The sequence below is a fragment of the Streptomyces sp. NPDC052020 genome (genome assembly GCF_040680575.1).
Lineage (GTDB): Bacteria > Actinomycetota > Actinomycetes > Streptomycetales > Streptomycetaceae > Streptomyces.
Genome location: NZ_JBFAWY010000008.1, coordinates 1 through 109,769, shown reverse-complemented (window position 1 = coordinate 109,769; position 109,769 = coordinate 1). Strand labels below are relative to the sequence as shown.

The window sequence follows — 109,769 nt, the reverse complement described above, 5'->3', positions numbered from 1 at the left end:
AGGTCGTGGTCAGCTCGTCCAGGCCGTCGTCGCCGCGGAAGACCAGCGAGGAGTTGCCGCGCTCGGCGAAGACGCCCGCGATGATCGGCGCCATCCGGGCGTCGGCCACGCCGATCGCCTGCGCCTTCACCCTGGCCGGGTTGGTCAGGGGCCCCAGGAAGTTGAAGACCGTCCGGATGCCGAGCTGGCCCCGGGCCGCCGCCACATGGCGCAGCGCCGGGTGGAACTTCACGGCGAAGCAGAAGGTGATCCCGGCCTCCTCCGCCACCTGGGCCACCCGCCGCGGCGTCAGCTCCAGGTTCACCCCGAGCTTCTCCAGTACGTCCGAGGCGCCCGAGGCCGAGGACGCGGCCCGGTTGCCGTGCTTGACGACCTTCGCGCCCGTCCCGGCGACCACGATCGCCGACATGGTGGAGATGTTGACCGTCTTCGCGCCGTCACCGCCGGTGCCGACGATGTCGACGGTCTCCCCCGGCACCTCGATCACCCTGGCGTGGTCGTACATCGTGCGGACCAGACCGGTGATCTCCTCGACCGTCTCGCCCTTGGACCGCAGCGCCACCGCGAAACCGGCGATCTGCGCGTCGGTCGCCTCACCGCGCATGATCACGTCCATCGCCCAGGCGGTCTCGTCCGCGGACAGGTCACGGCCCTCCAGCAGGCCGTTCAGCAGGACGGGCCAGGAACGGCCCGCCGCGGTGTCGCCTCCAGCGGGGGTCACAGCGCTCATCAGCCGCTCCTGGGTGGTGTCGCGAGGTTTCGAATACTCGGCTCCACCCTATCCAGCCACGGGGACGGCGAAGGGCCCCGTCCGGAGACCGGACGGGGCCCTTCGTTCGTGGCGTGGCGACGCTCGGGGATCAGTGGTGGCCGTGGCCGCTCGTGATCTCCTTGTACTCCTCGACGGTCGGCTTCGGAACCTGGGACTCCTCGCCGTAGTACGCCTTGCTGAGCTTGGCGCGCAGCTTCTCGGAGCCCTTCACCTTGCGCTCGACACCGTTCTCGTCGACCGTCGGGCCGATCTCGGCCGGCTGGTACTGCTCGTGCGCGGTGAGCGTGTACAGCTGCTCCTGGCTGAGCGGCTCGTGCACCTCGATGAACTCACCGTGCGGCAGGCGCTTGATGATGCCCGACTCGCGGCCGTGCAGCACCTTCTCCTTGTCCCGGCGCTGGAGGCCGAGGCAGATCCGCTTGGTGATCACGAAGGCGATGACCGGACCGACGAAGAAGCCGATGCGGACGAACCAGGTGACCGCGTTGATCGACAGGTGGAAGTGCGTGGCGACGATGTCGTTGCCGCCACCGATCAGCATGATCATGTACGCGGTGATCCACGCGACGCCGAGGGCGGTGCGCGTCGGGGCGTTGCGCGGCCGGTCCAGGATGTGGTGCTCGCGCTTGTCGCCGGTGACCCACGACTCGATGAAGGGGTACACGGCGATCGCCGCGAGGAACAGGCCGAACAGCACCAGCGGGACGAACACGCCGAGGACCAGCGTGTGGCCCCAGAAGTTGATCTCCCAGCCGGGCATGGCGCGGACCAGACCCTCGGCGAAGCCCATGTACCAGTCGGGCTGGGCGCCGGTGGACACCTGGTCCGCACGGTACGGGCCGAGCACCCAGATCGGGTTGATGGACGCGATGCCGCCGAGGATCGCGATGACACCGAAGACCAGGAAGAAGAAGCCTCCGGCCTTGGCCATGTAGACCGGCAGCAGCGGCATGCCGACGACGTTGTTGTTGGTCCGTCCGGGACCCGCGAACTGCGTGTGCTTGTGGTAGAAGACCAGGATCAGGTGGGCGACCACCAGACCGAGCATGATGCCCGGCAGCAGCAGGATGTGGATCGAGTAGAACCGGGCCACCATGTCGTCGCCGGGGAACTCGCCGCCGAACAGGAACATCGAGATGTACGTGCCGACGATCGGCACGGACAGGATCGCGCCCTGCGTGAAGCGGACACCGGTGCCGGAGAGCAGGTCGTCCGGGAGCGAGTAGCCGGTGAAACCGGTGAACATGCCGAGGACGAACAGCAGGAAGCCGAACAGCCAGTTGATCTCACGCGGCTTGCGGAACGCGCCGGTGAAGAAGACGCGCATCATGTGCACGAACATGCCGGCGAGGAAGACGACGGCCGCCCAGTGGTGGATCTGCCGGATGAGCAGACCGCCGCGCACGTCGAAGCTGATGTCCAGCGTCGACTTGTAGGCCTCGCTCATCAGCTGGCCCTGCATCGGGATGTAGCTGCCGTGGTACTCCACCTCGTTCATCGACGGGTGGAAGAACAGCGTCAGGTACACACCCGTGAGGATGATGATGATGAAGCTGTAGAGGCAGACCTCGCCCAGCATGAAGGACCAGTGGTCCGGGAAGATCTTCCGCATGTTGGCCTTGGCCAGGGAGTAGATCCCGAGCCGGCCGTCGGCCCAGTCGGCGACGCGCTCGCCGGCCGGTGCCTTCCCGCGAGAGCGGGACTCTGTGCTGGTGTTGGTGCTCATCCGCGCTCCCAGAAAGCAGGACCGACGGGCTCTTCGAAGTCGCCGAGCGCTTCGAGGTAGCCCTCGTCGTTCACGCCGATGCGCAGCTGCGGAAGGGCGTGACCGGCGGGACCGAAGATCACCCGGGCACCGTCGGAGAGGTCGAAGGTGGACTGGTGGCAGGGGCACAGCACGTGGTGCGTCTGCTGCTCGTACAGCGAGATCGGGCAACCGACGTGGGTGCAGATCTTCGAGAACGCGACGATGCCCTCGTGCGACCACTCGAGCTCGCGCTTGTCCTTGATGTTGTCCGGCTGGATCCGGACGATCATCAGGGCGGCCTTGGCGATCTCGTTCTGGAAGCCGTGGTCGTGCTGTTCCAGGCCCTCGGGCTTGGCGAAGGTGAGCGAGCCGACGGCGACGTCCGAGGGACGCAGCGGCTCGTTCGTGTTCATGTTGACCAGCAGCTTGCCCTTGGACCACAGGGTGTGGCGCAGCTTCTCCTCGGGCAGCGGGCCGAGGTCGCGCAGCAGGACGACACCGGACAGCGGCACCAGGGTGAGCGCGCCGAACATGGTGTTGCGGATCAGCTTGCGACGGCCGATCACGGACTCCTTGGCGCCCTGCTTGAAGTCGGCGTGGACCTTCGCGCGGACCTCTTCGGACGCCTCGATCGGGTGCCGGTCGTCGGCGACCTCCACGTCGGACATCAGGGTGCGGGCCCAGTGGACCGCGCCCGCGCCGATGCAGAACAGCGCCAGGCCCAGGGTCAGGCCCAGGGCGAAGTTCAGCGCGTTGAGGTGGCCGATCGGGAAGATGTAGACCGACTTGTCGTGCGGGATCGCGACGAACGAGGCGATGAAGCCGATGGTGGCCAGCATCGACACCGTGAACATCAGGGCGACCGACCGCTCGGACCGCTTGGCGGCCCGCTCGTCGACATCCTGGATCCGGTGCTCGTGGGGCGGCAGGCCCGGGTCGGCGAACGGGTGCTTCTCGTCCGCGACGCCTACCGCGCCGTGTGCGGTGTCCTGCGCTGCGGGCAGGTTCTCTTCGGGAATGTCTTGGCTACTCATGACTTCTTGGCCTTTGCGGTCCGGGCGGCGACCCACACGGCGACGGCGATGAGGGTGCCGAGGCCGAAGATCCAGCCGAAGAGGCCCTCGGCGACCGGCCCGATGCCACCCAGCTCGAGGCCGCCTCGGCTCTCGCTCTCGTCTCCGTTGACCGCGTTCAGGTACGCGATGATGTCCTTCTTGTTCTGCTCCGACAGGGTGCCGTCGGGGAAGGAGGGCATGTTCTGCGGGCCGGTCTCCATGGCCTCGTAGATGTGCTTCGGGTCGACGCCCTCAAGAGTCGGGGCGTACTTGCCGTGCGTCAGCGCGCCGCCCTTGCCGGTGAAGTTGTGGCACTGCGCGCAGTTGGTGCGGAACAGGTCGCCGCCCTTGGCGATGTCCGCGCCCTCGGGGCCGTACTGCTCCTTGGTGGGAACGGTCGGACCGGCGCCCAGCGAGGCGACGTACGCCGCGAGCTGGTCGATCTCGGCCTGCGAGTAGATGTTCTTCTTGCGCGGGACCTGCGCGCCCGGCTGCTGGGCCGGCATACGGCCGGTGCCCACCTGGAAGTCGACGGCCGCGGCGCCCACGCCCACCAGGCTCGGACCGTCGGTGGTGCCCTGACCATCGGTGCCGTGGCAGCTGGCGCAGCCGACCGAGTAGAGCTTCTTGCCCTCGTCGATGGCGAGGGACTGGGCGGTTTCGTCGGCCTGCGCCTTGTCCGCGGGTGCGAACGCGGCGTACAGCCCCCCGGTGCATGCCAGCGCGAGGAGTAGGACGACGAGCGCCGCCAGCGGGTGGCGTCGTCGTGCGGAGAGCTTTTTCACGGATTACCCCGGTGTCAGGATCTTCTGCGTCGATGCTTCTGGGATTGCGCGGGAGCGGGCCGCGACTACTTGATCATGTAGATCGTGGCGAAGAGGCCGATCCAGACGACATCGACGAAGTGCCAGTAGTAGGACACGACGATGGCGGCGGTCGCCTGCTCGTGGGTGAACCTCCGGGCCGCGTAGGTGCGGCCGAGGACCAGCAGGAAGGCGATGAGACCGCCCGTCACGTGCAGGCCGTGGAAGCCGGTGGTCAGGTAGAAGACCGAGCCGTACGGGTCGGACGAGAGCGACAGGCCCTCGTGCTTGACCAGCTCGGTGTATTCGAACACCTGACCGCCGATGAAGATCGCACCCATGATGAACGTGACGATGAACCACATCCTGAGCTTCTTCACGTCACCGCGCTCGGCGGCGAACACGCCGAGCTGACAGGTGAGGGAGGAGAGCACCAGGATCGTGGTGTTCGTCGCCGAGAACGGGAAGTTCAGGGCGTCGGCCTTTTCGGACCAGAAGTCCGGGCCGGTCACCGATCGCAGGGTGAAGTACATCGCGAAGAGGGCCGCGAAGAACATCAGCTCGGAACTCAGCCAGATGATGGTTCCGACGCTGGTGAGGTTCGGTCGATTGACCGACGGGTGCGCGTGCCCGGTTTCTACTGTCGTTGCTGTCGCCACGACCGACATTATGTCGGTCGCTTATCCCGCCCTCACTCCGGGGGGTGCCGTTCGGAGTGTCCGTCCCGTCTGTACTGCCCGTATGGCCCATCCCGGCACTGTCCGAACCGGTGCTGACGAGGTGTCGGAGGGAGTAGCATCCGCGCAACGGGCCCGTCCGTACGACGTACGCCACTTTTGCGTATCGGAGGAACCATGCAGCCGACCGCCACGGTCCTGGTCTACAGCGACGACTCCACCACCCGCGAACAGGTACGGCTCGCGACCGGCCGGCGGCCGGCCCCGGACGCGCCCGTCGTGGAGTTCGTGGAGTGCGCGACCCCGGACGCCGTCGTCCGGGAGCTGGACAAGGGAGGGATCGACGTCTGCGTGCTGGACGGCGAGGCCGTGCCGATGGGCGGCATGGGCATGTGCCGGCAGATCAAGGACGAGGTCTTCCAGTGCCCGCCCGTGCTGCTCCTGATCGGCCGTCCGCAGGACGCCTGGCTGGCCACGTGGAGCCGCGCGGACGCCGCTGTGACGCTGCCGGTGGATCCGGTGGAGTTCGCCTCCGCGCTGGCGTCCCTGCTGCGGCAGAAGAGGCTCCAGAGCGCCTGAGCGCCTGAAGGGGAGGCGTCACACCCCCGCCGGCCGCAGCCGTGCGGCGTCCTCGGGGCGGGGGCCGTCGGGCGTGCCGCCCGTCAGGGCGCTGCCGGCCCGCCACTTCTTCCAGTCGAGGTTCCAGTCGCCGAAGCCGTTGCCGAACGGCTCCATGGTCTGGCCGTAGGAGTTGACCACCTCGACCAGGTCGCCCTCGCGGACGGCGCCGAAGAACCACTCGGCGTTGTCGGTGCTCATGCCGACACAGCCGTGGCTGACGTTGGCGCTGCCCTGGGAGCCGACCGACCAGGGGGCGGCGTGCACGTACTCGCCGCTCCAGGTGACCCGGGTGGCGAAGTGGACGGGCAGGTCATAGGAGTCCGCCGAGCCCTCGGCGATACCGACGGTGCTGCTGCGCATGCGTACGAAGCGTTCCTTGCCGAGCACCACCTTGACGCCGTTGCGGGTCTCGAAGCCCGGCTTGCCGGTGGTGACGGGGATCTGCCGGATCTCCTCGCCGTTGCGGTAGACCGTCATCGTGTGCGCGGCGGCGTCGGTGACGGCGATGACGCGGTCGCCGGTGGTGAACCTCAGGGGCTTGGCCCGGCCGCCCCAGATCCGGTCGCCGACCTTGATGCCCTCCAGGGTGCTGTGCGCCTCGACGGTGGCGCCGACGGGCCAGTACTCCCGGGGCCGGTAGTGCAGTTCGTCGTCGTCCACCCAGTGCCAGGCGCCCTCCACCGCGGGGGCGGACCGCACCTTCAGGGCGCGCTCGACGACGGCCCGCTGCGCCGGGTCCCGCACCGGCTCGCTGAGCTCGGCCGTCACGGGCTGGCCGACGCCGTAGGTGCCCGCCTTGGGCCCGAAGGAGACGTCCAGGCGCTTCTTGGCGGTGGGCGTCCCGGTCCGGAAGGTGAGGACCTCACGGCCGGGTTCGCCGTCGTCGTTCTCGGTGCTGACGCGCACCGTGTACCGCGTGCCGGCGGCCAGCGGGGAGACGCTGTGCCAGCGGGTGCCGTCGGCGGAGAGTTCGCCCGCCACGTACCGTCCCGAGGCGTCCTGGGCCGTGACGTCCGTGATGCGCCCGTCGGAGTCCTCGGCGACGACCTCCAGGGGCCTGTCCGGGTCGGCCGTCTTCCCGGCGCCGGTGGGACCGTTGAAGGAGATCTGGTCCGCCGCGTCGTACGGCGTGGCGGCCAGCGGGTTGCCCTCGCCGCCGCAGCCGGCGACGCCCGCGCCGAGGGCGACGACCAGCGCCGCGCAGCCGGCGACGAGGCGCCCGCGCGCCTGGAAGGGAACTGAGTGGCTCATGGCCTCACGCTAGGAAGCCGCCCCGGCGGCGGCGCGCTGGGTCGGCCGGACGGATGAGCGCGGGTACGGCAAAAGAAGGAGCCCGGACGCTCCGCTCGGAGTGTCCGGGCCCTTGCGGCACGCGGCCTGTGTTACTGGGTGCGGTTCTCACCGCGGTAGTACTCGAACACCCAGCCCCAGAGGCCGATCAGCATCAGCGGCGCCGAGAAGAACATCAGCCACCAGCCGATGGCGATGCTCAGGAAGGCGAACGCGCCGCCGATGGCCAGGGACAGCGGCTGCCAGCTGTGCGGGCTGAAGAACCCGATCTCACCGGCGTCGTCCGCGACGTCCGCGTTCTTGTTGTCCTGCGCCCCGACGTCCACCCGCTTGGCCGTGAAGCCGAGGTAGAAGCCGATCATGATGGCCAGACCGAACGCCAGGAAGAGGGCGGTGGTACCGGCCGGCTCCTTCGACCACAGGCCATAGACGATCGCCATGACCAGGATGAAGGCGCTCAGCCACATGAACATCTTGCCCTGGATCTTCACTTGCCGGCCTCCTTGCCGCCAGCGAGGGCCTTGTCACCGTGGCCGACGTTCTCGAGCTGGTCCAGAGCGGCGATCTCCGGGTGGTGCAGGTCGAACGCCGGGGATTCGCTGCGGATCCGCGGCAGGGTGAGGAAGTTGTGCCGCGGCGGCGGGCAGGAGGTCGCCCACTCCAGCGAGCGGCCGTAGCCCCACGGGTCGTCGACGCCGACCGGCTTGCCGTACTTGGCCGTCTTCCAGACGTTGTAGAAGAACGGCAGGATCGACATGCCGAGCAGGAAGGAGCTGATCGTCGAGATCGTGTTCAGGGCGGTGAAGCCGTCGGCCGCGAGGTAGTCCGCGTACCGGCGCGGCATGCCCTCGGCACCCAGCCAGTGCTGGACCAGGAAGGTGCCGTGGAAGCCGATGAACAGCGTCCAGAAGGTGATCTTGCCGAGGCGCTCGTCGAGGAGCTTTCCGGTGAACTTCGGCCACCAGAAGTGGAAGCCGGAGAACATCGCGAAGACGACCGTACCGAAGACCACGTAGTGGAAGTGGGCCACCACGAAGTACGAGTCGGAGATGTGGAAGTCCATCGGCGGCGAGGCCAGGATGACGCCGGTCAGACCGCCGAAGGTGAAGGTGATGAGGAAGCCCGTCGCCCACAGCATCGGCGTCTCGAAGGACAGCGAGCCCTTCCACATCGTGCCGATCCAGTTGAAGAACTTCACACCGGTGGGCACCGCGATCAGGAAGGTCATGAAGGAGAAGAACGGCAGCAGCACACCGCCGGTGACGTACATGTGGTGCGCCCACACCGTCACGGACAGACCCGCGATCGCGATGGTCGCGCCGATCAGGCCCATGTAGCCGAACATCGGCTTACGGGAGAAGACCGGGATGACCTCCGAGATGATGCCGAAGAACGGCAGCGCGATGATGTACACCTCGGGGTGGCCGAAGAACCAGAAGAGGTGCTGCCACAGCAGCGAACCGCCGTAGGCCGGGTCGAAGATGTGCGAACCGAACTTGCGGTCCGCCTCCAGCGCGAACAGGGCCGCGGCCAGGACCGGGAAGGCCAGCAGGACCAGCACACCGGTCAGCAGCACGTTCCAGGTGAAGATCGGCATGCGGAACATGGTCATGCCGGGGGCGCGCATGCAGATGATCGTGGTGATGAAGTTGACCGAGCCGAGGATCGTGCCGAAGCCGGAGAAGGCCAGACCCATGATCCACATGTCGCCGCCGACACCCGGCGAGTGCACCGCGTCGGACAGCGGGGCGTAGGCGAACCAGCCGAAGTCGGCCGCGCCCTGCGGGGTGAGGAAGCCGGCCACCGCGATCAGCGAGCCGAAGAGGTACAGCCAGTAGGCGAACATGTTCAGCCGCGGGAACGCCACGTCGGGCGCGCCGATCTGCAGCGGCATGATCCAGTTCGCGAAACCGGCGAACAGCGGCGTCGCGAACATCAGCAGCATGATCGTGCCGTGCATCGTGAACGCCTGGTTGAACTGCTCGTTCGACATGATCTGCAGGCCCGGCCGGGCCAGCTCGGCGCGCATGACCAGAGCCATGACGCCACCGATGCAGAAGAACGCGAACGACGTGATCAGGTAGAGCGTGCCGATCGTCTTGTGGTCGGTGGTCGTCAGCCACTTGACCGCGATACTGCCGCGACTCTGGCGCCGGACCGGCTGCTCGTCCTCATAGTAGGACCCTGCCGCCGCGGCACCCTGGGGTTCGTTGACGATGCTCACAGGATGTTCGACTCCCGGTTCTTCTCGGGACCCGCCTGCTCGATGCCGGCGGGCACGTAACCGGTCTGCCCCTTCTTCACGAGGTCGTTGAGGTGCTGCTCGTACCGCTCGGGGGAGACGACCTTCACGTTGAACAGCATCCGGGAGTGGTCGACGCCGCACAGCTCGGCGCACTTGCCCATGAAGGTGCCCTCCTTGTTGGGGGTCACCTCGAAGGCGTTGGTGTGGCCCGGGATGACGTCCTGCTTCATCAGGAACGGCACCACCCAGAAGGAGTGGATGACGTCGCGCGAGGTGAGGACGAAGCGGACCGTCTTGCCCTTGGGGAGCCAGAGGGTCGGGCCGGGGTTGCCGTTCTGCGGGTTCCGCGTCGACGGGGTGCCGCAGTCGTAGACGCCGCCGGCGCCGGCCGGGAAGTCTTCCTTGTACCGGTCCGGGATCGCGTCCAGTTCCTTGGCGGTCGTGGCGTCGCCCGAGGAGCCGTTGACGGACTCGACGTAGTTGAAGCACCAGCTCCACTGGAAGCCGACCACGTTCACCGTGACGTCGGGCTTCTTCTTGAGGCTGAGCAGCTCGGACTCGTCACGGGCCGTGAAGTAGAAGAGGACCGAGACGATGATGAGCGGGACGACCGTGTACAGGGCCTCGATGGGCATGTTGTACCGGGTCTGCGGAGGGATCTCGACCTTGGTGCGGCTGCGCCGGTGGAAGAAAGCACTCCACAGGATCAAGCCCCACACCAGCACGCCGACGGCGAGCGCGGCGGCCCAGGAGCCCTGCCACAGGGAGAGGATCAAAGGAGCCTCTTCCGTGGTCGGGGTGGGCATGCCGAGGCGGGGGAAGTCCTCGTATGTGCAACCGGTGGCGGTCGCCAGGACCAGGCCCGCGGTCAGTGCCTGCAGCAGCTTCCGCCGCATCGGGCGCCGCGGCGAGCGGTCGGAGCCGTTGGGACTCACGTAGCGCCTTCCCGAGAGTCTCGCCCGCGCTGATTGGCTGCGGCCTTCTCGCTGGTCGGTCGCCGCCCTGCGTCGGGCAGGGGTTTGGATGTTTATGCGGACCAAACCCTAGCCGACGCCATCCAGGGGTTCGCGGGGAGGGTGCCATACGCGCCGCCGGTCACTCCGAAGGGTGGGATGTGGGCGCCTGACGGCCCGGAACCACCGGCCCGGGTGGCGCGTGCGGACGGCCCGTGGTTCCCCGCGCTCCCGCGGCGGGGCGCGTACCGGCGCGGTGCGCCCCCCTTGGTGGGACGCCGTGCTGACGGACGCTTAGCGTGGAGGTGTGTCCTACTTCGATGCCGCCTCCGCCGCCCCCCTCCACCCCGTCGCCCGGCAGGCCCTGCTGGCCTCCCTCGACGAGGGGTGGGCCGACCCCGCCCGCCTGTACCGGGAGGGGCGGCGGGCGCGGATGCTGCTGGACGCGGCGCGCGAGGCCGCGGCCGAGGCGGTGGGATGCCGTCCGGACGAGCTGGTCTTCACCCCCTCGGGCACCCGGGCGGTGCACCAGGGGGTCGCGGGCGCGCTGGCCGGGCGTCGCCGCACCGGACGCCACCTGATCGTGTCAGCGGTCGAACACTCGTCGGTGCTGCACGCGGCGGAGGCGCACGAGGCCGGCGGCGGCACGGTCACCCGGGTCGCCGTGGACCGGACGGGCGCGGTCGACCCCGCCGCGTACGCCGGGGCCCTGCGAGCGGACACGGCGCTGGCCTGTCTGCAGTCGGCCAACCACGAGGTGGGCACCGAGCAGCCGGTGGCCGAGGTGGCACAGGCGTGCCGGGCCGCGGGCGTGCCGCTGCTGGTGGACGCGGCGCAGACGCTGGGCTGGGGCCCGGTGGCGGGCGACTGGTCGCTGCTGACCGCCAGCGCCCACAAGTGGGGCGGACCGTCGGGCGTCGGCCTGCTCGTCGTCCGCAAGGGTGTGCGGTTCGCGCCGCAAGGCCCGGCGGACGAGCGGGAGTCGGGGCGGGCGCCGGGGTTCGAGAACATCCCGGCGATCGTGGCCGCGGCGGCGTCGCTGCGGGCGGTGCGCGCCGAGGCGGCCCGGGAGGCCGCGCGGCTGCGCGAGCTGACGGACCGGATCCGGGCCCGGGTGCCCGCGGTGGTCCCGGACGTGGAGGTGGTCGGCGACCCGGTGCGCCGGCTGCCCGGGATCGTCACCTTCTCCTGTCTCTACGTCGACGGGGAGAGCCTGCTCCACGAACTGGACCGGGCGGGCTTTTCCGTCTCCTCCGGGTCGTCCTGCACCAGCGGCACGCTGACGCCCAGCCATGTCCTGAAGGCGATGGGGGTGCTCAGCGAGGGGAACGTACGGGTGTCACTGCCGCCGGGGACGCGGGACGGGGACGTCGAGCGGTTCCTGGAGGTGCTGCCGGAGGCGGTGGCGGAGGTGCGGGAGAAGCTGGGGGCGCCGGTGCCCGCGGCCGGCTCGCGGCAGGGGGACGCGCTCGTGGTCGACGCCGTCGGCAGGCGCTGCCCGATCCCCGTGATCGAGCTGGCCAAGGCGATCGGCGACGTGCCCGTCGGCGGCACGGTCCGCGTCCTGGCGGACGACGAGGCGGCCCGCCTGGACATCCCGGCGTGGTGCGAGATGCGGGGGCAGGAGTACGTGGGTGAGGAACCGGCGGACCGAGGCACGGCCTATGTGGTCCGCCGGGTGTCCTGACCCGTCGCTCAGCGCAGGTGCTCCCGGACCTCGTCGGCGGCCTCGTCGCCGTACGCCTTGGTGAAGCGCTCCATGAAGTGGGCGCGGTGCAGCTGGTACTCCTGGGTGCCGACCGTCTCGATGACGAGGGTGGCCAGCATGCAGCCGACCTGGGCGGCGCGCTCCAGGCCGACGCCCCAGGCGAGACCGGAGAGGAAGCCGGCGCGGAAGGCGTCGCCGACGCCGGTGGGGTCGGCCTTGCGCTCCTCCTCCGGGCAGCCGACCTCGATCGTCTCCTGGCCGGCCCGCTCGATGCGCACGCCCTGGGGACCGAGGGTGGTGACGCGGTGGCCGACCCGGGACAGGATCTCGGCGTCCGACCAGCCCGTCTTGGACTCGATGAGCCCCTTCTCGTACTCGTTGGAGAACAGGTACGTCGCCCCGTCCAGCAGGATCCGGATCTCGTCGCCGTCCATGCGGGCGATCTGCTGGGAGAAGTCGGCGGCGAACGGGATGGACCGCGTGCGGCACTCCTCGGTGTGGCGGAGCATCGCCTCGGGGTCGTCGGCGCCGATGGTGACCAGGTCCAGACCGCCGACGCGGTCGGCGACGGTCTTCAGCTCGATCAGGCGGGCCTCGCTCATCGCGCCCGTGTAGAAGGAGCCGATCTGGTTGTGGTCGGCGTCCGTGGTGCACACGAACCGGGCGGTGTGCAGGGTCTCGGAGATGCGGACGGAGTCGGTGTCGACGCCGTGCCGCTCCAGCCACGCGCGGTATTCGTCGAAGTCCGCGCCCGCGGCGCCGACCAGGATCGGCCGGGTGCCGAGCTGGCCCATGCCGAAGGCGATGTTCGCGGCGACGCCGCCCCGGCGGACGTCGAGCTTGTCGACCAGGAAGGAGAGCGAGACCGTGTGCAGCTGGTCCGCGACTAGCTGGTCGGCGAAGCGGCCGGGGAAGGTCATGAGGTGGTCGGTGGCGATGGAGCCGGTGACTGCGATGCGCACGACGTGGACTCTCTCCAGGAGGGACGCGGGTTGACGGTTCACGCTACCCGGTCGGCACCGCGCTCCGAAGAGGACGAAACTACCTGATAGTAGATCTTTCTTCACAAGCGCGAACGTGCCTACGGTTCCGCTATGACCAACTTGGAGAACCCCGCCCCCGCCCCGGCCGACGACGAAGGCGGTCTGGCGTCGCTGCGCGGTGACTGCGCCCGGATGGCGCCGCACTGGGCGGTTCCCGAGCGGGCTCCCTCACCCCCGGCGTCCCCGTCGCTCCTCCACGGCGTGTCCGTGCCGCCGGCGTCGGCCCGGCTGCTGGACGCCCTGTCGGACTACGGCGACTGAGGCCGGGCGGGCGACGGGTCCGCCGTTCCGGGGGAACCGGACGCTCCCCCGCCGCGTCCCATCGCCGTCCCCCGTGCGGGGGACGCGGGATACGTCCCGTCAGCGGCACGCGGGTGACCGCGCCGGGGCGGCGGGCGGCCGAAGGAGCGATGCGGTGAACACCGAGCGACCCGACCACGACGACGCCCGGACCGGCGCCGGCACAGGGAGCGGGCGGCCCGCGCGGCGGCGCTCCGCGGCCGTCGCGGCCGTCGCCGCGGTGCTGCTCGCCTGCGGCGGCGGGGTGTATCTCGCCGCGGATCCGTCCGGATCCGGGGGGCGTACGCCGTCCGGGGCGAGCGACGGCACTCCCCCGCCGCTCGCCCTCGACGGCCGCCCCATCGCGCCGGACGGCGGTCCGTCCGGCATCGCGCCCGGTGAGCCGGACCCCCATGGTGTCGCCTACCGGGCCGGTGGCGCCCTCCCGGAGGGCCCCGGCTCGGCGCCGGTCCACCGGGCGGAGGGCGAGGTCACCCGGGAGGAGGTGACCCGGCTGGCGGAGGCGCTCGGGGTCGAGGGGACGCCGGTGACGCGCGGGCGGTCCTGGACGGTGGGCGCGGTCGGAGACGGCGCGGGGCCGCGGCTGCGGGTGGAGCGCGGGGCGCCGGGGAACTGGACGTTCCAGCGGTACGCGCCCGGCCCCGACGACTGCACGGGCGCGGCGGTGTGCGCGAAGGGGCCGGGGGCCCCGGCGGGCGGGACGGTGAGCGAGACGGAGGCGAAGAGGGCCGCCGCGCCGGTGCTGGCGGCGGCGGGCCAGCGGGGCGCCGCCCTCGACGCGCGCCAGGTCCTGGGCGGCCGGCGGGTGGTGAACGCCGAGCCGGAGGTGGGCGGACTGCCCACGTACGGCTGGACCACGGGCGTGACCGTGGGCGCGGGGGGTGAGGTGACCGGCGGCAGCGGCCGGCTGAAGGCGCCGGTGAGGGGGGACGTCTACCCCGTCCTCGCGGCGGAGCGGACGCTGGCGCTGATGAACGCGGCACCGGCGCCGGGGGCGCGCGGGGGCATCGGCGGCTGCGCCGGTCCCGTACCGGCGGAGGGCGGCGGTCCGCGGGCGGCCTGTGAGCCGTCGGCCGTCCCGAGGCAGACCGTCACGGTGGAGCGCGCGGTGTTCGGGCTGGCCGCCCACTCCGTGCGGGGCGACCCGGTGCTGGTCCCGTCGTGGCTGTTCGAGGTGCGGGCGCCGGGCGGGCGGGCTCCCTCCACGGTGACGTACCCGGCGGTCGATCCGGCGTATCTGGCGCCGGCCGGGCCGTCGCCGCGGCCCTCCGGTGAGCCGGCCTCACCGTCCGTGCGGGACGTGCGGGTGGAGGGCTACACGGCCGAGGGCACGGAGCTGACCGTGAGCTTCACGGGCGGGGTGTGCGCCGCGTACACGGCGAAGGCGGTCGAGAGCGGGGACGAGGTGCGGGTGTCGGTGACCGCGGCCTCGCAGCCGGAGCGGGTCTGCATCCTGATCGCCCAGCGCTACCGGCTGACCGTACGGCTGGAGGAATCCCTCGGCGGCCGCGCGGTGGTGGGGTCGGACGGCGAGGAGATCCCGCCGGGAAAGCGGGAAGCGCTGCCGCCGGCGCCGTCCGGCGCCCGGTAGCGGCGCGAGGGCGGCGGCCCCGGGGTGTTCCCCGGGGCCGCCGCCCTCGCGCGGTACCGCCTGTGCGGCTCAGTTGAAGGAGTCGCCGCAGGCGCAGGAGCCCGTCGCGTTCGGGTTGTCGATCGTGAAGCCCTGCTTCTCGATCGTGTCCACGAAGTCGATGGTCGCGCCGCCCAGGTACGGGGCGCTCATGCGGTCGGTGACGACCTTGACGCCGCCGAAGTCCTTCTCCACGTCGCCGTCGAGGGAACGCTCGTCGAAGAAGAGCTGGTAGCGCAGGCCGGAGCAGCCGCCGGGCTGGACGGCCACGCGGAGCGCGAGGTCGTCACGGCCTTCCTGGTCGAGCAGGGCCTTGACCTTGGCCGCGGCGGCGTCGGTCAGGATGATGCCGTCGGTGACGGTGGTGGTCTCGTCCGATACGGACATCTACATCTCTCCCGGTGTGTACGGAGACTGCTTGCCGACGGGTGCAACCGGCGGCGCCGCGGATTCATTCCGGGCGAGCCCCGGGTCTCTTCTTGGCTTCCTCTTCATGCTCGCACACACGCCGGTGGGCCGACAGCGGCCCGGCGAGGACCGGACACGGCGGCACCGGGATTCACGTCACATCGACATGATGGGCATCGTCAAACTGACGTGAACCGGTTATGATAGATAACGTCAATTCGACGAAAAGTCGAAACGGTGTCCCGCTTGTCCCGCCGGGTCCGGTTTCCGGGCCCGGCGAGCCGCAGAACAGAAAGGGTGCGTGTCGTGACCACCGCCCAGACCCAGGAGCTCGACGTAACGCCGACGCCCCTCGCCCTGCTGCTCCTCGGCCGTGAGGCCGACCCGAAGAGCGAGCGCGGCGTGGAGTGCCCCGGCGACCTGCCCTCGCCCTCCGACCCGGATCTGGTCGAGCGCGCCCGCGCGGCCAAGGAGAGGCTCGGGGACAAGGTCTTCGTGCTGGGTCACCACTACCAGCGTGACGAGGTCATCCAGTTCGCCGACGTCACGGGCGACTCCTTCAAGCTGGCCCGGGACGCGGCCGCGCGACCGGAGGCCGAGTACATCGTCTTCTGCGGCGTGCACTTCATGGCCGAGTCGGCGGACATCCTGACCTCCGACGACCAGAAGGTCGTCCTGCCGGACCTGGCCGCCGGCTGCTCGATGGCCGACATGGCCACGGCCGAACAGGTCGCCGAGTGCTGGGACGTGCTGACCGAGGCCGGCGTCGCCGAGCAGGTCGTGCCCGTGTCGTACATGAACTCGTCCGCGGACATCAAGGCGTTCACGGGCAAGCACGGCGGCACCATCTGCACCTCCTCCAACGCCAAGCGCGCCCTGGACTGGGCCTTCGAGCAGGGCGAGAAGGTGCTGTTCCTGCCCGACCAGCACCTCGGCCGCAACACCGCCGTCCGGGACATGGGCATGTCCCTGGAGGACTGCGTCGTCTACAACCCGCACAAGCCCGGCGGCGGGCTGACCGCCGACGAGCTGCGCGCCGCCAAGATGATCCTGTGGCGCGGGCACTGCTCGGTGCACGGCCGCTTCAGCCTCGACTCGGTCGAGGACGTGCGCGCGCGCATCCCCGGCGTCAACGTCCTGGTCCACCCCGAGTGCCGGCACGAGGTCGTGGCCGCCGCCGACTACGTCGGGTCGACGGAGTACATCATCAAGACCCTGGAGGCGGCCCCGGCCGGCTCCAAGTGGGCGATCGGCACCGAGCTGAACCTCGTACGGCGGCTGGCGAATCGTTTCGCCTCCGAGGGCAAGGAGATCGTCTTCCTCGACAAGACCGTCTGCTTCTGCTCGACGATGAACCGCATCGACCTGCCGCACCTGGTGTGGGCTCTGGAGTCCCTGGCCGAGGGCTCGCTGGTCAACCGCATCGAGGTCGACAAGGAGACCGAGGCGTTCGCGAAGCTGGCGCTGGAGCGGATGCTGGCGCTGCCGTAGCGGCGCGCCGCGCCCCCGCGGGTCACCCCGGCACGGGCTCCGGCCGGGGTGGCCGGGGCGCGGCTCGGCGCCCTTGAGCGGGCCCCGGTCGCGGATCGACGCGGCCAGCGACGGCCCGGGCGCGTACGGGGTGGCCATCCAGGGCCGTGGCGCCTCCCGGCCGGCGTCGCCGACGGGGGCGGTGAAGGCGCCGCTCACCCGGCGCGCGGCCGCGATCTCCTGCCGGAGCCGGGTACGGAAGACGGCGTCCTCGGCGTACTGCGCGTGCACCACCTTGACGGCGGCCTCGCGCCCGGACCGGGACCGGCCCCGGTGGACGGCCCCCCATGCCCCGGCCCCGAGCCGGTCCAGCGGCCGGCAGCCGCCGACCGGCCTCGGGCCGTCCTTGCGCAGCGCCACCGCCCGAGCCCCCCTCCCCCGCCGGCAGTCGGGGCCTCGGCATACGTAAGGACCTCTCACCGGGCGGGGTGAGAAGACGGCGACGGCCGGCCCCCGGCATCGCGGGGACCGGCCGTCGCCTGGGGACGGGGCGGACGTCACACGCCCGCGGGCTCCGGCTCGCCGGAGGGCTCCGGGGCCGGCTGCCCCTTCTTGGCCGCCCGCTTCCTCGCGCGCCGCTCCTTGCGCAGCTCCAGCATCGCGTAGAGCGTCGGGACCAGCAGCAGGGTCAGCAGCGTGGAGGTGACCAGACCGCCGATCACGACCACCGCCAGCGGCTGGGCGATGAAGCCGCCCTCTCCGGTGATGCCGAGGGCCATCGGCAGCAGGGCGAAGATCGTGGCCAGGGCCGTCATGAGGATGGGCCGCAGCCGGTGGCGACCGCCCTCGACGACCGCCTCGACGACGCCGTATCCCTGCCGGCGGTACTGGTTGATCAGGTCGATCAGCACGATGGCGTTGGTGACCACGATGCCGATCAGCATCAGCATGCCGATCATCGCGGGCACGCCCATCGGGGTGCCGGTGGCCAGCAGCAGGCCGATCGCGCCGGTCGCCGCGAACGGGATCGACACCAGCAGGATCAGCGGCTGGGCCAGCGAGCGGAAGGTGCCGACCAGCAGCAGGAACACGATCGCGACGGCCGCCAGCATGGCCAGGAAGAGGTTGGTGAACGCGTCCTCCTGGTCCGCGGAGACACCGCCGATCTCGGCCGTGGCCCCGGCCGGCAGGTCCAGCGCGTTGATCTTCGACTGGAGGTCCGCGCTGACCGCGCCGGTGTTGTCACCGGTCGGCTTGGCGGTGATGGTGGCCGCGCGCTGGCCGTCGATGCGGGTCATCGACACCGGGCCGTCCACCAGCTTCACGGTGGCGATGTCGCCCAGCTCGACCGGGCCGAGCGGCAGCGCCTTCAGCTCGGCCAGCGTGTCGGCGGGCTTGGCCGCCTTGATGACGACGTCGCGCTCGGTGTCGCCCAGGACGGCCTGGGCGGCCGGGGTGCCGCGCACCGCCTGGGCGACGGCCGCCCCGAGGGCCTGGTCGGTGAAACCGGCCTCGGCGGCACGGGCGTTGGCCCTGACGGAGATGCGGGGGACGCTCTGCGCCAGGTCGCTGGTGACGTCGGTGACGTCGTCGAGCCCGGCGACCGCCGCGCGGACGTCCTCGGCGGCCTCGCGCAGCACCTTCGGGTCGGACGCCTTGACGACGACGCTCAGGTCCTGGCTGCCGAAGCCGTCACCGGCGGAGACCGTGGTGGTGCCGACGCCCTCCAGCTTCGCCAGGCCCCGCTCGATGTGGTCCTGGACGTCCTCGTAGGAGGCGTCGTCCTCCAGCATCACCTGGTAGCTGGCCTGGTTGGTGTCGGTGCCGCCGCCGAAGGCGGCCATGAAGCCGGACGAGCCGACCGTGACCTGGTAGTCCTTGACGCCATCGGTCCCGGCGATCAGCTTCTCGATCTTCTTCGCCTGGGCGTCGGTCCCGGCCAGGCTGGTGCCCGGCTTCAGCTCCTGCTTGACGTTGAGGACCTTCTGCTCGCCCTGGTCGAAGAAGTTGGTCTTCAGCAGCGGCGCCATGCCGAAGGTGCCGATCAGGACGACGACCGCGATGGCCACGCTGGTGAGGCGGCGCCGGGTCGCGAACCGCAGGACCGGGACGTAGGCACGCTGCAGGCGGCTGCGGGCCTCCTTCTCCTCGGCCAGCCGGCGGGCCTGCTCGGCGTCCTCGGGGGTGCCCTTCGGGGCGCGCAGGAACCAGTACGACAGGACCGGCACCACCGTCAGGGACACCAGCAGCGAGGCGAGCAGCGCGGCGGTGACGGTCAGGCTGAACGAGCCGAACAGCTCGCCGACCATGCCGCCGACCAGGCCGATCGGCAGGAAGACGGCCACCGTGGTCAGGGTCGAGGAGGTCACCGCGCCCGCGACCTCGCGGACCGCCTTGAGGATGGCCTCCTGGCGTTCCTCGCCGTAGCCGAGGTGCCGCTTGATGTTCTCCAGGACCACGATCGAGTCGTCGACGACGCGGCCGATGGCGATGGTGAGGGCGCCCAGCGTGAGCATGTTCAGCGACAGGTCCCGCGTCCACAGGACGATCAGCGCCAGCACCACCGACAGCGGGATGGACACGGCGGTGACGAGGGTGGAGCGGATCGACGCGAGGAAGACCAGGATGACGACGACGGCGAAGACCAGGCCGAGGGCGCCCTCGGTGGTCAGGCCCTCGATGGACTTCGACACCGCCGGGCCCTGGTCGGCGACGACGGTGAGGGTCGCGCCGGAGCCGAGGTCCTCGCGCAGCCCGGGCAGCTTCTCCTCGACCGCGTCGGAGATGGCGACCGCGCTGCCGTCGCGGTCCATGGTGACGGCGACGGCGAGGCTGGGCTTGCCGTTGGTGCGGGTCAGGGAGGTGGCCGCGGCCTCCTCCTCCGTGACGGTGGCGACGTCGCCGAGGCGCACCGGCTTCTTCACGCCCTCGCCGGTGACCCTCAGGTCCTGGATCTGCTTCAGCGAGGTGAAGCCGCCGCCGACCTGGACGGTGCGGTTGGCGCCGCCCTCGTCGAAGGAGCCGGCCGGGACGGTCGCGCCGCCCGCCTGGAGGGCCTGGGCGAGAGCCTGCGTGGTCAGCCCGGCCCTGGCCAGCTTCGCGTCGTCGGGGGTGACGGCGACCTGGAGATCCCGGACGCCGTCGACGGTGACCTGGGCGACGCCGTCGATGTCCTTCAGCGCCGGGACGACCGTCTTGTCGAGCTGGTCGGCCAGGGCCTGCTGGTCCTTGTCGGAGGTGACCGACAGGACCACGGTCGGGATGTCGTCCGTCGAGCCGGCGATGACCTGCGGGTCCACGTCGTCCGGGAGCTGGATCCGGGCCCGGTTGACGGCCTGCTGGACGTCGGCGACGAGCTGCTGGGTGTCGTTGCCGTAGTCGAAGGACGCCATGATCACGGCGGTGCCCTCGCTCGCCGTGGAGGTGACGCCGGAGATGCCGTCGACGGCTTCGAGGTTGTCCTCGATGGGCTCGACGACCTGCTTCTCGACCACGTCCGGCGGGGCGCCCTGGTAGGGGGCCAGCACGGACACCATGGGCAGTTCGATGGTGGGCAGCAGCTGCTGCTTGAGCTGGGGTATCGCTATCGCCCCGAAGACGAGCGCGACGATCGACATCAGCCCTATCAGGGCCCGTTGCGCGAGGCTGAATCTCGACAGCCAGGACATGGATCAGGGTCTCTCTTCTGTGGCCTGAGCGGAGGAGGAGCGCACGTGAGCGCGGTCTGCGAACACGTGAGCCCACCCCACCACCCTGGTCCATGGGCGGTGCCCATTCCCTAGGCCCCAGGTCCCGTTCCTCGCCGGGCGCCTACTCCGACCGCAGTACGCCCCCGCCGGGCTCAGTCCACCCTCGGACGGACCAGCCCCGACTCGTAGGCGATCACCACCAGCTGGGCCCGGTCGCGGGCGCCCAGCTTGGCCATGGCCCGGTTGACGTGTGTCTTCACGGTCAGCGGGCTCACCTTCAGCCGCTCGGCTATCTCGTCGTTGGAGTGGCCGCCGGCGACCTGCACCAGCACCTCGCGCTCCCGCACGGTCAGCGTGCCCAGCCGCTCGGAGCGCGCCGGGTCGCGGCCGGCGGCCTCCGCGGTGCCCTGCTGGGCGAGGAAGCGGGCGATCAGGCCCTTGGTGGCGGCCGGGGACAGCAGCGCCTCCCCGCCGGCCGCGACCCGGATGGCGTTCAGCAGCTCGCCGGGTTCGGAGCCCTTGCCCAGGAAGCCGGAGGCCCCGGCGCGCAGCGACTCCACCACGTAGTCGTCGACCTCGAAGGTGGTCAGGATGACCACGCGGACATGGGCGAGGGCCGGGTCGGCGCCGATCAGGCGGGTGGCGGCCAGCCCGTCGGTGCCCGGCATGCGGATGTCCATCAGGACGACGTCGGCGCCCCGCTCCCTGGCGAGCCGGACCGCCTCCGCCCCGTCGGACGCCTCACCCACCACCTCCATGTCGGGCTCGGAGTCGACCAGCACCCGGAAGGCGCTGCGCAGCAGCGCCTGGTCGTCGGCGAGCAGGACACGGATCGTCATACGTCATCCCCCGGATGCCTCGGTTGTCTCGGTCGCCTCGGCCGCCTCGGTGCGGTGGGTGACCGGCAGGATCGCATGGACGCGGAAGCCGCCTCCGTAGCGGGGGCCGGTGGTGAGGGTGCCGCGCACGGCGGTGACGCGTTCGCGCATGCCGAGCAGGCCGTGCCCGCCGCCGGTGTCCGGGACGCGGCCGTCGCCCGTGCCGTCGTCGAGGACGGTGATCTCGATGTTCGGTCCCACGCGGACGACGCTCACCTCCGCCGTCGCCCGGGGCCCGGCGTGCTTTTGCACGTTGGTCAGGGCCTCCTGGATGACGCGGTAGGCGGCGAGGTCGACCGCGGCGGGCAGTTCGGTGCCCTGGTCCGCCCGGGCGACCTCGACGCGCAGCCCGGCGTTGCGGAAGGTGCCGGCGAGTTCGTCGAGGCGGTCCAGGCCCGGGGCCGGCTCGGTGGGGGCCTCGGGGTCGCCGGACTGGCGCAGCAGGCCGACGGTGGCGCGCAGCTCGTCGAGCGCGGAGCGGCTGGCCTGCCGTACGTGGGCGAGGGCCTCCTTGGCCTGGTCGGGCCGCTTGTCCATGACGTGCGCGGCGACCCCGGCCTGGACGTTGACCAGGGCGATGTGGTGGGCGACGACGTCGTGCAGGTCGCGGGCGATGCGCAGCCGTTCCTCGGCGACCCGGCGCCGGGCCTCCTCCTCCCGGGTGCGCTCGGCCCGCTCGGCCCGCTCCCGGATGGCGTGCACGAAGGCGCGGCGGCTGCGCACGGCGTCGCCCGCGGCGGCGGCCATGCCGGTCCAGGCGAGGATGCCGATGTTCTCCTGGGCGTACCAGGGCAGCGGCCCGGCGGCCATGGCGGTGCCGGTGAGCACCGTCATGGACAGCAGGCCCACCCGCCAGGTGGTGGGGCGGTCGGTGATGGCGGCGACGGTGTAGAGGGCGATGACCGCGGACATGGCCACGGGGGCGCGGGGGTCGCCGGTGACGCATTCGACGACGGAGACCCCGCCGGTGAGGGCGAGGACCGTCAGGGGGTGGCGGCGGCGCAGGACGAGCGCGGCGGCGCCGAGTGCGAGGAGGACCAGGCTGAGCGGGTCGGGGGTGCGCGCGCTCCAGGTCACGCCGCCGGGGCCGTGCGGGTCCACGAACGAACCGGCGACCATGCAGGCGAGCACGGCCGTCGCCAGGGCCGCGTCCACCACCAGGGGGTGCGCCCCGATGCGGCACCGGGCGCGGTCGAGGGTGCTCACGGCCGTTTACGGTAGCCGGGCCGGGCCCCGGCGCGTACGGCGCCTGCCGCGGCCGCCGCGGGGCCGGGCGGGCGGCGCGGCCCGGCGCACGCTCAGGTCCCGGGGATCAGCCCGTCGTCGCTGAGCAGCTCCCGGACCTCCTCCAGGGTGGCGTCCGGGGACGGCAGGATGAGATCCGACGGCTCCAGCGCGTCGTCCGGCAGGGGCTCGCCCAGTTCGCGGACCTTGGCCAGGAGCGCCTGGAGGGTCGCGCGGAAGCCCGGCCCGTCGCCGGTCTCCATCTCGGCCAGGAGCTCGTCGTCCAGCGTGTTCAGCTCGGTGAGGCGGCCGTCGTCCAGCCTCACCTGCCCCTCCCCCATGATCCGTACGATCATGTCGCCCTCCTCGGCGTGGGCCCCGGCCGTCGCGGACGGCTACTGCTTGTCGAAGCGCGGGGTGTCCTGCGGCTGCCGCTGGGACTGCTGCTGCCCGGTGCCGCCTTCGATGGCCTGCTGCCCACCGGTCGTGCCGCCGGCCAGCTCGGCCTTCATGCGCTGCAGTTCCAGCTCTACATCCGTACCACCGGAGAGCCGGTCCAGCTCGGCCTGGATGTCGTCCTTGTGCATGCCGGAGGGGTCGTCCAGGGCCCCGGAGGCGAGCAGTTCGTCGATGGCGCCGGCGCGGGCCTGGAGCTGGGCCGTCTTGTCCTCGGCGCGCTGGATCGCCAGGCCCACGTCGCCCATCTCCTCGGAGATGCCGGAGAACGCCTCGCCGATCCGGGTCTGCGCCTGGGCCGCCGTGTACGTGGCCTTGATCGTCTCCTTCTTGGTGCGGAAGGCGTCGACCTTCGCCTGGAGCCGCTGGGCCGCCAGGGTGAGTTTCTCCTCCTCGCCCTGGAGGGTGGCGTGCTGGGTCTCCAGGTCGGTCACCTGCTGCTGGAGGGCGGCACGGCGGGAGAGCGCCTCGCGGGCCAGGTCCTCGCGGCCCAGCGCCAGCGCCTTGCGGCCCTGGTCCTCCAGCTTGGAGGACTGCTGCTGCAACTGGTTCAGCTGAAGCTCCAGGCGCTTGCGGGAGGTGGCCACGTCGGCGACGCCCCGGCGGACCTTCTGCAACAGCTCCAGCTGCTTCTGGTACGAGTAATCGAGGGTCTCGCGCGGGTCCTCGGCCCGGTCCAGGGCCTTGTTCGCCTTCGCGCGGAAGATCATCCCCATACGCTTCATGACACCGCTCATGGGCTTCGCGCGCCCCCTTCTGACCGACTCCAGCTCCAGCGACTGCAACAGAACCCACAGTACGGGCCCTGCCTCCATTACCGCACTGTTCGGGGACGGATGCGCTCATCCCCGAGGACGACTGCGTGCGCTCCCGGTCCGGCGCAGGGAGGAGAGGGGTCCTCCGGGTCACGGGGTGCGCCAGGTGCGCCAGGTGCGCCGTCCGGGGAATTCCGGGCCGTACGCGACGTCCCCTCTGTCCCCATGCGGACGACCGGTGTTGCCGGATCGTTCCCCGTGGGGCTGGGGTCCATGCGCCCCTACCCCGTACCCTTGGGTTTTGTGTTCCGTAGCCGTGCCAAGGAAGAGAAGGCCCCGGCCGCCGACAAGGCGCTGGTGACCGACTCCAAGCAGCCCCGTCACCCCGAGGCCCCCAAGGGCCGCCCCACGCCCAAGCGCAGTCAGGCCCAGTCCCAGCGCCGCAGCGTCGCCAACACCTCGATGTCGCGCAAGGAGGCCGCCCGGCGCCAGCGCGAGGAGCGGCGGGCCGCGCTGGAGCGGCAGCGCCAGGCGCTCGCCAGCGGCGACGAGCGGTACCTGCCGGTCCGCGACAAGGGCCCGGTCCGCCGCTTCGCGCGTGACTTCGTCGACTCGCGGTTCAACATCGCGGAGTGGTTCCTGCCGATGGCGGTGGTGATCCTGGTCCTGAGCATGGTCCAGGTGCCCGCGCTGCAGAACACCGCGCTGCTGCTGTGGCTGATCGTGATCGTGCTGATCGTGCTGGACTCCCTCGTCACCGGCTTCCGCCTGAAGAAGCGCCTGAACGAGCGGTTCCCCGCCGAGAACAAGCGCGGCGCGGTCGCCTACGCGCTGATGCGCTCCCTCCAGATGCGCCGGCTCCGGCTGCCCAAGCCGCAGGTCAAGCGCGGGGAGCGGCCCTGAGCACCACACCGTTCACCGGGGGCGCGGCCGATGCCTGGCTCAGCGGGCCGGGCGGGCTGCGGGACGTGGTCCGGCAGGAGCTGGTCGCCCGGCAGCTGGACGAGCAGATAGCGGGCCGGTTCCCGGTCGGGCAGCGGCTGCGGGTGCTCGACGTGGGCATGGGGCACGGCACGCAGGCGCTGCGCCTGGCGCGGGCCGGGCATCAGGTGACCGGCCTGGAGAAGGACGCCGCGATGATCGCCGCGGCGCGTGCGGCGCTGGCCGGGCAGCCGGAGGGCATCCGGGAGCGGATGCGGATCATCGAGAGCGACGGCCGGGACACCGGTGTGCACTTCCTGCCGGGCAGCTTCGACGTGGTGCTGTGCCACGGCGTGCTGATGTACGTGGAGGAGCCCGATCCGCTGCTCGCCGGTCTGGCGCGGATGCTCGCCCACGGCGGGCTGCTGTCGCTGCTGGTGCGCAACGGCGACGCCCTGGCGATGCGTCCGGGCCTGTCCGGCGACTGGGCGGGCGCGCTGGCCGCCTTCGACACCACCGCCCGCCTCCCCCATCCCCGGACCGACCCGGACGGGGGGATCGCGCACCGCCCCGGGCCGGACGTCCGGGCGGACCGGCTCGCCACGCTGACGGCGACGCTGGCCGGGATCGGCGCCCCGCTGCACACCTGGTACGGCGTGCGGATCTTCACCGACACGGCGGCGGACGGCGGCGCGGTGCCGGACGACATCGAGACGCTGCTGGCGGTGGAGGAGCGGGCCGGCCGGACCGACCCGTACCGGGGGGTGGCGGCGCTGCTGCATCTGTGCGGGGTGCGGGGCTGAGCCCGTTCGGGCGTGCCCCGAAGGCTGGGTGAGGACCGCGCGGTGAGACTGCGGGCATGGACGCTTCCCGCCCCCGCGCCGTGCGGCTCGCCGCCCGCGCAGCCGTGTCCGCCTGCTGTGCCGCGGTTCTCGCCGCCTGCTCCGGCTCCGGGCCGTCCTCCCCGTCGCCCTCGTCCGTGCCGCGCGAGCGGGAGCGGACCACCACGCGGGCGGCCGTGCCGCGGGCGGCCAACGACCTCCAGGCCGACTACCAGCGGGTGATCCGGGACGTACTGCCCTCGGTGGTGCAGATCCAGGCCGGGGACGACCTCGGGTCGGGGGTCGTGTACGACGGCCGGGGGCACATCGTCACCAACGCGCACGTCGTCGGGGAGGAGACCGCCTTCCGCGTGACGACCGCCCACAGCGAGGAGCCGCTGTCCGCGCGGCTCGTCCACTCCTACCCCGCGCAGGACCTGGCCGTGATCAGGCTGGACCGGGTGCCGGACGGGATGAGGGCGGCGGTGTTCGGGGACTCCGCCAAGGTCGAGGTCGGGCAGATCGTCCTGGCGATGGGCTCGCCGCTCGGGCTGTCGTCCAGCGTCACGCAGGGCATCGTCTCGGCGACCGGGCGCACCGTCACCGAGAGCAGCGACGCGGGCGGTACCGGCGCGACCCTGGTCAACATGGTGCAGACGTCGGCGGCCATCAACCCCGGCAACAGCGGGGGCGCCCTGGTGAACCTCGACGGGCAGGTGGTCGGCATCCCGACGCTCGCCGCGGCCGACCCCGGCCTCGGCGACAGCGCGGCGCCGGGTATCGGGTTCGCGATCCCGGCGTCGATGGTGAAGACGGTCGCCGACCAGATCGTCCGGGACGGCCGGGTGACCGACTCGGGCCGGGCGGCCCTCGGCATCACCGGCCGTACCGTCGTCGACGACTCCTACCGGTCCGTCGGCGTGGCCGTCGTCGAGGTGCGCGACGGCGGCGCGGCCGACCGGGCGGGGCTGCGGGCCGGGGACGTCATCACCCGGCTCGGGGACACGGGCGTCACCACCATCACCTCCCTCACCGAGGCACTGGCGTCGCTGCGGCCGGGCGATGGGACGACGGTGACCTTCACGCGCGACGGGAAGGAGCGCACGGTCCGCGTGACGCTGGGCGAGCAGTGAACGCGTCGGGGGCGGCCGGGCCGAGCACGCGTGGCCGGCCGCCCCCGACGGCCGGCTACGCGTCCTCGGCGTGCAGGCTCATCGGCCCGTAGACCTCGGCGGCGTCCTCGAACAGCCGTACCTGGTCCGTGCCGCCCTCCTTCAGGTCCTTCCAGTGCTCCCCGATCCAGGACTCGGCGTCGCCCTGGGTGGTGAACTCCTCGGGCTGGACCGCGGGCTGGACCTCCGTCCCGTCGGCCGTCTCGAACCGCCACGTCCATGCCGCCATGTACGCCTCCAAGATGTGAGCACATGCAGAGCGGAAACCGGATCTTGGTCCGGCTCCCGTCCGCAGCCTATGCGCTGGGCCGGTCCCTTGGCCGGGGTACCGCCGGTCACGTGCCCGGTCCCGCGTCCCTCGGGGGCCTCGGGCGCGCAGGACCCGCGGGCCCACGGGAAAATCGGTGCGTGGACGTGACACTGCTCGGCACCGGTGCCCCCGCGGGCCTGCCCCGCCCCGACTGCCCCTGCGCGGCCTGCGCCGCCGCGCTGGGCGAGGACGCGCGGGCGGCGACCGCGCTGCTCGTGGACGGGGCTCTGCTGTTCGACCTGACGCCCGGCGCGGCGTTCGCCGCGGCGCGGGCCGGCCGCTCCCTGAGCGGGGTGGCGCAGGTGCTGCTGTCGCATCCGCACGACGGGCCGGCGGTGGAGGTGCCGGCCGGGCTGCCGCAGCCGGGCCGGGTGCCGGACGGCCGGGAACTGGCGCTGCTGACGGGGCATCGGGTGCGGGCGGTGGCGCTGGACGCGCCGGGCACCGGGTACGCGGTGACCGGCCCGGACGGCCAGCGGCTGCTGTTCCTTCCGCCGGGTGGCGCGCCGGCCGGCCTTGAGGAGCCCGCCGAGTCCTACGACATGGTCCTCGCGGACGTGGTGGGACGGCCGGACGCGCTGGCGAAGCTGCGGGCGGTGGGGGCGGTGGGCCCGACCACCGACGTCGTCGCCGTCCACCTGGACCACGACGTGCCGCCGGGGCCGGAGCTGCGGCGGCGGCTCGCGGCGGCCGGGGCGCGGGCGGTGCCGGACGGGGCGACGCTGGTGGTGGGCGCCTACGAGGACGTGCCCGACGTACCGCGGCGGACGCTGGTGCTGGGCGGGGCCCGGTCGGGCAAGTCGGTGGAGGCGGAGCGGCGGCTGGAGGCGTTCCCCGACGTGCTGTACGTGGCGACGGGCGGCACGCGGGGCGGCGACACCGAGTGGGCGGCGCGGGTGACCGCGCACCGGGAGCGCCGCCCGGGCTCGTGGCGGACGGCGGAGACATGCGATCTGGTGCCGCTGCTCGGGGGCGACGGGCCGCCGCTGCTCATCGACTGCCTGTCGCTGTGGCTCACGGACGCCATGGACTCCGTCGGGGCGTGGGACGACGCGGAGTGGGCCGGCGGCGGGGAACGGGCGCTGCGGGAGCGGGTGGCGGAGCTGACGCGGGCGGTGCGCGCGACCCGGCGCACCGTCGTGGCCGTCTCCAACGAGGTCGGCTCGGGGATCGTCCCGGCCACGGCGTCGGGGCGCCGCTACCGGGACGAACTCGGGCGGCTGAACGCGGCCTTCGCCGACGAGTGCGAACACGTGCTGCTGGTGGTGGCGGGCCAGGCACTGCCGCTGCGGGGTTAGGGCCTCTCGTCAGGCGTCCTTGCGGGCGAGGATCCGGCAGGTGTTGGCGAGGCGCGTGTGCCGTGCCAGGGGCGCCAGCGCGTGGTCGGCGGCGCCGGCCGCGGCGACCAGCGGGACGGCCGCCCGCAGCAGGGCCGGGCGCAGCCGGCGCTTGAGCGGGGCGGGCGGGGTGTGCCGCCAGGGGGTGTCCGGGGCGGGCAGGGCGTGGGAGAGGGCCGTGCCGAGGGCGCCGGCCAGGTCGTGCGGGAGGTGCCCGGCGCGGTCGGCGGCGAGGACGGTGCAGCCCAGTGCCCGGAGTTCGGCGCGCAGATTGGCCGGGGTCGGCAGATGGGGCCGGCGCGGCTGGTCGTACGGGGGCCACCATCTGCCGAGCAGCGCCGCGAACAGGCTGCGCGGGTCGGTGGTCTCCAGCAGCAGAAGGCCGCCGGGGCGCAGCACGTGCAGCGCGGCGCGCAGTTCGGCGCGCGGGTCGGGGGCGTGTTCGAGCTGGTGGAAGAGGCTGACGACGTCGTAGCGGGCGCGCAGCAGGGTGCGGATGTGCGGGTCCGTCAGCCGGCCGACGAACGCCTCCTCCACCCGTTCGGCCGCGCGGGCCCGCTCCACGCGGGGGGTGGGGTCCAGGCCGTCGAAGGAGGTGTACGGGAACACCTCCCGCGCCGTGGCGGGGAAGTCGGCGTGGCCGGTGCCCACGTCCAGCCAGCTCTCCGGTTCGGGGCACCGCAGCCGTACCGCGCGGGCGGCCGAGCGGTGGTGCCGCGGGGCGGCGGGGAGGCCGGGTCCGGGAACGCCGTCGTGAAGGGCCAGGCCCTGCTCGGTCAGCCGCGGGTTCTGGAAGGTGTGCCCGCAGTCCCGGCACGCGTCGACGGTGAACCGGCCCGGCGTGCGGTGGCGCAGGTCCCCGGTGCGCAGCCGGGTGCGCAGGCGGTGCGAGCCGCACCAGGGGCAGTCCTCGCGGCACGGCTCGTGCAGGTGGTCCGTACCGGCGGCGAGCGCGGCGAACCACGCGGCGCGGCTTCGGCCGGGAGGTGCGGAGGGCTGGGTGCGTACGGGGGGCTCCGGCGGTGCGGACATGAGCGGCTCCCGGGGCGAGAAGGCCTACGACAATCCACTGCAAAACGTTACGTATGGGAGCCCGGTCTTCGGTGCAACGACGCCGCTCGGGCGAGGTCGCCCCGGGGCACCGACCTGTCCGGCCTGGGCCGGTACTGTTCGGCGAATGAGCTCGCTGAATCTCGACGACTTCTCCGACCTGATCGAGCGCCCCGACGGCGGGGTGCGGCGCGACGCCGAGGCGCGCCGGGAGCGCCAGGTCGTGCCCCCCGGGTCGCTGGGCCGCCTGGACGACCTGGGCGAGTGGCTCTCCGCGGCCCAGGCCGCGGTGCCGGTGCGGCCGGTGGAGCGCCCGCGCGTGCTGCTCTTCGCCGGTGATCACAAGGTCGCCGAGCTGGGGGTCTCGGCGCGGCCCGCGGGCAGCGCCGGGCAGCTGGTCCGGGAGGTGCTGGAGGGCGGCCGTCCGGTCTCCGTCCTCGCCCGGCGCCTCGGCGTCCCGGTGCGCGTGGTGGACATGGCGCTGGACTGCGACCCCGAGTCGCTGCCGGCCGAGGTGGTACGGCACCGGGTGCGGCGCGGCGGCGGACGGATCGACATCGAGGACGCGCTGACCCTCCAGGAGGCCGAGGCCGCGTTCCGGGCCGGGGTCGCGGTGGCCGACGAGGAGGCCGACTCGGGTACGGATCTGGTGGTGCTCGGCGATGTCAGCGTGGGCGGCACCACGGCGGCGGGCGTCCTGGTGGCGGCGCTGTGCGGCACCGACGCGTCCGTCGTGACCGGGCGGGGCGGGCTGGCCATCGACGACCTGGCCTGGATGCGCAAGTGCGCGGCGATCCGCGACGCGCTGCGCCGAGCCCGGCCCGTGCTGGGGGACCAGTTGCGGCTGCTGGCGACGGTGGGCGGCGCCGACCTGACCGCGATGACGGGCTTCCTGCTGCAAAGCGCGGTACGGAAGATGCCGGTGCTCCTCGACGGGGTGGTGAGCGCCGCCTGTGCGCTGGTGGGGCAGCGGATCGCGTTCCGGGCGCCGGACTGGTGGCTGGCCGCCCACGACAGCGGGGAGCCGGGGCAGGCCAAGGCGCTGGACCGGATGGCGCTGGAGCCGCTGCTGTCCCACGGGGTGACCGTGGGCGAGGGCGCGGGCGGCCTGCTGGCGCTGCCCCTGGTCCAGGCCGCGGCCGCGCTGGCCGCCGAACTCCCGGAGGGCCCGGCGGTGTCCGGGACGGCCGGCGCGGCCGAGGGCGCCGCGGCGGACGGGACGGCGGACGCCGCCGGGCAGGCGTAGGCCGGCCCGGGGCTTCATCCCCGGTGGTCGCGGCCGCCCGGCCACCGCCGGGTACGCTGCGCCGGTGTTCGGCAACCCCTCCCCCGGCGGCCTCCGCTTCGCCTTCGGCACGCTCACCGTGCTCCCCGTCAGAGTGACCCGCTGGGACCGGCGGGCGGCGCGCGGCGGCATGCTGTGCGCCCCGCTGGCCGGGCTGGTCGTCGGGGCGGCCGCCGCGGCCGTGGGTCTCGTGCTGCTGTTCCTCGGCGCGGGGCCCGCGCTCGCCGCCGTCGCCACCGTCGCCGTGCCCGCCGTGCTCACCCGCGGTCTGCATCTGGACGGGCTGGCGGACACCGCCGACGGGCTGGGCAGCGGGAAGCCGGCCGAGGACGCGCTGCGGATCATGAAGCAGTCGGACATCGGGCCGTTCGGCGTGATCACGCTCGTCCTCGTGCTGCCGGCGCAGGCGGCGGCGCTCGCGCAGATGTACGACGACTCCTGGGCCCGGGGCGCGTGCGCCGCCGTCGTGTCGGCGGCCGCCGCCCGGCTCGCGCTCACCCTCGCCGCCCGGTCCGGGGTGCCGGCCGCCCGCCCGGAGGGGCTCGGCGCGGCGGTCGCCGGGGTGGTCCCGGCGGGCGGGGCGCTGGCCGTGGCCGTGGCCGTGACGGCGGCCGCCGGGGCGGCGGGCACGGCCTTCGGGCCGTACGGCGCGGGGCGCGCGGCGCTCGCGGTGGTCCTGGCCGCGGCCGCCGCCGAACTGCTGCTGCGGCACTGCGTCCGGCGGTTCGGCGGGGTCACCGGGGACGTCTTCGGCGGGCTCGCGGAGACGGCGGCCACGGCCGCGCTGGTGGTGCTGGCACTGGGCTGACCGGCGCCCGGCGGGCCCGGCGCCACGCCCCGGCCCGTACACCGGTCACCGCCGGACTCGGCTCCGGGCGGCGGGACCCGGCGCGGAGACGCCCCCTGCCGGGCCGGCCCTCCCACCGGACGGGCTCCCCCGGCAGGGCCGCGCCCTGACATCCCCGGACTCGACGAGGCGGGTGCGTCTGCCCCCGATCACCCCGTGCAAAGATCGGAGCGCGGTCACGCGGCCGCCGAGCGGTGAACACCCGCGGGAATGAGGGAACGCCCCCGCGCGCGTAGGCTCGTGGCGCGTCTTCGCCCGCCCAGGCGGGGACCGCACCGCAGGAGGGATCTAGGGTCGGTTGTCGGGCCCGGTCGACCCACCCGCATTCGGCCACACCAGACTTCACACGGAAGCGAGAATTCACCACCGTGACTGCTCTCACTCTCAGCACCGCCGCGGCGCCCGGCCTGCGGGCCGACGCGATCGTGATCGGTGTCGCCAAGGGCGCCAAGGGCCCGGTCGTGGCTCCCGGCGCCGAAGCCGTCGACAAGGCGTACGACGGCGGCCTGGCCGGCGTCCTGGAGACCCTCGGCGCCTCCGGTGCCGAGGGCGAGGTGACGAAGCTGCCCGCGCCGTCCGGCTTCAAGGCGCCGCTCGTGGTGGCGGTGGGCCTGGGCGACGCGCCCGGGAAGGACGCCGGTTACGACGCCGAGGCGCTGCGCCGGGCCGCCGGCGTCGCCGCCCGCGCCCTGACCGGCTTCCGGAAGGCCGCGTTCGCCCTGCCGGCCGCCGACGCCGCCGACGCGGGCGCGATCGGCGAGGGCGTGCTGCTGGGCGCGTACTCCTTCACCGCCTACAAGGGCACCGCGAAGAACGGCAAGGACGCCAAGGGCGGGAACGGCAAGGCCCCGCTGGCGGAGGCCGCGCTGCTGGGCGGCAAGCCCCGCGACAAGGCGTACAAGGCGGCGATCGAGCGCGCCGTCGCCGTCTGCGAGGAGCTGAACCGCGCCCGCGACCTGGTCAACACCCCGCCGAACGACCTCAACCCCGAGGCGTTCGCCGCGATCGCGCAGGCGGCGGCCAAGGAGCACGGCATCAAGGTGCAGGTGCTCGACGAGAAGGCGCTGGCCAAGGGCGGGTACGGCGGCATCCTCGGCGTCGGCTCCGGCTCGGCGTCGGCGCCCCGCCTGGTGAAGCTGTCGTACACCTCGGCCAAGGCGAAGAAGCACCTCGCCTTCGTCGGCAAGGGCATCACCTACGACTCGGGCGGCATCTCGCTCAAGCCGGCCGGGCACAACGAGACGATGAAGTGCGACATGAGCGGCGCCGCCGCCGTGTTCGCCGCGGTGGTCGCCGCCGCCCGCCTCGGCCTGGAGGTCAACGTCACCGGCTGGCTGGCACTGGCCGAGAACATGCCCTCCGGCTCCGCGGTCCGCCCCGGTGACGTGCTGCGCATGTACAGCGGCAAGACCGTGGAGGTGCTCAACACCGACGCCGAGGGCCGGCTGGTCCTCGCGGACGCCCTGTGGGCCGCCTCGCAGGACAAGCCCGACGCGATCGTGGACGTCGCCACGCTGACCGGCGCGATGATGCTGGCCCTGGGCAGCCGCACCTTCGGCGTCATGGCCAACGACGACGCCTTCCGCGCGGCGGTGCACGAGGCGGCCGAGGAGTCCGGCGAGGCCGCCTGGCCGATGCCGCTGCCCGAGCACCTGCGCAAGGGCATGGAGTCCTCGACCGCCGACATCGCCAACATGGGTGAGCGGATGGGCGGCGGCCTGGTCGCCGGCCTGTTCCTGCGCGAGTTCGTGGGCGAGGGCGTCACCTGGGCGCACCTGGACATCGCCGGCCCGGCCTTCAACGAGGGCGGCCCCTTCGGGTACACCCCCAAGGGCGGTACGGGGTCCGCGGTGCGGACCCTGGTGCGGCTGGCCGAGCGGACCGCCGCGGGCGATCTGGGCTAGCCCCCTCCGGCCGGTGGCGTACGGCGGCCCGTCCCGCCGTACGCCGGGTGCGGGGCGGGCGGCCGGGCGCGCCCGCCGGCACGGCCGCGCGCCCCTCCGGCGCGCCCCCGCCCCGGCCATCGGTGAACGTGGGGTGTCTCACACCCCGGCCCCACGTCTCGTCGGGCGTCGACAAGTGCGAAGATGGGGCTCGGCAGGACAGGGCCCCACCTAAGGGCCGAAGAACGAGCGGCCGGACACCAGCCGCCTGCCGGTCACCGACGACCGGCGTACGGCGCACATGCATGGAGGACGTGACGTGGCGAACGACGCCAGCACCGTTTTCGACCTAGTGATCCTCGGCGGTGGTAGCGGTGGTTACGCCGCGGCCCTGCGCGGGGCTCAGCTGGGCCTGGACGTCGCCCTGATCGAGAAGGACAAGGTCGGCGGCACCTGCCTGCACCGGGGCTGCATCCCCACCAAGGCCCTGCTCCACGCGGGCGAGATCGCCGACCAGGCCCGCGAGAGCGAGCAGTTCGGCGTCAAGGCCACCTTCGAGGGCATCGACGTGGCCGCCGTGCACAAGTACAAGGACGACGTGGTCTCGGGCCTGTACAAGGGCCTCCAGGGTCTGATCGCCTCGCGCAAGGTGACCTACATCCAGGGCGAGGGCCGGCTGTCCTCCCCGACGTCGGTGGACGTGAACGGCCAGCGTGTCCAGGGCCGCCACATCCTGCTGGCGACCGGCTCCGTGCCGAAGTCGCTGCCGGGCCTGGACATCGACGGCGACCGCATCATCTCCTCGGACCACGCCCTCGTCCTGGACCGCGTACCGAAGTCCGCGATCATCCTGGGCGGCGGCGTCATCGGCGTCGAGTTCGCCTCCGCGTGGAAGTCCTTCGGCACCGACGTCACCATCGTCGAGGGCCTGAAGCACCTCGTCCCGGTCGAGGACGAGAACAGCTCCAAGCTGCTGGAGCGCGCGTTCCGCAAGCGCGGCATCAAGTTCAACCTGGGCACCTTCTTCGAGAAGGCCGAGTACACCCAGGACGGCGTCCGGGTCACCCTCGCCGACGGCAAGCAGTTCGAGGCCGAGATCCTGCTCGTCGCCATCGGCCGCGGCCCGGTCTCGCAGGGCCTGGGCTACGAGGAGGCCGGGGTCGCCATGGACCGCGGCTACGTCCTCGTCGACGAGTACATGCGCACCAACGTCCCGACCATCTCCGCCGTCGGCGACCTGGTCCCGACCCTCCAGCTCGCGCACGTCGGCTTCGCCGAGGGCATCCTGGTGGCGGAGCGGCTGGCCGGCCTGAAGGTCGTCCCGATCGACTACGACGGCGTGCCGCGGGTGACGTACTGCCACCCGGAGGTCGCCTCCGTCGGCGTCACCGAGGCCAAGGCCAAGGAGATCTACGGCGCGGACAAGGTCGTCGCTCTGAAGTACAACCTGGCGGGCAACGGCAGGAGCAAGATCCTCAAGACCACGGGCGAGATCAAGCTCGTCCAGGTCAAGGACGGTGCCGTGGTCGGCGTCCACATGGTCGGCGACCGCATGGGCGAGCAGGTCGGCGAGGCCCAGCTGATCTACAACTGGGAGGCGCTGCCGGCCGAGGTGGCCCAGCTCATCCACGCCCACCCGACGCAGAGCGAGGCGCTCGGCGAGGCCCACCTGGCCCTGGCGGGCAAGCCGCTGCACTCCCACGACTGACCCTCTCGGTCATCGGGCGCGACGACACAGACTTCCGCAATTCGTTAGGAGCAACCGAAACCATGGCGGTTTCCGTAACCCTTCCGGCGCTCGGCGAGAGCGTCACCGAGGGCACTGTCACCCGCTGGCTCAAGGCCGAGGGTGAGCGCGTCGAGGCCGACGAGCCGCTGCTCGAGGTCTCGACCGACAAGGTCGACACCGAGATCCCGGCCCCCGCCTCCGGCGTGCTGTCCTCCATCAAGGTCGCCGAGGACGAGACCGTCGAGGTCGGCGCCGAGCTGGCGCTGATCGACGACGGCACCGGTGCCCCGGCCGCCGAGCAGGCGCCCGCCGCCGAGCAGGCCGCCGCCCCGGCTCCCGAGCCGGCCCCGCAGGCCCAGCCGTCCACCGAGCAGGCGGCCCCCGCCCCGGCCCCGACCGCCGAGGCCGCCTCCGGCGGCGGCTCCGCCGAGGGCACCGACGTGGTCCTGCCCGCGCTCGGCGAGTCCGTCACCGAGGGCACCGTCACCCGCTGGCTGAAGTCGGTCGGCGACAGCGTCGAGGCCGACGAGCCGCTGCTCGAGGTCTCCACCGACAAGGTCGACACCGAGATCCCGGCGCCCGCCTCCGGCGTGCTGCTGGAGATCGTGGTCGGCGAGGACGAGACCGCCGAGGTCGGCGCCAAGCTGGCCGTCATCGGCGCCGAGGGTGCCGCTCCGGCCGCCGCCCCGGCCCCCGAGGCCCCGGCCGCCGAGGCGGCCCCGGCCCAGCCGGCCCCGGCCCAGGCCGCTGAGGCGCAGGCCGCCCCGGCCCCGGCGCAGCCCGCCCCCGCGCAGGCCGCCCCGGCCCCGGCGCAGCCCGCCCCCGCGCAGGCCGCCCCGGCTCCGCAGGCGCCCGCCGCCCCGGCCCCCGAGCCGGTCCCGGCCGCTCCGGCGCCCGCCCCGGCCCAGGCCCCGGCCCCGGCCGCCGCGCAGGCGACGGACGAGGGCGCGTACGTGACCCCGCTGGTGCGCAAGCTCGCCGCCGAGAACGGCGTCGACCTGTCCACCGTGCAGGGCACCGGCGTCGGCGGCCGCATCCGCAAGCAGGACGTGCTGGCCGCCGCGGAGGCCGCCAAGGCCGCCGCCGCTGCCCCGGCCCCCGCCGCCGCCCCCGCCGCCGCTCCGGCCGCCGCCAAGAAGGCGCCGAAGCTGGAGGCGTCCCCGCTGCGCGGCCAGACCGTGAAGATGCCGCGCATCCGCAAGGTCATCGGCGACAACATGGTCAAGGCGCTGCACGAGCAGGCGCAGCTGTCCTCCGTGGTCGAGGTGGACGTCACCCGCCTGATGAAGCTGCGCGCCCGCGCCAAGGACGCGTTCGCGGCCCGCGAGGGCGTCAAGCTCTCCCCGATGCCGTTCTTCGTCAAGGCCGCGGCCCAGGCGCTGAAGGCCCACCCGGTCATCAACGCCAAGATCAACGAGGCCGAGGGGACCATCACCTACTTCGACACCGAGAACATCGGTATCGCGGTGGACTCCGAGAAGGGCCTGATGACCCCGGTCATCAAGCACGCCGGTGACCTCAACATCGCCGGTATCGCCAAGGCCACGGCGGAGCTCGCGGGCAAGGTCCGGGCGAACAAGATCACCCCGGACGAGCTGTCCGGCGCGTCCTTCACCATCTCCAACACCGGTTCGCGCGGCGCGCTCTTCGACACGATCATCGTGCCGCCGGGCCAGGTCGCGATCCTCGGCATCGGCGCCACGGTCAAGCGCCCCGCCGTGATCGAGACGGAGGAGGGCACGGTCATCGGCGTCCGCGACATGACCTACCTGACCCTCTCCTACGACCACCGCCTGGTGGACGGCGCCGACGCCGCCCGTTACCTGACGGCGGTCAAGGCGATCCTGGAGGCCGGCGAGTTCGAGGTCGAGCTCGGTCTCTGACTCCGCCGGCCCCGCCAGGGGCCGGGGATCTGAACGGAGTCGAGCCGGGCCCGCCACCGGGAAGCCCCCGGGTACGGCTGTACGGCGCCCCCGTCCGGAAGTTCCGGACGGGGGCGCCGTCGTTCGTGTAAGCCTTGTCTCACCTGCGTAAAAGCCCCTGTATGCGCCCTTCCCCCGAGGGCTCACAGCCGTATTGTCTAAGCGTCGAACGCCCCCGGGGGCCAACGAGGCCCCTCCCTAAGGAGCCCTCATGACCGCCCCCGTCATCCACTCGCTGCGCGAACAGATCCGCGAGCACATCCTGGAAGGGATCATCAGCGGGCGCTGGCAGCCGGGCGAGCGGATCGTGGAGCGGCGCATCGCCACCGAGCTGGAGGTCAGCCAGACCCCGGTCCGGGAGGCGCTGCGCGAGCTGGAGTCACTGCGGCTGATCGAGTCGGCACCGAACAAGGGCGTACGGGTACGGAATCTGACCGCGGCCGACCTGGAGGAGAGCTATCCGGTCCGGGCCGGCCTGGAGGCGATCGCGGCGGAGCTGGCGGCGGAGAAGCTGGCCGAGGACTGCTCGGTGCTCGAACCCCACGTCAGCGCGCTCTACGAGGCCGACCGGAACGCGGACGGGACCGCGCAGGTGCGGCACACCGTCGGTTTCCACCGGGAGCTGGTCCGGGCCGCCGACAACTCGGTGCTGCTGCACACCTGGGAGGGCCTGGGCATCGAGGTGTTCACGGCGCTGTCGATCCGCTGGCTCGGCACGGTGCAGCAGTCGTACGCCGAGGAGCACGAGGAGCTGGTGGCCGCCTTCAAGCGGCGCGACCCGCGCATCGCCGAGCTGGTGAAGGCACATGTGCTCGGGTGCGCGCCGCGGCACGAGGAAGGCTGAGCGGGACGCTCTCCGGAGGTCGGCGGGGGGCGGCCGGAGGGCCGGAGCGGGGGCCCGGAAGAGTGAGCGGCACCCCGCTCACACGTCTCCCCACCTGCGAAAATCGGGCTGAAACACGGCACCCGGTGTCTTGTTCGAAGGCACCCGGTGCCGACTTTCTCGGTTTCAAGAGGTTTTCGCCCTCAACCCTTTGATCGATCATCGATCAGGGAGTTACAGTCGCCGACGGGCCGCGCGGCGGAAGCCGCATGGTGCCACAGCACCAGAGCCCGCGCCCTGTCCTGCCAAAGACCAAGGGCACCCCCGAACCCTTACCGATGAGGGAACCCCCTTCGACTGAGGAAGGCGGCGACATGACCGACCCCAACGCCATCCAGCCCAGCGAGCTGGACCAGCTCCCGGACCGCGACCCCGAGGAGACCGCCGAGTGGCAGGCCTCCCTGGACGCCGTTGCCCAGGCGGCCGGGCCGCACCGTGCCGCGTACCTGATGCGCCGCACGCTGGAGCGCGCCGAGGGCGCCGGCATCGCCCTGCCGAAGCTCCTGGAGACCGACTACGTCAACACCATCCCCACCGCCGCCGAGCCCGCCGTGGACGGTGACGAGGAGATGGAGGCGCGGATCACCGCGTGGAACCGCTGGAACGCGGCGGCCATGGTGACCCGCGGCAGCAAGTACGGCGTCGGCGGCCACATCGCCACCTTCGCCTCCGCCGCCTGGCTCTACGAGACCGGCTTCAACCACTTCTTCCGGGGCAAGGAGGCCGACGGCTCGGGTGACCAGCTCTACATCCAGGGCCACGCCTCCCCCGGCATCTACGCCCGCGCCTTCCTCGACGGCCGGCTGAACGAGGACCACCTCGACAACTTCCGTCGCGAGACCGGCGGCAACGGCCTGCCGTCCTACCCGCACCCGCGGCGCCTGCCCTGGCTGTGGGAGTTCCCCACCGTCTCCATGGGCCTCGGCCCGCTCTCCGCGATCTACCAGGCGCGCTTCAACCGCTACCTGACCGCGCGCGGCATCAAGGACACCTCCGCTTCGCACGTGTGGGCGTTCCTCGGCGACGGCGAGATGGACGAGCCCGAGTCGACGGCGGCGCTCGCGCTCGCCTCCCGCGAGGGCCTGGACAACCTGACCTTCGTCATCAACTGCAACCTCCAGCGCCTGGACGGCCCGGTCCGCGCCAACTTCAAGATCGTGCAGGAGCTGGAGGCCCAGTTCCGCGGCGCCGGCTGGAACGTGGTCAAGACGCTGTGGGGCTCGGCCTGGGACGAGCTGTTCCAGCTCGACACCACCGGCGCGCTGGTACGCCGCCTGCGCGAGGTACCGGACGCGCAGATCCAGACCTACCAGACCCGCGACGCCGCCTACATCCGCGAGGACTTCTTCGGCAAGGACCCGGCGCTCGCCGAGATGGCGAAGCTGCTGAGCGACGACAAGATCCTCGAGTGCTTCCACGTCTCCCGTGGCGGTCACGAGCCGCGCAAGGTCTACGCCGCGTACCAGGCGGCGCTCGCCCACAAGGGCGCGCCGACCGTGATCCTGGCCCAGACGGTCAAGGGCCACACCCTCGGTGAGGGCTTCGCCTCCAAGAACGCCAACCACCAGATGAAGAAGCTGACGGTGGACGAGTTCAAGGCGATGCGCGACCGCCTGAACCTGCCGATCAAGGACAGCGACTTCGTCGACGGCCAGGTTCCCTACGGCCACCCGGGCGCCGACTCCCCCGAGGTCCGCTACCTCCAGGAGCGCCGCGCCGCCCTCGGCGGTCCGGCCCCGGCCCGCCGGGTGCACCCGGTCCCGGCGCTGCCCGCCCCGGCCGAGAAGGCGTTCGCCGCCTTCGACAAGGGCTCCGGCTCGCAGAACGTGGCGACGACGATGGCGTTCGTCCGTCTGATCAAGGATCTGGTCCGCGACAAGGAGACCGGCAAGCGCTGGGTGCCGATCGTCCCCGACGAGGCGCGCACCTTCGGCATGGAGTCGCTCTTCCCGTCGCTGGGCATCTACTCGCCCAAGGGCCAGACGTACGAGCCGGTCGACCGCGACCAGCTGATGTACTACAAGGAGGCCAAGAACGGCCAGATCCTCAACGAGGGGATCACCGAGGCCGGCTCGATGGCCGACTTCATCGCCGCCTCCACGTCGTACGCGACGCACGGCGAGCCGATGATCCCGTTCTACATCTTCTACTCGATGTTCGGCTGGCAGCGCACGGCCGACCAGATGTGGCAGCTCGGCGACCAGCTCGGCCGCGGCTTCCTGATCGGCGCCACCGCCGGCCGCACCACGCTGACCGGTGAGGGCCTCCAGCACGCCGACGGCCACACCCCGGTGATCGCGGCGACCAACCCCGCGTCGCTGACGTACGACCCGGCCTTCGCCTACGAGGTCGCCGTCATCGTCCGCGAGGGTCTGCGCCGGATGTACGGCGAGGCCAAGGAGGGCGAGGACCAGAACGTCTTCTACTACCTGACGGTCTACAACGAGCCGCTGCCGCAGCCGGCCAAGCCGCAGGGTCTCGGCATCGACGAGGGCATCGTCAAGGGCCTGTACCGCTTCAACACGGCGGAGTCGGCGGGCCTGACCCCGGCGGCGGGCGCCCCGCGCATCCAGCTGCTGGGCTCCGGCACGGCGATCCACTGGGCGCTCAAGGCGCAGAAGATGCTCACCGAGGAGTGGGGTGTGGCCGCCGACGTGTGGTCCGCGACCTCCTGGACCGAGCTGCGCCGCGACGCGATGGAGGCCGACGCCGCCCTGCTGCGCGGCGAGGAGCGGGTGCCGTACGTCCGCCAGGCGCTCCAGGGCGCCGAGGGCCCGGTGCTGGCCGTCTCCGACTACATGCGCCAGGTCCCGGACCAGATCGCGCAGTGGGTGGAGCAGGACTGGTCCTCGCTGGGCGCCGACGGCTTCGGTCTGTCGGACACCCGTGAGGCGGCCCGCCGCCACTTCGGCGTCGACGCCGAGTCGATCGTGGTCGCGGCCCTGGCCCAGCTCGCCAAGCGCGGCGAGGTCAAGGCGACGGCCGTGAAGGAGGCGCGCGAGCGCTACGGCCTGTAAGTCCCGGTCACCAGGAGGCCCACCCGCCGCGGCGGGTGGGCCTCCTGCATGATGGGGGCCATGCGCGCTGCCCGGCTGATCAAGATGGTGCTGCTGCTCCAGTCCCGGCCCGCCATGACCGCCGCCGAGCTCGCCGATGAGCTGGAGGTCTCGGAGCGGACCGTGACGCGGGACGCGCAGGCGCTGTCGGAGGCGGGCGTGCCGGTGTACGCGGAGCGCGGGCGGGCCGGCGGGTACCGGCTGATCGGCGGCTACCGGACCCGGCTGACCGGGCTGCGCCGCGGCGAGGCGGAGGCGCTGTTCCTGTCGGGCGTGCCGGGGGCGCTGCGCGAGATGGGGCTCCAGGACGCGGCGTCGGCGGCCCGGCTGAAGGTGTCGGCGGCGCTGCTGCCGTCCCTGCGGGACGCTCCCCGCACGGCGGCGCAGCGGTTCCACCTGGACGCCCCGGACTGGTTCAAGGAGCCCGGGACGCCCGGGCTGCTGCCCGCGGTCGCGGACGCGGTCTGGGACGACCGGCGGATCACCGCCCGCTACCGGCGCGGTGAGCGGGAGGTCGTCCGGGAGCTGGAGCCGTACGGGCTCGTGCTCAAGGCGGGGGTCTGGTACCTGTGCGCGCGGGTGCCGTCCGGCCCGGGCGCCTTCCGGGTCTACCGGATCGACCGGTTCACGGCGGTGGAGGCCGGCGAGGAGCGGTTCGCCCGGGACGAGGAGTTCGACCTGCCGGCCTTCTGGGCGGAGCGGGCGGAGCAGTTCGCGCGGTCCATCCTGCGCGCCGAAGTCGTCGTACGGCTCTCCCCGCGGGGCGTGCGGGGGCTCCCGTACGCGGTGGATCCGCGGGCGGCGCGGGAGGCGCTCGACGCCGCCGGGGCGGCCGGCGCGGACGGGTGGGTGACGGTGACGCTGCCGGTGGAGTCCGAGGAGGTCGCCCATACGCAGCTGCGGATGCTCGGGCCGGAGGCCGAGGTGCTGGAACCGGACAGCCTGCGGGAGCGGTTCGCGCGGGACGCGCGGCGGCTCGCCGGGCTGTACGGGCACCCGGCGCCTTGAGGGGTGAGACGGACGGCACACGGCGATCGTCCGCACTCCGCGTGCGCCCCGTGGGCCCAGGGCCGATGCTGGACCCGTGATGGACGAGACGGAGTTCTGGGAGCTGATCGACGCCACCCGCGAGGCCGCCGAGGGGGACCCCGAGGAACAGGCCGACCTGCTCGTGGAGCGGCTGTGCGGCCTGGACCCGGAGGGGGTCCTGGACTTCGCCCGCCATTTCGAGGCCCGCTGCCGGCGCGCCTTCACCTGGGACCTGTGGGCCGCCGCGTGGGTGCTGCTCGACGGGGCGAGCGACGACGTGTTCGACTCCTTCCGGTGCTGGCTGATCGGCCAGGGCCGCGAGGTGTACGAGGGTGCCGTGCACGACCCCGACGCGCTCGCCGAGCTGCTGGACGACTTCGACGAGGAGATCGACGGCGACGGCGAGGAGCTGGGCTACGCGGCCGATGAGGCGTACGAGCAGCTCACCGGGACCGTCGCGCCGGAGCTGGGGCTCGCCCCCGCCCCGCCGGAACCGCAGGGGACGCCCCTGGACCTGGAGGATGACCAGGCGCTCGCCGAGCGGCTGCCCCGGCTGTGGGAGCGGTTCGGGGCGTGATCCGGACCCGTGCCGTGCGGCGGGGGCTCAGGGGGCCTGAGCGCGCGCGGGGGTTTGCGCCCGGCCCTGGAGCCGGGCCGCCAGCTCCCTGATCTCGGGGATGCGGGCGCTGAGGGCCGCGCCGGGGCAGCTGGTCTGGTAGCCGTCGTCATGGCCCGCGATGGCGGGCAGCGTGGCGGTGGACCCGGCGGCGTACCGGCTGAGCCCGTTGCTGGAGACCAGCCGGACCGTGGCGCGCGGGTCGGTGCCGGACCCGCCCAGTTTCCAGGCGGCCAGCGCGGCGATCGCGTCGGTCAGCGCGCGGGGCACGGGGACGCCCGCGGAGAAGGTGCCGAGGGCGGCGATGCCGGTGGTGCGGTGGTTGAAGCCCTGGGTGTGGGCGCCGGTGACGGGGCGGTCGATGCCGCCGGCGCGGCCCTCGTAGATGGTGCCGCAGCGGTCGATGAGGAAGTTGTAGCCGATGTCGTCCCAGTCCCGGGCGCCGGTCTGGCCCGCGTACAGGTCGCGGATGACGCGGGGGGCGTCCGCGCAGTCGTAGCCGTTGGGCGTGTCGGTGTGGTGCAGGAAGACGGCGACGACCTCGTCGTCGTAGCGCGGGGGCGGCTGGCGGCGGGCGGCGTCGCCCAGCCACTGGGTCCGGGGCACGATGGGCGGCCTGGGCGCGGAGTGCTGCGCGACGGTGCGGGCACCGGCGGAGCGGGCCTGGGTCGCCACGCGCTCGACGCCGGTCGCGCACAGCGCCAGCGCGACCGCGGCGGCGGCGCCGGGCAGGCACCACAGCAGGGCCCGGGCGGCGGCCGGCAGGGGCACCGCGCGCCGCCTCCGGCCCCGGACAGGGCTCCCGGCCCGCCGGGGCCCGCGAAGGACAGGCATGGTTCCCACTGTCCGCCCGATCGGGTCCGCCCGCGACCGCTGGGCACCGGCCGGTGGAACCGCCGCGGCGCGGCACCGGCGGCCGGCTCAGACCAGCGGCTGCCCCATCAGCACGTCGTCGACGTACTCCCCGTCCAGGCAGAACTCCTGCGGCTGCACGCCCTCGACGACGAAGCCCTCGGACTCGTAGAGCTTGCGGGCGGCCGTGTTGGGGCCGAGGACCCGCAGGGTGACGCGGCGGGCGCCCAGGCGGCGGGCCTCCTCGACGGCGGCGCGGACCAGCGCCCGGCCGACGCCGCGGCCCCGGGCGGCCTCGTCGACGGCGAGACCGCGGATCTGCCGTACGTGCGCGTTGGAGGCGAGCGGGGTGGGGAAGCCGAGGCGGACGTACCCCACGAGCCGGCCGTCGAGCTCGGCGACCAGGTGGGCGCCGGGGCCGCAGGTCTCGCGGAAGAACGGCTCGCCGGGTTCCGGGCGCGGGCTGACGGCGTGCAGGTACGACCAGGTCTCCCGGTCGAGCCGCCGCAGCGCTTCCTCGTCGTCCGGCCGGGCGGGGCGTATGTGCGGAGCGGGCATGACGGTCACTGTACGGCCCGCGTCCCGGGCTTCGTGCGGCGTTTTCGGGCGGGCACCGGCAGGATGGGCGCATGGAACGTTCCCGTGTCGCGGTGGCCGGCGCGTCCGGTCTCATCGGCGGTGCCCTGGCGCGGTCCCTGATCGCGGACGGGCACGAGGTGGTGCGGCTGGTGCGCCGGGCGCCCAGAGGGCCGGGCGAGGTGCGGTGGGATCCCGAGCGCGGGCAGGTGGACGCGGCCGGGCTCGCCGGGTGCGACGCCGTGGTGAACCTCGCGGGGGCCGGGATCGGCGACCGCCGGTGGACCGCGGCGTACAAGGACCGGATCCGCCGCAGCCGGGTCCTCGGCACGACGGCGCTGGCCGGGGCGCTGGCCCGGCTGGAGCCGCGGCCGCGGGTCTTCGTCAGCGGCAGCGCGATCGGCTACTACGGGGAGACCGGCGCGCGGGCCGTCGACGAGAGCGCGCCGCCGGGGAAGGGCTTCCTGCCCGCGCTGTGCGTGGAGTGGGAGGCCGCGGCGGCCCCCGCCCGGGAGGCGGGCGTGCGCACGGTCTTCCCCCGCACCGGGCTGGTGGTGGCACGTGAGGGCGGCGCCTGGGGGCGGCTCTTCCCGCTGTTCCGGGCAGGGCTCGGCGGGCGGCTGGGCGACGGGCGCCAGTACTGGTCGTTCATCGCGCTGCACGACGAGGTGGCGGCGCTGCGCCATCTGATGGACCGGGACGACCTGTCCGGCCCGTTCAACCTGACCGCCCCGCGTCCGCTGACGAACCGTGAGATCACCGCGGCGATGGGCCGGGTCCTGCGGCGGCCGGCGTTCTTCGCGGTGCCCGCGCCGGTGCTGCGGGCCGTGCTCGGCGAGATGGCCGGTGATGTGCTGGGCAGCGCGCGGGTGCTGCCGGCGCGCCTGCTGGAGTCGGGGTTCCGCTTCGCGTTCCCGGAGATCGAGGAGGCGATCCGGGCGGCGGCGTGACCGCGGAGCCGCTCCCGGCCACTCCCCCGGCCCCGGTTCCGCCCGGCGCCCGCCCGCCCCGTCCCGGCCGGAAACGAGCCGGACACGAGCCGGACGCTACCCGGACACGAGCCGGACGGGCAGCGGATGCCGAGCCGGGCAGCAGCCGGGCGAAAGCCGCGTGCGAGCCGAACGCGAGTGGAACAAGAGACGAATACGAGTCGTATGCGACCGTCGTGCGACCGTGCTCTGTCCATGCGCGACTTCTTTTGACCGATCCCAGTCCTACTCTCGTCCAGAACTCGGGTATTCCGGACGCCTGTTGGGGGCATCACGTCTCCAGCGGCCGCGCAACCTCGAGGAGGGGCACGTGCTTGAGCCCACGTACCAGGCGGACGTCGTCGTCATAGGGGCCGGGGTCGCCGGACTCGCCGCGGCGCACCGGCTGACCGGCGCTGGAGTGTCGACCGTGGTCCTGGAGGCCGCCCATGGCGTGGGCGGCCGGATGGCGACCGAGAAGGTGGACGGATTCCGGCTCGACAGAATCGGGCGGCCGCTGTCCACGGCCTATCCCGAACTGCGGCTCGCTCCCGGGCTGGACGGCCTCGCGCTGCGGTCGTTCGCCCCGGGCGTGCTGCTGCACAGCGACGGGCGCCGCCACCGTGCGGGCGCCGTGGCGAGCGCGGGGAGCGCCCGGGGCGCACTCGCCGGGGGCACAAGGGGCGCACTCCATGTGGTGCGCGCCCTGGCCGGTGCTCCCCGGCCGGGGCCGGTGCCCAGGCGGCTCGCCTCCGCGCCGCGGACGCCCGGGAGGACGGCGCCGGCGCTCCGCGGCCGGGCGGGCGCCCCCCTGGGCACCGCCGTCGACCAGGCCCGCCTCGGTGCCGCCCTCACCCGGCTCGCGGGCACGCCCGTCGACCGGCTGCTGGCCCGCCCCGAGCTGCCCGCCGCGCGGGCCCTCGCGGCCCGCGGCCTGCCCGCCCGCGCGGTCGACGGTTTCCTGCGCCCGCTGCTCTCCGCGCTGCTGTGCGACCCGGAGCTGACCACCTCCAGCCGGTGCGCGGACCTCGCGCTGCACGCCTTCGCCAGCGGGCGCCTGTGCCTGCCGGAGGGCGGCGCGGAGACCCTGCCCGAGCGGCTGGCGCGCACCCTGCCGCCGGGTACCGTGCACACCGGCGTCCGGGTCACCTCGATCGCCGCCAACGCGGTGACCACCGCCGAGCACGGCGAGATCCGCTGCCGGGCCGTCCTGCTGGCGACCGACGCGCGCGCCGCCGCCGAGCTGCTGCCCGGTCTGCGCGTCCCGGACTTCCACCCGGTGACGGTGGTGCACCACGCCACGGACGAACCGCCCGCGACCGGTGCCGCGCTGCTCCTCGACGCCGACCGCGGCGGCCCGGTCGCGCACACGGCGGTGGTCAGTCACGTCGACCCGTCCCGGGCCCCGGCCGGCAGGGCGCTGGTCTCCTCCACCGTGCTGGGCCCCCCGCCGCCCGGCGTGGACACGGCCGTACGCGTGCACCTGGCGCGCCTGTACGGCACCTCGACGGCGCGCTGGGAGACGCTCGCCGTCCACCACACCGCCGAGGCGGTGCCCGCGATGCGCCCGCCGCACGACCCGCACCGGCCCGTGCGGCTGCTGGCCGGGCTGTACGTGTGCGGCGACCACCGCGACACCAGTACCGTGCAGGGCGCGCTGCGCTCGGCGCGCCGGGCGGCGGCGGCGATCCTGGCGGACCTGGGGGCCGCGGGCTCGACGCACGTGGCCGGCCCCCTGCCGGCGGCGCGGGCGGCGTGACCCGCCGTCCCGGCCGGGGGTCCGGCCCGGCTCACCCCAGGGCCGCCACCTTGTCCCGGTAACCCCGCACCGGCGCCGCGTCCTTGTACGGCTCCAGCCGGCGCTCGAAGTCCCTGACGTACTCCACCGCCCGCGCCGACCGCATCTCCGCCGCCTGCCCGGCCGCCTCGGCGCCGAGCCGGCACGCCTCGTCGAGCTCGCCCAGGCCGAGGCGGGCGGTGGCGAGGACGACGCGGCAGAACAGCCGGCTGCGGGCGTACATGGGCGCGCGCAGTTGCAGCGAGCGCTCCGCGTGCTGGGCGGCGGCGCGGAACTGCTGGAGGTCGCGGAAGCAGTGCCCGAACTCGTCGGCGAGCTGCGCCTCGTCGAAGAAGCGCGCCCAGTGCGGCACCTCGTCCCCGGGCCGGGCGGCCTCCAGGGCGCGCTCGGCCCGCACCAGCGCCGAGTTGCAGGCCCGCACCTCGCCGAGCACGGCGTGCCCGCGCGCCTCGGAGGCGTGCAGCAGGCACTGCACCACGGGCGCAACGCTGGTGCCGGCCCCCTGCTGGGCGACGCGGGCCAGCTGCACGGCCTCCCGCCCGTGGCCGAGGTAGACGGCCTGCCGGCTCATGGTGACCAGGACGTAGGAGCCGTACGCCCGGTCGCCGGCGGCCTGCGCGAGCCGCAGCGCCTGCACGAAGTAGCGCTGGGCGAGGCCGTGCGCGGCGATGTCGTACGACGTCCAGCCCGCGAGCCGGGTGAGGTCGGCCGCGGCGGCGAACAGGCGGCGGCCGGTCTGCTCGCCGTAGGTGCCGCGCAGCATCGGCTCCAGTTCGTGCTCCAGGTAGCGCACGAGGGCCTGGCGGGCGTGGCCGCCGCCGTACATGTCGTCCAGGGTGCGGAACAGCTCGCCGACCGAGCGCAGCGCGGCGAGGTCGCCGGTGGTGACCCGCTGGCCGGGGCCGCGCTCGGCCGGGGGGCGCCGGCGGGCGGCGGGCGCCCCCTGCTCGGCCGGCGCCGGGGACTTGGCGGGCGCGGCCCCGCGGCCCTGGGCGGGGATGCGGACGGCCGCCTCGCCGCGGCCGACCTTCTCGTCGGCGCGGCCGATCAGCCAGTCCCGGCTGGGCACCACCAGCCCCGCCGGGGTGAACGCGATCTTGCGCAGCTCCGCGTGGCTGCCGGAGTCCTTGCGCCACAGACCGCTGACGATGTCGACGGCCTCCTCCGGGGTGGCGGCGAACTCCAGGCCCGCGTAGACGGGGGCGCAGGCGTCCAGCCCCAGGTCCTGGGCGGTCAGACGGCGCCCGAGGCGGCGGGTGAAGACCTCGGCGATCAGGGCCGGGGTGGTGCCCCGGGGCTGCTGGCCGCGCAGCCACCGGGTGACGGACGTCTTGTCGTATCTCAGGTCCAGCCCGTGTTCGAGACCGAGCTGGTCGACGCGACGGGCGAGACCTGCGTTGGAGAACCCCGCTTCTGCGATGAGCGCGGCGAGCTGGCGGTTGGGAGTGCGCTGCGCGGGTCGTTCCGTCATCTGCGGTGCGGTCTCCTGCCTTCCGGGGCGAACATGTGCCCGGATTGCCTGTGAGCAGCCCTTACGGCCTCGTGACGGCGCGAATGTAGCGGAGAGTAAGCACGTCATCACACACTTCGTCGGTCATTCATCCGATCGTGTGAGGATCGAGTTCCGGGCTGACGGCCGGTGACCCCACGGTGGGCGCCCGAGGGCCGGACGTACAGTGGCATGGGCACGCCGCGTGCCTTACGTCCTTCCAGGGAGGCGCTTGCCGTGAGTGAGTTGCGGTTCGTCCGCATGGGGTTCGGGTCCGAGGCCGTCGAGTACCAGCAGGCGTGGGACGAGCAGCGCCGGGTGCACGCGGCGCGGTTCGCCGACGAGGTTCCCGACACCGTGCTGCTTCTCGAACACCCGCCGGTCTACACGGCAGGCCGGCGCACCGCGGACAACGAGAGGCCCCTCGACGGCACCCCCGTCATCGACGTGGACCGCGGCGGGAAGATCACCTGGCACGGACCGGGCCAGCTGGTGGGCTACCCGATCCAGAAGCTCCCGCGCCCGGTGGACGTGGTCGCGCACGTACGGCGGCTGGAGGAGGCCCTGATCCGCACCTGCGCGGAGTTCGGCCTGGAGACGACCCGGGTGGAGGGCCGCAGCGGCGTGTGGGTCCTCGGCGACCCCGTCGAGCGGCGGCCCGCGCTCGGCGGCCTGTCCCTGGACTTCGACCCGCGCCTGCACGACGAGGAGTTCGACCCGCGCCTGAACGGCCCGGAGTACGCCCCGTCCAACGCCGGCCAGCGCCGCGAGGACCGCAAGATCGCGCAGATCGGCATCCGGGTGGCCAAGGGCGTCACCATGCACGGCTTCTCGTTCAACGTGAACCCCGACATGAAGTGGTTCGACCGCATCATCCCGTGCGGCATCCGGGACGCCGGCGTCGCCTCCCTCGCCGGCGAACTGGGCCGGGACGTCACGATCGAGGAGGTGCTGCCGGTGGTGGAGCGCCACCTGCGGGACGTGCTGGAGAACGCCGAGCTCAAGCCGCGCGTGATCGAGAAGGCGACCGCCTGAACCGGCTCGCCCGGGCGGGGGAATGCGCCCCGCGGGCCCGAGGTTGGCCTCACGGCAGGGCCCATCAAACACGGGCGTACCCTGGTGTACGCCGAAGAATCGAAGTTAGGGAGCCGACGTGTCCGCAGTCGCACCCGACGGACGCAAGATGCTGCGCCTGGAGGTCCGCAACAGTCAGACCCCCATCGAGCGCAAGCCCGAGTGGATCAAGACCCGGGCGAAAATGGGTCCCGAGTACACGAAGATGCAGAACCTCGTGAAGAGCGAGGGCCTGCACACGGTCTGCCAGGAAGCCGGCTGCCCCAACATCTACGAGTGCTGGGAGGACCGCGAGGCCACCTTCCTCATCGGCGGCGACCAGTGCACCCGGCGCTGTGACTTCTGCCAGATCGACACCGGCAAGCCCGAGGCGCTCGACCGCGACGAGCCCCGCCGCGTCGGCGAGTCCGTGGTCACCATGGACCTGAACTACGCCACCATCACCGGCGTCGCCCGCGACGACCTGGAGGACGGCGGCGCCTGGCTGTACGCGGAGACCGTGCGCCAGATCCACCAGCAGACGGCACACCGCCAGGACGGGCGCACCAAGGTCGAGCTGCTGGCCCCCGACTTCAACGCGGTTCCCGAGCAGCTCCAGGAAGTCTTCTCCTCCCGCCCCGAGGTCTTCGCGCACAACGTCGAGACGGTGCCGCGCATCTTCAAGCGCATCCGCCCCGGCTTCCGCTACGAGCGCTCCCTGAAGGTCATCACCGCCGCCCGCGACTACGGCCTGGTCACCAAGTCCAACCTGATCCTCGGCATGGGCGAGACCCGCGAGGAGGTCAGCGAGGCGCTCCGGCAGCTGCACGACGCCGGCTGCGAGCTGGTCACCATCACCCAGTACCTGCGCCCGTCCGTGCGCCACCACCCGGTGGAGCGCTGGGTCAAGCCGCAGGAGTTCGTGGAGCTCAAGGAGGAGGCCGAGCAGATCGGCTTCTCCGGGGTGATGTCCGGCCCGCTGGTGCGCTCTTCCTACCGCGCGGGGCGCCTGTACCAGATGGCGATCGAGCAGCGTCACTCGGCCGCTCCGCGGCAGGAGAGCGCGTTCGTCGCCACCCAGGCCGTCTGACCGGACGCCACCCGCCCTCCCCCCGGAGAGCCGTCCGTGCGTGTGAAGTCGCGCACAAGTGATTACTCGCTGGTAGTGGCCGGTACGACGCGGTCCTGACCGTCCTCGCAGATGAGGGCGCCGGTCAGGGCCGCGTCGGCGTTCCGCCCCCGCCCGCCGGGGCTTCATGGGTGTTTGACCGGTCCGTCACGCCCTGGTAACACCCATCAGTGACCCTGACATCACGCCGCGTGCACCCGCACCCCGTGCCGTACCGAGGGGGGACCTCCACGATGCAGGCCGCACCCGTCCGCGCCACCGCGATCCCGTCGTTCGCCACCGCCCTGCGGGCCGTCGAATCGCTGCTCATGAGCGGCGGTCAGCGCACCGCCCGCCGCAACGCCTGGACGTCCGTCCTGGAGGACCGCCGCCGCGCCAGGGACCGGTCCGAGGCACAGCGGGTCCTGGAGCAGGCGGTGACCGCCCGCCGCCCCTGAACCCCCGCGCGGTCCCGCCGGGCACTGCCGTCGTGGGCGCCGCGGGGGCCACGTAGACTTCGTGGCATGGCGAGGAAGGACAACGCGGCGGAGACTGCGAACCCCGGGCGACTGAAGCAGATCGCCCTGACCTACAAGATGACCCGCAAGGCCGACAAGAAGATCGGTCTTGTACTCGCGGCTGTCGGCATCATCACCTTCGGTGTCTTCCTCGCGATCGGTTTCCTGATCGGTCACCCCATCTATCTCGGCATCCTGGGCCTGCTCCTCGCCTTCCTCGCGACGGCGATCGTGTTCGGGCGCCGGGCCGAGCGGGCGGCCTTCGGCCAGATGGAGGGCCAGCCGGGCGCCGCCGCGGCCGTGCTCGACAACATCGGCCGGGGCTGGACGACCACCCCCGCGGTGGCGATGAACCGCAACCAGGACGTGGTGCACCGCGCGGTCGGCAAGGCCGGCATCGTACTGGTCGGCGAGGGCAACCCGAACCGGGTGAAGACCCTGCTCGTCGCCGAGAAGAAGAAGATGAACCGGATCGTCGCCGACGTGCCCGTGCACGACCTGATCGTGGGCACCGGCGAGGGCCAGGTGGAGCTGAAGAAGCTGCGCACCACCATGCTCAAGCTGCCGCGCGTCCTGACCGGGCCGCAGGTCACCACGACCAACGACCGGCTGCGCGCGCTGGGCGACCTGATGAGCAACATGCCACTGCCCAAGGGCCCGATTCCTGGGCGTGGCCTTCCTGGTCGCCCGCCTCGCGGACGCTAGTTGCGGCAAGGATGACCCCAGGGCGAACCTTCCCGGTCATCTCCATCTTCGGCAGTCGGTGACGGGGGGCCACAGGTACCCCGTCACGGCCCTTCATGGCCTCCATGACGCGATCCCAGCGCCCCTGCTGGTTCCAACGCCTCCAGTGCCCGGTCAGCCCCTTAGAACCGGTCTCAGCCTCCAAGGCGGGCCATGACGCCCCCGTGCGAGCCTTCTTGAGGAAGACCTCAAGCACGGTCCTGGGTGCCAGCCCGCCCGCCTGGCGAGGAACGAGCCCCCCATTCGGGAAGCCCTCCAGCTCAACGATCTGCTTCCAGACCTGATCATCCAGGATCGGTACATCCCGCTCGTGATCCCGGAACCACTCACCCACAGGGCAAGCCAGGCCCCGGCGCATCGCGGGCGGGTTCTCCAGAACCTTGACCTTGATGTCCAGAAGGGCAAGCCACTCCGCTTGCTGCTCCTTCGTGCAGGCTTCCAAGCGGCCGTGCGCTGACTGCGCAAGCGCGTGCAGATCCTTGACTCGCTGATCAGCTTCCTGGGCTTCCGTTTGCCACGTCTCGATGTCGGTTCGCTCCTTCTGGAGCTGTTCGAGTTCCACATAGTGGGGCTGGAGCTTCTTTTCCACGGCAGCCTCGGCAGCGTGTCCCGTGAGACCTTGCCGTGTGACCTGCGTTGCGAACATGGCCGTCATCAGGTCGATGGTGCCGTTCTTCTCAGCAATCTTCTGATCCAAAGCTGCGAGGCGAGAGGAGTAGTCCACCTGCTTCTTCGCGGTGGCACCAACCCACTCATCAGCGAGCGCCAAGAGCCGGTCCCGGTCGCCAAGCAGCTTGCAGACGTTTTCCCAGACCCACCCCTCAACGCCGTCCGCGTAAATCTGGGAGCAAGAGCACGTTGCAGCACCGGCGTACTCGGGCCTCTTGCCGGCGCACACGTAGTGCAGGCTTTCATCCTCCTTGGGCGTGCCGCCCACGTAGTGTTTGCCGCAAGGGCTCAGCAGTCGCCCGGACACGGGGTACACCCGCCCAGGGATGGGAGACTTGGTGTACGTCCGGCCTTCCGCTGCTCGCAGCTCGGCTACCTCATCGGGGGTGAACATGGGGGGGATGGAGAGGGTGATTGACTCCCCCCAGACCGGATTACCGTCCGGGCCGATCTGCGCGCCGTTCTTCTCGTTCCGGAAGATCAATCGGGCGTTGAGAAGATCCTCGTCCATGAGGCGTCCCCGGATGTTGGGCCCGGCCCACGGCTTGCCTGAGCGGGTGAAGAAGCCCTCAGCGTTCAAGTACAGCGCGACCTTTTCCCAGTTCCGGCGTACCCGGACGGCTATGCGGCGGGCCAAGCGCAGCACGTCAGCTTCGTGCACGGTCTCGCAGGGGTCGGTACGGGTGCAGGCTTCTCCCCCGTCGCACACGTCGAGGACCAGAACCTGCTCACCCTTCACGCCCTTGTTGGCGATCCGGTAGCCGTAGCGGGCCTGCCCGCCGGGGAAGCCCCCCATTTCGGCCTTCTGCTGGATACCGCCCTGAGTGCGCTTCCGAATCTTGGCAAGCTCCTTGAACGCCTCGTTGGCCTTGTCGCGCATGCGCGCTTCGCCCTCTTCGGTCGTGTTGTCGATGTCCTCATCGACAACCGCCACGAAGATGCCAAGGTCTTGGAGCTTCCAGACCCATTCCCAGAAGACACGGTTCTTTCGGCCGATGGCTCGCGTCTCGTAGACACACACGAGGTCGAACGGGCGCGGCTGCTGAACCGCGAGTTCCATGATCTTGGTGGCGCCCTCGCGCAGCTCCCAGGGCAGGGTGCCGGACTCGCCTTCGTCCGTGAACGTCTCGACGTGGGCCCAGCCCTTACGAGCGATGTGGGCAGCGGTGCGCTTGCCCGTGTAGGCGATGCCGTATCCCTTTGCCTGGTCTTCGGTGGATACGCGCAGGTAGTCCACGGCACGAAGTTGCTTGCCCGCGATAGCCCGAGCTGCATTATCGATTGCGAGCATGGCAGACTTACCCATGTCAGTCCTCCCGTGACTGGCAGGACCCCCCCGGAGCGTTCTTCAGGCCCTCCAGGGGGGTCCACTCATGTGGATCGCCTGATCATACGTCACTACCCGTTACGATGAAGAGAACAAGAGTTCGAGCATGCGCCGATGGGCGATCATCGAGCCTGGTGTCTCCGTGGCAATCCAGGTGACTGTGTTGCCTGCTTCGTCAGCCTCAGCCCATACAGCGCCGGGGCCATCAGCCTTGGCTGCTGCGGCAGTTGCTTCCTTCAAATCGCCGCCCGCGTGATCCTGGTGCCGGCTTCGAGCCAGACGACCTCTCTGATTCCCACGCCGCGGATCAGCTTCCGACAGTCGCCACACGGCTCCCACGTCACGTAGAGGGTCGCCGCGATGCGGTCCTCAGGACGTGCCCACATCACGGCGTTGTGTTCGGCGTGGTACTCGATGCAGCCTTCGTAGCCGGTCCCGGCCGGCACGTCGCTCAGGCACCGCTCGCACTCGCCCCCGAGGCAACTCGGGCCACCGGGCTCGGAACCGTTGTAGCCCGTGATGACCGCCCGGTGGTCGGGACGCACCAGGACCGCCCCAACCTGCTTGCGGATGCAGTCCCCTCGCTCTTTTGCGGCCTCCGCCAACCCGAGGAAGTAGCAATCCCAGCACGGGCGCCGACGACTGCCTGACACGTCCGTGCACTGGTACCAGACTTCACAGCTCAAGGCGTCGGCTCCTCGTACTTGTCGCACGTCTCGACGGGAAACCAGGCGATGTAGGGCTGCCCCTTTGCGGTGACCTGCGTAACGGGCATGATGTCGGTATGGGACTGGAGGCACTTCCGGTCATCGCAGCCCGTGAGGGCCAGCGCGAGCAGAGCGCCGGCCCCCGCGAGAACGAGCTTCTTCACTCGTCGTCCTCTTCCAGCTCCGAGTCCCGCAGAAGAGCAGCCACGGTGTCCGCCAGCATCTCGGCCTTCCAGAAATCAGCCGCCATCTCCTGAGCAAGGGAGTACGGCACACCTGCCGCCAGAGCGTTCTTCATGATGTCGCCGGACAGAATGGCGATAGCCGCCGCGTAGATCCCGCGTTGCTCCAGTTTGGCCACAGCCATCTGCGCTTCGAGGTCCGCCAGGATTGCATCAGCACTTTCAGTGTTCTCGTTCACTCGCACATATCCGCGTCGGTGTCCTCTGAGCACTGAGCACAGAGGCCGGTTTCTACATCGTTAAGGTTGAACAGCGCTACGGCCTCATAGCTCTGACACCATTCACAGTCTTCGACTGCCTCAAGGTCGCCGTACATCACTGGACCACGAAAGCGACCGGCATATCAGCGAGCTTCCATTCGTCGTCGTAAGCCTCGACTTCAAAAATTACCTTCCCCTCCGCAGGGTCGTACGTACACGACTTACAACACCCACATCCGGGATCAGGAATTATCACGGGGATGTCGCCGTGCTCCTTGAGTGCCCTCTCTGCGTTGGCGATGAACTCGTTCAGCTTCATACGTGCTCCTAGTGCTTACTGTCTTCGAGGTCCAGGACAGAACCCCAGGACCGGTCTCCGATCTCTCCATCTGCGGGAATCAGAAGACCCTTGAACGTGAACTCCATGATTCGAGCCGCCTTCTCGGTCAGCTCTGCTGCCCTCTCCTTCGGGAAGGAAAAGACCAGCTCGTCATGCACCGGGAGGCGCATCCAGGGGGTAAACCCTGCGGCATGGAGATTCAGGATCGCCCGAGCCGTGATGTCCCTCGCTGTGGACTGGATGTAGTAGTTCAGGGCCGAATACAGGCGCCGGCGGTCGACAGGAAGGCGCCGGCCGGTGGCTGTGAAGATGTATCCGGTCCTTCGGGCCTCTGCCTTGAGCTGTTCCGCGAACTTGGCGACGCCGACATACGTCTCCCAGAAGGCGTCTACGGCTCGCTTGGCGTCTTCCTCCGGGACTCCAAAGCCGTCTGTGACGGCTCTCCAGGTCCCCCCGAAGCCGATCGCAAAATTCGTGCCCTTACCTGCCGACCTCTTCTCGTGCTTAGTCTGGCCTGGCTTCATGGGGCCGAAGGCTGCAATGGCCGTGAGGTTGTGCAAGTCCTCATCGGCGTAGAACGCCTTCAACATGGTCGGGTCCTGGGAGGCCGCGGCCATGACCCGGAGTTCCATGTTTCCGAAGTCGATGGAAACGGTGACGTGGCCTTCCTCTGCTAGGAAGGCGTGTCGTACGTAACCATCGCCCGCGGGGAACGTCTGTGCTGCGATAGCGCCGGAAATTGACATCCGGGCCGTCCGGGCGCCCAGAGAATTTATGCTCGCGTGTACCCGGCCGCAGGCGTCCATGCCGTTGATGGCAGCTTCGAACCACGTCTTGCGCCACTTAGCGGCCTTGGTCGCCTTCTTGACGGCCTCGGCAAGAGGATGGTCGATGGAGTCGAGCACTTCGGCATCCATCGCAAGGTTGCCCTTTTTCGTCTTCTTGGTCAGCCTGAAGCCAAAACGCAAGAAGGCGTCGATGAGCTGTTGGTTCGAGTTGACGTTCTCAATGCCCCACTTACGGGCCACTCCGACCCACTTCGCCTCTTCGACCTTCAGCTCGGCAATTCGCCTCTCGGCGTACTCCCGATCAACGATGTATCCGGTTCGCTCCATCAGGGCCGTGACGTGGGCAAGCCGGTGCTCCCAGCCGATCAGGCCCTTCGCCTTCGAGCGGGCCGGCACCTTGGGCAGAAGGATGTGAAGCAGCCGGTAGGCCCAGATCGGGTCAGTGCCCGCGTAGAGAAGGTATTCCTCATCCCAGGTGTCTACCAGAGGCCAGATGGCCTCTTTCTTGACCTTGTACCGCTTGGCTATCGCAGTCATCGAGCCCTTGACCTCTTCGGCCGCGGTAGCGTCGATGTAGAACTTCACCAGCTCTTCGAGCTTGGCCCCAGGCCCGAACTCCTTGACTCCCCGAGGGTCCACGAGATGGGCGAAAATTTTGGTGTCGAGCATCTTCGGGGCGAGTTCTTCGAGGGTGACCCCGAGGGTTCGCTCACTGACGTGCTGATCGAAGGTCCCGTTATGGGCGATCAGCCTCGTAGCCTTTCGAAGCGCCCAGATTGCAGCGGCCTTGAATTGAGGGTTAACCTCAACCGGCAGGACCCAGCTCTCAACCCCGTTGCCGAACTGAGCGAGACGGATACGGAATCCCCGGTCTGAATTCCACCAATCCAGACCGGACGTTTCCGTGTCGAATCCCAGAGTGGGATTCGCTTCAATGAAGTCTATGAACTTGTCCAGGTCCCACGCGGTTTGAGCTACGTTGATCCGCACCCTCTGGTGCTTGATCTTGTAGTGCAGGACCCTCATTCAGTCTCCTATGCAGATATCGCCTCGAATGTGATGGACTTGGTGTCTTCGTCCGTGAGGTAGGCGTCGGGGAACGAAAAGAACGGATTCTCTCGCTCGTCGTACGCCGCGGCTTCCGCCACCGTCGAGCAGTCGGGGTAGTGAGCGAGGTTCGGTTCGTACTCGATCACGACCGTGACGCGGATCTTCTCGGCCATTAGCGGCCTGCCTTTCGTCCGAGATAAATGAGGACACCGAAGAGAGCGGTGAATCCCAGGATGACACCGAGCAGGAAGACGCTGATCATGTCAGCGGAGTCATACATTCGAGGGCGGGTTCCTTACAGATGTGGTCCCGAGTTGCTTGCACGAGATCGGACACGGTGACCTCGTTCTCATCGCAGCACTCACAGCCGCCCATGGCGAAGGTCTCGTCACACAGACGGCAGAAAAGCTCGACCCCACCGTTCTCCATGCCGAAGGCCAGGGCGTGATAAAGATTGATCAACGGCGCATCACGCACCGCGCCGGCGCATCACCGGCCTTGGCGAGGTCCCAGAGCCCACAAGGCGCATGAGTCCAGGTGAAGAATCCGAGACCGAATACGGCGAGAAGGATGAGGACGACTAGCCCCTTTTCCGGTGTGCCCGGCCTCACGGCGCCACCCGTCCGTTCTCTGCGAACGCTGCCCAGGTGAGGGGCATCTCCAGAATGAAGTCGTCCTCCATCCGTGACGCCACCATTTCGATCTCCTGCTGTGGGAAACTGGGGTACTTGGCGTACTCGCTAGTCGTCCTGAGGCTCAGGAAATGCATGAGGGAGCGGGCATTACACGTGGCGTAGAAGCTCGTGTAGATGTTCACCGGCAGCACCATGCGGGCAACCTCGCGGGCAACGTCGAGATCGAGCAGCCGCTTATACGTGGAATAAGCCTCCTGGCTGATCCGGCGAATATCTCCGGTGACCGCCATGTGCTGCTTGTAGGTCCCCAGCTCGAACGTATAGGCCGCAGGCTTCCCGACTTGGCGCAGGGGCCGGCCGTCTGCCGGGACGTAGAAGACCGGCTGAAGCTCCCGGTATCGGCCGCTCTCCTCGTTGTACGACCAGCCCGCTCGGTGACGGAAGAACTCCCGCGCAACGAAAATGGGAGCCTCGATGTAGAAGGTGAAGCTGGTATGTTCGAACGGCGAGCCGTGCCGGTCCCGAACCAAGTAGTTGATGAGGCCCTGATTCGAGGCGTCCTTAACTCGCGTAGCTCCCCCGAGGGTGGATACCCGAGCCGCTGCCGCTACGTCTGCATCAGTCGCAGAGTGCTTGACCAACTCCACGGTCATGTCAGACCGGAATTCCATGTGTCTCCCGCGCAAAAAAAGGGGAGCCAGGCCGTGCCCGGCTCCCCAACAGACGTGCAGCCGCTACTTCTTGAAACTTCCGTCCTTCTGCTTCCACAGCGGCTCGCACTTCTCGCCGTCCGGTCCGTCACAGAAGAGGGCCGTCCAATTGGCCTTGCTGACCAGCGAGCGGCCGTGCGGGCAGTCGTCGCCGGCCGTCTTGGGCGGGGCGTCGCTCCGCTCGACCTTCCCGCCGCTGAACCGCTTCGGGGCCGAACCTCCACCGGGGTTACCTGCACTGCCCTTGTACTGGCTGCGGGTGTACTCCGCGGCCTTCGCCGTAAGGTCGATCAGGCCCTTGCTCTTCATTGCGGCCAGCAGATCGGCGCCGCGCTGGGCTGTCTCGTCGGCGTCGTGGCCGTAGACGGTCGGCGTCAGCCACTCAGCATCGAAGCCGCTCGCCGCCTTGAGCGTGAAACCGATCTTGTAGGGGGCAGGTCCGGGGGTGGTATCGGTCATAGGCGTGGTTTCCTTCGTCTTCGGGGTGTCGGGCTCTTCGTCCCAGGGGGACCGCTCGTCAAAGGGGTTGGGGTAACCCAATTCGCTGCCCTTCCTCTAATTCCATACTGCGTCACAGGAACGACAGTTTCAAGTTTTTGTAGCTGTGGCGACCTTCACTGAGGCTGTTCAGATGGGGCAGGCCCCAGAAGCACAGATCTCATCGAAGCCCGTGTCCTCGGTCTCGATACCGAGCCGGGCGGCCTCCGCCAGATATTCGTCACGGGTGATGCGCTCATACGGCGCCTGGGCCCTAGACAGCTCCGGGAAGATGGTGCTGCCCTTGAGCTTCGGCATGAACTCCAGCAGGACGCGGGCCACGTCGTCCACGGTGTACTTCGCCGGGTCGACGGAGGCCGTGTAACTCACGGCCTGGTCCGCCCAGTGCCTCTGGTAGAGCGCCTGGACGCTCAGCATGTCCTCAAGGGACAGCAGGCCGGCGTGCTCGATCACGGACGGGTCCATGACCTCACCCACCAGCGGGTCACGGGTCGGGATGGTCACCACCGCCGTGTTCGCCGCGTAGATGCACGGCTCGACGTGGTAGCCCTTCTCTCGATACTCCGCGACCTTTCGCGCCTCTTCCGGCTCCACCATAGAAAAGCGGATACGGCGAAGGAAGTAATCAGCGAAAGGAGCATGAACCGCCTCCCCCGAGACGCCGGCCACCTTGGAGATGGTGCCCGTCGGCGCGATCACCCTCTTCTTTACGGGGACCGGGATTCTCATGGTGTTCGCGTATTCGATGGCCGCGGCGTCCACCGCGCCGGCCCACATCTCCAGGGCAGTCTTCACCTGTCGGCTGCAAGCGGCCTCGCTGTACCGAAGGCCAACCTTCGCCAGGAAATCCGCGAAGCCGGTGTGGCCCACGCCGATACGGCGGTACCGGGCGATGGCCTGGGCGCTCTTCGGGTCAGCGACCTTCGCGCAAGTGGCCCGGATCAGGTACCGAGTCACCAGCCGGTGAGCTTCGAGCAGCCCGCCCGAGTCGACGTTGCCGAACTCGTCCACGAAGGCGCCCAGGTTGACCGAGCCCAGGTTGCACGGCTCCCACGGAGTCAGCGTCGCCTCGCCACAGGGGTTGGTGGTGAAGGTGCCGTCTACCTCGCCCACGGCGGTCAACGAGCTGTTCCAGAAGCCGGGCTCCCCGTTGCTGAGAGCGCCTTCGGCCAGGCGCGCGAGTACCTGGGTGGCCGCGTAGTCCCCAGCCTTGGCCTTCCCGATGAAGTCGTTGTCGACCTCGACGCTGATGTTGCTGGTCCAGTGCCGGGTCATGTCCGCCTTGCTGGCCAGGAACTCGTCTATCTGAGAGTCGGCCCAGTGCATGATCGACATGCGGGCCGACCTGCGCACTCCGCCGCTGACGATGCAGCGGGCGATCTCGTGGTCGATGGCCATGCAGTCCATGCCGGACAGGGGCCAACCCGCAGCATCCGACAGGATCTTGCCGACCTGAACCATCATCTCCGCGAAGGGTGAGGGACCGCTGGCACTGCCCCCGAAGGTCCGAAGCGGGGCGCCCTTGTGCCGGACACGGCTCACGTCGTACACGCGGTCCTGGTGCCGCACGTCGGGACGGTGCGCTGTGTCGATCAGGTCCGCCAGGGCCTCGGCCCAGCCCTCGCGCGAATCCTCGACGCCGTAGGCGCCTGCCCATGTGTGGCTGTACTCGGTGGAGAGAAGCCCGGCCTCGTGCATTTCGCGCCAGTCGGGATGAGCGGGGTCACAGACGATGTGCACCGTCAGCGCGTTCTCGACCTCGGGGAAGTCCCTCAGGTAGTGGTTCGAGTAGTTGGCCCCGACCCCGCCCCCTTCCGCCAGCCTCAGCAGGGTGAAGGTGAAGTGCTCGGCGGGCTCCGAGGGGTTCCAGCCCGCGGCCCAGCAGTTGTTCAGCGCATAGTCGTTGACGCCGCTGCTCTTGAGATGGCGCCCGGCCGGCATCACCTTCCAGGACTCGATCAGCTCGACCAGACGCTCTGCCTCGCCCGGCTCGATGTAGCGCGGCTCGACCAGGGCGACGTTCCCGGCGACAACGCGCCGAACCGTCTCGGGCCAGGTCTCCAGCTCCCCGTTCGGCTTCTCGCGCCGGTAGGTGCGCTCGTAGACGGCCTGGGCGGTTTCGGTCTTCCAGTCAGTCAAGGGTGATGGGGCTCCGTTCAGAACGAGTCGGGGTTGGCGTAGTGGGCCTCGGAGGCGGCGTTCGAAAGGGCCTTCACGTCCTCGGGGGTGAGATCGACGGTGACGCCCTCACCCCCGCCGAAAACGCTGAGCGTGGCGCCCTCGTTCTCGTTCGAGAAGGAAAGGATGAAGCTGAACTTCGAGTTCTTGTTGCCGTACGACTTGAGGGTGGTGAGCATGGGTTACCTTCCGGTCCGGATACTGCGGTTCATTTCTGCGGTGAGTGCGTCGATGGCCCGGTACCCTCGCTTTCGTTCGGCATCAGTGCTGGGGGTCATCCCGTACACGAAGAGCCGCATGATTACCTCTTGGTAATCCGGGTTGATTCGCTGGATGCACCGCTCAGCATCCAGACGAGCGGAGAGAATGTTGTCCGCGATGGTGCACCGAGTCAGGTCGTCTTTCTTGCCGATCTGCTCGGAGACTTCGGAGGTGGTGTAGATGAACGACCGCATCACTCCTCGGACTTCCTCGGGCGTGTAGTGGTACTGGTCGTCCATGAGATCCCGATAAGCTCGCTCTTTGGCGGCATAGCGTCGGCCTGCGGTGTAGAAGATCTTCCGCATGATCTCTTCGTTGCCCTGATACCGAGCGACGATGTGCTTCTCCTCGAAGGCATGCAGCAGAATTTCCTGCTTCACGTCATCGACTTCTACGATCTGCCACTTCGCAGCGATCTCGTGTGCGATCTTCTCGGCCAGGGGCACAAGGGCCTCCCAGTCGATTTCTTCCGTCATGCACTTCCCTTGCCCGCGAACTGACCTTTCGGCCCCCGCTTGATCTTTCCGTAACGCTGCCCCTCGATCACGAAGCTGCCGTCGTCCTCAACGGGAATGGCATGCGGAGTCGCGCCGTACTTTCCTACGTAGAAGAGACCGAAGCCCTTCTGCCAGTTGGCCGGTCCGCCCTTCAGGTATGCGGCCTTCCTCACGTTCATGAGATGGCCGACCTCGAAGCCATAGATCGTCTTCAGCTTGCCGCCGTAGCCCGTGGACTCCGGGGAGATGGCGAGGCGGTGAGTGTGGCCCATGACCACCGAGACGCCGGCCTTTCGCGCCTTCGCCGCTGCCGTCCTGCCTGCCACCTGATTGAGGCCCGCGGACTCGTGACCGTGGATCGCCACCCAGCCGGGGGCGATGTTGTAGTACGGCTCCAGGAGTCGAACGTCGTAGGCCGCGAAGCTCAACAGGTTCTCGAAGCGGTAGTGAGTGTCCTCCGCCGCGAGGGCCGGCGCCCTCTGCTCCAGGTACTTCCGAGGCCGCTCGTCGTGGTTTCCTTCCAGGACCCCCACGGGGCCGTCGTAGACGGCCCGTAGCGGCTGAAGGAACGTTTCCTTGGCGTACTCGCTGTCCCTGAGGACTCCGGCCTCGAACTCACTCTTGGTGCCCGCGTTCCAGCGGGACGGGGTGGGGTAGTCCACCAGGTCCCCGATCTGGACCACTTCGTCCGGCTGGTACTCCCCGATGAACTGGATGACGTTCTTCAGTGCCCGCTTATCCTCGAAAGGCATCTGAGTGTCGGAGATGACGACAACGCGCTTCACACAGCTCCTCCGTAGTAGGCCACTTCGGGAAGGCGGATCGGCACGAAGTCCCAAATCTGACCGTCCTGGACCCGATTGAGTTCCAGCTCACTGATGGGCTCCGCGAAGCCATTGTCGAGCTGGTATCCGTCTTCGTAGGCGGCTTGAATCGCCGCCTCGATCGCCGTGGCGTGCTCTTCGAGGGTCACTTGGTCTCGTCCTCCAGGTGCAGCAGTTCGGCAAGGAAAGAAAGCGGGTCCTTGCGGACCTCGACATAGCGCTGTCCGACCTCATCAGCCGTCGAGTACCAGATGGTGAGTTCGAGGTATTCTTCGTCGTAGGCGCACGTGTCGCAGTAGCCATACTGCTCAGACTTGATCGCCCAATCTTCCTCGTCGATCCGGGCCGACACCGCCTTGATGCCCTCGTGGACCTCAAGCCACTTGATGACGAGTGCCTGAATTCGTTCGTTCACGGTCATGCCGCGGCCTCCAGGCGCTCGATTTCACGGTTGATGTACCAGGCAGCCTTGCGCAGGTCGGTAATCGGCTCGCCATGCTTACGGCCGGCGCGGAGGACGTACTTCACGACGTTGCCCGTGTTGAAGGGCAGAAGCTCAGTGATGTCGATTACCTCGACGCCGTTCGGCAGCCAGGTGTAATGCGACGGATGGTTGATCATGTCGTCCTCGACCTTGGCAATGCAGTCGGCAGCCTCGTCTACGTTCTCCGGGTAAGACGGGTCGGTCGGAGACAGCTCCTCCCCTGCGAAGGCCAGGATGTTGCCCTTAGGGAAAGTGACTTCGTACGGGTACATCTCATCCTCGCGGTATTTGGAAATGAATCCCCGCTGCCCACGGAAGTGCTCCGTGTAAGCGGTGGAGGGCTTAGAGATCTCTACAGACTGCCCGACGTTGAACTTCACTCCGCAGCCTCCAGCTCGTCATCCTCGAAGAACAGGCCCCCGATGGCCGGCAGACCGTTTCGGGAGTCGAGCAGGACGGAAGTCGCCGCCTCCGAGGAGGCGTAGTCCACGAACTCAATCGTGCCCGTGCAGCCAGCGAGGGCGTCATCTAGATTTGGCTTTACTCGGACTCGTGTTCCGGGCTTCCATTTCGACTTCACAGGCCGATCCTTTCTCTCAGGGCGACAGCCCCGTACTCGTGCAGGAAGGAATTTGAGTCGTGGCCTTCTCCAAGGACGATGACCTTGGAGTTAGGCAGGAGTGCCGCCAGTTTTTCGGCGGCCTCAATTCCGGGCTTGTCTCCGTCCGCGATGATGTAGACGACCTCGAATCCACGGAGGGGCGGCACAAAGTGATCTCGCCACGATGACGTGCCTTGGTAGGCGATGGCCGGCACCCCAACTGACTCCCACGCCATTGCGTCACACTCGCCCTCGGTGACGACGATGTACGAGCCAGCAGTGATAAGCGCTCGGGTGTTGAAGAGTCTCGGCTGATCGCCGGGGATGGTCAGGTACTTGCCGTGCCCGCTGTGCTTTTCCTTGCGGGTGGGAGCAAGGTAGTTGCCGTTCTCGTCCCGTACGCACTGGTCGGCTATGCAGCGGAACCGGATGGTCGCCGTGCCGTGCGCTCCGCCCGCCGGCCGCAGGTACGGGACAACGAGCATCCCGGACCGCTGCTCATGACCAGTCAGAGCCGAACTGACGTATCCCAGGCCGAACGTGTCGGCCACGTCGCCCAGGCCGCGGGCCTCGACGTACTTCTCCGCCGGGCTTCCCTCGTACTGCTGGTGATACGTCTTCGCCGCTTCCACCGATCCGGGCATGTGCCCATGCCTGGGCGTCTCGGAAGCCAATCTTCTCCTCACGCATGATCACGTCTATCGAGTCCTCGGAGACCTGACAGACAAAGCAGTTCCAGCGTTGTTTTTCGATATTCACCGAGGCGCTGGGGTTGTCGTCAACGTGAAGAGGGCAGGGGAGCTTTTGCCACCCTGCCCTCTCACAGACATTTATTGAGTAGTAGTACTTCAGAACCTCAGCGATCGAAGGCTTAGCGATCTTCTTGGGGGGCCGGCTCACCGACGCGCCTCACCTCGACGGGGAAGTCGTACTTGCGGTGCACGCTGCCCATGTAGGTCTTCTCGCCGCGCCATTTGCGGTAGTCGAACTTGATCTGCTCACTCATCGGGAATCTCTCGCATGTCCACGTGAAAGCGCTGTCCGAGGAATCGGACGGCAGGCGGGTCTTCCAAGTAGTTGGCTGCGCTGCGCAGCACTTCGGGTTTGTCCTTGGCTCCGGGCAGGACGCGCCGGTTGCACAGGCGGCAGGTGAGCCCTCGGACCACGCCTGTCTTGTGGTCGTGGTCGACATCGAGCCGGTAGCGGCGTGACTGGCCGCAGATGGCACAGACGCCGCCCTGGTAGTCCATGAGGGCCTGATACTCGCCGGGGGCCAGGCCGTAGGTGCTGGTTACGCGGCCTTCGTGAGATGCGGCCCTTCGGGCTGCCTTCCTACAGGTCGCACACACCCTGCCCTTGGGGGTGAAGAAGCGTTCTGCGCGGCTCTTCTCGCACTTCGTGCAGCGCCGGTATCCGGCGCGGGGCTTAGACACGCGGCCTCAGGGCCGCCTCTAGCCGCTTCTGGTCCTTGGTGGAGACTGCCTCGGCGGCAAGCTCCTGGAGGTGTGAGAGAGGGACGACCGACCATGCCTTGCCGCCCGCGGCCGGCATCGAGACTGCGACTACCTGAGCTGCGCAGTGGCGTGACTGGAACTTCAGTTCCTTGGCGAGCCGGTAGAGCCGCATCTTACGGGCGCTCTCGAATGAGAGGACCAGGGTTACTACTCCGCCCCCAGCTTCCCGGAACTGATTCTCGGAAAGCTGCGGGTTCTCTTCGAGAAGCACGTCCACGATTTCCCGCTCAATCCTGTACCCGCAAGTCCCGCTCATTCCCTCCCCTTTCCTTAATTTCAATGTAGATCATCGAACAGACAGTTTCAAGTTCGATGATCCACTGAACCCTGTGACATAGCTAACTCAGAGAGTGTCGTCCACGTCCGTGAGCCGCATGTTCGAGCTGTTGAATGTGTAGCTGGAGTACGTCTGGCCGCTGGAGTCCTCGAATCCCTCGCGGTTCTTGACGGGAGAGACGTGCAGAATGCGCCCGTCCATGCCGTCGAGTTCCTTGAAGATGGTGAGGATGACGTTCGGCACCCGGCCGATCTTGCCTTTCACTCCGGAGAGCGGGATGGGCGAGAGGCCGTCGCTGTGCTCTCCGGTCACATGGTGCAGCGCCAAGACATGAGCGCCGGTGACCCGAGCCATGTCCGACATGTATTCGCACATTGCTTCCAGGCCGAACGTGAACGCCTCGGCGCTGTCCGCGGATGACTCGCCGGCAACGTTGGTGATGTTGTCCACCACGATCAGATGGGGAAACATCCCGAATACCTCGAAATAGGCCCTGAGGTTGCCTTCGATATCCGAGAGGGTAGGCCGGGCGTTGTAGTCGAACCTGATCCACCAGCGCTTCGCCAGGTCACCCATGTACTCATCGAACGAGTCCGCCAGCAGCTTCCGCTTCACGTCCCGTACGTTCTCGCCCGTGAGGATTGCTGTCGCCCTGGTGAGCTGCGTAGCGGCATTACTGTCGGCGCTGAAGTACAGCACCGGAATGTTGCCGTACAGGGCCAGGTTCAGGGCGAAGAGGCTCTTTCCCGTGCCGGGGCCGGCCGCAACAAGCGAGAACTCACCGCGGCGGAACTCGACCTCATGGCGGGCCAGGCCCAGAAATGGAGAAGGGAGCGGTTCACCTGCCGCTCCCTTTTGCGTGACTGACTGTGTCAGGCTGTATATGGTTACGCTCCCAAGTCACCCAGCAGGTTTGAGGCGACATCGCGTTCGTGGTCCGTGTCGAAGTAATAGTTGTCCCGAGCGCCCTTGAGCGCCGCGCGGATCACTGCCAGTTCCTCGAAGCTCATCTCTACTGTGATGAGCGGGTTCTGAACCTTCGCCATGCCGTCCCTCCCTGCGTCCTTTCCTGTTCTCAAGCTAGATCAACTAACCAACAGTTTCAAGTTTTGGGGCAAAAAAACAAGCGTGCGCCACGTCACAGAAGCGACAGTCGTAGCCCGGCGATGCCGGGAAGTCGCCACGCTTCACGCCCGCGTCCATGTCGGCGTACCGCTGGCCGATCTCGTCCTCGGAGACCTCCCCGACCTTCACCGGCCGGGAGAGCCGGCCATCCCTGGCGAGGTACCAGTCCGCCCGCTCGACGTTCACACCCCACTGCTTCCTCACTGCCACGGCGTACGTCTGGAGCTGGAACTTGCTCTTGGTCGATCCCGTCTTCAGGTCCCGGATCTTCACCGTGCCCTCGCCCTCATCGAGGGTCTGGTCGATGAAGCCGCGCACCTTGATGCCGCCCAGCTCGACCATGAAGCCCAGTTCGAGGCCGGCGTCTCCTTCCGGCGTCGTCCAGATGTCCGGCTGGTTGATTTCGCTCCACCGGACGTAGGCCGCCGTCTGCTCCAGGCCCAGGCCGTAGCGCCGCTCGATGTCCTCGCCGCCGGTGTAGCGGCCGGCGGCCAGCCACTTGTCGGTGTCGGGCTCCTTCTCCAGGGCCGCGTTCACCAGCTCGCTGTACTCCTCGCTGAAGACCTCCTGGACCTCACGGGCCTCCATACGACGAGACGACCGTTCCCACGCCTCTGCGGCGGTGTGAAAGGCCGTCCCGTGACATGACCATGCGGCCGGTCTCGGCTCGACGCGCTCTACCCGCTGGAGGTACCAGCGCCAGGCGCATCGTTCGTACTGCTCTACCTGAGAGACCGACCGCGGCTGATTCTCAACGCTCAAGTTACAGATATCCCCACTCTGCTCAGACGGATGATGGTGAAGGCACTCGACCCTGGGATGTCCGAGTGCTCCCGGTCGAACTCCTGCCGGGCCATTTCCAGCTTGGACATGGGAGCCCCCAGCTCGTCTTCGAGAGCAGCCAGACGCTCAGCAGTGAGGGATTGCAGGGCGAGGTCCGTGACAATCACGTCCACCCAGTCAGCGACCCCACCCGAGCAGTACAGGATCAGCACACCAAGAGTTTCGTAGTCCGGTACTACGGAGGTCGGGTCCGCTTTCCACGTGCAGTCCGTTGCACAGGCTGCTCCCCGCCCGTATACATCTCCCGACCGGCACATCTCGACTTCGACGGAACCGGTTCCAAGTTCGTTCATCAGCACTCACTGTGTCCAAGTAGCGGAAGAACACCTTCCACTTCTTTCACCATACAGCTTGCATCTGTCGGTTCAAGGCCAAGTAATGCGTTCAGGATCACAACGGACGCGGTTGCACCAACAAAGGCAAAGACAAGGCAAAAAAAAGGACCCTTCGCACCAAGGGCGAAAGGTCCTGAAATGTCCAGCTTGATCGGGTATCGACCCATGCTTTCGTTGCATCCTACATACTCTCAACCTTTACTATCGGAGCTTCCTCCGAAGAATCGTTACTGTCGGGCACCATGAGGGCCTTGAGGTGCGCACCCTTGGGCTTCTCCCGCCCCGCAGGCCAGCGAAGGATGAGCTGGCCGTCCGCCGGCTCCCTGGGCAGCCACACCCACGAGGACTCTGCGTTGGTCACGTCCAGGTGCAGCACGGCGTCCCTGTCGCGTGCGTCCGCGGCCACCTTCTTTGCCCGCCGCAACGGCACACCGCTGAGGTCGTCACCCAGCCTCCATCGCAGGAAGTAAATCAGCGAACGACCGAGGTACATCTGCGTGTATTCCGTGCGATTAAATTCACTGGACGGGTATGCGGCATTCAGAATTGCTGCGGCAGTACGGCTGTATGGACGCCGCTGAATGTTCATTCTCGCGAACCGCCAACCGACGGCCTGAACGGTGACGCCATAGGCTTTGGCAATTTCCTGATTGCTCAAGCCCTTTCGCAACAACTTAACCAACGTGTGATCATCAGGCAGCTTAGTCACGGCAAGTCCCTCTCCAAGATATTCCAGGCCACGGTACCTAGGTAGAGCGACAGAATCAAGTGCGGCGCCAAGGAGACAGAGATCGTCCCCTTGCATCTGTCTAGGGTGTGACCTGCATCTCACTCGGGCTCCAACACGTCCCGGACATGGGCGTTTGACACCGACATCAGTAGTGAGAGAGCGAGTGATGCGAGCGAGCAGAGTACCTAAGTGGTTCTGAGGTTGACTTTTTGTTGAAGAACTCAAACGTTTGTGACGTTCACACATACTTCACATAGATCTTGTCTCTCGTCCACCTTGAGACGTTCGAACTGCCTTCGCCCTTCCTGTTGAGCCCAGCTCCAGGCAAGGAGTCCGGGAGGCCGGCCCCGGCCGCCAGATCAGCAGCCGGCCGGGGCCAAACACACAGCACTGAGGGGTGAGTTGGGCCTGCCTAGAGCCAAGAGCATCTGCCTGACCACCGGGTGCCTCACCCCGTCCTCCAGGGACGGCAGATGCGCGAACCACCAGCTCCGAAGAAGCTGGAATAGAACAAGTGCTCGAAATGCGTCCCGCCCCTCAGACTGGCCGAAACGTCGAACGCACGTTCTAGCGCGTGACGGCTTCCGCTGCCAGCGATGTGGTGCACGAGAACACCTTGAGGTGGATCACATCGTCCCGGTGTCCCGCGGGGGTTCCTGGGATCTGGAGAACCTTTGGGTTCTGTGCCGGGCATGCCACCGGCGCAAGACGTACCAAGAGGACCGATAGCGGTCCTTTCCCTGATAGCTCAATGGGCAGAGCAGCGCCCTTGGCGCGAGTTCCTGGTTCAAGTCCAGGTCAGGGAACCATGCGGGTCGCTCCCGCAGGACCCTGAAACTCCCTCGGCCAGGGGACGGACGGGTCGGTGTCCATCGTCTAGCGGCCTAGGACTCCTCCCCTTCCGGGAGGCGACGCCGGTTCGAATCCGGCTGGACACACTCCTGCTGCCGCCTGTCACTCGGGCGGCCGGACCCTCACCCAGACGAAAATCTGCGGCCGACCCGTCTCCTCATCGCGGTAGTAGTGCTTGCGGGTTTCTGCCACCACCACCACGGTTTCGTGGAGCGTGATCCTCTCTCCCTCGCCGGGGACAGGCAGGGGAGTCGTCGAGTACAGGCCCATCAGCTCTGCCTGGCCGTCCTCCGACACGAAGGTCATTGCCCAGTGCGGAGTCTCCTGCGCTTCCGCCTTGAGCCCCGTCCACTCCTCGACGGCGGAGATCGCTTCATACGCAGCGTCGCCGGTCTTCTCGTGCTCGCCCACGTCGGCCCTCCCTCCTATACCGCCCTCACTCTGCCAGGCAGCCACGCGCCTGTCCGCCGCTTCTTCATTCACTCACCTCCCAGGAGACTCCCATGTCCGCCGACTGCAACGGCCACTGCGACGACTGCACCTGGTGCGTCCCCGAGGCCCGCACCCAGCCCTCGAAGGCCGCGGTGAAACGCGGCTGGCGGCAGGACGCCATCTTCGAGCTGGAAGACCTCGTGGACCTGTACCCCGATCTCCCCGAGGTGCGGCTGTGACCAGAGGCCCGAAGCCCAAGGAGAACGCGGTCCGGCGCAACAGACACCCGAGTGCCCAGACTCTCAGCAGCTCGTCCACCGAGGGCCGTGCACTCCCGCCCGGCCTCGGTGTCAAGACGGCCGGCGCCCGTCGCTTCTGGCGGACGTGGGCGACCTCGCCCCAGGCCGGTAAGTGGGCTGAGACCGACTGGGCTGAACTGGAAATCACGGTGACGCTCGTGGACGCCTTCTACCAGGGCGACGTGAAGCTCGCCTCGGAGATCCGGCAGCGGGTCGCCAAGTGGGGCGCGACCACGGAGGACCGGTCGCGCCTCCGCATGTCCATTGAGGACCAGGACCAGGGTCAAGGCGAAGCCGGCACCGCGGCCGACGCACCCGAGCCCACCACCACAGACCTAGATGAGGAGCTGTATCGGCTCCTGAGCGAATGACGAAATGAGGTGACTGCCCTTGCAGACAGGCAACTTGCCTGCGGGAGTCCCTTCACCGAGGGAAACACTCGGGTACGAGATCATCCGTTGGTGCAGCCGGTACATCGTCCAGCCAGACGGAGACAGGGCCGGCGAGCCCTGGCGGTTCACTAAGGAACAGCTCCGGTTCGTGCTCGAATTCTATCGAATTAATCCGGATGGGGGGTGGCGTTACCCGGCCGGCACGCTTCGACGTGCGAAAGGCTGGGGAAAGTTAGACGCCACTGCTCGCCACGCTCGCGATCGTTGAATTCATTGGGCCCGCTCGCTTCAGCCACTTCAACGCTTTCGGACTGCCGGTCGCTAAGCCGGTGGCTCTTCCCACGGTACAGATCGGTGCAACGGCCTACGAGCAGACCGAGCAGACCATGGAGTTCATCCGTGGCTGCCTGGCTGAGTCCCCCGCTGAGAAGGAATACGGGCTAGACATCGGCAAGGCCGTCATTCAGTTCAAGAGCGGTAAGCCCGGCTCGATCAGACCGAAGGCAACCGCAGGACGAACGAACGAAGGAAATCGCCCGACCTTTGCCTGGCCCCCGGTGGGTTCGTCTGCCGGGGGTCAGGCATTGAACGATTTGTACTCATGGATGAGGTCCACCACTGGGTGGGCTCGAATGGTGGTCCGGAGTTCTTCCAGACCCTCAAGCGTAACGTTGAAAAACTCGCCAAGGCCGGCGCCCGGTGGGTTACGACGACCAATGCCTACAACCCCACTGAGGACTCGGTTGCTCAGCAGATTCACGAGTCCGAGATGGTGCGGATGGGCCTGTGGCTCTATGACTGCCTCGAAGGCGACATCGAGCCGGATGAGCTGCGGGACGAAGGCAAGGTCCGCCAGGCCCTCAAGGAAGCCTACGGCGATGCCACTTGGGCCGACCTCGACGGCCTGACTCGCACGATCCTCTACGACCGCACGACGCCGGACAGCACCTATCTGCGGTTCTTCTGCAACCGCATCGCGGAGTCCTCGGACGGCTGGATGTCCAAGTCCGAGTGGGACGCCCGCTTCGACGACCAGGACCCGATCGAGCCCGGTGACCAGATTGCCGTGGGATTCGATGGAAGCATCCGCGGAGACTCAACTTGTTTGGTCGGTTGTCGCCTGCGTGACGGCAAGCTCTTCGTGCTCGGCCTCTGGGAGCACCCCCGAGATCCCAACCAACCTGATTGGGAAGTGGACGTTCTCGCGGTTGAGGCCCGCGTTGCAGAAACGTTTCGTCAGTATCGCGTGGAATGGATGTACGCCGATCCGCCGTACTGGCAGGAGAACATCGGTCGTTGGGCCCTCGAATGGGGCGACGACCACGTATTCGAGTTCTGGACCAATAAACCCACAAGAATGGTTCAGGCTGTCGAGCGGTTCCGCACGGCCGCCATGGTCGGAGACCTGCGGCACGACGGCAACGAAGACCTTACCCGGCATGTGCTTAATGCCGTTGTCCGGGAAGTCCCTCAAGGCTTCCTGATCACTAAAGACTCTCCCCGATCCCGCAAGAAGATCGACGCCGCAGTCTCCGCCGTCTTGGCATTCGAGGCCCGCGCCGACGCTATAGCGGATGGGCGATTGAGCATACGCAGGAGCCGTGTAGTGGGCTTCTAGGAAGGCCCACGTTTGATAGTCCCCCCTGGCAGCCACACGACATTCATAGGTAAGCCATCCACGCCCGAGGAATGGCTGTCGTATCTGTACGGAAAGGTCCCAGGACCGACCCACCCATCTCGGCAGTATTCCCGCTACTACGAGGGGGAGCAACAGAAGCTCGCCTTCTCGCAGATGCGCTACAAGGCCGCTTTTGCCTCCGTCTTCCAGGAGTGGCGAGACAACTTCTGCGGCATGATCGTGGACGCCACGAACGAACGCCTCAGCGTCGATTCCTTCCGCATCCCTGGCGAGGAAGCCACCGACAAGGACGCCCGCCATTTCTGGCAGCGCTCCTCCATGGACGCCTACTCCAACGCTGTCCACCTTGAGGCCCTGATCTCAGGCACGTCGTACGTCGTCGTCTGGGCCGACCAGGACGGGGAGCCGACCATCACGCCGGTGGCCGGCGACCGCATGGCGGTCTGCTACAGGGCCGGCTCCCTGTGGGAGCTGGAGGCCGCGGCACGCTTCGAGATGGATGCCTGGGGGCGTCAGCAGGCGACCCTATGGACCGAGGAATACGTCTACGAGGTCGCCTACGGCGTCACCGAGTGGGACAAGGGCGTATCGAGCCCGAACCCCCTCGGCAAGGTGCCAGTGGTGCCCTTCGAGAATCGCGCTCGACTCGTCGGTGACCCCTTCTCTGATCTGGCCAACTGTATCCCTATTCAGGACGCCATCAACAAGATCACCATGGACGCTCTCACTGCGTCTGAGATGGCTGCGTTCCCGCAAAGATTTGTCACGGGTATCGAGATCCAGGAAGACGAGAGGGGCAATCCTATTGCCCCGTTCAACGTTGGCTTGGACAAGCTCTTGCAGGCCGAAGCGCCGGATGCACGATTCGGCTCCTTCGAGGCCGCCAATTTGCAGAACTACGTGACTCTCATAGATATGCTGGTCCAGCACCTCGCCAGCGTATCCAGGGTCCCGAGCCATTATTTCCTGGTCAACTCGAACACCGCGCCGTCAGGCGAGGCCATCATCTCGGCTGAGGCCGGTCTGGTGGCCAAGGTCCGGGAGAGGATGCTCCACTTCGGTGAAGCGTGGGAGAGGGTCATCCGGCTTTGCTTCGCTGTGAAGCGGGACAAGCGCAAGGACGCCTTCGAAATGGAGACGCGATGGCGCGACCCAGAATACCGCACCGAAGCACAGCACGTTGACGCATTGCTCAAACTGAAGCAGCTCAACGTGCCAGAAGAGGTTCTTTGGTCCGAGGCCGGATTCTCCGCTGCTCAGATCGACTCCTTCCGCGAAATGCGCAAGGACGATGCTAAAGAGGCTGCTGAGGTTCAGAAGCTCATGCCCCAGCCTGAGCCGACCAGCCCCCTTGCCCAACAGGGTAAGTCCCCCGTCAAGCCTCCACAGGGCAATGCCGGTAACGCAAACCGGAAGATCAACGAGGCCAAGTAACCGACCGCCGAAACGGCTAGGTCCCTTCCGAAATGGAATCACACATGACGACTCAGAGCGACGACAACGGCCAGATGAGTGAGACCGGTTCGACTGGAGGAAACGTTACTCCTCCCCCGGCTCCGCCGACTGGCCCGACGCTGGAAGAGGTCATTGCCGACCGCGATAAGTGGAAGGCGCTGTCCCGGCAGAACGAGACGAACTACAACGCCACACGCACCGAACTTCAGCAGCTCCAGGAGGCTCAGCAGGCCGCCATCGAGGCCGCCAAGAACGAGGCCCGCACGAGCGTGCTCGGTGAAGTCTCTCAGGACCTCGTGACCGCGGAACTTCGGCTCCAGGCCGCGGCTGCCGGTGCCGATCTGCCGGACCTTCAGTTTCTCGACCTCAACCGCTTCCAGGGCGACGACGCCCGTCCGAACGCGGACGCCATCGCATCGTTCATCGAGTCCCTGCCCAAGGGGCGGAATTCCGGGGCGGGGTTCCCGCAGATCGCGGGCGCCGGCCACAACCGGGAAGGAGGCTCGGAGTTCAAGTCTTTTGACCCGAGCGAGCTTGCCGATTTCATCTCCGGCGGTTCCTTCCTCTAAGTCTGTCTTTCGCTTGACCCTCTGCGGAGGGGTTTTTTAGCACAGCCTCACAGCGCGCATAGAAGGCCCCCTCTCGGGGGGTTTTTTATGCCCTCATGGAGGCTGCATGCCCACACAGCACCACTTTAATCTTGACCCGCGACAGGTTACGGTCGCCGCTCTTGGCATCCTCGACCGACAGCTCACCCTCGGCGGCATTCCTGCCCGATACTCCGAGCTGAACTTTACCGGGGGCGTCGGTGACGTGATCAACGTCAACCGCGAGTCCCGAGGCATTCCGGTCCAGGAGTCGGGCATTTCGGCGCCGATCAGGAACCCGATCACCGGCGACACCAACGTCTTCGCTGCGGCGACTGATCGACCGCTCCCGGATGTTGACCGCCGGCCCCCGAACGGCTTCGTCACTGAGACCCGATTTCCGGTCCAGCTTACGACCCTAGCCCAGTCGGCCACCGCGCTCGGGATGGAGCAGGTTGCCTTCGATCTCAAGCAGTTCGGTACCCAGGTTCTTTCGAAGCTCACCCGCGGTTTCGCGGAATATTTCGATGACACTATTGCCGCCTTCATCAAGGCCAATGTCACTCGTGCCGGCCTGACCGCAGCGCAGAAGAGGGCTGTCGGTGGCGACGTAGAGGTGACCATTCCTCAGGCGGACGGCACCGCAGAGAATATGTCGGCCCGCGCCCTGGCCCTTCGTACTGCGCTGGTCGACGCCCGTATGAACCTGAACTTGGCCCTGGTCCCGACTTCTGAGCGATACCTGATCGCCGGCCCCGAGGTCGAAAGCATTCTGCTCAAGGACCCCGAATTCGTCGCCGTCGACTATTCCGGCGACACCAACGCCCTGCGGCGTGCGACTGTCGGCCGCATCTACGGCTTCGACATCGTGATTCACAATAGCTTCGGGCTGGAGATGTACCTCTTCCACAAGTCCGCTCTCCTGCTCGTCTCTGCGACGCCGGCCCTGCCGATGGGCGCGGTTACCGGCTCGATCCAGAATGTGAACGGCATCGCCACGCGAATGCTGGTCGACTATGACTACGGCAAGAAGATGGACACCATCGGTCTCGACACCATGTATGGCCTGGCCACCATCAAGGAGGACCCGGCGTACAACGTCCGGAACACCCTGATCGGCGAGAAGTTCGTCCGAGGTCTCAAGATCAGCATTACGGAAAGTGCCCCTTCTGCTGCCTAAAAACTTGAAACTGTTGTGATCGTTTATGTTGCTAGCTACAACTGACGATGTGGTCGCCCGTCTTGGGCGACCCGTCGCAGATCCAGCAGAGGCATCCCGAGTGGCTGCCTTTCTTGAGGACGCCTCTGCTCTCGTCTCCGACTACTGCGGGACCACCTTCCAGGACCCGGTGCCGGCCCTTGTGAGGGCCGCTGTCTGCTCCGAGGTAATCCGGTGGCTTTCTGTCTCCCCCGGCACCGTCATGGAAAGAACGGGAGACCTTCAGGTGGAGTACGCGACTTCCGCATTCAGCTCCAGCCTCTCAGAGGCCGCCAAGGCAATGCTCAAGGGGTACCGCCCGCGCCTGGGGTCGATCTCTCTGACGACGCTCGATCCGGTAATCCCGGAAGAGCCCGTTACGGGGGCCGCATGGCTCTGATGAACGAGCAGATCGAAATTCGTCGGGCTCCGCTCGTTGAAGACGCCTACGGAAAGCATCGGGACTGGGAAAGCTCCACGGTGGTGTGGTCCGGCCTCGGTGCCGGCGTCCCCTATCTCCGGACACGCAAGACAGAAACCCCCATCCGAGAAACGGCCTTGAGCAAGGCGAGGATCTACCTCCCTGGCAGCTTGGACATAGACACTGCCGATCAAGTCACGTTCCAGGGAAAGATCTGGAACCTCGAAGGCGAGGCTTGGAAGTGGCGGATGGGGGCCCGCCAGTACACCATGATCGACGTGAGGGTGGTGACTAAGTAATGGCTCGTCACGTTGCCTCTCCTGGGAATGCCCGAGGAAAGCGGTACACCCGGTTCCAGAAGAGTGGATTCACCTTCGAGACCGACATGGGCTTCGAGAGCCAGATCATGCGGTCCGCAGGCGTCCGCGCAGTTGTCGAGGCTCAAACCGCAGAACTCGCCGGGAAGATGGTCAAGGCCGCGCCACGCGGCCCGCACGTCACCACGGACGCCTATTCCATCAAGAAGAACATCCACCCCTACGTCGACACCGTAGGGAATGAGTGGGTCGGATACATCGTCATCGAGGAGAACCCCGATGCGCGACACGCGATGCTTCAGGAGCGCGGTTACCGAGATCCAGCGGGCCGTCGACACCGAGGCCGGTTCTTCCTGAAGAACGTCCTGGAGAAGGAGCGGCTTGCTTGAGAACCGACCCGATCCCTCTCGTCATCGAGTTTCTGAGGCACTGCCCCGACATTCCTGAAGGAGTGGTCACCGGCTCCCTCATCGGCCGCAATGTGGGTGAGACCGCGGTCTACGTGATCCAGTCAGGCGGTCACCGCGTGAAGCGCGACCGCTTGGACCGTTTCGACATTCTTTACGACGTGTACGGGACCAGTCCAGCGGAGGCCGCTTCGCTGGCCTACGTCGTGCGCGAGTATCTGTTGGAGCAGCTTCCTGGGGCAGCTCTGAAGGGCGCCCTTGTGCTCAACGTGTGGGAAGTCTCCGCGCCTTCCTGGCACCCCGACAAGGAGAGCCTTGAGCCCGCTTACACGGGCGAAGTCGCGCTGTATCTCGTCGCGGACGACTGACGTCTCAACGTCCCTGAGGCAGCCGGATCATCACGTCCGGATCGTTGAGGGCCCTGATGAACCCGTAACGCTCATACCAACTAAGCATCGCCTCCGCTGACAGGCCGTTCGGTCCCGGATCGAAAGACAGCATAAGCGTCACGTCGTCAGTGTCGGCATCTGCGCACACCTCTTTCAGGATCTCGCTGCCCCAGCCGCGTCCCCGGAACTCAGGCCATACAGCTACCTCAGTGAGGATGGCCGTCTTGTCTCCCGATGGATCTGTCAGGAGGCTCGCTGACGCTTTCCCATCGTGGCGCACATAGATCGTTTTCATGCGGTGATTGTAGCCGCCTTCCCTCATCTCCACGGCCCTTTGGGGCCGTTTTTTGTTTCCCCCAAAGGAGCCTGTATGGCCAATGATGTTTCCAAGATCCGCTTTGCTCCCTCTGGCGCCGTCTATATGGCGCCGGCCGTCGGTGCGACCCTGCCCATTGCGGTAGGGGACGGGACGACCGGCCCAACCGGGTACTCGTCCCTCGGTTTCGTTTCGGACGCGGGGGTGACAATTACCCCGACTGTGACCAGCGAACCGGTAAACGTATGGCAAAGTGCCGTGCCGGTCCTTTATAACGTGACCGCCGCTACGTTCTCCATTCAGGCCACCTTCGTTGAGTCCAACATCAACACGACCGAGCTTTTCTTCGGTGCGCAGTGGGTGGAAGTCAAGAACGCCCAGGATCAGCCGACCGGTACATACCGTCTCGACCTTGCCAGCACGCCAGATCTCCAGGAGATTTCGCTTGTCGTGGACTGGTCTCAGGGGTCCGACCGAAACCGCGTGGTCATTCCGCGAGCGATGGTCCAGGACCGAGGGGCCATCACGCTCGTGCGCACGGCGGCTCAGGAGTATCAGCTGACCATTGAAGCGCTGGACTCGAACGGCAGCCTCGGTTACGTCCTCACCAGCCGGAACATGGCGGCGCCGACCGCCGCGTGACGGGCGCCCGCTGAATTATTTCCCGCCCTTGCCGGGGAGGGCTCGAAGTCCCCGGCACCTTCTCTCACCTCCCAGGCCCTCACGGGCCTTTTTTGTTGTCTAGGAGACCCCCATGGCTGCCAAGAAGACTGTTGAGACCGTCGAGACCGTTGAGGTTGCTCCCGACGCTGACGCCGGCCTGGCCGCGGCTGAGGCTGAGGCGGCTGAGGCCCCGGTCAAGGTGGAGCACAACGGCAAGACGTACACGCTGCCGGCCCCCCTCGATTACCCGGTTGATGTGGTCTTCGCGGAGAACGACTTCGAGGCCGTACGCACCATCCTGGGCGAGGCCCAGTGGCAGACGTACCGGTCCACCAAGCCGACCATCCGCGACTTCCGCGAGTTCAACGAGAAGATCAATACTGCTGCGGGAAACTGAGTCGGGCCGTCTATGTCATCCGCCATTACCCCGAGGAATTGGAAGCTGACCTTCTTCAGCACTTCGGGGTGGATCTTCTCGACCTCTGGCGTGGGCGGCTCTCTCTTCGTCGCATCTCTGTCCTGATCGGCTCTCTGCTCCGACAGGCCGGCCGCTCGGTTCTGGCGGCTGTCGTGGACGAGTCCGCTGCATGGTCTACGTCCGATTACCTGCTGGCTCGCGTCTCCGACGCTCTTGAGCTGTCCAACTTTCTTTTCTACCAGGCAAATGCCAGTGAGGACGCTGAGGAATGGCCTGCGCCTACTCCGGTCCTGCGGCCGGGTGAGGAAGAGCCCGAGCCCGAGCCCGATACGCCCACCCATTCCTCTACGGAGGAGGTGGTGACTTTCTTCAATCGAATGAGCAACCTCTAAGGGGGGCGAATGGCGGATGCGCCCACGGGTGTCCGGGTAGGCAGTGCGTACATCGAGATCAATCCTCAGATGGACCGCGATGAGCTGGCGCGTCAGCTCGCAGCTTTTGAGCAGGCCGTCAGGTCGACCTACAAACGGCAGAGCGATATCACGCAGGCGTACGCCCGCCTCCAGGTCCAGCTTGAACAGTACGTTACCGCCCAGCACGGCGAGCACGCCGCTAAGCGTCTGGCAACGGCCACCGAAACGCTGAAGGCCCGTAAGGCGCTCAGCAAAACCGAGGCTGAGATGTATCTCAAGGCCCTCGCTGAAGTCGAGAGTGCTGAGAGGGCTAGTGAGGCACGAAAGGCTGCGGCCAAGGAGAAGGCCGCCCGCCAGCGTGAACGCCTTGCCCTGAACGCTCGTAATCTCGAAGTCTCCTACGGTGCTGAAGTAGCCGCCTCGTACCGCAAGGACGTGGCGTCGATGATGAAGGACAACAAGAACCTTTCCGTTGTCCGGATCAACGAGGCGAAGCAGTGGGCTGCGGCCGAAGCGACTGAGGCGAAGAAGGTTGCCGCGGAGCACACCCGCCTGACCCAGCAGCGTGAGGCCCAGGTCAAGTCTCTCTCGGCTCTCGTCGTCCGACAGGCCCAGATCGAGGCCACCGAAGCCGTCAAGGCCGCTCGCACGGCTCAGGCCGCGTACACGGCGGCCCACAACACCCGCAAGGCTCAGATCCTCTCCGAGCTGGCCGCCACGAAGGCGGCTGCCGTCGCCAACGTCCAGTCGCAGATCGCTGCGGCCCAGGCCGCTCAGCGCGCCGCCCAGCAGACGATCAAGGCGAACGGCGAGGCCACCAAGGCTCTCCAGGACAACGCCAACAAGGCGTCGAAGAGCTGGATGAAGGCCATGAGTTCGGCTGGCTCCAAGATCAACGGTGTTGGCGCCTCCCTGTCCGAGTTCGGTCGCAACGTCCAGCGCAACGTCACCACGCCTCTGCTGACCGCGGCCGGCGCCATGTCGGCTCTGGGCATCAGCGCCGGTGACTCGATCATCCAGGCGCAGACCGCCCTCAAGGGCATCGGTATTTCCAACAAGGACACCAGCGATTTCATCGAGACGCTGAAGTCCTTCGGTGTTCAGACTCCGTACACGGTCGAGGCGATGTTCAAGTACGGGGCTCAGTACACCCGGTCCAACAGGTCCCACGGCATGAGCGGGGAGAAGGCTTCCACTCGGGCGACGGATCTGGTGCAGGCCGTTGGTGACCTCGCGGCCTACGGCGGTAACACCGATCCTGATTTGGTCGCCAATACGCTCAAGGCTGTCGGCAACATCATGGAGTCGGACCGCGCCAGTCTCCGGAATGTGCGCACCATCGCTGAGAGCGGTGGTCTCGATGTCCAGACGCTTGCTCAGATGCTCGGCTTCAAGGACAAGAAGATGTCCAAGTCCGAGATAGCTGACCGTGAAAAGCTGATGGAAAAGATGGGCGTCGACTGGGAGGCCGGCGACGTCAGCAAGGCGTCTGCCCAGATGATGCTTTGGATGGCGAAGGCCGCGGAAACCGGCGGTGTTCCTGGACTGGCCGTCACTGACGCCATCATTGAGAGGGCTCAGGCTGTCGGCTCCGGTAAGGACGGCTCACCCGCTCGGAAGATGGGCGCTGCCACCATCAAGGGCCGTCTCTCCAACATGTACGAGGCCACGAAGTTCGGGCTGTCCGACTTCTTTATTTCCAAGGACGAAGAGAGCGACCTCTACAAGTATTCGGGTGCCGGTGCTGCCCTCATGGGTAAGGCGATTCCTGAGTACGAGAAGACCAAGGACGGGAAGTACAAGCTCGACAAGGCCGGCCACCGGATCGTCAAGGGCTACAAGTACGAGGGCGGCATTCTCGAAGACCTTGCCTCACTCGGTGGTGACCTGAAGAGGCCGGCGGGCGGCATGGTCAGCGGGCTGTTCGATGTCGTCGGGGAGTTCACCGGCTGGCTGAAGAAGACGGTCGACTACCTGGAGGACCACCCCGGCCTGACGGACATGCTCGTGGAGGCCGGTAAGTGGGGCGCGCTCCTGGGCGGCGGCGCCATCGTCCTCGGCGGGCTCATCAAGGCGTTCGGTCTGCTCCTCAAGCTGACCTCTCCCCTCGCCAAGATTGCCCAGACGGCCTACAAGGGCGCCAAGGGCACGGCCAAGATCGCCGGTCAGGCTACGGGCCTGGGCACGCAGACCGACGCTGACAAGGAAGCGAAGAGCATCCGCGAGCGGGCCAAGCGTGAGGCGAAGCAGCTCCGCAAGGCCGCCAAGAAGATGTCGGACCCTCGGGAGGCTACGGCAGCCCGTCTTCACGCCAAGGCGCTGGAGGCCCAGGCCAAGCAGCGTGCTCGGGAGACACGGCAGCAGGGCAAGGCGAACACCTCGCTCGGTGAGCGCTACGAGCAGCGCCGTACCAACCTGAACGGCGGCGACAACCGCAACCTTGCGTCCCGTGCTTGGGACCGTGTCCGCGGCCGCAACTCGCAGGTCGAAGAGATCCAGGTCAACACCGAAGAGGCCCAGCAGCAAATCGGTGCGCTGGAGCGCCAGATCGAGGCCCTGCGAGACCAGCTCCAGCGCTTCAAGAGCGCGGAGTTCAACGAGCTGGCGGAGCACCTGGCCGGCGACGAGTCCAGCGTCAGGTCCGCAGCGGAGAAGGCGGCTTCGGCTGTACGGGAGGCAGACCGCGCGACGGAGAACCTGAAGGCCCTCCGGCTCAGCGCCCTTGCCGACGAGTTCGCTCGGGTGACCGGGCAGGGCGGCTCCCTCGCGGACGCCGTGAACAAGGCGCAGTCTGCCGTCTCGACTCTGAACGGTAAGGGCCTTGGAGACCTCGACGGCGAGGTCACCGACGCCAAGGGCAAGGTCAAGTCGCTGGACTCGTCCGTCCAGGACGCCGCCAAGCAGGCCGGAAAGCTCAACGCCCGGAGCCTCGGGTCGCTCCGGGGCCAGTTCACGACGGTCAAGGACGCTGCGGACGCAGCCTCGAAGAAGGTCGGCTCCGGTGAGTCGTCCCTGATCAGTCGAGTCGGGAAGCTCAACACCCTGAAGATGTCGAGCGTCGTCTCCGAGATCGGCAAGCTCCAGGACAAGCTCAAGTCCACGGCCGGCGAGGCGAAGACGCTCGACAGCCGGCTCGATGACATCTCCAGCCACGCCCCCGGCGGGGGCAGCTCGAAGAGCAAGAGCACCAAGAAGGCTCTGGGCGGTGTCCTGCCCGGTTACACGCCCGGCAGGGATGTCCACGTTTTCACCAGCCCGACAGCCGGCACGCTGGAGCTGTCTGGTGGCGAGTCCGTGATGCGGCCCGAGTGGACTGCCGCGGTCGGTCCGGACACGGTGACCCGGTGGAACCGTATCGCCCGGACTCAGGGCGTGGGGGGCCTCCGCCAGGAGATGCGGTTCGCAAGGGGCGGCATCATCGACAAGCTGGGGCTCGGTCCCCTGGTCGACGTAGTCGACAGTTTCCAGGTCGGTCCGGACGTTCGCGGAGCGGCCCAGACCATGGAGATGGACGGCTCTTCGGTGCCTCTCGGTGGGCCTGCTCAAAAGGGCGTCATCGGTGCCGGTACGGACGGATCGCACTTCATCGGCAGTGATCTGGCGAAACGTTTCCGTGGCGTCTACGACTTCATTTCCCGTGACTCGTGGAGCATGCTCAGGAAGCTGCCGATCCCCAGCGGGCTCACCCAGATCATCGGTACGGTCGGCGGAGCCGTTGCCCCGGTTGCCAGTGACTATTTCTGGTCCGATGTCTGGAAGGGCAACGGCAACATTCTGGAGCGAGGCGACAAATTCCTCGGCCATATGTTCTCGACCAAGACTCTCCAGAAGATCGTGTCGGGGGTCTTCGAGGGGGCCTTTGACTCCGCGAAGGGGCTCTGGAACGCAGCTAAGTCGCTGGTGACTGATCCGGTCGATACCGTGTCAGACGCCGTAGACGGCATCTGGGAAACCGTGCGGTCCGAGTACGACGGCGTGGTCAGCATGACCAAGGGGCTGCGCGAGATCTGGCGCAGCCCGAAGGACTACGCGGCCCAGGTCATTACGGACACCTACGCCACGGCGAAGGAATCGCTGCCGAACCTCGACGGCCTTTTCGACTTCAGCGGCGATGGACTGTCCAGCAAAAAGCCGGATGTCGCCACACTGATGGAGAGCCAGTTCAGTGAACCGGGACTGGGAGACGCAGTTACCCGCTGGACTCCCCAGGTCCGAATGGCTCTCGCCCAGCTCGGGCTTCCCATGTCGGATGTCCCTCTCGTGCTTCATCGCATTCGCGTGGAGTCGGGAGGCAACCCGCGGGCGATCAATCTCTGGGACTCGAACGCGAAGATGGGCGACCCGTCTCGTGGCCTGCTCCAGACCATCATGGCAACCTTCAAGAGGTATGCCGGACCATACCTCGGCCGTGGCATCTACGACCCCATGGCAAGCATCTATGCCGGCCTCAACTACGCGATCCACCGGTACGGCTCTGGCTGGCGTAAGGCGCTGTCCGGAATCAAGGGCTATGCCACCGGCACCGATGGTGCAGAACGGGGCTGGGCGTGGGTTGGCGAAGAAGGCCCGGAACTCGTGAATTTCAAGGGCGGGGAAACCGTCCTGGACCACGAACAGAGCATGTTGGCCGGCATCACGCCCCTGCGGGGCTACGCCTCCGGTACCAGCCGGACGACGGGTATTGCGGCCGACGCCAAGAAGGGCATTTCGTCGCTGAACGCCGCGGTGAAGAAGCTGTACGACCTCATCACCAAGGCGTTCACGTCAGGCAAGATCAGTTCGGGTACCGCGAATTCTCTGAACAAGTGGATCGACAAGGAGAACACCCAGCTCCAGAAGCTCGTGAAGCAGCGGGAGGATCTTGCCCCGAAGCTGAAGGAAGCTAACGACAAGCTGGCAGCCATCAAGAAGGACGAGTCCGCCATGGCCGCGTCCATTGCGGACAAGGCCAAGGGGCTGAGGTCGCTCACGGACATATTCAACTCCGACGGGGTTTCTACGTCCTCCGCGCTCAACAGTCTGAAGCAGCGTCTTGCGGCCATCAAGGCATTCCAGAGCGACATCAACGCCTTGACCAAGCGCGGGTTCTCCAAGGAGATCATTGCCGAAATCTCCGAGGCGGGTCCCGAACAGGGAAGCGCCATGGCGAAGGAGCTGCTGAACGCCACATCTGCTCAGGTGAAGGAATTCAACAGCACGTACGCGGCCATCGGGACGGCATCTGACGCCCTCGGGAAGTCGGTGGCCGACTCGTACTACGCCGCCGGAAAGAAGGCGGCTCAATCGCTGGTCGACGGCCTGACCGCCAAGGACAAGAAGCTCGTCCAGCAGATCGAGGCCCTGGCCGACACCATCGTGAAGACCTTGCAGCAGAAGCTCAAGGTCAGCTCGAAGACGCCCGTGGATGCGGGCCTGGCCGCGCTTCTGACCTGGCTGACGGGCGAGGGCCAGGCGGTGAAGGGCGGAGGCAACACCAAGAAGCAGAAGACGACTCGGGTCACCACGTCTTACTCAACGGATTCCAAGGGCCGCAAGGTCACCACGGTCACGACCACGGTTACCGATCCGGCGAAGGGAACCACGACCACGACCACCGAAAGGACCGTGGGCGGTAAGACCACCAAGTCCACCAAGGTCAGCAAGATCAAGGGTTATTGGACTGGCACCCGCGCGGCTTCTCCGGGTTTTGCTCTCGTCGGTGAGCGCGGTCCTGAGCTGGTGGATTTCCGAGGTGGTGAGCGCGTTCGTGACGCGCGAGAGACGGCCGACCTGATGGGGCCTCGATACGAGATCCACATTCATGAGGCGAAGTCCGAGAACACCACGCAGTCCGTCCTCCGAGCGATGCAGTACGCAGAGGTGATGGCCGGCATGTAATCGACAAGGAGTGTCATATGCCGATTCCCGTAAGGTCAAAGGCCCCGGTAAGCGAGGCTCGTTTCTCCGCGCCCGCGGTCCCGGTGCCCGAGAATTGGCAGCACACGTACGTGTCGATCAGGGGAGCCAATGGTCAGGGGGAGGAAATCCCCCTGACCGGCTTCCAGGGCCGTTCATGGCCGGTCATTGTGCTACAGCCCGGCGTGTCCGGCCTCGACCTGCCCCCTTTCGAGCTGCACGCGGACGACTCCCCCAACCTCGACGGTTCCATGTACCGGGGAGCCAGGGCGGCGGCCCGGCAGGTGCTCTTGCCGGTCTACGTCTACGGCATCGACCGGAAGACGCTCAAGGCATTCAAGCGAAAGCTGGCGAACGCCCTGAACCCGAAATCGGGATACTGCGTACTCACGTTCGTGGAGCAGGACGGCGTGACTCGTCGGCTTCAGTGTTACTACGCCGGGGGCATGGAAGGAAATGAATCCGCCGACGCCGCAGGCTTCCGCTGGATTACCTACGGCATCCAGCTCACAGCAATGGACCCCTATTTCTACGGCGACCTCGAAGCGGCTGCAAGCTGGAGTTTCGGCACAGCTCAGCCCTTCCTGAAGAACCCCTTCTTTCCCGTCAGGCTGAGTGCCGGTACGACGGCGGCCGACACAATCACCGTCTCCAATCCCGGCGACATCGAAGCGTGGCCCGTATGGACTTTCACAGGTCCACTGAAGTCCTTCGCGCTGACCGGTCCGGACGGTTCCACGTTCGGGATACCGGCGCAGGCCGGTGGTGCTGACGCACTCCAGGCCGGCCGGACACTCACCATCGACACACGGCCCGGATACAAGACAGCGATCGATGACCGGGGGATTAATTACTTCCCTCTGATGAACCCTTCGCCGTCCCTCTGGCCCCTCCCTCCGGGCACGTCGACCGTCAAGACATCACTGGTCGCCGGCAGCGGGACGGCGACCGTAAACGTGAAACTGACTCCGCGATATGCGACGTACTGACAAGAGGTGCACATGGGATACCGGGTGGAGGTGCGCGACGCTGCTCTGAACCGAATAGGAGTAATCGACACATGGATCTCCATGGATCTCGTCGTCCGATACTGCCAGCAGGGCTCATGGCAGATTCTCGTGCAGGCCGGCACACCCCAGGCTGACCTACTCCAGCGGGGCGGCGGAGTCGCCATCTACCAGGACGGCGTGACCACGCCTCTGATCACGGGGCAGATCGAGAGCTTCCAGCACTACTGGACCAACTCCCAGCACTCCGGGGCCGGGTCCCTGTACTTCGGCGGGAAGTGCGACAACGCGCTCGCCTACAGGCGACTGGCCTACCCCGACCCGACCCGGCCGGCCACCCAGCAGTGGCAGGCCGACGACACCGGGCGGGCAGTCTCGGGGCCGGCCGGCCATCTGATCTGGTCCGAGCTGAATCAGGCCCTGGGCCCCGGAGCCCTCGCCGGCCGCCGGATCGACAGCGTGGCGGTGGGCGCCGACACCAGCCTGGGCCGTAAGGTCTCTGATCAACTCCAGTGGGACGTGATCGGGACCAAGCTCGAATCGTGGATCGACACCACGACCACCGGCTACCGGTTCCTCTGGGACCCGAACAAGCGGGCCATCAGCCTCAGCCTCTTCACTCCGCGGGACCTCTCCAAGAAGGTCCGCTTCAGTCGCGAGCTGGGCAACCTGCGCGAATTCACGTGGGCGCTGACGGCCCCCACCGTCACCCGCGTCATCGTGGCCTGCCAGGGCACCGGCAAGGGCCGGTACCTGTACCAGCAGATCGACACCGAGACGGAAGCCGAATGGGGCCTCCAGATCGAGCAGTTCGTAGACCGTCGAGACCTCCCCATCAAGGCCGACCCGACCACGGGCCAGCCCGTAAAGGCCGACCTCTCCGTGACGGACGAGCAGTTCGCCACCGCTCAGCAGGCCGTGAAGGACGCCGCAACGGAAGTCCTCTCCCAGGGCGCGAAAAACGGCAACTTCCAAATCTATCCCGTCGACACTCCGCTCGTAAAGTTCGGCCGGGACTACTTCGTAGGAGACCGAGTGACGGTTTCCGTGGACGGCACGGAATACACGGACATCGTGCGCGAGGTCTCCATCACCGTGGACCAGGGCGGACAGACGGAGACGGTTTCCCCCAGCATTGGGGAGCAGGGCTCAGGCAACCCACTCAACATCTACAAGACGGTATTCGAGATGCGCGAAAAGCTGCGCAGGCTAGAGGCGAGGATGTAATGGCAGAGATCAGTTACCCGTTTTCCGCCGATAGTGCTGGCGGCGGACAGCAGATGATGTCTCAGACTCAGTGGCAGTACATGGCCCGAGCCTTCGGCAAGGATCGCGTCGACTTCCGGCTCACCGCTACGTCCATCGACGGCGGACAAATCCCCTTCAGAGCAACGATCACCAGCGGCACGACGGTGAACATCGCCCCAGGCCGCGCCTTCGTCGGCGGCTTCTACTACACGCTCACCGCGACTCAGGCAGTCACCATCACCTCCAACACCAGCACACTCCCCCGCATCGACCTGATCGTCCTCCGGGCCGATCTCGGCACTGGTTCAGTCAACCTGGCCGTAGTGAAGGGCCAGGCCGCGGCCACCCCGAAGCCTCCCGCGCTCACCCGCGCGTACGGGGGCCGGTGGGAGATGCCGCTTCATCAGGTCACCGTCCCGGCCGCCAGCGGCGCTCTCAGCCTCGTCAACGTGATGCCGTTCGACACCGTGGAACACGTCGCCATCCCGTGGAACGCTCCCTATGCCGGCGCCCTGCTGGAAAATGGCACCTTCGTGATGGACATGGACAGCAATAACAATGACTGGCAGACGGAATACTTCGTGGGCCGCGATGGCTTCGTTCCGACTCGCGATTTCAGCAAGGCCCGGACCTACACGCCCAGCATGGTAGGCATCGGCAACCCGGCCACCCGCCAAGGCCGCTGGCGCTGGATCGCACCGAACGCCGTTTGGTTCTCGGTCTACATCGCCTCGACCTCTTCGTCCGACCTCAAGCTGAACAAGGGGAATTGGACGTGCGGGGTCACCCTGCCCGTACCGGCGAACGCCGCGACAGGGCAGATATTCACCGGGCACCTGGACAACAACGGGGACGGCCACTCCACGGAGCTGCCGAACTTCATGAGCATCACAGCCAAGGTGAACCGGGGCAACCCGACTTCCACCATGTACCTGTACTACCCGAACAAGAACTACTCGACCAACTCGGGCCTGGACGGCCTTCCCCTCTTCCCGCGTAAGGGATACCTGACCATCTCCGGAGTCTACGAGGCAGCCAAGCTCTAACCCGTCGGCAGAGCCGCCCATCCCGCCCCCCGGTAGGGGCATTTTTTATTTCCAAGGAGACTTATGGCTCGATATCTGTTTGGCGGCACTGCCGCTGACGTGGCCGAAGACGTAGCCGGCGGCCGTGTCCCCGGAGCCATCGGAACGGTGTGGGACGGCGCTTCCGAAGGCGCTGTCCAGGTGACCGACCTGACCGACCTCGACGGGGCTCCGATCTCCCAGCTCCAGGCAGACGCAGACGGCATGGTGCCAGCCTTCTACGGCCCTGAGCCATCCCCTGAGCGGCTGTACCTCGACTTCGGCGGGCCTCGCGTGGCCATCCTCGCCACGGACCTGGGCGACCGCTTCGCGGAGCACGTGGCCGCCGAAGACCCTCACGGGTCCAAGGCCGCGGCGCTCGCTGAGCTGAAGGCCCAGAAGGGGGCAGCCAACGGCCTCGCCACTCTCGACCCGTTCGGCCGGGTCCTGCTCGATCAGCTCCCCGACGTTGCCAAGACCCCCGAGATGGCCGACTGGCTCAACGTCAAGGCCGACGCCTACGGAGCGGTGGGCGACGGCGTGGCCGACGACACCGAGGCCATCCGGCGGGCGGTAGCGAACGCCGGTATCGGCGGCATCGTCTACTTCCCCAAGGGCGTCTACCGGATCACGAAAACCCTCGACCTCCCCCGCGGAGTGACCCTGCTGGGCTCTCACTCCAACCGCATGGTCGGTCCCGGCATGGTGAATGAGGACTTCCCCTGTTACATCCAGGCCGACCCGTCGATGACGACGGGTGCCATGATCCAGATTATTGGTGAGTCGGACGGCACCCACCCTGCACTCAACGGTGAGCAGCGGCTTATCAATCTCATGCTCGACGGCTCCAAGGTGACCACCGGGAATCTCGATGGCCTCCACGCCAGGGGCAACGTCCAGAACGTGATCCTGCGAGACGTGTGCATTCGGCGGATGCCGAACAATGGCATCATCACCGGATCGAACTCCGCGGGCGAGTTCCCCTACTCCTGGCGCCTCCACAGCGTGATGGTCGACAGCGCCCGCGCGAACGGCATTTCCTTCGAGCGACAAACTGACCTGACCATGATCGACGTGCAGGTCATCGGCTGCGCGGCTACCGGCATCAAGCTGACCGCCTCCCCGAACACGATCCTCGAAGCGTGCCGCGCTGAGTGGTGCGGCGGAGACGGCTTCTGGATCACCGGGGCCTGGGGCACCGGGCCAGGGTCGGGCTCCATGACGATGAGCGCGTGCAGCACCGACCGCAACGGCTGGAACGGCGTGCGGATCGACGCCACCGGAAATGGGCCGTTCCTCATCAACGCGCTCCAGACCCGGCGAGACGGCCGCAACGGCGGCCCCGGCGGGGGCGGATACGCGGGTCTTGCCCTGTCCAACCGCGCCCCGGTCATCGTGACCGGCCTGGGCTGCTACGTCGGCACCGACGACGGCGGAACCGCTGGCACCAGCCCGCAGTACGGCGTCCGCGTCAAGGACGCCCGAGACGTGACCGTGATCGGCGCGTACCTACACGGCCTGACGGCCGGCGTCCAGCAGGAAGGCGCCAACGAGCGCATCAAGTTCCAGGCCGTCACCACCGTGGCCGGCAACAACTACGCAGAGGATCGCGTCCAGGCGTACTGACAGCTCCGGGAGCCCTCATGACCATCAACGAATTCTTCTCCTTCTCGGGGCCGGTGGCGACCTTCGTTGCGCTCGCTGTTGTGGTCCTGGGGGCCTTCCGTACGAATACGGCAAAGGTCTGGCGGGAGGAGGCGGAAGCCCAGAAGGCGCGGGCTGACCGCCTGGCGAAGGACTTGACTGAGATCAAGGACCGTCTGACCCGGATTGAGGACGAGAACAAGAAGCTCGTGGAGCTGCTGACTGCCCTCGATCCCGACCGAGTGCGGACAATCCGCATCTGATTCCCACGACTTCGAGGGGCCGGCCTGTGCGGTCGGCCCCTTTCGCATGCCCGAAGGAGGCATACATGAGCACTCAGGCTGCCAAGGTGCTCAGCACCGCGAGGGCTGAGGTTGGCACCAAGGAGGTCTATTCCAACGGCCATTGGGTCAACAATTCGAAGTACAACAAGTGGCTTGGGAAGATCCCCGGTTACGGCCAGGACGGCTACGGATATCCGTGGTGCGCGGCGTTCGTCGCATGGGTCGCTGATCAGGCGGGCGTCGCGGCTCTGTACCCGCGCTCCGCTTCGTGCTCGGTCGGCGTTTCCTGGTTCAAGAGCAAGAAGCGCTGGTCCGAGTATCCCGCCATCGGCGCCCAGGTATTTTTCGGTGGAGGCGGCGGGACGCACACGGGTCTGGTGGTCGGCTACGACTCCAAGACGATCACCACGGTAGAAGGCAATACGTCGGTGACCGGCTCCGCAGAAGGGGACGGCGTGTATCTGCGAAAGCGGAACCGCAAGGACGCTTACGTGTACGGATATGGTCTTCCGCAGTTCAAGGAAGGCATCACGACCGCTGACCCGAGCAAGAAGGGCAAGGCGGGCTTCCACTACGCGGCGACCGCTTCGGCGCCCGCGGGCTCCAGCTCCAGCTCCAGCAGCTCGACCTCGAAGTCTCGGACCGTGGTGGTGAAGTCGGGCCAGACCCTCGGAATGATCGCCGCGAGCGCTGGCGTCTCACTGGCTGCTCTACTCGGGCTCAACCCGCAGATCAAGAACCCTGACGTGGTGCACCCCGGCGACAAGGTGAGCGTTCCCGACACTCCGCCGGCCTCGAAGCCGGCACCCAAGCCGAAGCCGAAGACGGCCTTCCCCGGCGCCGCGAAGTTCAAGCCGGGCCAGGTGAACGAGCACGTCACCAAGCTCGGTGAGGCCCTGGTCAAGAAGGGGTTCGGGAAGTTCTACGCCCTTGGTCCTGGCCCTCGTTGGACGGAGGCTGACCGACTCGCCACGCAGGCGTTCCAGCGCGCTCAGGGCTGGTCCGGTGCGTCTGCCGACGGATACCCCGGCCCGGAGACCTGGGCGCGGCTCATGAAGTAGGAGGCCCCATGAAGGATTTCGTATCGAAGCACAGTGTCCGACTGACCGCCCTTCTCGCGGCTCTGGTTCCGCTCCTGGTCGTGGCGTGGCCGGGCGTCCCGTGGGAAGCCTTGGTGCCTGTCCTCGCCGCTGTTCTCGGCCTCGGTGAGGTGGCACAGCGGCATGAGGACTCGAAGACTGCGGAGGCCCTGTATGAGGAGCCTCCGGATAGCTGAGGCAGAGGGGTCTACCTCGGGTGAGAAGAGATGAATTGCCCCCGCCCACCTTTCGGTGGGCGGGGGCTTTTCGTCGTTCCGCCCCTACTCCTTGATCCGAAGCTGAGCCTCGGGGTTGGTTGTGTCCAGGTACATCGTCCCTGGCGGGAGGTGCCGCAGCGGGTCTTCGATGCCCAACAGGTCTTCCAGCTCTTCCTTGGCATCCCTCGCCACCCCGGATGCGTGCGCCTGCAAGGCCGCCCTGATCACCTCCTGGTGCCTCTCCACGTAGTACGCGAGGTCTTCGGCGTCGACGTCGGGGTCAGGCTCTTCGAGTACCGCGTCAACGTCCCTCAGGTCCGGGAAGCCGGGAAACTCGGTGTCATAGAAAGCCCGGCTCTTCATTTCATCGTCCCAGGTGAGAATGACCTGAACGTCATCGTTCCGCCACATTCTTAGGATACGCAGGTACTCCACCGAGTAGGTTTCACCCGCGGGCTCGACCAGCGCGCCGACGAGGGTCAGGCCGTACTCTTGGACGGCCTCCTTGAGTTGAGACAGCGCCTCCAACTCCGAAAGGCTGAGCAACGCTTCCTTAGTCTCGAAGTAGATGATCGCCTTGCGCTTGTGTCGCATTTGTCTCCCTACAACGAAGAGCCCCCGACTTCGGTCGAGGGCTCTTCCATGTCCGGCCTGTCAGGTCAGCCGTTGGCCTTCTCGTACGCCTCACGGATGGGGGCCGGCACGCGCCCGCGGTCGTTGACCTCGTAGCCGTTCTGCTTCGCCCATTCCCGGATGGCCGCCGTGTCGGGTCCGTTCTTGCCCTGGGAACTGGTGGACCGGTTACGTGTACTCGCGGGCCGGCCAGACTTCCGGCCAGCGGCCACGTACTTGCTGAGGGCCCCCCGCAGCTTCTCAGCATTCTTGTGCGTCAAGTCGATCTCGTACGTCTTGCCGTCGAGCGCGAACGTCACCGTCTCATCGGCCTCGCCCCCGGTGAGGTCATCAGTGAGGAGAACGACCGTCTTCTTAGCCATGCTTGCTTCCTACCTTCTATATCTGTTGTGCGTATGTTACTTGGTTGCGGGAGGGTCCGGGGCTTCGTGCAGAACATCACAGGATGAGCCGACCCCCCTTGAACTGGGGGGCCTGTGACGTCATTCGATCACGTCTCCGTCCTCGTTCTCCGCGTACACGTCTGTCCGCCCTTCCGCAGCGAACTCGCGCAACGACCAGCGGGCCTGGTCCTCGGTGAGGTCTACGGTCAGGGGGTCAGGGCCGTCTCCCCATAGCGACCACTTGGACATGCCATCTCCTGTACTCTGAGATCAGAGAAGCGGCCCCGGACAATTCCCCTGTCCGGGGCCGCTAGCTCTCCGGTTACTTGCCGGTCCTGCGGTACTCCGCACACCGGCGCTTCCAGTACCGCTTCGCGGCGTCCGTGTTGGCTTCCTCAGCCAGCTCAAGGAAGTTGGCCGGCACCTCGAAGCCGCCAGCCGACGCGGGGTTCTCCTCGGGCTCCTGGTTGTTCATGCCCACCGGGTTCTTGTCATCGACGTAGGCCCAGTGGATCTGGGAGACCAGCGAACACGTCATGAAGGTCTCGTACGTCTCCGGGTGACAAATGTCGTACTTCCCGTCTCCGGTGTAGACGACCTTGGCCTTCTGCCAGCCGACCGGATCGGGGTTCCGCTTCCCCGCCTTACCTCCCCACCAGATGATCGGCTCGTGGTTGCGGTATCGGCTGGGCAGATTCAATACGTTCCGGAGTTCCCCGGACTTCCACGACTCCGGCCCCGCGGGCTCCTGGTCCTCGTTGTCCTCCAGGGCCTCGCCCCCGTAGATGCCGGCGAGCTGCTGGAGCTGCTGACCGATGCCGCCCTCCAGGGGCGCTTCCGCGTCCGGCCAGATCTGTCGGGCCGCCTTCACGTACCTCGCCCCGCCCAGGACAGTCACCTTGACATCCTCAAGGCCCAGGGCCTCGACCTGATCCCTCACGGTCCCGAGTCGGATGCTGCCCTTGCCACCCCACTGCACGTCGTAGTTCTCGATCTCCTCGGTGAGAGGGATGAGACCGTACTTTGCACTGAGCACCATCGTGGGGCCGTCCATGACCTCAGAGGCCATGAGGCAGGCCCGGAAGTAGTTGCCGGTGTACCGCTCCTCTGCGGGGATCTTCCCCGGAGCGTCCGACTTCTTTCCGCCGCAGGCGATCACGACCAGACGCTTCGGCTCGACCTCGGGTTCGGGGGCCTGGTCCTGAGCCACGAGCGGTGGGTAAGAGGCTCGCTGCTCCTTCGCGCTGTTCAAGGTGTCGTGCTCGGTGTAGTCGATGAGCCCCTGACGCTGTGCGTCGTGCCAAAGCCGGTAGTAGCGCTTGCCGTCCGGTGAGAGCCGGAAGTACCGCCTACCGTCCACGGAGGAGTACATGAGCCACCCGCGCGCCCACAGATCCAGTACGCGGAGACGCTTGACTGCCCTGCCCTCGGTCCATTGATCGTCGAGGTAGAAGCCCTTCGGGTCCTCGATGAGCCTGCCGTCAGCCGCGTGGGCCAGTACCGTCATCTGCGCCTTGCTGAGGCCGAACCCGCGCAGCGCCTCCAGGTCGCTATCGGGGATCGGGGTGACCTTGGGGTGGTCGAGTCCGTGTGCGGCGGCACCGGCGATGGCGCCTCCCATGTCCTCGTGCTTGGAGATCAGCGCTTCCGCGCCTCCGTGTCGCGAGCAGAAAACCCCGTACGTCTCGGGACGGTCGCTGATCAAGCTGATGCTGACACCATCGGGCAGGTCGGGCTTCCAGGGCTGAGGCGCGTCGACGGACGCAGGCTCCTGGTCCTCGTTGTCCGCCGGGCCTTCGACGGCGGCCTTGAAGTCGTCGGCGGACAGCTCGGGGGCCTGGTCATCGCCGGTACCGAGGTACCCGTTGATGAGCCGCTGTGTCTGCTCGTACGGCTCGGTGTAGGTCCCGATGAACTTCCGCACGGCTCGCTGCACGGCCGGGGTCGGGTGGTCCCATTGCCGCTTCATCTGGTCCAGGAACCAGCCCAGCGTCTCGGTGGTGATCCGACCGGAGACGCCGTTCGTCGCCCAACTCATATGGGCCAGCTCCTGCTTCACGGCCTGCGGGATGCTGGTGTCCTTCTTGAACTCCAGCGAGTACGGGCTGCGGAAGAGGCCGGCTGCGGACTTCGGCATCTTCACCGCGTGCCGGATCTCGCGAGGATCGTCCGGCTCGTACTCCAGTTCGAACTTGAGCATCGACTTGGCCGCCATGACGTTGTTGCCGTTGGCGTCGTCCAGCCAGTTGCGGGCGAGTCCGAGCACGACCCCCAAAGCATCGTTGGTCAGCTCCAGCTCGATCGTGTTCATGCTGTTCCTGCCCTGGCGCTCCAGCTCCTTCGCGCCGGCCTCGCAGGCCGCGAACAGCTCACGCTCGCCCTTGGTCGTCGGCTTGACGGTCCGAAGCACGTGCTTCCGGAGCTGCGCGGGCACTCGCAAGGTCTTGGTGTCACTCATCTCAGATTCCGTTCTTCTTCTCAGGGATGGATCGGTCTATCAGGCGCACGTCCCAACTGCCCATTCGGCTTCGCTTCACGTTCACTCCGAAGCGATCAGCGATGTCCAGGTTCCGTATTCGCTCAGCCCATTCCCTACACTCCTCCCATGCCTCTTCTTTGGTGGGCGGAGAAAGTAGAACCTCCACCCTCTTCGAGGGGCGAGTGAACAGGCTCTTACAGGACGTGCGCATTACTTACTTTCCTTACAGCAGACTCACGAACGGGTTCGTGTTGGCCGGGACCGGAGTGTTCTGTACAGGCTTGGTCTTCGCCCGCAGGGCTCCCAGGTCAATGACCTTGCTCTTCTCTTCCTTCAAGCGCTCGACTTCTTCGGCATCGAGCAGCCGGTAGACGATCGAGGGTGCGCCGCGCTTACCCTCGATCTTCACCTCGCGCATCTCCACGTTGTCCATTCCGGCCACGGTCTCCTTGATCCCGGCCGCGTTCATCTTTCCCCACAGGGGCCGCAGAAGATCAGACGACTTCGCCTCTCCCCCGTGCCGCTTCAGGACTTCGATGATCATTTCCTCAGGGGTCTTCATAGGCTTACCACCCCCGTCGGTGGCCGCGTCCTTCACCAGCTTCTCGACGGAATTCATCGAGTAGGAAACGAACTGCCAGGCCGCCTCAACCGCATCACGGCTGACCACGCTCGTCATCTCCGTGGTTGCCAGGACCGCCGCGACCCGCTTCACCTGCTCCGCGGAACGCTCCATGTACGACGCCAGCAGCTCAGGCATCTCCGCCATCCGGTCCTCCACCACGGCCCGGATCTCGTCGTACCGTTCGCCGGCCTCAGCGGAGAAGACCATGGCCCGAGACTCCTCGGTGGCCCACTCGTAGGCTTCCTTGAGAGCCGTGGTGTCCGGGATCTCAGGCTGGGAGTTGTACGGCAGCATCTTCGAGCGCTCGACCAAGACCGGGAGCAGCCTGTTGTACGAGCCTCCCAGGGCCTCGCTCGAAGAGACGTACTTCGCCCACTCACCTGGGGTGATGTGCGCCGTGAATCCAAGCAGGGGCTGGGCGACGCTCTGAAGGCCGTCCTTCTTGGTCCGGTTGGACAGAGGCTTTCCGTCCCAGGCCGTACGGAAGTACGTCGAGAACTTCGAGCACTTCTTCTGATCCTTCAGGACAGAGGCCCATTCTTCCTCGATCAGGACGCAGCGGCCGTCAATGCCGCCGTCCGCCCCTACCGTCTCCAGCTCCAGCTTGGAAAGCATGTCGACCAGCGACGGCCCGCTGGAGACGCCGGAACGCCGCCGTGAATGCACGAACCCCCCAATCACCTTGTTGAGGGCACTCGTCGCCGTACCGAGGGCATACCCCTTGCGCCCCAGAGCGCTCCTACCTGCGAGCACGGTCCAGACGACTACCGGCCGCCGGTCCATGCGCACAGTGCGGCTGATCGCTGCGGAATACAGGGACAGGCAGGTCGCCCAAACCCCTACAGGGTCGGCTTCGCTGGTCGGCATAGCCGCCTCAACGACATCGCCCATGGGGCCAAACTTCATCTGCTCGAACGTGGTCATCTCTCTTGTTCCCTCCCCTTCTTCAGGCGCTCAGTGCCACGTTCTCCGACAGTCCCAGCGCTTCACGCAGCATCCGGCGGAAGCGCTCTCCGTGCTCGTCGCACAGGTGGTACTCATCGGTCGCGATGTTCAGTTCCACGGTCGCCGAAACGTCCGCCAGCCCCTTCTTCGTGCAGCCGTCGCACGTGATCATTTCAATGACCTTGCGGGCCATCTCCAGCCTCCAACAGTTTCAAGTTATAGCTTACAGGTGTCTGATCGTGCTCTCGGACTCGGGCAAGAGACCGTGACGAGAGGCCGGGAACTCCCGGCCTCCATCAAGGCCACTCGGTACCGAACCGCCTTACGGATTGCGCCCGTTGACAGTCATGCACACAGGAATCGACCATCCGGACGGTCTCGCGGGTATTCGGAGGTCAGGCACCGAACACCTCCCGCTCGTATCGGTAGATGGCGATGGCCGCCCGCACCAGCTTCCGCGCTGCGATCTCCGGCTGGTGGAAGGCGCAAGCCTGCGCTCCGCACATCTGGAAGACGCGGGTGAGGGCCCGGACCCTCTCTCTCGCGGTGTCGAGTTGCGCCGCCTTGGCGGCCCGCAAGGTGGCCTCCGCCTCCAGGGCCGCGTACCGCTGCACCAAGCTCATCGAGCGGCCTCCTCGTACCTCGCGCGGGCCTTGCTCGACATCGCGGCCGGGTAGAGCCACTGGAGGTAGCCGGACCCGGCAAGGGTCTGAGCGATGCGGGCCACGAGCGGGCTGCGGCGAGTCAAGGCGTGATAGACCTTCACGTCCAGATCCGAGGCCGGCGGCTCGTACCCGATGACCTCCGTCGCGACAGAGGGATACTGCTGCCCCTTGATGCGCTGCACCTCGCGGTCGATGAGCGTCACCGTGTAGTCACGCTCCCCCGGCGTCCACGCCAGGATGACGCCGATGTTCACCAGCCCCTCGGGGATCATCCCCACAGCCATGTGCGTATGCTTCACAGTCCCTTTGCCTCTCTGTAGGCGTCGACTACCGTCCGCGGAATTCGCCCCCGCGTGCCGACGAAGTAGCCGTTCTCACGGCCCCATGTGCGCATGTCCTTCATGAGCCAGCGCTGATGTTCCGCGCGTTCGCGGGACTCGCGGGCCTCTTCCCACATACGCTCCTGACGCTCACGCTCTTCCATCTCGCGCTGCGCCTTCTCCAGTTCGCGAGCACGTTCCTTCCGATACAGCGCGATGACCTTCGGATGGAATCTGCGCTCCTGAAACTCCGTGTCCCAAGGGCCAGTCGTGAACCAACGTTGCCGGGTACACCAGTCCGCTACGTCTTCGAGGTCTAGCTCTCCGTCGAGGTCAACCACCGATCCACCTTTCCTTCGGCGGTAGCCCGCGCCACGTCATAGGGCATGTAGCCGTGCAGTTCCGCCGTAAGCATGTCCAGGAATACTTCGCTCGGACTTCCACGCCGCTTGGCGTTAGCTGCGGCCCTGGTTAGCCACCGAATTGAACCCGTCGGGTCAGAACTGGAGGTCAATGCCGTGCTCCTGGCGCAGGTGGTTGCCCTTCCAGAGCGCCGCCTGACTGTTCATCCAGGGATGCTGCTGGTCCATGAGGTTGGTGGAGAGAGCCTTGATCACCTCGCCGTGCTCCCGGCACGAGACCAGGACATTGCCGTACGCGACCCAATGAAGGCGCCCGCCGTCCGTCGTCCAGCGTCGAGGCTCCGGGTGCGGCTCGAACGTGATGGTGATGAGTTCCGCGGCCTTGCGTCGGTTCACCTGCTCCAGCGCACGGGCCCGCATCTGCGCCTTCCACTGCGGGCGGAGAACGCCCTTCACGTACTGCCGGGTCGGCTCGTCCCGCCAGACACCGGGTATGCCCCAGACCCAGTAAGCCTGGCAGCCGGCCTCGAACGAGACCTTCACCGTCGAGCCGTCCGCGTCACGGAAGGCGATCCACAGCTCGTGCCATGCCTCCTCCTCGCTCTTCATCTCCACTCCGCCCGCGCGGCTGCGTATGTGCGCCGCCACGGCGCCCGCGAACAGGTGGGCAAGGTCGGGGCTGATCTCGAATTCCATATGTTTACCTCTCTCAGTCGGTGGCGAAATGTGCACGTCGTATCACCAGCTCACGAAGAGTTCCCTCCCTTGGTGTAGTCGGCCACCATGGACCGGATGTAGTGGCGAGTGATGGCACTCGCGCTTTCTGCGGTCTCCTTCATTCCTCGCGCCCATTCCTCATCGCCACCCGAGGCTCCGGGATCGACGCAGAATTCGGTGATGTTCAGGTCTTCCGCCCGTACCAGCAATCCGTCGCGGAAGTACCACAGGGTGGTTTTCCCGTCAGGGGCACGCTCGATGATGATTTCGATAGCCATGGTTAACTCCTTAGTCAGTGGCGAAGGGCGCGTGGCCCTGAAGAATGGCAACGTGGCTCAGGTAGTAGGCGGCCTCTTCACCGAAGCGCTCGACCGCTATACGGTCGGCCTCGTCCGAAGCATCCGCGCCGCTAGCCGCCCACACATGAAAGATTTGCGGGTCGTCGCTTCCCTGAATGTCGTCGCAACTTTCAGCGAACATGTCCGAGTCCCAGTCCTGTACGACGGTGAACGGCCGCAGGCCGTCTTCCCTCGGCATGATCCGGGCCAGCTTGCGCTTGAATTCCTTACGAACCTTCTTGGGGTACTTGCGAGACATGCGTCAGTTCTCGACCTTCTTTAGAGCATGGTGTTCCCTCATCGGAATCCACCAAGATCCGGGAATCTGTGGAGTCCAGCAGATGTGATAGATCGGATCGTGAAAGGAATACGTGTCTTCCTCCACCTTCATCACTCTGCCGACCTGCCCAGGGCGCTTCGGGTGCGTAACCCTGTCGCCCTCCTCGAACTTGTGGGGCATGATCTTCCTCTCTGTCGGGTGCCCGTGGCGAACGGCCGGGAATTCCCGGCCGCCACCAAACAGGAACCGCTCAGAGGTCAGGCCCCGTTGTGCTCGTGTATTCCGTCCCCAGCGCACGCCGGGCACATGCAGACGGGGAACCACCCCGCTGTCTGGTGCAGTTCCCTCGGGTAAAAGATGGCCCGCTTCTTCCACGGCGCCGAAGCCGTGTCCCAGGTGAATTCCACGACCACCATCGCGTCACCGAAGGTCTCGATCACTCGGGCCTCGAACGTGAACGGAGAGCGCACGGCCCGGAGGGACGAGCGGCTTTCGGGGACGTGGTAGAAGGGACGGGCCATGACTGAAAGGCCGATCAGGCTGGCGGGGATGGCACCGGCGTGGGTGCGAGGCTTCTCAAGGATCACGGGCATGGCGATTCCTTCCGGGCCGATTAGTTAGAGAGCGCTGACGACGGGGACCTGAGCGTGGGCGGGCCCCTGGCCCTGGTCCTCGCTGGACTCCGGGCCGGTCTGATCCGTGGTGTGGTGGCTCTTCCACATCTCGATGGCCTCGGAGCGGCCGGCCGCGTGGAAGAGGTCGAGCAGGGTCTCCAAGTCCGCATCCGACATGCGGTCCGCGAGTTCGGAGGCCAGCCACTCGTCATCGAACCTGTCCGCGAAGGCGTGGGCCGCGATGACCAGCAGCTCTCTACGGCGGTTGAGCTTCACCAGTTCCTCGACCTGTCCCCGGAGAGTCTTCAGGTCCTCGTGGAGCTGGCTGTTGGACTGGGCTATCACGGTCAGGGCGGTGTCCCGCAGGTCGCGGTGGGCACGCAAGCGGGAGATGAAGGGAATACGCACGATGTGCCTCTCTGCGTAGGGGTATTGACTGGGCGAGCGCCCATGGAAGAGGCCCGGACAGCGCTGTCCGGGCCTCTCGACAAAGGTGCTCGTACGGTCAGTTGGACTCAGTAAGCACTTCCAGCACGGCGAGAGCTGTCGTCCCGATCAGGCGGGCCTCAGGGCTCTTGTCGGTCATCCAGCCTCCGCCGGCCATGAACTCGCTGAGGACGTGGTTGCTGTTCCATCGGCCGTGGTCGCGCTTCACCTGCCAAGCGACCTCGCCCACCAACTCGCCCACCCGATGAGCGAAGTCATAGATGGCCGCGTCATCCCAATTGGCGGTGCCGGGTTGCGCACGCACGTGCTTGACAGCGGCCTTCAGGGCAGGCTCCATGTCGAATATCAGGTGGGCCCCGCAGGTCCGGCAGCTCACTTCCGCGGGCGTCGATTCGTACACCGGCTTGGCCTCGTACACGGACAGGCCGCACGTCGTGCGGTGTCCGGAGAAGGTCACATGCTTCACGCCGGGGGTGTCCAGGCTCCAAGCGATCTGGAAACTCATTTGATTACCTTCCTTGCCGCAGAGCGGCAGCCGTGATGAGACTGCCGATGACGAATCCGGTGACGAACCAGGCCAGTTCAGCGCCGGTCACTTACCGACCCTCCCCTTTCGCGTGCGGCCGAAGTCCCAGTCGGAGCTTTGGAAGTAGGGATCAGTACCGGGGGCGACCTTGGTCGTCCAAATGTCTTCGGCCTTACGCTCAGCCTGGTCCGAGTCCTTGGCACGGACGGGAATCTGGTGGACGACCGTTTCCACGATCTCGACCACGTAATACTTACGACTCGACATGGGTTTCCTTCAGGCAGATCGATAGATGGAGGCCAAGCAGACCTCACAGGTCACGGCCGGCATAAACGTGGTGGCCGTGTCGTGCATTCGCAGGTCGCCGCACGCGGTGCGGCTGGCGCCGTAGTGGACGAGCTTGCGGGCCAGGACCAGGGCCTTGCCCTCCGGGCCGTCCAGCCGGAATGCCTTCATGTCGCAGGCCCACCAGGGCGCCCAAGACACTTTGAAATGGCGGTACGTCGAGACGCCTAGGCCGTATCGCGTCAGGTCGATGACCTTGTCTTCCCAGCCGGTCACTTCCAGGTCTGCGGAGGCATCACTCAGTAGGCAGGAGATCTTGTCTCCGACTTTCACGTCCTTGGTGGGAACCCACTCTCGAACGATTCCGTCTCGCATGGCTCTCTCCCTCAGTAGGTGTAGATCCGCTTCGAGTGGGTCTTGTAGGTACGCCAGATCTCCGCTCCGAGCACCTGTCCGGTGCCGGTGAAGTTGTAGTTCATACCCACGTTGAAGATGTATCCCCGTAGCGTGTTGAGCTTTTCGGTGCGGGTCTCGGTGGCGACCTCGCCCGTACGCAGGTTGCGCCAGATAACCGTGTACTCCTGCGTCGGGGCCTTCCCGGCCCTTACGATTCCCATAGCGTCGATGCGGAGCGTTGCCATCGGCATGTCAGATGCCCCTCTTTGTGTGGTGCTGGAACGTGCGGATAGCTCCGCGACGGGAGAGCGTGCGGCCGGGCGTGATGGAGCCGTTGATGTAGGAAACGACGCGGTACCGGCCGGGAATGCGCGGTTGCCCCAGCCGACGAAGGGCCGGGCCCAGGGAGATCCACGTACGCGGGCTCTCCAAGTCGAGCTTGGGCACGGTCACTTCCCCGTTCCGATGTATCCGCGGTAGCCGCAGTAGTTGCACTCGAAGAGGTCGTATCCGTCCAGGATCATCCCGCGCCACACCTTGGGCATCACGGCGATGTGACTGCCGTTGTTGGAGCCACAGTTGCGGCACTTGTGCCAGTTGGACATGTCGTCGCCAAAGCGGTTGCGCTTCAGCGTGTGCTTCAAGAGCTGGACAGCCATGAGATAGCCTTTCGCGTATACTGGAACGCGAAAGGCCCGGATAATTCCCCTATCCGGGCCTTCGCTTATGGGTGGGTCTCCGGGCCGATGACCTACTGACGCATCGGCACAATGAGCAGTTCTCGGACCTGGGGCCGACGCCGGCCGGACGTGAGCGCTCTCCTGTCAGCGGTTGTTGGCGAGCCAGTCGCAGGCGGGTTTGAAGCCCTGGTCGCAATCGTCCCGCTTGGAGTCCACGAAGCCGTCGTTGAACACGGCCACTTCGTTTACGGGCACGGGGGCGTCGGAGTCGGGCGAAACGGCCCAGCACCCCGTGAGGGCGAGGATGGCAACGGCAGCGGCACCGAGGGCACGGCGGATACGCATGAGGGGACTCTCCTAGTAGAGGGCTGACATCTGGTCGGTGGAGACCACGCGGAATTCACCCGTGACCGTGTTCCAGCACAGGTAGAACCGTTTGGTCACGTCCCGTCCGCGCATGTACGTACGCACCTTCCAGACTCGGGCGTATCCGTCCCCGCGTACGGCGCACATCCGGCGGAGGTTGTTGGAAGGGTCGACTGCGAACTTCACCTTACACTCCAAACCAACAGTTTCAAGTTTTTGGGTATGGCTATGCCTGGGCATACTGCTTCAGGTGCTCGGGCAGCTCGGTGACGAAGCCCTTGCGGGCCTTCGGCTCCGCGACCTTCTTGCGCTTCTTTCGGTTGCCTCCCTTGACGCGGAAGCTCGGGCCGAAGGCGGTGAGGCCCAGGGCCGACTTCTTGCGCTTGACGTGGCTGCGGAAGAGCGTGTTGGGTGTCTCCTCCTTGTTGGGCAGGGCGGCCCGCTCGCGCTCCGTGCGGCCGTACACCTCGTCCACGGGCGCCTTGTCGATGCCCTGGCGTACAAGGCTCCTGACGGCCCCCTGGCGGTCAAAGGGGGCGTTAGGGCGGATGGGCTCGATACCGCGCTCAGCCTGCCTCTCCGCGTACAGCCGGTCCTGTTCCCGGCCTTCAGGCAGGGCCTTCGTCTTGGCCTCCGGATCTGCTCTGAAAGTGGCGCGGTGCTCCGCCTGGTCCTGGCGCTTGAGAGTGGCCAGGTATGCCTCATGTTCCTTGTCGCTCTCGGGCACGGGCATCGGGACGTACTTCCACGAGCCGGGGATCTGGCCCGCCTTCATCGATTCTCGGGTCTTCGTGTCCGGCAAGATTGCCGTCATGGCTTGCCTCCTAGAATAGAACCAAAGCCACTGAATTAATTCAGTGACCATGTGCCTACTCCTATCGGCGCCGCCCGCCTAGCTGATACGGGCGGCATGGTCCGTGCATCCTATGCACGTTAGGCACTCCTCCCTGCTCGCGCTCTCACCTATTCCTCCTGAGATAGGTCTCACTGCGCACTGGTCATCGCGGTGCACGAAAAGTGCACACTAGGTTCCTGAGTGCCTGCTAGTTTTCTGGCCCAACCCCAGGGGACATGTGTCCCCTGAGAGTTCTCCGTCGTGCGATGCGTGTCTTTTTCCCCATAACGCTCACAAGCCGGAATGCGCCGTCATTGCACACATCTTTGGCAGGGTCATCGCGGGTGGGATCGTTCGCCGAAGCGCTCTACTCCTCGCACGGGCGTCATACCGGACCGACAGTAGTCCTCACGGATAGTGCGCGTCACGGCAGCGTCTCACGACGGGCCGCTTAGGGCAGGTATGACTACACACTGTTGAGTTCTCAAGTAGCACGGACTACCTTTGGTCAAGGCACGCGACCATATTGCTATGGTCGCCGCACTCCCTCCGGCATCCAGTATCGATCCGGGTTTCCGGCCCTTTCGGGCCGTTCCCCCCTCTCGATGTCCTAAGTATATGCGGCACAGACAGTTTCAAGTTAATCGCAAAACGGGACATACCTGGGCGGCATTTCGGGCATATCGGAAGACATTCCGGACTTTTGGGGCACAGGAAAGCCTCAAAGGAGGACATATCTGCCTGCATATGCGTACCGACTGTGCTCACACCGACACTGCGCGTGCCCGTAAGGAATGAATACACAGCGCAATTGCGCTTTACCTGGAGTTATTAGCATTGCATGTGCATTCATCTGCTTTACTTGCGCACATTGACACGCTTATTTCATTCATTAGGCAGGCTAAGCACATGGGGGTAATACATACATTCAATAGAAGCGGACCCGCCGGGGGCACCGTTCTTCGATCGTGTACGGGTTTAAAGAATCTCCTCGGATCTTTCCTTCGCCCCTCGAAGCGGGCTCGGGGTCCCGTCTCGCGCCGGCCTGGCCTGTCGACACCCCTCATACATGGCACTGGAAGGAAAGAAATAACCCCCCGACCTGAGACGTGCGTCTCAAATCAGGGGGCTCATGTCCCAGAACGGCGGTTTTGACACCGACGTCTATACTGTAGGCGGTTGGGTATACCCTCCCCAACTGCGGTCGCAAGTTCCGGACTACGCAGAGAGGCCGGTCTTCTTCGCCATCGCCATGAGCTTAGGTCGTGCCCTCTGGTGAAGCACGAACAGTACTCTGATCACCTCTCGGGACATGGGGTGGATCTCAGTCATTTGGGGAGCAACCTCGAATGCCCTTTCAAGGGCCTGTTCAGCCCCGGAATAATCCTTCGTTTCGAGCCGCACACGAGCGATGTCGATGTACATACGACCCAATCGGTTAGGTTTCAGGGTCGCAGGCGGAGCTTTCAACAGCGGATCTGCCATCTTGGCGGCCTTATCAGGATTTCCCAACTCGATATGGGCCGCAAGCTCGTACAAAGCCGTGTTTTCTTGCCCGAAGGTCAGATTGTGCTTCAGAATGTCGTTCGGGATGCGTTCTGCATACCTCTTCGCCTTCTGGAGATGGTCTGCGGTGGCATTCGCGTCCTTGTGGCGAGAGGCAAGAACGATTCCTCGGAGGTGCAGAGAGCCCAGGGACAGCGCACGAACCGGCGTATCGGCCGCAGCAGCCTGTTCGTAGCGAACGATGGCCCTCTCGACGATGGCCAAGCCATCCTCGTATTGCCCAGCACTTTGGTAAGTGCCAGCCTCGTTCCAGGCGGCCACGACTTCAGCCTCGGGATTCCAAGTCTGCTGAGCCGCCCAGACCTGTCGAGAGACGATCATGTCGGCTAGGTCAGGCTGAGCGAGCCTGTGGGCGGCTGCGTAGGCGCATCCGTAGACATCTGAGACCTGAGTCCAGGCGCCGGCCTCTCCAGGGGACGACAAGGCAGTTGCAGTCACCTGCCCCAGGAGCCGCGGCAGCAGCTCCAACAACTCCAGGTACTTGGTTTCGGCCCGAAGTCTCATGGCCCTGTCCACATCGGCCGCCAATACGGCCGGGTCGGGTACGTCCTCCTTCGGGAGGGTGTACCTGCGCACCGCTCCCCTAAGCTCGTTGAGAAGGTCTGCCTGCTCAGACGGTCCGAGGAAAGGCTGTCCGTAGATGCGCTGCACGGGAACGTGCAACGCCTTCGCCACGGCCGCGGCCACCGGTGGGGTCGTTGGCCTAATGCCGTTCTCGATCTTGGTCAGGTAGGACACGGAGATGCCTGCCAAGCGAGCTAGCTTGGCCTGGCCCAGTCCTCTGGCCTTGCGCAGGACGGCGATGTTCTCGCCGGGTGCGGGGGTGCTCTCCATACGTCCACTGTTCCACGTGCGCGAGCCGACGGGCCATCAGTTGCCCAATGGCCAGAAGCGGTTGTGCAAGTCTTGTGTTAACTGATCTTGGTCTCCCGTAGTTGTCTTGTAACAGCAGCGAAGACTCGTCCACGGAGGTACGTGGTAGTGAGCGGGAGTCAGAAGTCGAGCGTGGCGCAGCAGAGCCTGCCGGGCTACGAGGGACCGTGCTCGGTGACCGTGGCGGTTCGTGAGTGGCGGAGCTTCTACGAACACGCCCCGAGCTGGTGGCCGCGAACGTTCGCGGAGCCGACGCGCGAACTGGTGGGGCGAGTCAGCCAGCGCCTTCGGGAACGGTTGGTCTGATGGGCATGCGCCCCGCAACGGTGACCTCAGCAACGCTGGAGCCTGTGCCTGTCGACGGCTGCCGGACCTGCACCGCCCTGGCGAGGGCGCGAGAAGCGATCCGGCCTGTGGGGAGTCCTATCTCCCTGAAGAACTACAACGAGCAGATTGCCAACCATCCGCACCGCCGCTCGACGGATTGGAGGCCCCCCAATGGCTGAGGAGCTGCGACAGGGCCTCGAAGGTGACGCGGAGGAAGTGCAGCGCGATGGACCCGCCGAAGCGGCTGAGGTCGACAGTCCGGTGCTGGCGAAACTGCGGCGGCTGATTTCTGAGGAGAACCGCCGGCGGGCTGAGCATGGCTCCCTGGGTAACACGCTCTGACGGATTCGAGCATGCCACTGAGGGTGACGCTCACCTTTCGGTGGCGCCTCCGCCCGCGGCCGTTGAGCCTCCGAAGCCAGACACCTACTGCGGATTGTGTATCGGTCACACAGTCGTGTGGTGTCCAAGATGCTTCGGCTTCGACGGCTGCTACACCTGCAACCACCGTCTCACGGTCCCGTGCCCCGAGTGCGCGGGAGGAAAGGTATGGCCCCTCCCATGGTGAAGCTACGCCGACGACGACCTTGCGCCTGGGCCGTCCCCGCCCTCGTTGTGTACGTGCTCTGCGGCTGCACGCTCACCGCTGCTGCGGCCGGGGGGTTGCGATGACGTACCGGTGTACGGCCACCGTGGAGCCGGGCAGCGAGGTCATGGACCGGGCGGCGTGTCTCGACTCTCCGACCCCCGATATCGACTGGGCGGAGGAAGGTGCGCTTCAGTGCATGCTCGAAGACGGTCCGCATGATCGGCATGTGACCTTCCTCCGTTCAGGCGGGCATAGGAACTCTGACGTGTTCCTCTGCTGGCGGGACGAGGCCCCCGCTCAATGGCTTGCAGACCTTGAATGCTGCTTGCTGACCGCTACGCGGCTGGGCTCCGGGTGCACGCTCTACAAGGGCCACCCCGGAGCGTGCGAGTGGGCCATCGTCGATCTTGCCCGCGAAGCGCGCCTTCGGGCGCAGGCGTACGAGATGGCGAGGCGCCGCAGCACGCCCGAGTTTCTTCGGAGCGCACTCAACGCCCTTCTCTGATCTCTGAGACTCCCGCTCCCCATCAAGAACCCCCCGTGCCTCTGCTCCCCCCGTGCAGAGGGATGGGGAGCGGGGCTAGACCCCGCCCCAGCCGACAGCTTCCCGGCACGCGACTGGGGCGGGTGGCAAGTGCACAACGCCCGCGGGAAGGCCCCTCGGGCGCCGCTTGAGAGAGGCAGAAGCCCTTGACCCTCAAGGACGCACTCACCAGGCAGGCTACCGTGCGCGGTGGCGACGACAACGGCGGCCACGGCGACGACAACACGGACATCGAGGACGGGGACGGGAACGGCGGTTCCGGCTCCCCCGGCCACGCTGCCTGACCCCCGCTGAATCCCTCGAAGGGAGCCTCCCGGTTACGGCCGGGGGGCTCCCCCTTCCCGTTAGGCTCGCAGCATGCCCCATCTCCTAGTGGTTGACTGGGACTACTTTTTTCCGACGCCCACGGCCGGAGCGCCCGTTGGGCCTCACGCCGACTTGTATGCGTGGCCGGTCGCAGAGGACGCGATGCACGTCGAAGCGATCTGGCTGCGGCGGGTGCGAGCCTTCATGAAGGCAGGGGTCCCGCTGCCGCACTGCAAGGGTTACTTCGGGTTTTGGGACAGGTTCAAGATCTCGCCGGATGCGACGCTCTTCTATGCTGATTCGAACGCCTGGGCCGGCCAGCTCTTCCCGTCCAACCTGGGGGACTCGGGCCCGTGGGAGTCGGTCCATCTGTACGACGCTCACCACGACTGCGGCTACCCGCCGAACCATCACAGCTTCGACGAGTGGCGGGCTAAGGGTCCGGTAACTGCGGAGAACTGGTTGTTGGCACACTACTGGTACGGGTCGCAGGTGTTCGTGCGTTTCCCCCCGTGGCGCGAGTCTATGGCACGGCCGACTGAGCGCCCCCTGGTCCCGGTGAGCATGACCATCGATGACGGCCAGGCGCCTACCGTCACCTTCGACGCCGTTTATGTGTGCCGGTCCGGTGCCTGGGTCCCGCCGTGGTGTGATGGCCAGTTTGCTGTGTTCCTGGGCGCGTGCCCGGCCGGGCGACGTGTCGAGATCCCGCAGAACGAATGGAACCAGCCGCGCCCTGATGTGGTCCGCATGCTTCGCCTAGAGGGGATGCTGAACCGTGGACGCCATGGACGCCGTGGCCGTCCGCCGAAGCATGCCTGACACCCTTGGGTGCGAAGCGTCTGACCAGCGACTTCGGTTCGGTTGAACCGAGGTCGCTGCCTAGGGAGGCCGTGTTTGTCAGACGGTGGCGAAGCCGCGGCGGGACGTTCCCTTGATGCGGCCAGTTGCTCGCCGCTGACGGATCTCGGACAGTAGCGACGCGGCCTCTTCGGTCTGGCCAACGGAGGCGGGCTCGGGCATGGTCGGGGCCACGCCCACACACTCAGAGCAGATGCCGGCCTTCTGGCCACGGGGCAGGTACCTGCCACATTCCGCGCACTCGACTAGAAGTTCGACTTCGACCGGAGCGGCCGGCATCTTGCGGGTAAGGCGATCGGCCAGCAGAGCCCGCGGACTCTTGATCACGGTCGGCAGGCCCTCGGTCAGCTCGTTGCGGAGCTGGAGTTCGGTAGCCCCTCGCTCAAGCCACTGGGCGGCCACAGGGGCGAGCGCAGCGATGTCACTGGTCGAGAGGGTTAGGGCGGGCACGGCGGTCTTCAGTCGGCCCAGGAGAGCCGCAGCGCGACCAAGCTCCTGCGACTGCGGAGCTTCCTCCCCCCGTTCCCCGTTCTGGCCGTCGCCCTCGGGCACCTGGGGGGTAGGGGGGTTCTTTCCCTGGGTCTTTTCCCCGAAGGGGTTGATCCCGAGACTCCGGAGTCTCGGGCAGCCGGGCTCCGGAGTCTCGGGCTCCGGAGCGGGGGCCTGGGGCACGTCGAAGACCGTGACGCTGGTGGACCAGTGGCCACGTGCATTCTGGACGCGCGTGCAGATCACATAGCCCTCTGCCTGTAGCTCTGCCATTGCGTTGCCGACGCGCTTCTGGCCCTCGGGGCAGCCCTCGGTCAGCTCCCTCACCGTGGCGGCCCCGTGCTCGGGCTGCGAGAGCAAAAGGGCCAGCAGGCCACGAGCCGTGAGGCTCAGCCTCCGGTGCTGGAGGATCGCGTTCGGGACGACGGTGTATTTGGAGGCGTGCTTGGTACGCTGGACGTGCATCGAAGACCAGTCCTCTTCGGTGTGCTACCGGCCCCAGAGGTTGCAGCCTCTCGGGGCCGTTTAAGAACTCAGAACTTGAAACTGTTGGGACCGTACCATGATCGCTCGACGCCGGTTAAGCCTCTCGGTGACGGAGCCATCGCAGGACGGTAGGACGAGCGCCGGTCCTCGTTCAGGTGAGTCGACTCGACTCGATAGCACTCCGTCAGCGGCGTGTGACAGAGTGCTTCTCGCCGGGCAACCGGCCGGCCCCGCTCGTTCGGGGCCCGTGCTGCGCGAGAGCGCAGGTGGATCGCAACGCACCAGTGGAGATTGAAGATCACCACCTGGCGTGAGTGCTCCCGCTGACGCGGGGACGCGACGAAGGGCCCCCGCAAGGGGGCCCTTCCTTTGTTCTTCGTCTGAGGCATACGAAAGGCCCTCCCCGAGGGGGAGGGCCGTGTTCGTGCAGGTCAGGGGGCTACAGAGAGAGTGAACGGATAAGCCACGCGGGAGAACTGGACCCAAGGGCCCGATGCCGAAGGGCATGCGCCTGCCGAAGGGCGGGCCGAGGGGCCGCTGACCACCCCCGTACGCGGAAGGGGCGCCCGGATCTCTCCGGGCGTCCCGGTCCGCCACCTCCGATCCTCCCACGTCCGCGTCCCGGTCCGGCCCGCCGGTCCATCAGACGGACGGTGACCGGGCGGCGCC

Annotated in this window: 120 protein-coding genes, 2 tRNA genes and 2 pseudogenes (1 of these 124 running past the window's edge); 51 read left to right on the top strand and 73 right to left on the bottom strand. The window is 67.7% G+C overall.

Annotated features, from left to right (window positions below):
- From trpD to AB0L74_RS10715, 5 genes are all read right to left on the bottom strand, one after another.
- A protein-coding gene (gene trpD, locus AB0L74_RS10735) for an anthranilate phosphoribosyltransferase (protein ID WP_365648520.1) crosses the window boundary here: on the bottom strand, nt 1–730 show its 5' portion. Its footprint begins 335 nt before the window's first position; only the first 730 of its 1,065 coding nucleotides appear in the window; the start codon lies at nt 728–730; its stop codon lies off the left edge, out of view.
- 130 nt (nt 731–860) lie between these two features.
- On the bottom strand, nt 861–2,498 hold the full coding sequence (locus tag AB0L74_RS10730) for a cytochrome bc complex cytochrome b subunit (protein WP_365648517.1): 1,638 nt from the start codon (nt 2,496–2,498) through the stop codon (nt 861–863).
- On the bottom strand, nt 2,495–3,553 hold the full coding sequence (locus AB0L74_RS10725; RefSeq protein WP_365648514.1) for a Rieske 2Fe-2S domain-containing protein: 1,059 nt from the start codon (nt 3,551–3,553) through the stop codon (nt 2,495–2,497). Before AB0L74_RS10725 ends, AB0L74_RS10730 begins: the two co-directional genes overlap by 4 nt.
- The gene (locus tag AB0L74_RS10720) at nt 3,550–4,359 is read right to left on the bottom strand and encodes a c-type cytochrome (protein ID WP_365648511.1); all 810 of its coding nucleotides are present in this window, start codon (nt 4,357–4,359) and stop codon (nt 3,550–3,552) included. Before AB0L74_RS10720 ends, AB0L74_RS10725 begins: the two co-directional genes overlap by 4 nt.
- A gap of 65 nt (nt 4,360–4,424) precedes the next feature.
- Nucleotides 4,425–5,045, bottom strand: coding sequence for a heme-copper oxidase subunit III (locus AB0L74_RS10715; RefSeq protein ID WP_344608606.1), 621 nt, complete (start codon nt 5,043–5,045; stop codon nt 4,425–4,427).
- A 186-nt stretch (nt 5,046–5,231) separates the two neighbouring features.
- Between AB0L74_RS10715 and AB0L74_RS10710 the strand changes: the two genes are divergently transcribed.
- Nucleotides 5,232–5,633 carry a hypothetical protein gene (locus AB0L74_RS10710; protein ID WP_365648508.1) on the top strand — a complete coding sequence of 134 codons (402 nt, stop codon included), beginning with the start codon at nt 5,232–5,234 and terminating at the stop codon, nt 5,631–5,633.
- An 18-nt stretch (nt 5,634–5,651) separates the two neighbouring features.
- Here AB0L74_RS10710 and AB0L74_RS10705 read toward each other — a convergent pair whose 3' ends face one another.
- From AB0L74_RS10705 to coxB, 4 genes are all read right to left on the bottom strand, one after another.
- Nucleotides 5,652–6,926, bottom strand: a complete 1,275-nt coding sequence (locus AB0L74_RS10705; RefSeq protein ID WP_365648505.1) for an Ig-like domain-containing protein — start codon at nt 6,924–6,926, stop codon at nt 5,652–5,654.
- Nucleotides 6,927–7,057: 131 nt separating this feature from the next.
- Nucleotides 7,058–7,456 carry a cytochrome c oxidase subunit 4 gene (locus tag AB0L74_RS10700; protein WP_365648502.1) on the bottom strand — a complete coding sequence of 133 codons (399 nt, stop codon included), beginning with the start codon at nt 7,454–7,456 and terminating at the stop codon, nt 7,058–7,060.
- Nucleotides 7,453–9,189, bottom strand: a complete 1,737-nt coding sequence (ctaD, locus tag AB0L74_RS10695) for a cytochrome c oxidase subunit I (RefSeq protein ID WP_365648500.1) — start codon at nt 9,187–9,189, stop codon at nt 7,453–7,455. The genes AB0L74_RS10700 and ctaD overlap by 4 nt, the downstream gene beginning before the upstream one ends.
- Nucleotides 9,186–10,145 carry a cytochrome c oxidase subunit II gene (gene coxB, locus AB0L74_RS10690; protein WP_365648497.1) on the bottom strand — a complete coding sequence of 320 codons (960 nt, stop codon included), beginning with the start codon at nt 10,143–10,145 and terminating at the stop codon, nt 9,186–9,188. Before coxB ends, ctaD begins: the two co-directional genes overlap by 4 nt.
- A 325-nt stretch (nt 10,146–10,470) precedes the next feature.
- Here coxB and AB0L74_RS10685 point away from each other — a divergent pair, with 325 nt between their 5' ends.
- On the top strand, nt 10,471–11,850 hold the full coding sequence (locus AB0L74_RS10685) for an aminotransferase class V-fold PLP-dependent enzyme (RefSeq protein WP_365648494.1): 1,380 nt from the start codon (nt 10,471–10,473) through the stop codon (nt 11,848–11,850).
- Nucleotides 11,851–11,858: 8 nt separating this feature from the next.
- Here the strand turns inward: AB0L74_RS10685 and AB0L74_RS10680 are convergent, their stop codons facing one another.
- Nucleotides 11,859–12,833 (bottom strand): carbohydrate kinase family protein, encoded by a 975-nt coding sequence (locus tag AB0L74_RS10680; protein WP_365648491.1) that lies wholly within the window; start codon nt 12,831–12,833, stop codon nt 11,859–11,861.
- Nucleotides 12,834–12,965: 132 nt separating this feature from the next.
- On the opposite strand from AB0L74_RS10680, the gene AB0L74_RS10675 reads away from it, so the two are divergent.
- Both AB0L74_RS10675 and AB0L74_RS10670 read left to right on the top strand, forming a co-directional pair.
- Nucleotides 12,966–13,175, top strand: a complete 210-nt coding sequence (locus AB0L74_RS10675) for a hypothetical protein (protein WP_365648489.1) — start codon at nt 12,966–12,968, stop codon at nt 13,173–13,175.
- A 154-nt stretch (nt 13,176–13,329) separates the two neighbouring features.
- Nucleotides 13,330–14,805: a hypothetical protein gene (locus AB0L74_RS10670; protein WP_365648486.1), complete on the top strand. Its 1,476-nt coding sequence runs from the start codon at nt 13,330–13,332 to the stop codon at nt 14,803–14,805.
- A 69-nt stretch (nt 14,806–14,874) separates the two neighbouring features.
- Here AB0L74_RS10670 and AB0L74_RS10665 read toward each other — a convergent pair whose 3' ends face one another.
- On the bottom strand, nt 14,875–15,231 hold the full coding sequence (locus AB0L74_RS10665) for an iron-sulfur cluster assembly accessory protein (RefSeq protein WP_164397270.1): 357 nt from the start codon (nt 15,229–15,231) through the stop codon (nt 14,875–14,877).
- A gap of 327 nt (nt 15,232–15,558) precedes the next feature.
- Here AB0L74_RS10665 and nadA point away from each other — a divergent pair, with 327 nt between their 5' ends.
- Nucleotides 15,559–16,743 carry a quinolinate synthase NadA gene (gene nadA, locus AB0L74_RS10660; RefSeq protein ID WP_365648483.1) on the top strand — a complete coding sequence of 395 codons (1,185 nt, stop codon included), beginning with the start codon at nt 15,559–15,561 and terminating at the stop codon, nt 16,741–16,743.
- A gap of 57 nt (nt 16,744–16,800) precedes the next feature.
- Here nadA and AB0L74_RS10655 read toward each other — a convergent pair.
- The 6 genes and pseudogenes from AB0L74_RS10655 to AB0L74_RS10630 all read right to left on the bottom strand — a co-directional run.
- Nucleotides 16,801–17,142, bottom strand: a pseudogene (locus tag AB0L74_RS10655) (serine/threonine protein kinase); the annotation flags it as partial.
- Nucleotides 17,143–17,279: 137 nt separating this feature from the next.
- Nucleotides 17,280–20,390: an efflux RND transporter permease subunit gene (locus AB0L74_RS10650; protein WP_365648481.1), complete on the bottom strand. Its 3,111-nt coding sequence runs from the start codon at nt 20,388–20,390 to the stop codon at nt 17,280–17,282.
- 173 nt (nt 20,391–20,563) lie between these two features.
- The gene (locus AB0L74_RS10645) at nt 20,564–21,250 is read right to left on the bottom strand and encodes a response regulator transcription factor (RefSeq protein ID WP_365648478.1); all 687 of its coding nucleotides are present in this window, start codon (nt 21,248–21,250) and stop codon (nt 20,564–20,566) included.
- A 3-nt stretch (nt 21,251–21,253) separates the two neighbouring features.
- A complete protein-coding gene (locus AB0L74_RS10640; RefSeq protein ID WP_365648475.1) occupies nt 21,254–22,495 on the bottom strand; it encodes a sensor histidine kinase in 1,242 nt (413 codons plus the stop codon).
- Between the two features lie 92 nt (nt 22,496–22,587).
- Nucleotides 22,588–22,869, bottom strand: a complete 282-nt coding sequence (locus AB0L74_RS10635; protein ID WP_365648473.1) for a hypothetical protein — start codon at nt 22,867–22,869, stop codon at nt 22,588–22,590.
- 39 nt (nt 22,870–22,908) lie between these two features.
- Entirely contained in the window at nt 22,909–23,694 is a 786-nt protein-coding gene (locus AB0L74_RS10630; protein ID WP_365648470.1) for a PspA/IM30 family protein, read from the bottom strand.
- A gap of 333 nt (nt 23,695–24,027) precedes the next feature.
- Between AB0L74_RS10630 and AB0L74_RS10625 the strand changes: the two genes are divergently transcribed.
- From AB0L74_RS10625 to AB0L74_RS10615, 3 genes are all read left to right on the top strand, one after another.
- Entirely contained in the window at nt 24,028–24,627 is a 600-nt protein-coding gene (locus AB0L74_RS10625) for a DUF3043 domain-containing protein (RefSeq protein ID WP_365648467.1), read from the top strand.
- A gap of 80 nt (nt 24,628–24,707) precedes the next feature.
- Nucleotides 24,708–25,448, top strand: a complete 741-nt coding sequence (locus tag AB0L74_RS10620) for a methyltransferase domain-containing protein (protein ID WP_365648897.1) — start codon at nt 24,708–24,710, stop codon at nt 25,446–25,448.
- Nucleotides 25,449–25,504: 56 nt separating this feature from the next.
- Nucleotides 25,505–26,599, top strand: a complete 1,095-nt coding sequence (locus AB0L74_RS10615) for a trypsin-like peptidase domain-containing protein (RefSeq protein WP_365648465.1) — start codon at nt 25,505–25,507, stop codon at nt 26,597–26,599.
- Nucleotides 26,600–26,654: 55 nt separating this feature from the next.
- Here the strand turns inward: AB0L74_RS10615 and AB0L74_RS10610 are convergent, their stop codons facing one another.
- Nucleotides 26,655–26,867: a hypothetical protein gene (locus AB0L74_RS10610; protein ID WP_164396307.1), complete on the bottom strand. Its 213-nt coding sequence runs from the start codon at nt 26,865–26,867 to the stop codon at nt 26,655–26,657.
- A 179-nt stretch (nt 26,868–27,046) separates the two neighbouring features.
- Here AB0L74_RS10610 and AB0L74_RS10605 point away from each other — a divergent pair, with 179 nt between their 5' ends.
- Nucleotides 27,047–28,246 (top strand): bifunctional adenosylcobinamide kinase/adenosylcobinamide-phosphate guanylyltransferase, encoded by a 1,200-nt coding sequence (locus tag AB0L74_RS10605; protein ID WP_365648462.1) that lies wholly within the window; start codon nt 27,047–27,049, stop codon nt 28,244–28,246.
- 9 nt (nt 28,247–28,255) lie between these two features.
- Here the strand turns inward: AB0L74_RS10605 and AB0L74_RS10600 are convergent, their stop codons facing one another.
- Nucleotides 28,256–29,317 (bottom strand): class I SAM-dependent methyltransferase, encoded by a 1,062-nt coding sequence (locus AB0L74_RS10600; RefSeq protein WP_365648459.1) that lies wholly within the window; start codon nt 29,315–29,317, stop codon nt 28,256–28,258.
- 145 nt (nt 29,318–29,462) lie between these two features.
- On the opposite strand from AB0L74_RS10600, the gene cobT reads away from it, so the two are divergent.
- From cobT to AB0L74_RS10555, 9 genes are all read left to right on the top strand, one after another.
- Nucleotides 29,463–30,581 carry a nicotinate-nucleotide--dimethylbenzimidazole phosphoribosyltransferase gene (cobT, locus tag AB0L74_RS10595; RefSeq protein WP_365648456.1) on the top strand — a complete coding sequence of 373 codons (1,119 nt, stop codon included), beginning with the start codon at nt 29,463–29,465 and terminating at the stop codon, nt 30,579–30,581.
- Nucleotides 30,582–30,645: 64 nt separating this feature from the next.
- Complete coding sequence (locus tag AB0L74_RS10590; RefSeq protein ID WP_365648453.1) at nt 30,646–31,428, top strand: adenosylcobinamide-GDP ribazoletransferase; 783 nt, start codon at nt 30,646–30,648, stop codon at nt 31,426–31,428.
- Nucleotides 31,429–31,835: 407 nt separating this feature from the next.
- Nucleotides 31,836–33,371, top strand: a complete 1,536-nt coding sequence (locus tag AB0L74_RS10585; RefSeq protein WP_365648450.1) for a leucyl aminopeptidase — start codon at nt 31,836–31,838, stop codon at nt 33,369–33,371.
- A 298-nt stretch (nt 33,372–33,669) separates the two neighbouring features.
- A complete protein-coding gene (gene lpdA / locus AB0L74_RS10580; protein WP_365648447.1) occupies nt 33,670–35,058 on the top strand; it encodes a dihydrolipoyl dehydrogenase in 1,389 nt (462 codons plus the stop codon).
- Nucleotides 35,059–35,120: 62 nt separating this feature from the next.
- A complete protein-coding gene (sucB, locus tag AB0L74_RS10575) occupies nt 35,121–36,962 on the top strand; it encodes a 2-oxoglutarate dehydrogenase, E2 component, dihydrolipoamide succinyltransferase (RefSeq protein ID WP_365648444.1) in 1,842 nt (613 codons plus the stop codon).
- Between the two features lie 250 nt (nt 36,963–37,212).
- On the top strand, nt 37,213–37,845 hold the full coding sequence (locus AB0L74_RS10570) for a GntR family transcriptional regulator (RefSeq protein WP_365648441.1): 633 nt from the start codon (nt 37,213–37,215) through the stop codon (nt 37,843–37,845).
- A gap of 353 nt (nt 37,846–38,198) precedes the next feature.
- Nucleotides 38,199–40,901 carry a pyruvate dehydrogenase (acetyl-transferring), homodimeric type gene (aceE, locus tag AB0L74_RS10565; protein WP_365648438.1) on the top strand — a complete coding sequence of 901 codons (2,703 nt, stop codon included), beginning with the start codon at nt 38,199–38,201 and terminating at the stop codon, nt 40,899–40,901.
- A 60-nt stretch (nt 40,902–40,961) separates the two neighbouring features.
- Nucleotides 40,962–41,948, top strand: a complete 987-nt coding sequence (locus AB0L74_RS10560) for a YafY family protein (RefSeq protein ID WP_365648435.1) — start codon at nt 40,962–40,964, stop codon at nt 41,946–41,948.
- Between the two features lie 79 nt (nt 41,949–42,027).
- Nucleotides 42,028–42,546 carry a DUF4240 domain-containing protein gene (locus AB0L74_RS10555; RefSeq protein ID WP_365648894.1) on the top strand — a complete coding sequence of 173 codons (519 nt, stop codon included), beginning with the start codon at nt 42,028–42,030 and terminating at the stop codon, nt 42,544–42,546.
- Nucleotides 42,547–42,573: 27 nt separating this feature from the next.
- Here AB0L74_RS10555 and AB0L74_RS10550 read toward each other — a convergent pair whose 3' ends face one another.
- Together AB0L74_RS10550 and AB0L74_RS10545 are read right to left on the bottom strand one after the other, a co-directional pair.
- Complete coding sequence (locus AB0L74_RS10550; protein WP_365648432.1) at nt 42,574–43,419, bottom strand: peptidoglycan recognition protein; 846 nt, start codon at nt 43,417–43,419, stop codon at nt 42,574–42,576.
- An 87-nt stretch (nt 43,420–43,506) separates the two neighbouring features.
- Nucleotides 43,507–43,995 (bottom strand): GNAT family N-acetyltransferase, encoded by a 489-nt coding sequence (locus AB0L74_RS10545; protein WP_365648429.1) that lies wholly within the window; start codon nt 43,993–43,995, stop codon nt 43,507–43,509.
- A gap of 71 nt (nt 43,996–44,066) precedes the next feature.
- Between AB0L74_RS10545 and AB0L74_RS10540 the strand changes: the two genes are divergently transcribed.
- Both AB0L74_RS10540 and AB0L74_RS10535 read left to right on the top strand, forming a co-directional pair.
- Nucleotides 44,067–44,963 (top strand): TIGR01777 family oxidoreductase, encoded by an 897-nt coding sequence (locus AB0L74_RS10540; protein ID WP_365648426.1) that lies wholly within the window; start codon nt 44,067–44,069, stop codon nt 44,961–44,963.
- 349 nt (nt 44,964–45,312) lie between these two features.
- Entirely contained in the window at nt 45,313–46,740 is a 1,428-nt protein-coding gene (locus AB0L74_RS10535) for an NAD(P)/FAD-dependent oxidoreductase (RefSeq protein ID WP_365648423.1), read from the top strand.
- 31 nt (nt 46,741–46,771) lie between these two features.
- Here the strand turns inward: AB0L74_RS10535 and AB0L74_RS10530 are convergent, their stop codons facing one another.
- Entirely contained in the window at nt 46,772–48,250 is a 1,479-nt protein-coding gene (locus tag AB0L74_RS10530; protein WP_365648420.1) for a regulator, read from the bottom strand.
- Nucleotides 48,251–48,505: 255 nt separating this feature from the next.
- On the opposite strand from AB0L74_RS10530, the gene lipB reads away from it, so the two are divergent.
- The 4 genes from lipB (at nt 48,506) to AB0L74_RS10510 (ending at nt 51,652) form a co-directional block, all read left to right on the top strand.
- On the top strand, nt 48,506–49,303 hold the full coding sequence (lipB, locus tag AB0L74_RS10525; protein WP_365648417.1) for a lipoyl(octanoyl) transferase LipB: 798 nt from the start codon (nt 48,506–48,508) through the stop codon (nt 49,301–49,303).
- Nucleotides 49,304–49,421: 118 nt separating this feature from the next.
- Nucleotides 49,422–50,411 carry a lipoyl synthase gene (gene lipA / locus AB0L74_RS10520; protein ID WP_365648414.1) on the top strand — a complete coding sequence of 330 codons (990 nt, stop codon included), beginning with the start codon at nt 49,422–49,424 and terminating at the stop codon, nt 50,409–50,411.
- 272 nt (nt 50,412–50,683) lie between these two features.
- Nucleotides 50,684–50,887: a hypothetical protein gene (locus tag AB0L74_RS10515; RefSeq protein WP_365648411.1), complete on the top strand. Its 204-nt coding sequence runs from the start codon at nt 50,684–50,686 to the stop codon at nt 50,885–50,887.
- A 66-nt stretch (nt 50,888–50,953) separates the two neighbouring features.
- Nucleotides 50,954–51,652 carry a DUF4191 domain-containing protein gene (locus tag AB0L74_RS10510; protein ID WP_365648408.1) on the top strand — a complete coding sequence of 233 codons (699 nt, stop codon included), beginning with the start codon at nt 50,954–50,956 and terminating at the stop codon, nt 51,650–51,652.
- On the opposite strand, the gene AB0L74_RS10505 is transcribed toward AB0L74_RS10510, so the two are convergent.
- From AB0L74_RS10505 to AB0L74_RS10380, 26 genes and pseudogenes are all read right to left on the bottom strand, one after another.
- Nucleotides 51,537–53,666 (bottom strand): recombinase family protein, encoded by a 2,130-nt coding sequence (locus tag AB0L74_RS10505; RefSeq protein WP_365648405.1) that lies wholly within the window; start codon nt 53,664–53,666, stop codon nt 51,537–51,539. The genes AB0L74_RS10510 and AB0L74_RS10505 overlap by 116 nt on opposite strands.
- Nucleotides 53,667–53,923: 257 nt before the next feature.
- Nucleotides 53,924–54,373: a deaminase gene (locus AB0L74_RS10500; protein WP_365648403.1), complete on the bottom strand. Its 450-nt coding sequence runs from the start codon at nt 54,371–54,373 to the stop codon at nt 53,924–53,926.
- On the bottom strand, nt 54,370–54,558 hold the full coding sequence (locus tag AB0L74_RS10495; RefSeq protein ID WP_365648400.1) for a hypothetical protein: 189 nt from the start codon (nt 54,556–54,558) through the stop codon (nt 54,370–54,372). The genes AB0L74_RS10500 and AB0L74_RS10495 overlap by 4 nt, the downstream gene beginning before the upstream one ends.
- On the bottom strand, nt 54,555–54,815 hold the full coding sequence (locus AB0L74_RS10490; protein WP_365648397.1) for a hypothetical protein: 261 nt from the start codon (nt 54,813–54,815) through the stop codon (nt 54,555–54,557). The genes AB0L74_RS10495 and AB0L74_RS10490 overlap by 4 nt, the downstream gene beginning before the upstream one ends.
- A gap of 136 nt (nt 54,816–54,951) precedes the next feature.
- A complete protein-coding gene (locus AB0L74_RS10485; protein ID WP_365648394.1) occupies nt 54,952–55,155 on the bottom strand; it encodes a hypothetical protein in 204 nt (67 codons plus the stop codon).
- Nucleotides 55,156–55,163: 8 nt separating this feature from the next.
- On the bottom strand, nt 55,164–56,990 hold the full coding sequence (locus tag AB0L74_RS10480) for a DNA polymerase (protein ID WP_365648391.1): 1,827 nt from the start codon (nt 56,988–56,990) through the stop codon (nt 55,164–55,166).
- Nucleotides 56,991–56,998: 8 nt separating this feature from the next.
- A complete protein-coding gene (locus AB0L74_RS10475) occupies nt 56,999–57,187 on the bottom strand; it encodes a hypothetical protein (protein WP_365648388.1) in 189 nt (62 codons plus the stop codon).
- Between the two features lie 434 nt (nt 57,188–57,621).
- Entirely contained in the window at nt 57,622–58,302 is a 681-nt protein-coding gene (gene thyX / locus AB0L74_RS10470; RefSeq protein ID WP_365648385.1) for an FAD-dependent thymidylate synthase, read from the bottom strand.
- 81 nt (nt 58,303–58,383) lie between these two features.
- Entirely contained in the window at nt 58,384–58,818 is a 435-nt protein-coding gene (locus AB0L74_RS10465; RefSeq protein WP_365648383.1) for a hypothetical protein, read from the bottom strand.
- A gap of 168 nt (nt 58,819–58,986) precedes the next feature.
- On the bottom strand, nt 58,987–60,996 hold the full coding sequence (gene nrdJ, locus AB0L74_RS10460; RefSeq protein ID WP_365648380.1) for a ribonucleoside-triphosphate reductase, adenosylcobalamin-dependent: 2,010 nt from the start codon (nt 60,994–60,996) through the stop codon (nt 58,987–58,989).
- 17 nt (nt 60,997–61,013) lie between these two features.
- A complete protein-coding gene (locus tag AB0L74_RS10455; RefSeq protein WP_365648377.1) occupies nt 61,014–61,214 on the bottom strand; it encodes a hypothetical protein in 201 nt (66 codons plus the stop codon).
- Nucleotides 61,215–61,217: 3 nt separating this feature from the next.
- Complete coding sequence (locus tag AB0L74_RS10450; protein WP_365648374.1) at nt 61,218–61,772, bottom strand: hypothetical protein; 555 nt, start codon at nt 61,770–61,772, stop codon at nt 61,218–61,220.
- Nucleotides 61,769–62,578 (bottom strand): metallophosphoesterase, encoded by an 810-nt coding sequence (locus AB0L74_RS10445; protein ID WP_365648371.1) that lies wholly within the window; start codon nt 62,576–62,578, stop codon nt 61,769–61,771. Before AB0L74_RS10445 ends, AB0L74_RS10450 begins: the two co-directional genes overlap by 4 nt.
- Nucleotides 62,575–62,766, bottom strand: a complete 192-nt coding sequence (locus AB0L74_RS10440) for a hypothetical protein (protein WP_365648369.1) — start codon at nt 62,764–62,766, stop codon at nt 62,575–62,577. Before AB0L74_RS10440 ends, AB0L74_RS10445 begins: the two co-directional genes overlap by 4 nt.
- Nucleotides 62,763–63,038 (bottom strand): hypothetical protein, encoded by a 276-nt coding sequence (locus AB0L74_RS10435; RefSeq protein ID WP_365648366.1) that lies wholly within the window; start codon nt 63,036–63,038, stop codon nt 62,763–62,765. The genes AB0L74_RS10440 and AB0L74_RS10435 overlap by 4 nt, the downstream gene beginning before the upstream one ends.
- Nucleotides 63,035–63,481 (bottom strand): DUF3310 domain-containing protein, encoded by a 447-nt coding sequence (locus AB0L74_RS10430; protein WP_365648363.1) that lies wholly within the window; start codon nt 63,479–63,481, stop codon nt 63,035–63,037. Before AB0L74_RS10430 ends, AB0L74_RS10435 begins: the two co-directional genes overlap by 4 nt.
- Before the next feature lie 196 nt (nt 63,482–63,677).
- Nucleotides 63,678–64,376 (bottom strand): toprim domain-containing protein, encoded by a 699-nt coding sequence (locus AB0L74_RS10425; RefSeq protein WP_365648360.1) that lies wholly within the window; start codon nt 64,374–64,376, stop codon nt 63,678–63,680.
- A 37-nt stretch (nt 64,377–64,413) separates the two neighbouring features.
- Nucleotides 64,414–64,602 (bottom strand): annotated as a pseudogene (locus AB0L74_RS10420) (CHC2 zinc finger domain-containing protein); the annotation flags it as partial.
- Nucleotides 64,574–64,708, bottom strand: a complete 135-nt coding sequence (locus tag AB0L74_RS10415; RefSeq protein ID WP_365648357.1) for a hypothetical protein — start codon at nt 64,706–64,708, stop codon at nt 64,574–64,576. The pseudogene AB0L74_RS10420 and the gene AB0L74_RS10415, both read right to left, overlap by 29 nt.
- A complete protein-coding gene (locus tag AB0L74_RS10410; RefSeq protein ID WP_365648891.1) occupies nt 64,701–65,051 on the bottom strand; it encodes an endonuclease VII domain-containing protein in 351 nt (116 codons plus the stop codon). Before AB0L74_RS10410 ends, AB0L74_RS10415 begins: the two co-directional genes overlap by 8 nt.
- Nucleotides 65,052–65,127: 76 nt before the next feature.
- Nucleotides 65,128–65,472 (bottom strand): hypothetical protein, encoded by a 345-nt coding sequence (locus AB0L74_RS10405; RefSeq protein ID WP_365648355.1) that lies wholly within the window; start codon nt 65,470–65,472, stop codon nt 65,128–65,130.
- Nucleotides 65,473–65,559: 87 nt separating this feature from the next.
- Entirely contained in the window at nt 65,560–66,306 is a 747-nt protein-coding gene (locus AB0L74_RS10400; RefSeq protein WP_365648888.1) for an AAA family ATPase, read from the bottom strand.
- A 74-nt stretch (nt 66,307–66,380) separates the two neighbouring features.
- The gene (locus AB0L74_RS10395; protein ID WP_365648352.1) at nt 66,381–66,539 is read right to left on the bottom strand and encodes a hypothetical protein; all 159 of its coding nucleotides are present in this window, start codon (nt 66,537–66,539) and stop codon (nt 66,381–66,383) included.
- A gap of 43 nt (nt 66,540–66,582) precedes the next feature.
- Nucleotides 66,583–67,380, bottom strand: coding sequence for a PD-(D/E)XK nuclease family protein (locus AB0L74_RS10390; protein WP_365648350.1), 798 nt, complete (start codon nt 67,378–67,380; stop codon nt 66,583–66,585).
- A complete protein-coding gene (locus AB0L74_RS10385; protein WP_365648347.1) occupies nt 67,377–67,754 on the bottom strand; it encodes a hypothetical protein in 378 nt (125 codons plus the stop codon). Before AB0L74_RS10385 ends, AB0L74_RS10390 begins: the two co-directional genes overlap by 4 nt.
- Before the next feature lie 223 nt (nt 67,755–67,977).
- Nucleotides 67,978–68,505: a hypothetical protein gene (locus AB0L74_RS10380; RefSeq protein WP_365648344.1), complete on the bottom strand. Its 528-nt coding sequence runs from the start codon at nt 68,503–68,505 to the stop codon at nt 67,978–67,980.
- 423 nt (nt 68,506–68,928) lie between these two features.
- Here AB0L74_RS10380 and AB0L74_RS10375 point away from each other — a divergent pair, with 423 nt between their 5' ends.
- From AB0L74_RS10375 to AB0L74_RS10365, 3 genes are all read left to right on the top strand, one after another.
- Nucleotides 68,929–69,255, top strand: a complete 327-nt coding sequence (locus tag AB0L74_RS10375; RefSeq protein WP_365648341.1) for an HNH endonuclease — start codon at nt 68,929–68,931, stop codon at nt 69,253–69,255.
- Nucleotides 69,256–69,263: 8 nt separating this feature from the next.
- Nucleotides 69,264–69,335 (top strand) — tRNA-Lys (locus AB0L74_RS10370).
- Between the two features lie 56 nt (nt 69,336–69,391).
- A tRNA-Glu gene (locus AB0L74_RS10365) sits at nt 69,392–69,464 on the top strand.
- A gap of 16 nt (nt 69,465–69,480) precedes the next feature.
- Here AB0L74_RS10365 and AB0L74_RS10360 read toward each other — a convergent pair.
- Nucleotides 69,481–69,789, bottom strand: coding sequence for a hypothetical protein (locus tag AB0L74_RS10360; protein ID WP_365648338.1), 309 nt, complete (start codon nt 69,787–69,789; stop codon nt 69,481–69,483).
- Between the two features lie 92 nt (nt 69,790–69,881).
- Between AB0L74_RS10360 and AB0L74_RS10355 the strand changes: the two genes are divergently transcribed.
- The 10 genes from AB0L74_RS10355 (at nt 69,882) to AB0L74_RS10310 (ending at nt 76,893) form a co-directional block, all read left to right on the top strand.
- A complete protein-coding gene (locus AB0L74_RS10355) occupies nt 69,882–70,049 on the top strand; it encodes a hypothetical protein (protein ID WP_365648336.1) in 168 nt (55 codons plus the stop codon).
- A 218-nt stretch (nt 70,050–70,267) separates the two neighbouring features.
- A complete protein-coding gene (locus tag AB0L74_RS10350) occupies nt 70,268–70,480 on the top strand; it encodes a hypothetical protein (protein ID WP_365648333.1) in 213 nt (70 codons plus the stop codon).
- Nucleotides 70,481–71,102: 622 nt separating this feature from the next.
- Entirely contained in the window at nt 71,103–72,119 is a 1,017-nt protein-coding gene (locus AB0L74_RS10345; protein ID WP_365648330.1) for a hypothetical protein, read from the top strand.
- Nucleotides 72,120–72,131: 12 nt separating this feature from the next.
- Nucleotides 72,132–73,574 carry a phage portal protein gene (locus AB0L74_RS10340; RefSeq protein ID WP_365648327.1) on the top strand — a complete coding sequence of 481 codons (1,443 nt, stop codon included), beginning with the start codon at nt 72,132–72,134 and terminating at the stop codon, nt 73,572–73,574.
- Nucleotides 73,575–73,618: 44 nt separating this feature from the next.
- Nucleotides 73,619–74,164, top strand: a complete 546-nt coding sequence (locus AB0L74_RS10335) for a hypothetical protein (protein ID WP_365648324.1) — start codon at nt 73,619–73,621, stop codon at nt 74,162–74,164.
- 106 nt (nt 74,165–74,270) lie between these two features.
- The gene (locus tag AB0L74_RS10330; RefSeq protein ID WP_365648321.1) at nt 74,271–75,362 is read left to right on the top strand and encodes a hypothetical protein; all 1,092 of its coding nucleotides are present in this window, start codon (nt 74,271–74,273) and stop codon (nt 75,360–75,362) included.
- Between the two features lie 100 nt (nt 75,363–75,462).
- Nucleotides 75,463–75,780: a hypothetical protein gene (locus AB0L74_RS10325; protein ID WP_365648318.1), complete on the top strand. Its 318-nt coding sequence runs from the start codon at nt 75,463–75,465 to the stop codon at nt 75,778–75,780.
- Nucleotides 75,780–76,100 carry a hypothetical protein gene (locus AB0L74_RS10320; protein WP_365648316.1) on the top strand — a complete coding sequence of 107 codons (321 nt, stop codon included), beginning with the start codon at nt 75,780–75,782 and terminating at the stop codon, nt 76,098–76,100. Before AB0L74_RS10325 ends, AB0L74_RS10320 begins: the two co-directional genes overlap by 1 nt.
- The gene (locus AB0L74_RS10315; RefSeq protein ID WP_365648314.1) at nt 76,100–76,507 is read left to right on the top strand and encodes a hypothetical protein; all 408 of its coding nucleotides are present in this window, start codon (nt 76,100–76,102) and stop codon (nt 76,505–76,507) included. Before AB0L74_RS10320 ends, AB0L74_RS10315 begins: the two co-directional genes overlap by 1 nt.
- The gene (locus AB0L74_RS10310; RefSeq protein ID WP_365648312.1) at nt 76,504–76,893 is read left to right on the top strand and encodes a hypothetical protein; all 390 of its coding nucleotides are present in this window, start codon (nt 76,504–76,506) and stop codon (nt 76,891–76,893) included. Before AB0L74_RS10315 ends, AB0L74_RS10310 begins: the two co-directional genes overlap by 4 nt.
- A gap of 4 nt (nt 76,894–76,897) precedes the next feature.
- Here the strand turns inward: AB0L74_RS10310 and AB0L74_RS10305 are convergent, their stop codons facing one another.
- Nucleotides 76,898–77,209 carry a GNAT family N-acetyltransferase gene (locus AB0L74_RS10305; RefSeq protein WP_365648308.1) on the bottom strand — a complete coding sequence of 104 codons (312 nt, stop codon included), beginning with the start codon at nt 77,207–77,209 and terminating at the stop codon, nt 76,898–76,900.
- Nucleotides 77,210–77,284: 75 nt separating this feature from the next.
- On the opposite strand from AB0L74_RS10305, the gene AB0L74_RS10300 reads away from it, so the two are divergent.
- From AB0L74_RS10300 to AB0L74_RS10250, 11 genes are all read left to right on the top strand, one after another.
- A complete protein-coding gene (locus AB0L74_RS10300) occupies nt 77,285–77,872 on the top strand; it encodes a hypothetical protein (RefSeq protein ID WP_365648305.1) in 588 nt (195 codons plus the stop codon).
- A gap of 112 nt (nt 77,873–77,984) precedes the next feature.
- Nucleotides 77,985–78,290 carry a hypothetical protein gene (locus AB0L74_RS10295; protein ID WP_365648303.1) on the top strand — a complete coding sequence of 102 codons (306 nt, stop codon included), beginning with the start codon at nt 77,985–77,987 and terminating at the stop codon, nt 78,288–78,290.
- Nucleotides 78,291–78,358: 68 nt separating this feature from the next.
- On the top strand, nt 78,359–78,703 hold the full coding sequence (locus AB0L74_RS10290; protein ID WP_365648300.1) for a hypothetical protein: 345 nt from the start codon (nt 78,359–78,361) through the stop codon (nt 78,701–78,703).
- Between the two features lie 9 nt (nt 78,704–78,712).
- Complete coding sequence (locus AB0L74_RS10285; protein ID WP_365648297.1) at nt 78,713–84,601, top strand: hypothetical protein; 5,889 nt, start codon at nt 78,713–78,715, stop codon at nt 84,599–84,601.
- A gap of 17 nt (nt 84,602–84,618) precedes the next feature.
- Nucleotides 84,619–85,608 carry a phage tail domain-containing protein gene (locus tag AB0L74_RS10280; protein ID WP_365648294.1) on the top strand — a complete coding sequence of 330 codons (990 nt, stop codon included), beginning with the start codon at nt 84,619–84,621 and terminating at the stop codon, nt 85,606–85,608.
- A gap of 12 nt (nt 85,609–85,620) precedes the next feature.
- Nucleotides 85,621–86,853 carry a siphovirus ReqiPepy6 Gp37-like family protein gene (locus AB0L74_RS10275; RefSeq protein ID WP_365648291.1) on the top strand — a complete coding sequence of 411 codons (1,233 nt, stop codon included), beginning with the start codon at nt 85,621–85,623 and terminating at the stop codon, nt 86,851–86,853.
- Nucleotides 86,853–87,920, top strand: coding sequence for a hypothetical protein (locus tag AB0L74_RS10270; protein WP_365648288.1), 1,068 nt, complete (start codon nt 86,853–86,855; stop codon nt 87,918–87,920). Before AB0L74_RS10275 ends, AB0L74_RS10270 begins: the two co-directional genes overlap by 1 nt.
- 63 nt (nt 87,921–87,983) lie before the next feature.
- Nucleotides 87,984–89,564, top strand: a complete 1,581-nt coding sequence (locus tag AB0L74_RS10265) for a glycosyl hydrolase family 28-related protein (protein ID WP_365648286.1) — start codon at nt 87,984–87,986, stop codon at nt 89,562–89,564.
- A 17-nt stretch (nt 89,565–89,581) separates the two neighbouring features.
- Entirely contained in the window at nt 89,582–89,845 is a 264-nt protein-coding gene (locus AB0L74_RS10260; RefSeq protein WP_365648284.1) for a hypothetical protein, read from the top strand.
- A gap of 65 nt (nt 89,846–89,910) precedes the next feature.
- A complete protein-coding gene (locus AB0L74_RS10255; RefSeq protein ID WP_365648281.1) occupies nt 89,911–90,927 on the top strand; it encodes a peptidoglycan-binding protein in 1,017 nt (338 codons plus the stop codon).
- Between the two features lie 8 nt (nt 90,928–90,935).
- The gene (locus AB0L74_RS10250; RefSeq protein WP_365648278.1) at nt 90,936–91,142 is read left to right on the top strand and encodes a hypothetical protein; all 207 of its coding nucleotides are present in this window, start codon (nt 90,936–90,938) and stop codon (nt 91,140–91,142) included.
- A gap of 84 nt (nt 91,143–91,226) precedes the next feature.
- Here the strand turns inward: AB0L74_RS10250 and AB0L74_RS10245 are convergent, their stop codons facing one another.
- The 22 genes from AB0L74_RS10245 to AB0L74_RS10140 form a co-directional block, all read right to left on the bottom strand.
- Nucleotides 91,227–91,757: a hypothetical protein gene (locus tag AB0L74_RS10245; RefSeq protein ID WP_365648276.1), complete on the bottom strand. Its 531-nt coding sequence runs from the start codon at nt 91,755–91,757 to the stop codon at nt 91,227–91,229.
- A gap of 65 nt (nt 91,758–91,822) precedes the next feature.
- On the bottom strand, nt 91,823–92,158 hold the full coding sequence (locus tag AB0L74_RS10240) for an Lsr2 family protein (RefSeq protein WP_365648273.1): 336 nt from the start codon (nt 92,156–92,158) through the stop codon (nt 91,823–91,825).
- 120 nt (nt 92,159–92,278) lie between these two features.
- On the bottom strand, nt 92,279–92,428 hold the full coding sequence (locus tag AB0L74_RS10235) for a hypothetical protein (RefSeq protein WP_365648270.1): 150 nt from the start codon (nt 92,426–92,428) through the stop codon (nt 92,279–92,281).
- 73 nt (nt 92,429–92,501) lie between these two features.
- Nucleotides 92,502–94,637, bottom strand: a complete 2,136-nt coding sequence (locus AB0L74_RS10230; RefSeq protein ID WP_365648267.1) for a DUF6884 domain-containing protein — start codon at nt 94,635–94,637, stop codon at nt 92,502–92,504.
- A 244-nt stretch (nt 94,638–94,881) separates the two neighbouring features.
- A complete protein-coding gene (locus tag AB0L74_RS10225) occupies nt 94,882–96,207 on the bottom strand; it encodes a DUF3987 domain-containing protein (protein WP_365648264.1) in 1,326 nt (441 codons plus the stop codon).
- A gap of 22 nt (nt 96,208–96,229) precedes the next feature.
- Nucleotides 96,230–96,421 (bottom strand): hypothetical protein, encoded by a 192-nt coding sequence (locus AB0L74_RS10220; RefSeq protein ID WP_365648261.1) that lies wholly within the window; start codon nt 96,419–96,421, stop codon nt 96,230–96,232.
- Nucleotides 96,422–96,623: 202 nt separating this feature from the next.
- The gene (locus AB0L74_RS10215; RefSeq protein ID WP_365648258.1) at nt 96,624–96,851 is read right to left on the bottom strand and encodes a hypothetical protein; all 228 of its coding nucleotides are present in this window, start codon (nt 96,849–96,851) and stop codon (nt 96,624–96,626) included.
- Complete coding sequence (locus AB0L74_RS10210; RefSeq protein WP_365648255.1) at nt 96,848–97,177, bottom strand: hypothetical protein; 330 nt, start codon at nt 97,175–97,177, stop codon at nt 96,848–96,850. Before AB0L74_RS10210 ends, AB0L74_RS10215 begins: the two co-directional genes overlap by 4 nt.
- 11 nt (nt 97,178–97,188) lie before the next feature.
- The gene (locus tag AB0L74_RS10205; protein ID WP_365648252.1) at nt 97,189–97,554 is read right to left on the bottom strand and encodes a histone-like nucleoid-structuring protein Lsr2; all 366 of its coding nucleotides are present in this window, start codon (nt 97,552–97,554) and stop codon (nt 97,189–97,191) included.
- 156 nt (nt 97,555–97,710) lie between these two features.
- Nucleotides 97,711–98,271 (bottom strand): hypothetical protein, encoded by a 561-nt coding sequence (locus AB0L74_RS10200; RefSeq protein ID WP_365648249.1) that lies wholly within the window; start codon nt 98,269–98,271, stop codon nt 97,711–97,713.
- Between the two features lie 50 nt (nt 98,272–98,321).
- Entirely contained in the window at nt 98,322–98,570 is a 249-nt protein-coding gene (locus tag AB0L74_RS10195; protein WP_365648246.1) for a hypothetical protein, read from the bottom strand.
- A 10-nt stretch (nt 98,571–98,580) separates the two neighbouring features.
- On the bottom strand, nt 98,581–98,889 hold the full coding sequence (locus tag AB0L74_RS10190; protein WP_365648244.1) for a hypothetical protein: 309 nt from the start codon (nt 98,887–98,889) through the stop codon (nt 98,581–98,583).
- A gap of 278 nt (nt 98,890–99,167) precedes the next feature.
- Nucleotides 99,168–99,503 carry a hypothetical protein gene (locus tag AB0L74_RS10185; RefSeq protein ID WP_365648241.1) on the bottom strand — a complete coding sequence of 112 codons (336 nt, stop codon included), beginning with the start codon at nt 99,501–99,503 and terminating at the stop codon, nt 99,168–99,170.
- Between the two features lie 24 nt (nt 99,504–99,527).
- Nucleotides 99,528–99,932 carry a hypothetical protein gene (locus AB0L74_RS10180; protein ID WP_365648238.1) on the bottom strand — a complete coding sequence of 135 codons (405 nt, stop codon included), beginning with the start codon at nt 99,930–99,932 and terminating at the stop codon, nt 99,528–99,530.
- A gap of 97 nt (nt 99,933–100,029) precedes the next feature.
- The gene (locus AB0L74_RS10175; RefSeq protein WP_365648235.1) at nt 100,030–100,476 is read right to left on the bottom strand and encodes a hypothetical protein; all 447 of its coding nucleotides are present in this window, start codon (nt 100,474–100,476) and stop codon (nt 100,030–100,032) included.
- Between the two features lie 87 nt (nt 100,477–100,563).
- A complete protein-coding gene (locus AB0L74_RS10170; RefSeq protein WP_365648232.1) occupies nt 100,564–100,764 on the bottom strand; it encodes a hypothetical protein in 201 nt (66 codons plus the stop codon).
- A gap of 9 nt (nt 100,765–100,773) precedes the next feature.
- Nucleotides 100,774–101,157, bottom strand: coding sequence for a hypothetical protein (locus AB0L74_RS10165; RefSeq protein WP_365648229.1), 384 nt, complete (start codon nt 101,155–101,157; stop codon nt 100,774–100,776).
- A gap of 11 nt (nt 101,158–101,168) precedes the next feature.
- Nucleotides 101,169–101,399 (bottom strand): hypothetical protein, encoded by a 231-nt coding sequence (locus AB0L74_RS10160; RefSeq protein ID WP_365648226.1) that lies wholly within the window; start codon nt 101,397–101,399, stop codon nt 101,169–101,171.
- 228 nt (nt 101,400–101,627) lie between these two features.
- A complete protein-coding gene (locus AB0L74_RS10155) occupies nt 101,628–101,837 on the bottom strand; it encodes a hypothetical protein (protein WP_365648223.1) in 210 nt (69 codons plus the stop codon).
- 378 nt (nt 101,838–102,215) lie between these two features.
- A complete protein-coding gene (locus AB0L74_RS10150) occupies nt 102,216–102,410 on the bottom strand; it encodes a hypothetical protein (RefSeq protein WP_365648220.1) in 195 nt (64 codons plus the stop codon).
- 40 nt (nt 102,411–102,450) lie between these two features.
- Nucleotides 102,451–103,038, bottom strand: coding sequence for a hypothetical protein (locus tag AB0L74_RS10145; RefSeq protein WP_365648217.1), 588 nt, complete (start codon nt 103,036–103,038; stop codon nt 102,451–102,453).
- Between the two features lie 1,239 nt (nt 103,039–104,277).
- A complete protein-coding gene (locus tag AB0L74_RS10140; protein WP_365648214.1) occupies nt 104,278–105,459 on the bottom strand; it encodes a helix-turn-helix transcriptional regulator in 1,182 nt (393 codons plus the stop codon).
- A gap of 537 nt (nt 105,460–105,996) precedes the next feature.
- Between AB0L74_RS10140 and AB0L74_RS10135 the strand changes: the two genes are divergently transcribed.
- The 3 genes from AB0L74_RS10135 (at nt 105,997) to AB0L74_RS10125 (ending at nt 108,086) form a co-directional block, all read left to right on the top strand.
- Nucleotides 105,997–106,167 (top strand): hypothetical protein, encoded by a 171-nt coding sequence (locus AB0L74_RS10135; RefSeq protein ID WP_365648211.1) that lies wholly within the window; start codon nt 105,997–105,999, stop codon nt 106,165–106,167.
- A 937-nt stretch (nt 106,168–107,104) separates the two neighbouring features.
- Nucleotides 107,105–107,242 (top strand): hypothetical protein, encoded by a 138-nt coding sequence (locus AB0L74_RS10130; RefSeq protein ID WP_365648209.1) that lies wholly within the window; start codon nt 107,105–107,107, stop codon nt 107,240–107,242.
- A gap of 184 nt (nt 107,243–107,426) precedes the next feature.
- Nucleotides 107,427–108,086 carry a hypothetical protein gene (locus AB0L74_RS10125; protein ID WP_365648206.1) on the top strand — a complete coding sequence of 220 codons (660 nt, stop codon included), beginning with the start codon at nt 107,427–107,429 and terminating at the stop codon, nt 108,084–108,086.
- A 78-nt stretch (nt 108,087–108,164) separates the two neighbouring features.
- On the opposite strand, the gene AB0L74_RS10120 is transcribed toward AB0L74_RS10125, so the two are convergent.
- Complete coding sequence (locus AB0L74_RS10120; protein WP_365648203.1) at nt 108,165–109,079, bottom strand: hypothetical protein; 915 nt, start codon at nt 109,077–109,079, stop codon at nt 108,165–108,167.
- Nucleotides 109,080–109,769 lie beyond the last annotated feature (690 nt).

What these genes read in the sequence shown, in the direction of transcription:
- AB0L74_RS10210 (WP_365648255.1), bottom strand. Translation starts at nt 97,177, where the DNA reads ATGGCTGTGGGGATGATCCCCGAGGGGCTGGTGAACATCGGCGTCATC.
- AB0L74_RS10330 (WP_365648321.1), top strand. Translation starts at nt 74,271, where the DNA reads ATGCCCACACAGCACCACTTTAATCTTGACCCGCGACAGGTTACGGTC.
- AB0L74_RS10635 (WP_365648473.1), bottom strand. Translation starts at nt 22,869, where the DNA reads ATGATCGTACGGATCATGGGGGAGGGGCAGGTGAGGCTGGACGACGGC.
- AB0L74_RS10280 (WP_365648294.1), top strand. Translation starts at nt 84,619, where the DNA reads ATGCCGATTCCCGTAAGGTCAAAGGCCCCGGTAAGCGAGGCTCGTTTC.
- AB0L74_RS10215 (WP_365648258.1), bottom strand. Translation starts at nt 96,851, where the DNA reads ATGAGCTTGGTGCAGCGGTACGCGGCCCTGGAGGCGGAGGCCACCTTG.
- AB0L74_RS10450 (WP_365648374.1), bottom strand. Translation starts at nt 61,772, where the DNA reads ATGACGGAAGAAATCGACTGGGAGGCCCTTGTGCCCCTGGCCGAGAAG.
- AB0L74_RS10275 (WP_365648291.1), top strand. Translation starts at nt 85,621, where the DNA reads ATGGGATACCGGGTGGAGGTGCGCGACGCTGCTCTGAACCGAATAGGA.
- AB0L74_RS10345 (WP_365648330.1), top strand. Translation starts at nt 71,103, where the DNA reads ATGGATGAGGTCCACCACTGGGTGGGCTCGAATGGTGGTCCGGAGTTC.
- AB0L74_RS10170 (WP_365648232.1), bottom strand. Translation starts at nt 100,764, where the DNA reads ATGTCGAGTCGTAAGTATTACGTGGTCGAGATCGTGGAAACGGTCGTC.
- AB0L74_RS10550 (WP_365648432.1), bottom strand. Translation starts at nt 43,419, where the DNA reads ATGCCTGTCCTTCGCGGGCCCCGGCGGGCCGGGAGCCCTGTCCGGGGC.
- AB0L74_RS10160 (WP_365648226.1), bottom strand. Translation starts at nt 101,399, where the DNA reads ATGGGAATCGTAAGGGCCGGGAAGGCCCCGACGCAGGAGTACACGGTT.
- AB0L74_RS10615 (WP_365648465.1), top strand. Translation starts at nt 25,505, where the DNA reads ATGGACGCTTCCCGCCCCCGCGCCGTGCGGCTCGCCGCCCGCGCAGCC.
- AB0L74_RS10355 (WP_365648336.1), top strand. Translation starts at nt 69,882, where the DNA reads ATGTCCGCCGACTGCAACGGCCACTGCGACGACTGCACCTGGTGCGTC.
- AB0L74_RS10610 (WP_164396307.1), bottom strand. Translation starts at nt 26,867, where the DNA reads ATGGCGGCATGGACGTGGCGGTTCGAGACGGCCGACGGGACGGAGGTC.
- AB0L74_RS10405 (WP_365648355.1), bottom strand. Translation starts at nt 65,472, where the DNA reads ATGAGCGGGACTTGCGGGTACAGGATTGAGCGGGAAATCGTGGACGTG.
- AB0L74_RS10465 (WP_365648383.1), bottom strand. Translation starts at nt 58,818, where the DNA reads ATGACCGATACCACCCCCGGACCTGCCCCCTACAAGATCGGTTTCACG.
- AB0L74_RS10675 (WP_365648489.1), top strand. Translation starts at nt 12,966, where the DNA reads ATGACCAACTTGGAGAACCCCGCCCCCGCCCCGGCCGACGACGAAGGC.
- AB0L74_RS10665 (WP_164397270.1), bottom strand. Translation starts at nt 15,231, where the DNA reads ATGTCCGTATCGGACGAGACCACCACCGTCACCGACGGCATCATCCTG.
- AB0L74_RS10245 (WP_365648276.1), bottom strand. Translation starts at nt 91,757, where the DNA reads ATGCGACACAAGCGCAAGGCGATCATCTACTTCGAGACTAAGGAAGCG.
- AB0L74_RS10650 (WP_365648481.1), bottom strand. Translation starts at nt 20,390, where the DNA reads ATGTCCTGGCTGTCGAGATTCAGCCTCGCGCAACGGGCCCTGATAGGG.
- AB0L74_RS10190 (WP_365648244.1), bottom strand. Translation starts at nt 98,889, where the DNA reads ATGTCTCGCAAGTACCCCAAGAAGGTTCGTAAGGAATTCAAGCGCAAG.
- AB0L74_RS10475 (WP_365648388.1), bottom strand. Translation starts at nt 57,187, where the DNA reads ATGGCCGAGAAGATCCGCGTCACGGTCGTGATCGAGTACGAACCGAAC.
- AB0L74_RS10155 (WP_365648223.1), bottom strand. Translation starts at nt 101,837, where the DNA reads ATGGCTGTCCAGCTCTTGAAGCACACGCTGAAGCGCAACCGCTTTGGC.
- AB0L74_RS10305 (WP_365648308.1), bottom strand. Translation starts at nt 77,209, where the DNA reads ATGAAAACGATCTATGTGCGCCACGATGGGAAAGCGTCAGCGAGCCTC.
- AB0L74_RS10225 (WP_365648264.1), bottom strand. Translation starts at nt 96,207, where the DNA reads ATGACCACGTTCGAGCAGATGAAGTTTGGCCCCATGGGCGATGTCGTT.
- AB0L74_RS10725 (WP_365648514.1), bottom strand. Translation starts at nt 3,553, where the DNA reads ATGAGTAGCCAAGACATTCCCGAAGAGAACCTGCCCGCAGCGCAGGAC.
- AB0L74_RS10540 (WP_365648426.1), top strand. Translation starts at nt 44,067, where the DNA reads ATGGAACGTTCCCGTGTCGCGGTGGCCGGCGCGTCCGGTCTCATCGGC.
- AB0L74_RS10145 (WP_365648217.1), bottom strand. Translation starts at nt 103,038, where the DNA reads ATGACGGCAATCTTGCCGGACACGAAGACCCGAGAATCGATGAAGGCG.
- AB0L74_RS10320 (WP_365648316.1), top strand. Translation starts at nt 75,780, where the DNA reads ATGAACGAGCAGATCGAAATTCGTCGGGCTCCGCTCGTTGAAGACGCC.
- AB0L74_RS10240 (WP_365648273.1), bottom strand. Translation starts at nt 92,158, where the DNA reads ATGGCTAAGAAGACGGTCGTTCTCCTCACTGATGACCTCACCGGGGGC.
- AB0L74_RS10300 (WP_365648305.1), top strand. Translation starts at nt 77,285, where the DNA reads ATGGCCAATGATGTTTCCAAGATCCGCTTTGCTCCCTCTGGCGCCGTC.
- AB0L74_RS10415 (WP_365648357.1), bottom strand. Translation starts at nt 64,708, where the DNA reads ATGAGTGAGCAGATCAAGTTCGACTACCGCAAATGGCGCGGCGAGAAG.
- AB0L74_RS10285 (WP_365648297.1), top strand. Translation starts at nt 78,713, where the DNA reads ATGGCGGATGCGCCCACGGGTGTCCGGGTAGGCAGTGCGTACATCGAG.
- AB0L74_RS10140 (WP_365648214.1), bottom strand. Translation starts at nt 105,459, where the DNA reads ATGGAGAGCACCCCCGCACCCGGCGAGAACATCGCCGTCCTGCGCAAG.
- AB0L74_RS10600 (WP_365648459.1), bottom strand. Translation starts at nt 29,317, where the DNA reads ATGTCCGCACCGCCGGAGCCCCCCGTACGCACCCAGCCCTCCGCACCT.
- AB0L74_RS10560 (WP_365648435.1), top strand. Translation starts at nt 40,962, where the DNA reads ATGCGCGCTGCCCGGCTGATCAAGATGGTGCTGCTGCTCCAGTCCCGG.
- AB0L74_RS10335 (WP_365648324.1), top strand. Translation starts at nt 73,619, where the DNA reads ATGACGACTCAGAGCGACGACAACGGCCAGATGAGTGAGACCGGTTCG.
- AB0L74_RS10120 (WP_365648203.1), bottom strand. Translation starts at nt 109,079, where the DNA reads ATGCACGTCCAGCGTACCAAGCACGCCTCCAAATACACCGTCGTCCCG.
- AB0L74_RS10515 (WP_365648411.1), top strand. Translation starts at nt 50,684, where the DNA reads ATGCAGGCCGCACCCGTCCGCGCCACCGCGATCCCGTCGTTCGCCACC.
- AB0L74_RS10715 (WP_344608606.1), bottom strand. Translation starts at nt 5,045, where the DNA reads ATGTCGGTCGTGGCGACAGCAACGACAGTAGAAACCGGGCACGCGCAC.
- AB0L74_RS10705 (WP_365648505.1), bottom strand. Translation starts at nt 6,926, where the DNA reads ATGAGCCACTCAGTTCCCTTCCAGGCGCGCGGGCGCCTCGTCGCCGGC.
- AB0L74_RS10235 (WP_365648270.1), bottom strand. Translation starts at nt 92,428, where the DNA reads ATGTCCAAGTGGTCGCTATGGGGAGACGGCCCTGACCCCCTGACCGTA.
- AB0L74_RS10710 (WP_365648508.1), top strand. Translation starts at nt 5,232, where the DNA reads ATGCAGCCGACCGCCACGGTCCTGGTCTACAGCGACGACTCCACCACC.
- AB0L74_RS10385 (WP_365648347.1), bottom strand. Translation starts at nt 67,754, where the DNA reads ATGAACGAACTTGGAACCGGTTCCGTCGAAGTCGAGATGTGCCGGTCG.
- AB0L74_RS10645 (WP_365648478.1), bottom strand. Translation starts at nt 21,250, where the DNA reads ATGACGATCCGTGTCCTGCTCGCCGACGACCAGGCGCTGCTGCGCAGC.
- AB0L74_RS10295 (WP_365648303.1), top strand. Translation starts at nt 77,985, where the DNA reads ATGGCTGCCAAGAAGACTGTTGAGACCGTCGAGACCGTTGAGGTTGCT.
- sucB (WP_365648444.1), top strand. Translation starts at nt 35,121, where the DNA reads ATGGCGGTTTCCGTAACCCTTCCGGCGCTCGGCGAGAGCGTCACCGAG.
- AB0L74_RS10435 (WP_365648366.1), bottom strand. Translation starts at nt 63,038, where the DNA reads ATGACCGTGAACGAACGAATTCAGGCACTCGTCATCAAGTGGCTTGAG.
- AB0L74_RS10265 (WP_365648286.1), top strand. Translation starts at nt 87,984, where the DNA reads ATGGCTCGATATCTGTTTGGCGGCACTGCCGCTGACGTGGCCGAAGAC.
- cobT (WP_365648456.1), top strand. Translation starts at nt 29,463, where the DNA reads ATGAGCTCGCTGAATCTCGACGACTTCTCCGACCTGATCGAGCGCCCC.
- AB0L74_RS10510 (WP_365648408.1), top strand. Translation starts at nt 50,954, where the DNA reads ATGGCGAGGAAGGACAACGCGGCGGAGACTGCGAACCCCGGGCGACTG.
- AB0L74_RS10165 (WP_365648229.1), bottom strand. Translation starts at nt 101,157, where the DNA reads ATGCGAGACGGAATCGTTCGAGAGTGGGTTCCCACCAAGGACGTGAAA.
- AB0L74_RS10220 (WP_365648261.1), bottom strand. Translation starts at nt 96,421, where the DNA reads ATGGCCCGCAAGGTCATTGAAATGATCACGTGCGACGGCTGCACGAAG.
- AB0L74_RS10530 (WP_365648420.1), bottom strand. Translation starts at nt 48,250, where the DNA reads ATGACGGAACGACCCGCGCAGCGCACTCCCAACCGCCAGCTCGCCGCG.
- AB0L74_RS10630 (WP_365648470.1), bottom strand. Translation starts at nt 23,694, where the DNA reads ATGAAGCGTATGGGGATGATCTTCCGCGCGAAGGCGAACAAGGCCCTG.
- AB0L74_RS10570 (WP_365648441.1), top strand. Translation starts at nt 37,213, where the DNA reads ATGACCGCCCCCGTCATCCACTCGCTGCGCGAACAGATCCGCGAGCAC.
- AB0L74_RS10260 (WP_365648284.1), top strand. Translation starts at nt 89,582, where the DNA reads ATGACCATCAACGAATTCTTCTCCTTCTCGGGGCCGGTGGCGACCTTC.
- AB0L74_RS10395 (WP_365648352.1), bottom strand. Translation starts at nt 66,539, where the DNA reads ATGGCGAAGGTTCAGAACCCGCTCATCACAGTAGAGATGAGCTTCGAG.
- AB0L74_RS10270 (WP_365648288.1), top strand. Translation starts at nt 86,853, where the DNA reads ATGGCAGAGATCAGTTACCCGTTTTCCGCCGATAGTGCTGGCGGCGGA.
- AB0L74_RS10730 (WP_365648517.1), bottom strand. Translation starts at nt 2,498, where the DNA reads ATGAGCACCAACACCAGCACAGAGTCCCGCTCTCGCGGGAAGGCACCG.
- AB0L74_RS10555 (WP_365648894.1), top strand. Translation starts at nt 42,028, where the DNA reads ATGGACGAGACGGAGTTCTGGGAGCTGATCGACGCCACCCGCGAGGCC.
- AB0L74_RS10175 (WP_365648235.1), bottom strand. Translation starts at nt 100,476, where the DNA reads ATGAGTTTCCAGATCGCTTGGAGCCTGGACACCCCCGGCGTGAAGCAT.
- AB0L74_RS10545 (WP_365648429.1), bottom strand. Translation starts at nt 43,995, where the DNA reads ATGCCCGCTCCGCACATACGCCCCGCCCGGCCGGACGACGAGGAAGCG.
- AB0L74_RS10195 (WP_365648246.1), bottom strand. Translation starts at nt 98,570, where the DNA reads ATGGCTATCGAAATCATCATCGAGCGTGCCCCTGACGGGAAAACCACC.
- AB0L74_RS10125 (WP_365648206.1), top strand. Translation starts at nt 107,427, where the DNA reads ATGCACGTCGAAGCGATCTGGCTGCGGCGGGTGCGAGCCTTCATGAAG.
- aceE (WP_365648438.1), top strand. Translation starts at nt 38,199, where the DNA reads ATGACCGACCCCAACGCCATCCAGCCCAGCGAGCTGGACCAGCTCCCG.
- AB0L74_RS10315 (WP_365648314.1), top strand. Translation starts at nt 76,100, where the DNA reads ATGGCTCGTCACGTTGCCTCTCCTGGGAATGCCCGAGGAAAGCGGTAC.
- AB0L74_RS10480 (WP_365648391.1), bottom strand. Translation starts at nt 56,990, where the DNA reads ATGAGGGTCCTGCACTACAAGATCAAGCACCAGAGGGTGCGGATCAAC.
- AB0L74_RS10485 (WP_365648394.1), bottom strand. Translation starts at nt 55,155, where the DNA reads ATGAAGCTGAACGAGTTCATCGCCAACGCAGAGAGGGCACTCAAGGAG.
- AB0L74_RS10250 (WP_365648278.1), top strand. Translation starts at nt 90,936, where the DNA reads ATGAAGGATTTCGTATCGAAGCACAGTGTCCGACTGACCGCCCTTCTC.
- AB0L74_RS10185 (WP_365648241.1), bottom strand. Translation starts at nt 99,503, where the DNA reads ATGCCCGTGATCCTTGAGAAGCCTCGCACCCACGCCGGTGCCATCCCC.
- AB0L74_RS10200 (WP_365648249.1), bottom strand. Translation starts at nt 98,271, where the DNA reads ATGGAATTCGAGATCAGCCCCGACCTTGCCCACCTGTTCGCGGGCGCC.
- thyX (WP_365648385.1), bottom strand. Translation starts at nt 58,302, where the DNA reads ATGACCGTGGAGTTGGTCAAGCACTCTGCGACTGATGCAGACGTAGCG.
- AB0L74_RS10505 (WP_365648405.1), bottom strand. Translation starts at nt 53,666, where the DNA reads ATGGGTAAGTCTGCCATGCTCGCAATCGATAATGCAGCTCGGGCTATC.
- AB0L74_RS10230 (WP_365648267.1), bottom strand. Translation starts at nt 94,637, where the DNA reads ATGAGTGACACCAAGACCTTGCGAGTGCCCGCGCAGCTCCGGAAGCAC.
- AB0L74_RS10455 (WP_365648377.1), bottom strand. Translation starts at nt 61,214, where the DNA reads ATGCTCACCACCCTCAAGTCGTACGGCAACAAGAACTCGAAGTTCAGC.
- AB0L74_RS10255 (WP_365648281.1), top strand. Translation starts at nt 89,911, where the DNA reads ATGAGCACTCAGGCTGCCAAGGTGCTCAGCACCGCGAGGGCTGAGGTT.
- AB0L74_RS10135 (WP_365648211.1), top strand. Translation starts at nt 105,997, where the DNA reads ATGGCTGAGGAGCTGCGACAGGGCCTCGAAGGTGACGCGGAGGAAGTG.